Annotated in this window: 105 protein-coding genes and 6 pseudogenes; 57 read left to right on the top strand and 54 right to left on the bottom strand. The window is 62.9% G+C overall.

The window, feature by feature from the left end:
- The first annotated feature begins 27 nt into the window (after nt 1-27).
- Nucleotides 28-1437 (top strand): APC family permease, encoded by a 1410-nt coding sequence (locus C484_RS05980; RefSeq protein ID WP_006825048.1) that lies wholly within the window; start codon nt 28-30, stop codon nt 1435-1437.
- 78 nt (nt 1438-1515) lie between these two features.
- Nucleotides 1516-1977 (top strand): universal stress protein, encoded by a 462-nt coding sequence (locus C484_RS05975; protein WP_006825047.1) that lies wholly within the window; start codon nt 1516-1518, stop codon nt 1975-1977.
- Nucleotides 1978-1997: 20 nt separating this feature from the next.
- Here the strand turns inward: C484_RS05975 and C484_RS05970 are convergent.
- Together C484_RS05970 and C484_RS05965 are read right to left on the bottom strand one after the other, a co-directional pair.
- Nucleotides 1998-2498, bottom strand: a pseudogene (locus tag C484_RS05970) (N-acetyltransferase family protein); the annotation flags it as partial.
- 29 nt (nt 2499-2527) lie between these two features.
- A complete protein-coding gene (locus C484_RS05965) occupies nt 2528-2896 on the bottom strand; it encodes a universal stress protein (protein WP_006825045.1) in 369 nt (122 codons plus the stop codon).
- A 241-nt stretch (nt 2897-3137) separates the two neighbouring features.
- Between C484_RS05965 and C484_RS05960 the strand changes: the two genes are divergently transcribed.
- From C484_RS05960 to C484_RS05935, 6 genes and pseudogenes are all read left to right on the top strand, one after another.
- Entirely contained in the window at nt 3138-4613 is a 1476-nt protein-coding gene (locus C484_RS05960) for an ATP-binding protein (protein WP_006825044.1), read from the top strand.
- 81 nt (nt 4614-4694) lie between these two features.
- Entirely contained in the window at nt 4695-5201 is a 507-nt protein-coding gene (locus C484_RS05955; RefSeq protein ID WP_239640926.1) for a hypothetical protein, read from the top strand.
- 93 nt (nt 5202-5294) lie between these two features.
- Nucleotides 5295-6119 (top strand): MBL fold metallo-hydrolase, encoded by an 825-nt coding sequence (locus tag C484_RS05950; protein WP_006825042.1) that lies wholly within the window; start codon nt 5295-5297, stop codon nt 6117-6119.
- Nucleotides 6120-6219: 100 nt separating this feature from the next.
- Nucleotides 6220-7691 (top strand): annotated as a pseudogene (locus tag C484_RS05945) (ATPase domain-containing protein).
- Nucleotides 7692-7779: 88 nt separating this feature from the next.
- Nucleotides 7780-8893 (top strand): annotated as a pseudogene (locus C484_RS05940) (sensor histidine kinase).
- Between the two features lie 145 nt (nt 8894-9038).
- Nucleotides 9039-10337, top strand: coding sequence for an RNB domain-containing ribonuclease (locus tag C484_RS05935; RefSeq protein ID WP_006825039.1), 1299 nt, complete (start codon nt 9039-9041; stop codon nt 10335-10337).
- Nucleotides 10338-10423: 86 nt separating this feature from the next.
- Here the strand turns inward: C484_RS05935 and C484_RS05930 are convergent, their stop codons facing one another.
- From C484_RS05930 to mutS, 7 genes are all read right to left on the bottom strand, one after another.
- Entirely contained in the window at nt 10424-10975 is a 552-nt protein-coding gene (locus tag C484_RS05930) for a GNAT family N-acetyltransferase (RefSeq protein WP_006825038.1), read from the bottom strand.
- A gap of 230 nt (nt 10976-11205) precedes the next feature.
- Nucleotides 11206-12159, bottom strand: coding sequence for a bifunctional 2-dehydro-3-deoxygluconokinase/2-dehydro-3-deoxygalactonokinase (gene kdgK1 / locus C484_RS05925; RefSeq protein WP_006825037.1), 954 nt, complete (start codon nt 12157-12159; stop codon nt 11206-11208).
- Nucleotides 12160-12268: 109 nt separating this feature from the next.
- Nucleotides 12269-13363, bottom strand: a complete 1095-nt coding sequence (gene rtcA, locus C484_RS05920; RefSeq protein ID WP_006825036.1) for an RNA 3'-terminal phosphate cyclase — start codon at nt 13361-13363, stop codon at nt 12269-12271.
- Nucleotides 13356-15563: a DNA mismatch repair endonuclease MutL gene (mutL, locus tag C484_RS05915; protein ID WP_006825035.1), complete on the bottom strand. Its 2208-nt coding sequence runs from the start codon at nt 15561-15563 to the stop codon at nt 13356-13358. The genes rtcA and mutL overlap by 8 nt, the downstream gene beginning before the upstream one ends.
- Nucleotides 15564-15763: 200 nt before the next feature.
- The gene (locus C484_RS05910) at nt 15764-16663 is read right to left on the bottom strand and encodes a dihydrodipicolinate synthase family protein (RefSeq protein WP_006825034.1); all 900 of its coding nucleotides are present in this window, start codon (nt 16661-16663) and stop codon (nt 15764-15766) included.
- Nucleotides 16664-16746: 83 nt separating this feature from the next.
- Complete coding sequence (locus C484_RS05905) at nt 16747-17547, bottom strand: SDR family NAD(P)-dependent oxidoreductase (protein WP_006825033.1); 801 nt, start codon at nt 17545-17547, stop codon at nt 16747-16749.
- Between the two features lie 98 nt (nt 17548-17645).
- On the bottom strand, nt 17646-20294 hold the full coding sequence (gene mutS, locus C484_RS05900) for a DNA mismatch repair protein MutS (protein WP_006825032.1): 2649 nt from the start codon (nt 20292-20294) through the stop codon (nt 17646-17648).
- A gap of 381 nt (nt 20295-20675) precedes the next feature.
- Between mutS and C484_RS22050 the strand changes: the two genes are divergently transcribed.
- A complete protein-coding gene (locus C484_RS22050) occupies nt 20676-21035 on the top strand; it encodes a hypothetical protein (RefSeq protein WP_083867294.1) in 360 nt (119 codons plus the stop codon).
- A gap of 176 nt (nt 21036-21211) precedes the next feature.
- On the opposite strand, the gene C484_RS05895 is transcribed toward C484_RS22050, so the two are convergent.
- From C484_RS05895 to C484_RS05880, 4 genes are all read right to left on the bottom strand, one after another.
- Nucleotides 21212-21547, bottom strand: a complete 336-nt coding sequence (locus C484_RS05895; protein WP_006825031.1) for a tRNA-binding domain-containing protein — start codon at nt 21545-21547, stop codon at nt 21212-21214.
- Nucleotides 21548-21631: 84 nt separating this feature from the next.
- Nucleotides 21632-22630: an LLM class flavin-dependent oxidoreductase gene (locus tag C484_RS05890; protein WP_006825030.1), complete on the bottom strand. Its 999-nt coding sequence runs from the start codon at nt 22628-22630 to the stop codon at nt 21632-21634.
- Complete coding sequence (thiD, locus tag C484_RS05885) at nt 22627-23988, bottom strand: bifunctional hydroxymethylpyrimidine kinase/phosphomethylpyrimidine kinase (RefSeq protein WP_006825029.1); 1362 nt, start codon at nt 23986-23988, stop codon at nt 22627-22629. Before thiD ends, C484_RS05890 begins: the two co-directional genes overlap by 4 nt.
- 129 nt (nt 23989-24117) lie before the next feature.
- On the bottom strand, nt 24118-25125 hold the full coding sequence (locus C484_RS05880) for a HypE family hydrogenase expression/formation protein (protein ID WP_006825028.1): 1008 nt from the start codon (nt 25123-25125) through the stop codon (nt 24118-24120).
- A 210-nt stretch (nt 25126-25335) separates the two neighbouring features.
- Between C484_RS05880 and C484_RS05875 the strand changes: the two genes are divergently transcribed.
- From C484_RS05875 to C484_RS05870, 3 genes are all read left to right on the top strand, one after another.
- The gene (locus C484_RS05875; protein WP_006825027.1) at nt 25336-26445 is read left to right on the top strand and encodes a putative sulfate/molybdate transporter; all 1110 of its coding nucleotides are present in this window, start codon (nt 25336-25338) and stop codon (nt 26443-26445) included.
- 77 nt (nt 26446-26522) lie between these two features.
- Nucleotides 26523-26651 (top strand): hypothetical protein, encoded by a 129-nt coding sequence (locus tag C484_RS24565; RefSeq protein WP_275040110.1) that lies wholly within the window; start codon nt 26523-26525, stop codon nt 26649-26651.
- Nucleotides 26644-27153, top strand: a complete 510-nt coding sequence (locus tag C484_RS05870) for a DUF7384 family protein (protein WP_006825026.1) — start codon at nt 26644-26646, stop codon at nt 27151-27153. Before C484_RS24565 ends, C484_RS05870 begins: the two co-directional genes overlap by 8 nt.
- A 9-nt stretch (nt 27154-27162) precedes the next feature.
- Here C484_RS05870 and rdgB read toward each other — a convergent pair whose 3' ends face one another.
- From rdgB to C484_RS05840, 6 genes are all read right to left on the bottom strand, one after another.
- Complete coding sequence (rdgB, locus tag C484_RS05865) at nt 27163-27708, bottom strand: RdgB/HAM1 family non-canonical purine NTP pyrophosphatase (protein ID WP_006825025.1); 546 nt, start codon at nt 27706-27708, stop codon at nt 27163-27165.
- Nucleotides 27709-27954: 246 nt separating this feature from the next.
- Nucleotides 27955-28236, bottom strand: a complete 282-nt coding sequence (locus C484_RS05860) for a DUF5808 domain-containing protein (RefSeq protein WP_006825024.1) — start codon at nt 28234-28236, stop codon at nt 27955-27957.
- A 107-nt stretch (nt 28237-28343) separates the two neighbouring features.
- On the bottom strand, nt 28344-29003 hold the full coding sequence (gene pcp / locus C484_RS05855; RefSeq protein ID WP_006825023.1) for a pyroglutamyl-peptidase I: 660 nt from the start codon (nt 29001-29003) through the stop codon (nt 28344-28346).
- A 129-nt stretch (nt 29004-29132) separates the two neighbouring features.
- A complete protein-coding gene (locus C484_RS05850; protein ID WP_006825022.1) occupies nt 29133-30839 on the bottom strand; it encodes a bifunctional N(6)-L-threonylcarbamoyladenine synthase/serine/threonine protein kinase in 1707 nt (568 codons plus the stop codon).
- Between the two features lie 19 nt (nt 30840-30858).
- The gene (locus C484_RS05845; protein WP_006107993.1) at nt 30859-30993 is read right to left on the bottom strand and encodes a 30S ribosomal protein S27ae; all 135 of its coding nucleotides are present in this window, start codon (nt 30991-30993) and stop codon (nt 30859-30861) included.
- Nucleotides 30994-31314, bottom strand: a complete 321-nt coding sequence (locus C484_RS05840) for a 30S ribosomal protein S24e (RefSeq protein WP_006665793.1) — start codon at nt 31312-31314, stop codon at nt 30994-30996.
- Nucleotides 31315-31523: 209 nt separating this feature from the next.
- On the opposite strand from C484_RS05840, the gene C484_RS05835 reads away from it, so the two are divergent.
- The gene (locus C484_RS05835; RefSeq protein WP_006825021.1) at nt 31524-32744 is read left to right on the top strand and encodes a PQQ-binding-like beta-propeller repeat protein; all 1221 of its coding nucleotides are present in this window, start codon (nt 31524-31526) and stop codon (nt 32742-32744) included.
- 2 nt (nt 32745-32746) lie between these two features.
- Entirely contained in the window at nt 32747-33541 is a 795-nt protein-coding gene (locus tag C484_RS05830; RefSeq protein ID WP_006825020.1) for a hypothetical protein, read from the top strand.
- On the opposite strand, the gene C484_RS05825 is transcribed toward C484_RS05830, so the two are convergent.
- From C484_RS05825 to uvrA, 3 genes are all read right to left on the bottom strand, one after another.
- Nucleotides 33542-34642: a WD40/YVTN/BNR-like repeat-containing protein gene (locus C484_RS05825; RefSeq protein WP_006825019.1), complete on the bottom strand. Its 1101-nt coding sequence runs from the start codon at nt 34640-34642 to the stop codon at nt 33542-33544.
- Nucleotides 34643-34702: 60 nt separating this feature from the next.
- Nucleotides 34703-35116, bottom strand: coding sequence for a hypothetical protein (locus C484_RS05820; protein ID WP_049915060.1), 414 nt, complete (start codon nt 35114-35116; stop codon nt 34703-34705).
- A gap of 85 nt (nt 35117-35201) precedes the next feature.
- Nucleotides 35202-38222 carry an excinuclease ABC subunit UvrA gene (uvrA, locus tag C484_RS05815; RefSeq protein ID WP_006825017.1) on the bottom strand — a complete coding sequence of 1007 codons (3021 nt, stop codon included), beginning with the start codon at nt 38220-38222 and terminating at the stop codon, nt 35202-35204.
- Nucleotides 38223-38419: 197 nt separating this feature from the next.
- Here uvrA and C484_RS05810 point away from each other — a divergent pair, with 197 nt between their 5' ends.
- Nucleotides 38420-38992 carry a hypothetical protein gene (locus C484_RS05810; protein WP_006825016.1) on the top strand — a complete coding sequence of 191 codons (573 nt, stop codon included), beginning with the start codon at nt 38420-38422 and terminating at the stop codon, nt 38990-38992.
- On the opposite strand, the gene C484_RS05805 is transcribed toward C484_RS05810, so the two are convergent.
- Nucleotides 38989-39228: a PRC-barrel domain-containing protein gene (locus C484_RS05805; protein WP_006825015.1), complete on the bottom strand. Its 240-nt coding sequence runs from the start codon at nt 39226-39228 to the stop codon at nt 38989-38991. The genes C484_RS05810 and C484_RS05805 overlap by 4 nt on opposite strands.
- A gap of 212 nt (nt 39229-39440) precedes the next feature.
- Between C484_RS05805 and C484_RS23580 the strand changes: the two genes are divergently transcribed.
- Complete coding sequence (locus C484_RS23580) at nt 39441-39590, top strand: DUF7557 family protein (protein WP_006825014.1); 150 nt, start codon at nt 39441-39443, stop codon at nt 39588-39590.
- Here C484_RS23580 and C484_RS05800 read toward each other — a convergent pair.
- Nucleotides 39578-40327, bottom strand: coding sequence for a class I SAM-dependent methyltransferase (locus C484_RS05800; RefSeq protein ID WP_006825013.1), 750 nt, complete (start codon nt 40325-40327; stop codon nt 39578-39580). The genes C484_RS23580 and C484_RS05800 overlap by 13 nt on opposite strands.
- A gap of 133 nt (nt 40328-40460) precedes the next feature.
- On the bottom strand, nt 40461-41825 hold the full coding sequence (gene nrfD, locus C484_RS05795) for an NrfD/PsrC family molybdoenzyme membrane anchor subunit (RefSeq protein ID WP_006825012.1): 1365 nt from the start codon (nt 41823-41825) through the stop codon (nt 40461-40463).
- Between the two features lie 178 nt (nt 41826-42003).
- On the opposite strand from nrfD, the gene C484_RS05790 reads away from it, so the two are divergent.
- Entirely contained in the window at nt 42004-42420 is a 417-nt protein-coding gene (locus C484_RS05790) for a universal stress protein (RefSeq protein WP_006825011.1), read from the top strand.
- A 41-nt stretch (nt 42421-42461) separates the two neighbouring features.
- Here C484_RS05790 and C484_RS05785 read toward each other — a convergent pair whose 3' ends face one another.
- A complete protein-coding gene (locus C484_RS05785; RefSeq protein WP_006825010.1) occupies nt 42462-43706 on the bottom strand; it encodes an NAD(P)/FAD-dependent oxidoreductase in 1245 nt (414 codons plus the stop codon).
- A 214-nt stretch (nt 43707-43920) separates the two neighbouring features.
- Here C484_RS05785 and C484_RS05780 point away from each other — a divergent pair, with 214 nt between their 5' ends.
- Complete coding sequence (locus C484_RS05780) at nt 43921-44562, top strand: DUF6149 family protein (protein WP_006825009.1); 642 nt, start codon at nt 43921-43923, stop codon at nt 44560-44562.
- A 241-nt stretch (nt 44563-44803) separates the two neighbouring features.
- Here C484_RS05780 and C484_RS05775 read toward each other — a convergent pair whose 3' ends face one another.
- Nucleotides 44804-46132 carry an ABC transporter substrate-binding protein gene (locus tag C484_RS05775; protein ID WP_006825008.1) on the bottom strand — a complete coding sequence of 443 codons (1329 nt, stop codon included), beginning with the start codon at nt 46130-46132 and terminating at the stop codon, nt 44804-44806.
- 271 nt (nt 46133-46403) lie between these two features.
- Here C484_RS05775 and C484_RS05770 point away from each other — a divergent pair, with 271 nt between their 5' ends.
- From C484_RS05770 to C484_RS05760, 3 genes are all read left to right on the top strand, one after another.
- Entirely contained in the window at nt 46404-49466 is a 3063-nt protein-coding gene (locus tag C484_RS05770; RefSeq protein WP_049915055.1) for a methyl-accepting chemotaxis protein, read from the top strand.
- Nucleotides 49467-49670: 204 nt separating this feature from the next.
- Complete coding sequence (locus tag C484_RS05765; protein WP_006825006.1) at nt 49671-50567, top strand: homoserine kinase; 897 nt, start codon at nt 49671-49673, stop codon at nt 50565-50567.
- A 29-nt stretch (nt 50568-50596) separates the two neighbouring features.
- Entirely contained in the window at nt 50597-50938 is a 342-nt protein-coding gene (locus C484_RS05760) for a hypothetical protein (protein ID WP_006825005.1), read from the top strand.
- A gap of 208 nt (nt 50939-51146) precedes the next feature.
- Here C484_RS05760 and pdxS read toward each other — a convergent pair whose 3' ends face one another.
- Nucleotides 51147-52055 (bottom strand): pyridoxal 5'-phosphate synthase lyase subunit PdxS, encoded by a 909-nt coding sequence (pdxS, locus tag C484_RS05755; RefSeq protein WP_006108022.1) that lies wholly within the window; start codon nt 52053-52055, stop codon nt 51147-51149.
- 109 nt (nt 52056-52164) lie between these two features.
- Nucleotides 52165-52953 (bottom strand): acetoacetate decarboxylase family protein, encoded by a 789-nt coding sequence (locus C484_RS05750; RefSeq protein WP_006825004.1) that lies wholly within the window; start codon nt 52951-52953, stop codon nt 52165-52167.
- Between the two features lie 120 nt (nt 52954-53073).
- On the opposite strand from C484_RS05750, the gene C484_RS05745 reads away from it, so the two are divergent.
- Nucleotides 53074-53847, top strand: a complete 774-nt coding sequence (locus tag C484_RS05745) for a DUF1405 domain-containing protein (protein WP_006825003.1) — start codon at nt 53074-53076, stop codon at nt 53845-53847.
- 57 nt (nt 53848-53904) lie between these two features.
- Here C484_RS05745 and C484_RS24160 read toward each other — a convergent pair whose 3' ends face one another.
- The 6 genes from C484_RS24160 to C484_RS05715 form a co-directional block, all read right to left on the bottom strand.
- The gene (locus C484_RS24160) at nt 53905-54918 is read right to left on the bottom strand and encodes a hypothetical protein (RefSeq protein WP_049915054.1); all 1014 of its coding nucleotides are present in this window, start codon (nt 54916-54918) and stop codon (nt 53905-53907) included.
- A gap of 167 nt (nt 54919-55085) precedes the next feature.
- Entirely contained in the window at nt 55086-57869 is a 2784-nt protein-coding gene (locus C484_RS05735) for a valine--tRNA ligase (protein ID WP_006825001.1), read from the bottom strand.
- 234 nt (nt 57870-58103) lie between these two features.
- On the bottom strand, nt 58104-59015 hold the full coding sequence (locus C484_RS05730; protein ID WP_006825000.1) for an HFX_2341 family transcriptional regulator: 912 nt from the start codon (nt 59013-59015) through the stop codon (nt 58104-58106).
- 83 nt (nt 59016-59098) lie between these two features.
- Nucleotides 59099-59812, bottom strand: a complete 714-nt coding sequence (locus C484_RS05725) for a hypothetical protein (RefSeq protein WP_006824999.1) — start codon at nt 59810-59812, stop codon at nt 59099-59101.
- A gap of 44 nt (nt 59813-59856) precedes the next feature.
- Nucleotides 59857-61341 carry a sodium:solute symporter family protein gene (locus C484_RS05720; protein WP_006824998.1) on the bottom strand — a complete coding sequence of 495 codons (1485 nt, stop codon included), beginning with the start codon at nt 61339-61341 and terminating at the stop codon, nt 59857-59859.
- Nucleotides 61338-61655 (bottom strand): DUF3311 domain-containing protein, encoded by a 318-nt coding sequence (locus C484_RS05715; RefSeq protein ID WP_006824997.1) that lies wholly within the window; start codon nt 61653-61655, stop codon nt 61338-61340. Before C484_RS05715 ends, C484_RS05720 begins: the two co-directional genes overlap by 4 nt.
- A gap of 175 nt (nt 61656-61830) precedes the next feature.
- Here C484_RS05715 and C484_RS05710 point away from each other — a divergent pair, with 175 nt between their 5' ends.
- Nucleotides 61831-62844, top strand: a complete 1014-nt coding sequence (locus C484_RS05710; protein ID WP_049915053.1) for an ArsR/SmtB family transcription factor — start codon at nt 61831-61833, stop codon at nt 62842-62844.
- Between the two features lie 224 nt (nt 62845-63068).
- Nucleotides 63069-64544, top strand: a complete 1476-nt coding sequence (gene dnaG, locus C484_RS05705; RefSeq protein ID WP_006824995.1) for a DNA primase DnaG — start codon at nt 63069-63071, stop codon at nt 64542-64544.
- 165 nt (nt 64545-64709) lie between these two features.
- Here dnaG and C484_RS05700 read toward each other — a convergent pair whose 3' ends face one another.
- Entirely contained in the window at nt 64710-65792 is a 1083-nt protein-coding gene (locus tag C484_RS05700) for a hypothetical protein (RefSeq protein ID WP_006824994.1), read from the bottom strand.
- Nucleotides 65793-66411: 619 nt separating this feature from the next.
- On the bottom strand, nt 66412-67791 hold the full coding sequence (locus tag C484_RS05690) for a DUF92 domain-containing protein (protein WP_006824992.1): 1380 nt from the start codon (nt 67789-67791) through the stop codon (nt 66412-66414).
- Between the two features lie 155 nt (nt 67792-67946).
- Between C484_RS05690 and C484_RS05685 the strand changes: the two genes are divergently transcribed.
- Nucleotides 67947-68552, top strand: coding sequence for an undecaprenyl diphosphate synthase family protein (locus C484_RS05685; protein WP_006824991.1), 606 nt, complete (start codon nt 67947-67949; stop codon nt 68550-68552).
- Nucleotides 68553-68600: 48 nt separating this feature from the next.
- On the opposite strand, the gene C484_RS05680 is transcribed toward C484_RS05685, so the two are convergent.
- Together C484_RS05680 and uppS are read right to left on the bottom strand one after the other, a co-directional pair.
- Nucleotides 68601-68996: a DUF7344 domain-containing protein gene (locus tag C484_RS05680; protein ID WP_006824990.1), complete on the bottom strand. Its 396-nt coding sequence runs from the start codon at nt 68994-68996 to the stop codon at nt 68601-68603.
- Between the two features lie 120 nt (nt 68997-69116).
- Nucleotides 69117-70097 carry a polyprenyl diphosphate synthase gene (gene uppS, locus C484_RS05675; RefSeq protein ID WP_006824989.1) on the bottom strand — a complete coding sequence of 327 codons (981 nt, stop codon included), beginning with the start codon at nt 70095-70097 and terminating at the stop codon, nt 69117-69119.
- Nucleotides 70098-70263: 166 nt separating this feature from the next.
- On the opposite strand from uppS, the gene C484_RS05670 reads away from it, so the two are divergent.
- The 10 genes from C484_RS05670 to C484_RS05625 all read left to right on the top strand — a co-directional run bounded on the left by C484_RS05670 (nt 70264) and on the right by C484_RS05625 (nt 77608).
- Nucleotides 70264-70668, top strand: a complete 405-nt coding sequence (locus C484_RS05670; RefSeq protein WP_006824988.1) for a DUF5778 family protein — start codon at nt 70264-70266, stop codon at nt 70666-70668.
- Between the two features lie 84 nt (nt 70669-70752).
- Nucleotides 70753-71262: a hypothetical protein gene (locus C484_RS05665; protein WP_006824987.1), complete on the top strand. Its 510-nt coding sequence runs from the start codon at nt 70753-70755 to the stop codon at nt 71260-71262.
- Between the two features lie 252 nt (nt 71263-71514).
- On the top strand, nt 71515-71733 hold the full coding sequence (locus C484_RS05660; protein WP_006824986.1) for a hypothetical protein: 219 nt from the start codon (nt 71515-71517) through the stop codon (nt 71731-71733).
- Nucleotides 71734-72051: 318 nt separating this feature from the next.
- Nucleotides 72052-72528, top strand: coding sequence for an SHOCT domain-containing protein (locus C484_RS05655; protein ID WP_006824985.1), 477 nt, complete (start codon nt 72052-72054; stop codon nt 72526-72528).
- 80 nt (nt 72529-72608) lie between these two features.
- Nucleotides 72609-73697 carry a siroheme decarboxylase subunit beta gene (gene ahbB / locus C484_RS05650; protein WP_006824984.1) on the top strand — a complete coding sequence of 363 codons (1089 nt, stop codon included), beginning with the start codon at nt 72609-72611 and terminating at the stop codon, nt 73695-73697.
- A 9-nt stretch (nt 73698-73706) separates the two neighbouring features.
- Entirely contained in the window at nt 73707-74363 is a 657-nt protein-coding gene (locus C484_RS05645; protein WP_006824983.1) for a precorrin-2 dehydrogenase/sirohydrochlorin ferrochelatase family protein, read from the top strand.
- On the top strand, nt 74360-75718 hold the full coding sequence (hemA, locus tag C484_RS05640; RefSeq protein ID WP_006824982.1) for a glutamyl-tRNA reductase: 1359 nt from the start codon (nt 74360-74362) through the stop codon (nt 75716-75718). Before C484_RS05645 ends, hemA begins: the two co-directional genes overlap by 4 nt.
- A gap of 163 nt (nt 75719-75881) precedes the next feature.
- Entirely contained in the window at nt 75882-76163 is a 282-nt protein-coding gene (locus tag C484_RS05635) for a 4a-hydroxytetrahydrobiopterin dehydratase (protein WP_006665832.1), read from the top strand.
- A gap of 207 nt (nt 76164-76370) precedes the next feature.
- The gene (lwrS, locus tag C484_RS05630; protein WP_006824981.1) at nt 76371-76751 is read left to right on the top strand and encodes an LWR-salt protein; all 381 of its coding nucleotides are present in this window, start codon (nt 76371-76373) and stop codon (nt 76749-76751) included.
- 116 nt (nt 76752-76867) lie between these two features.
- Nucleotides 76868-77608, top strand: a complete 741-nt coding sequence (locus C484_RS05625; protein WP_049915059.1) for an HAD family hydrolase — start codon at nt 76868-76870, stop codon at nt 77606-77608.
- A gap of 66 nt (nt 77609-77674) precedes the next feature.
- Here the strand turns inward: C484_RS05625 and C484_RS05620 are convergent, their stop codons facing one another.
- The 3 genes from C484_RS05620 to C484_RS05610 form a co-directional block, all read right to left on the bottom strand.
- A complete protein-coding gene (locus C484_RS05620; protein WP_006824979.1) occupies nt 77675-78328 on the bottom strand; it encodes a helix-turn-helix domain-containing protein in 654 nt (217 codons plus the stop codon).
- Nucleotides 78329-78414: 86 nt separating this feature from the next.
- Nucleotides 78415-80343, bottom strand: coding sequence for a molybdopterin biosynthesis protein (locus tag C484_RS05615; protein ID WP_006824978.1), 1929 nt, complete (start codon nt 80341-80343; stop codon nt 78415-78417).
- Between the two features lie 67 nt (nt 80344-80410).
- Nucleotides 80411-81730, bottom strand: a complete 1320-nt coding sequence (locus C484_RS05610) for a molybdopterin molybdotransferase MoeA (RefSeq protein ID WP_006824977.1) — start codon at nt 81728-81730, stop codon at nt 80411-80413.
- Nucleotides 81731-81900: 170 nt separating this feature from the next.
- Here C484_RS05610 and C484_RS05605 point away from each other — a divergent pair, with 170 nt between their 5' ends.
- From C484_RS05605 to speB, 5 genes are all read left to right on the top strand, one after another.
- The gene (locus tag C484_RS05605; RefSeq protein ID WP_006824976.1) at nt 81901-82461 is read left to right on the top strand and encodes an Hsp20/alpha crystallin family protein; all 561 of its coding nucleotides are present in this window, start codon (nt 81901-81903) and stop codon (nt 82459-82461) included.
- Between the two features lie 63 nt (nt 82462-82524).
- Nucleotides 82525-84162: an ABC1 kinase family protein gene (locus C484_RS05600; RefSeq protein ID WP_049915052.1), complete on the top strand. Its 1638-nt coding sequence runs from the start codon at nt 82525-82527 to the stop codon at nt 84160-84162.
- A 69-nt stretch (nt 84163-84231) separates the two neighbouring features.
- Complete coding sequence (locus C484_RS05595; protein ID WP_006824974.1) at nt 84232-85299, top strand: hypothetical protein; 1068 nt, start codon at nt 84232-84234, stop codon at nt 85297-85299.
- 193 nt (nt 85300-85492) lie between these two features.
- Complete coding sequence (locus tag C484_RS05590) at nt 85493-85867, top strand: translation initiation factor IF-5A (protein WP_006824973.1); 375 nt, start codon at nt 85493-85495, stop codon at nt 85865-85867.
- Entirely contained in the window at nt 85867-86724 is an 858-nt protein-coding gene (speB, locus tag C484_RS05585; protein WP_006824972.1) for an agmatinase, read from the top strand. Before C484_RS05590 ends, speB begins: the two co-directional genes overlap by 1 nt.
- A 15-nt stretch (nt 86725-86739) precedes the next feature.
- On the opposite strand, the gene C484_RS05580 is transcribed toward speB, so the two are convergent.
- On the bottom strand, nt 86740-87702 hold the full coding sequence (locus tag C484_RS05580; RefSeq protein WP_006824971.1) for an acetamidase/formamidase family protein: 963 nt from the start codon (nt 87700-87702) through the stop codon (nt 86740-86742).
- Nucleotides 87703-87949: 247 nt separating this feature from the next.
- Here C484_RS05580 and C484_RS05575 point away from each other — a divergent pair, with 247 nt between their 5' ends.
- The 3 genes from C484_RS05575 (at nt 87950) to C484_RS05565 (ending at nt 90738) form a co-directional block, all read left to right on the top strand.
- Complete coding sequence (locus tag C484_RS05575) at nt 87950-88624, top strand: class I SAM-dependent methyltransferase (RefSeq protein ID WP_006824970.1); 675 nt, start codon at nt 87950-87952, stop codon at nt 88622-88624.
- 104 nt (nt 88625-88728) lie between these two features.
- Complete coding sequence (locus C484_RS05570; RefSeq protein ID WP_006824969.1) at nt 88729-89502, top strand: Nif3-like dinuclear metal center hexameric protein; 774 nt, start codon at nt 88729-88731, stop codon at nt 89500-89502.
- Between the two features lie 345 nt (nt 89503-89847).
- A complete protein-coding gene (locus tag C484_RS05565; RefSeq protein WP_239640925.1) occupies nt 89848-90738 on the top strand; it encodes a hypothetical protein in 891 nt (296 codons plus the stop codon).
- A 166-nt stretch (nt 90739-90904) separates the two neighbouring features.
- Here the strand turns inward: C484_RS05565 and C484_RS05560 are convergent, their stop codons facing one another.
- Complete coding sequence (locus C484_RS05560; protein ID WP_006824967.1) at nt 90905-91318, bottom strand: pyridoxamine 5'-phosphate oxidase family protein; 414 nt, start codon at nt 91316-91318, stop codon at nt 90905-90907.
- 157 nt (nt 91319-91475) lie between these two features.
- A pseudogene (locus tag C484_RS05555) lies at nt 91476-92190 on the bottom strand (glycosyltransferase).
- Between the two features lie 275 nt (nt 92191-92465).
- Here C484_RS05555 and C484_RS05550 point away from each other — a divergent pair.
- A complete protein-coding gene (locus tag C484_RS05550; protein ID WP_006824966.1) occupies nt 92466-92720 on the top strand; it encodes a hypothetical protein in 255 nt (84 codons plus the stop codon).
- Between the two features lie 170 nt (nt 92721-92890).
- On the opposite strand, the gene C484_RS05545 is transcribed toward C484_RS05550, so the two are convergent.
- Entirely contained in the window at nt 92891-93547 is a 657-nt protein-coding gene (locus C484_RS05545; RefSeq protein WP_006824965.1) for a helix-turn-helix domain-containing protein, read from the bottom strand.
- A 165-nt stretch (nt 93548-93712) separates the two neighbouring features.
- On the opposite strand from C484_RS05545, the gene C484_RS05540 reads away from it, so the two are divergent.
- The 6 genes from C484_RS05540 (at nt 93713) to C484_RS05520 (ending at nt 99656) form a co-directional block, all read left to right on the top strand.
- Nucleotides 93713-94912 carry an FAD-dependent oxidoreductase gene (locus C484_RS05540; protein WP_006824964.1) on the top strand — a complete coding sequence of 400 codons (1200 nt, stop codon included), beginning with the start codon at nt 93713-93715 and terminating at the stop codon, nt 94910-94912.
- A 157-nt stretch (nt 94913-95069) separates the two neighbouring features.
- Nucleotides 95070-96110, top strand: a complete 1041-nt coding sequence (locus tag C484_RS05535) for a hypothetical protein (protein WP_006824963.1) — start codon at nt 95070-95072, stop codon at nt 96108-96110.
- A 180-nt stretch (nt 96111-96290) separates the two neighbouring features.
- Nucleotides 96291-96734, top strand: coding sequence for a DUF2085 domain-containing protein (locus C484_RS05530; RefSeq protein ID WP_049915057.1), 444 nt, complete (start codon nt 96291-96293; stop codon nt 96732-96734).
- A 219-nt stretch (nt 96735-96953) separates the two neighbouring features.
- Entirely contained in the window at nt 96954-97118 is a 165-nt protein-coding gene (locus tag C484_RS24560; protein WP_338041831.1) for a TM2 domain-containing protein, read from the top strand.
- 360 nt (nt 97119-97478) lie between these two features.
- Nucleotides 97479-98819 (top strand): FAD-dependent oxidoreductase, encoded by a 1341-nt coding sequence (locus C484_RS05525; protein ID WP_006824962.1) that lies wholly within the window; start codon nt 97479-97481, stop codon nt 98817-98819.
- Between the two features lie 126 nt (nt 98820-98945).
- Nucleotides 98946-99656 (top strand): DUF2270 domain-containing protein, encoded by a 711-nt coding sequence (locus C484_RS05520; RefSeq protein ID WP_006824961.1) that lies wholly within the window; start codon nt 98946-98948, stop codon nt 99654-99656.
- 314 nt (nt 99657-99970) lie between these two features.
- Here the strand turns inward: C484_RS05520 and C484_RS05515 are convergent.
- The 6 genes and pseudogenes from C484_RS05515 to C484_RS05500 all read right to left on the bottom strand — a co-directional run.
- Nucleotides 99971-101095 (bottom strand): annotated as a pseudogene (locus tag C484_RS05515) (transposase); the annotation flags it as partial.
- 9 nt (nt 101096-101104) lie between these two features.
- On the bottom strand, nt 101105-101737 hold the full coding sequence (locus C484_RS05510) for a LysE/ArgO family amino acid transporter (RefSeq protein WP_006824959.1): 633 nt from the start codon (nt 101735-101737) through the stop codon (nt 101105-101107).
- Between the two features lie 74 nt (nt 101738-101811).
- On the bottom strand, nt 101812-102525 hold the full coding sequence (locus tag C484_RS22040; RefSeq protein WP_006824958.1) for a helix-turn-helix domain-containing protein: 714 nt from the start codon (nt 102523-102525) through the stop codon (nt 101812-101814).
- Between the two features lie 238 nt (nt 102526-102763).
- Nucleotides 102764-103434: pseudogene (locus tag C484_RS05505) on the bottom strand (ISNCY family transposase); the annotation flags it as partial.
- Nucleotides 103435-103556: 122 nt separating this feature from the next.
- The gene (locus tag C484_RS25125; protein WP_449289168.1) at nt 103557-103877 is read right to left on the bottom strand and encodes a DUF7521 family protein; all 321 of its coding nucleotides are present in this window, start codon (nt 103875-103877) and stop codon (nt 103557-103559) included.
- Nucleotides 103874-104221: an ArsR/SmtB family transcription factor gene (locus C484_RS05500; RefSeq protein WP_006824956.1), complete on the bottom strand. Its 348-nt coding sequence runs from the start codon at nt 104219-104221 to the stop codon at nt 103874-103876. The genes C484_RS25125 and C484_RS05500 overlap by 4 nt, the downstream gene beginning before the upstream one ends.
- Before the next feature lie 148 nt (nt 104222-104369).
- Here C484_RS05500 and C484_RS22035 point away from each other — a divergent pair, with 148 nt between their 5' ends.
- From C484_RS22035 to C484_RS05495, 3 genes are all read left to right on the top strand, one after another.
- The gene (locus C484_RS22035; RefSeq protein ID WP_083867293.1) at nt 104370-104720 is read left to right on the top strand and encodes a DUF4870 domain-containing protein; all 351 of its coding nucleotides are present in this window, start codon (nt 104370-104372) and stop codon (nt 104718-104720) included.
- A 375-nt stretch (nt 104721-105095) separates the two neighbouring features.
- Complete coding sequence (locus C484_RS23365; RefSeq protein WP_160164223.1) at nt 105096-105236, top strand: hypothetical protein; 141 nt, start codon at nt 105096-105098, stop codon at nt 105234-105236.
- Nucleotides 105237-105275: 39 nt separating this feature from the next.
- Nucleotides 105276-106718 carry a pyridoxal phosphate-dependent decarboxylase family protein gene (locus tag C484_RS05495; protein ID WP_006824955.1) on the top strand — a complete coding sequence of 481 codons (1443 nt, stop codon included), beginning with the start codon at nt 105276-105278 and terminating at the stop codon, nt 106716-106718.
- A gap of 402 nt (nt 106719-107120) precedes the next feature.
- On the opposite strand, the gene C484_RS05490 is transcribed toward C484_RS05495, so the two are convergent.
- Both C484_RS05490 and rdfA read right to left on the bottom strand, forming a co-directional pair.
- Nucleotides 107121-108095, bottom strand: a complete 975-nt coding sequence (locus C484_RS05490; RefSeq protein ID WP_006824954.1) for an ABC transporter substrate-binding protein — start codon at nt 108093-108095, stop codon at nt 107121-107123.
- Between the two features lie 815 nt (nt 108096-108910).
- Complete coding sequence (gene rdfA, locus C484_RS05485) at nt 108911-109537, bottom strand: rod-determining factor RdfA (protein WP_006824953.1); 627 nt, start codon at nt 109535-109537, stop codon at nt 108911-108913.
- 1065 nt (nt 109538-110602) lie between these two features.
- Here rdfA and C484_RS05480 point away from each other — a divergent pair.
- The 4 genes from C484_RS05480 to C484_RS05465 all read left to right on the top strand — a co-directional run.
- Entirely contained in the window at nt 110603-111403 is an 801-nt protein-coding gene (locus C484_RS05480) for an IclR family transcriptional regulator (RefSeq protein ID WP_006824952.1), read from the top strand.
- A gap of 197 nt (nt 111404-111600) precedes the next feature.
- Nucleotides 111601-112548 carry an arginase gene (gene rocF / locus C484_RS05475; RefSeq protein ID WP_006824951.1) on the top strand — a complete coding sequence of 316 codons (948 nt, stop codon included), beginning with the start codon at nt 111601-111603 and terminating at the stop codon, nt 112546-112548.
- Between the two features lie 116 nt (nt 112549-112664).
- Nucleotides 112665-113987, top strand: a complete 1323-nt coding sequence (locus C484_RS05470; RefSeq protein WP_006824950.1) for a class-III pyridoxal-phosphate-dependent aminotransferase — start codon at nt 112665-112667, stop codon at nt 113985-113987.
- A 311-nt stretch (nt 113988-114298) separates the two neighbouring features.
- The coding region (locus tag C484_RS05465) for an IS630 family transposase (protein WP_006824949.1) at nt 114299-114763 on the top strand (465 nt) is incomplete at its 3' end.

Raw genomic sequence — 114763 nt, 5'->3', positions numbered from 1 at the left:
TATGCAATTGCTCTGAGTAGCACGTGTATGTCAGACACTACCGAGACCGGACTTGCGCGCACACTGTCCAAACGGGACACCTTAGTCCTCGCGTTCGGTGCCATGATCGGCTGGGGTTGGATCATCCTCTCGGGCACCTGGATCGACCAGGGCGGCCCTCTCGGCGCGATCGTCGCCTTCGTCATCGGCGGCGTCATGGTCGGCGTCGTCGCCATCCTCTACGGTGAACTCGCCTCCGCGATGCCGCTCGTCGGCGGCGAACACGTCTACAGTTTACGTGCGCTCGGCCCTCTCGGGGCGTTCGTCTGTACGTGGGCGATCGTCTTCGGCTACGTCACCGTCGTCGCCTTCGAAGCCGTCGCCCTGCCCTCCGCAATGGCCTTTCTCGTCCCCGGCTTCGACGCGGTCGAACTCTGGTCGGTCGCCGGCGACCCCGTCTACGGCACCTGGATTCTCGTCGGCGTCCTCGGCACCGTCTTCATCACGGCCCTGAACTACGTCGGCATCCGCCCCGCAGTCCAGTTCCAGATCATCATGACCCTCGTGATCGCGCTCGCCGGTGCCGTCCTCATCGCCGGCGCGATCGGCAACGGCTCTCCCTCCCCCGACCCCGCGTTCACCGCCGGCACCGCCGGCATCTTCGCCGTCGTCCTCCAGACGCCGTTCATGTTCGTCGGCTTCGACGTGATCCCCCAATCGGCCGAAGAAGCCGACGTCTCCCCGCGCTCGCTCGGCCTCCTCGTCATCGCCGCCGTCGGCCTGGCGACGCTGTTCTACATCGCCGTCATCTGGGGTGCCAGCCGCGCCCTTCCCGGCGCTGAACTCGTCGACAGTTCGCTTCCGGCCGCCGAAGCGATGGCCGCTTTGTTCAACAGTCAGACGATCGGGCAGCTCATGGCGCTCGCCGGCGTTGCCGGCATCCTCACCAGTTGGAACGCCTTCATCATCGGCGGCAGCCGCGCCATCTTCGCGCTCGCCGAGAGCGGAATGCTCCCGGAACCGTTCGCGAAGATTCACCCCGAGTACAACACGCCGAGTAACGCGATCCTCTTCATCGGCGGCCTCTCCGCGCTCGCACCGCTGTTCGGCGAGCAGATGCTCACCTGGGTCGTCAACGCCGGCGGGCTCGGCATCGTCGTCGCCTGGCTCCTCGTCGCCGTCTCCTTCCTCGTTCTGCGCTTCCGAGAACCAGACATGAACCGGCCATATCAGGTTCCGGGCGGCAAGGTAGTCGGACTCCTCGGACTGGGACTGACCGTCTTCTTCGTCTACCTCTATCTGCCCGGCGGTCAATCCGCGCTGCTGTGGCCCTACGAGTGGGCGATCGTCCTGCTCTGGTGCGTACTCGGGATGATCTTCTATGCTGTCTCTGAAGGCCACTCCGAGGAACACGAACAGGCCGCACTCGATCGCATCGAGCAGTTGCAAGACAGCTGATCGTCTGCCGACCGAATCGATTCTATTAGCCTGCCACCGGGCCGAGCCTTTTTGTCGACTGCGCGCACATCTCCCCGCATGGACGACAGCGAGCCGTTTGCCGTCGATACCGTTCTCGCTCCCGTCGACGGCAGCGACGAATCCGCGACCGCCGTCGAGTACGCCGTCGCCATCGCAAACCGCTACGACGCCTCCGTCCACGTCTTGTACATCCTCGGACGAGGTGTTATCCGCGGAATGGACGCCGGTACCGTCGACGAAACCGAGGTCGCAGACAGCAGCCAGGGCTTTCTCGAAGACATCCAGTCGATCGCCGCCGATGGCGATGTCCCCCTCTCGACATCGATCGACGACGGCTTCTCACAGACGCGGAAGACGCGACACCCGGGGAACGTCGTTCTCGATACCGCAGACGATCTCGCCGCCGACTTCATCGTCCTGCCGCGCGAACCCGTGACCGACACTGCATCCGCCGAAGTGCTCGAAAAAGTCGCCGAGTACGTCCTCTCCTACGCGAGCCAGCCGGTGCTCTCCGTCTGAGTCGTACGTTCCAGCAGGGCTTACCCGTTCCCATCCCCGTCTTCGCCCTCCAGCACGATCGCCATCTCCTGCTCGAAACTCTCCGACCCCGTCGCCTCGAATCCGACCCGCTCGTAGAGCGCAATCGCCGGATTGTTCCACCGCTCGACGGTCAACCAGACCCGCTCGATACCCACGTCGCTCGCGTGCCCGAGCAGGTGCTCGAGCAACTGCGTTCCGATCCCCGCCCGCTGGTACTCCTGCAGGACGAAAATCGCGAGTTCCCATTCGATCTCGTTTCGCTCTTCGATCGCCGCCGGTTCGTCAACGTCCGGCACGAGCGTCGCGTGGGCAATGACGGCCCCATCGTGGCGCGCAATCACGTTGACGCTCTCCTCGGCGATCGTTTCGAGCCAGTCCCGAATCCGCTCTTCTCCCGTGGGCGGAATCCCCTGCGCTCGATCGCTCGGATCGAACTCGTCGTACATCGCGACGACGTCCTCGAGTTCAGTCGTCAGATCGTCGGCGGCCCGGATCTCGATCGGACCTGTCTCTTATACACATCNCATTGTTATCGCACCAGTTTGACCGTCGTCGGCGAGTTCAGCAGGACGAACTCGGTGATCGGGCCGAGTTGGATTTTTCCCATCGGGCTGAGGGTGCCGCCGCCGATGACGAGTTGGTCGAACTCGCCCTGTTCCGTGTAGTCGACGAGGGCGCTGCCGGGGTCTCCTTCGAGCCGGACGAGTTCGGCGTTGATGTCGGCCTCGGTGAGGAGCGTGTCGGCCTGCTCGTACATTTCGTCCTGACTGCGTTTGGCCTCGGGTTTCTCGAGGATGGCGACGGTGAGGTCGTCGCCGACGGCCTGTGTTCGGTCGATCGTTTGGCGGAGCGTTTTGATCGATTCGTCGCTGCCGCCGAGTCCCACGAGTACGTCCATACGGATGGGTGTGGGCCGGGGGACGAAAGTCGTTGTGCCGGGTCGCGGTCCGAGAGCTGAAAGACGGTGTGGCGATGTAGCTATCACGAGGTCGTTTCCCGGCGAGCGGTAGCGCCGCACGCTGCGACGAGAGGGGTCGTCGCGTTCTGGGGAGAGTCTCTGATGGGGACTGTCGTGTGTCCGGGTACGTGACGATTGCGTGACGACGCTGTTAAGAGCGTGTGGTGAATACGATGACCGAATGAGTAATGCGGCGCTCGATGTCGTGGAGTTTCTGCTCACGACGAGCGTGTATTCGGACGACAGGACGCTTGACGAGAACGATCTTCCGCCGTCGTTCCGCCGGGTATTCTGGACCGGTGGCGTCGATGAGAGCGGTGACGGCGAGGAGAGCAGCGACGATGGTACCGGCGGCGCTGGCGGGAGCGGGAGTGCAAACGCCGGTCGCCGCCACGCCGGGATTCGTCGCCCGCTCTCGGCGACGAATAGTACCGCGCGCGAGGCGACGGGCGTCGACCGACCGTGGGATGCCGTCTCCGAGTTGATGTTCACCGAGCGCGACGAGTTCTCCGGCTCGATTTCGCTCACCCAGCAGGAGATGGCCGAATCGTGGTTCGCAGAGCGCGTCGAGACGGAGCGATTGCAAGCGAATCCGACGCTGGCGAAGCACTTCGAGGATCACGAGGCGTTCGACGGGACGGTGAGCCACGAGGCGGCTCGCGAGCAGAACCGACCGATTCAGGCGGATCGGGTCTGGATCGATAGCCTCCTCGAGGAGTACTTCGACGACGAGGACGACGAGGACATGCTCGACCTCGTCGACGTTCGCGCGCCCGAAGAGGTCGACGTGACGCTCGACGATCTGGTCCTCACCGGGGATCAGGAGGCTGAAATCGACAAGATTTCGAAGGCGATCGAACACCGGGATTACCTCGCCGAGATCGGCCTTCGAGAGATCGGCAAGTTGCTGTTCGTCGGCCCGCCGGGAACTGGCAAGACCTCGACTGCACAGGCGCTGGCGCGGGATATGGACCTGCCGTTCGTCGAGGTCAAACTCTCGATGATCACCTCCCAGTACCTGGGCGAGACGGCCAAAAACGTCGACAAGACCTTCGAGGTGGCAAAGCGCCTTTCCCCCTGTATTCTGTTCATCGACGAGTTCGACTTCGTGGCCAAGACTCGACGCAGCGACGAGCACGCGGCGCTCAAGCGCGCTGTCAACACGTTGCTCAAGAGCATCGACAACATTTCGCTGATCGAGGACGACGTGTTGTTGATCGGGGCGACGAATCACCCCGACCAACTGGACGACGCGGCCTGGCGGCGCTTCGACGAGATCATCAACTTCCCGAAGCCGGATTACGGCATGCGAGCGGACATTCTGCAGGTTATCACGCGCACGATGGACATCGAGGAGTTCGATCCACAACTCATCGCCGAGTCGACGCAGGGGCTGACCGGCAGCGACCTCCGGATGGTGCTTCGCGAGGCGGTGCTCGAGGCGCTGACCGAAGACCGGACGACGCTGACCCAGGACGACCTGCTCAACGCGGTCGAGGAGTTCGAAGAGCGGGATAATCTGAAGAACATGGACATGATCGAAGGCGACCACGACGCGCTCGTCGCGGGTGGCGATATCGGAAAGGCGAGTGACGGCGGGCACGATCATGATCACGACCACGACGACCACGACCACGATCACGATCACGACCACTAACCGGCCGTCGGACACTCGTTTCGTCGACTGCGCGTGAGAGTCCGAGAGTCGCCAACGGCTGCGGGGAACAGCCTTTATGCGATGGCTTCGAATGTGCAGGCGATGACCGATGATGGGTTGCCTTTCGAGACCGCCGAGACTGCTCAGACTTCCCAAACTTCCCAGACTGCCCAGACTGCCCAACGGACACCAACCGGACAGGACACACAGCCCGGGAAAGCCGCACGAACTGACAATCCGATCGAGCGCATCGCCGCCCGCGTTCGAACCGAGTTCAGCGAGTCGATTCGCCGCCTCATCGCGTTCGGCCCGGCCGTCCGCGGTGACAGTACCCTCCAGACGGAAGCCGATTTGCTCGTCGGTATCGAGGATGCCGAGGTGGCGACAACAGCAGACGAACAGACGGACTGCGAGCGCGCACTTACTGAACTCGCACACGACATCGCGCTCGAACACGGTATCGTCCTCACGGTACACGTTCTGCCGGCCGAACGGTTCGAAGCGAACGAAGAGCATCCGTTCATCGAACGGGCCACCGCGGAGGGGACCGAGTTCATCTCGCCGACTCCGGAGAGCAACGAGCGGTAACTCGCCGCGTTGCCTCGGCGGTTGTAGTCTCGGCGCGCTCTCGAGGACGAGCACACGCACAACCACATCCGTTTCACCCGAGGGAGACGACTGATGCGCGTCACCCTCCTCGGAACCGGCGATACCACCGGCACGCCGACCGTTGGCTGCGACTGTGATACGTGCGAGGCCGCCCGAGAGCGCGGCGTCGAGCGAACCCGCTTTTCGGTCCATGTCGAGAACGAGCGCACCGGCGAGGCGCTGCTCGTCGATTTTAGTCCCGACTTTCGCTACCAGTTCCTCCGCGAGTCCGTTCCGCTCCCCGACGCCGCCATCATCACCCACATCCACTTCGACCACCTCGACGGCCTCGGCAACGTCTTTCGCGTATTCGATGAACTCGACGTGTACGCGGCAAACGAGACGGACCCGCAGACGGGCGAGAGCGTCGCGGAAACGGTGGCCAACGACTACGACTACCTCGACCCCATCACGGTCGTTCCGACGACGCCGCTCGAATCCGTCCGGATCTGCGGGTTCGACGTGACGCTCGTTCCGGTGGACCATCCCCCGCTGATCTGTTACGGACTTGCCATCGAGGATCCGGAAACCGGTGCGAAACTATCACTGTCGGGGGATACGAGCTACGCCGTCCCCGACCGCTCACGCGAGGTTCTCGCCGAGCCGGACTTGCTCCTCGCAGACGCCATCGTTCCTGCGGCGCTTTGTGATGCACATCCGATCGGCGGCAGACACGAGAACGACGACGGCGTCCCACGCACGTTTGGGACGAAACACATGACCCGAGAGGGAGCGCTGGCGCTCGCCGACGAACTGAACGCGACACGAACTCGCTTGGTCCACCTCGCACACTTCTATCCGGAAGCCGAGGCCTTCGAGGAGCCACTGGCGCTTGACGGCGAAATCTACACGCTGTAACGCCTGCTAGTTGTTGGTTGCTTCCATGCCACATGATAAAGCGGCCGGTAACGTGACGCAAGCCAGTTATTAATAGTTGGCAAGTGCATTCAACCCTCACATGGAACATCGTGCTACTCCATTGAGTAGCGGGGTCGCTGGACTCGACGATATCCTTCATGGCGGGTTCGTTCCTGGCCGCATGTATCTCGTCCACGGCCAACCCGGAACCGGGAAGACGCTCCTCGGAATGCACTTTCTTCAGGAGGGGCTAACCAACGACGAAACGGTGCTTTTCATTCACGGCGAAGAGTCTCAAGATGAAATCCGCATGAACGGCGAAGCGGTCGATATCGACGTCTCCGGCGCGGAGTTTCTCGATCTGGGTCCCGACTCCGAGTTCTTCACCGAAGACTACTCCTACGATCTGGTCAATCCGAGCGACATCGAACAGGATCGCTACACGCAGGACATTCACGAGGCAATCCGCGAGATCGATCCCGATCGGGTCGTCGTCGATCCGATCACACAGCTTCGATACGTCGAAGCCAACGACTACCAGTTCCGAAAGCGCATTCTCGCGTTTATGCGCTTTCTCAAACAGCGCGAGATAACCGTTCTCACGACTGCAACGCCCTCGACGGAACAGGAGTACGATACCGAAATCCGATCGCTCAGCGACGGCATCATCGAACTCACGCGCGGCGACGGCGGCCGCCGAATCAAGGTCGCAAAACACCGGGCGCTCGGGCAGCGAAAGGGCGACCACGCGATGGAAATTCGCGAAAACGGGCTCGAAGTGTTCCCGCAACTGGTCCCCGACCGGCACGAACACCCCCTCGAATCGAACCACCTCGAGTTCGGTATCCCCGGCCTCGATGAACTCTCCGGTGGCGGCTTCGACCAGCGCACCGTGACGTTCATCAGCGGTCCGACCGGTGCCGGCAAGACATCGACCGGTACACAATTGCTCACGCAGGCGGCTGCGAACGAACTGACATCGGCCGTCTATCTCTTCGAAGAGGACATCGAGACGTACGAACACCGCTCGGAGTCAATCGGGATGCCGGTCACCGAAATGCGTGATAACGGCCTCTTTTCGGTGACCGAAATCGAGCCGCGAACGCTCTCGGGCGAGAGTTCGCCCACATGGTCAAAGACGAAATCGACGAGCGGGAAACCGACATCGTGATGATCGACGGCCTCGACGGCTACACAACCTCGATTCAAGGGAACGAGGAGAATCTGGTCAGAAAGCTCCACGCGCTGACCCGGTGCCTGAAAAACCGCGGGATAACGGTGTTGGTGACGAACGAGATTTCGCAGATCACCGGCATCTCGAACGCGACGAGTAACAACTTGAGCTACGTCGCGGACAATCTCCTGTTCCTGAGCTACGTCGAGATGGACAGCAGCCTCCAGAAAGTCGTCGGGATCTTGAAGAAACGCTCCGGCAACTTCGAGCCCAATCTCCGCGAGTTCGAAATCACGTCCGATGGAATCCGCGTCGGCGATCCGCTGACCGGACTCCACGGTATTCTTCAGGGCGTCCCTCGATCCGGCGGACCAACGGATCTCTCCCGATACGAATGACACGACAACAGGAACTCGCCCGCGATTGTGGTCGCAGTCGGATGCTGTCCAGTCGTATGTGTCCAGGCTCTCACACCGGTGATCGTGCATGGCGCTGAGTCCGCACAATCAGCAACCGACAACGAGCACGGTCCAGTTACTCATCGAGGAAACGGGTAACCGCGCCGCGCTCCGGAAACTCCTCGAGGATCACTACGAGATCCGCGCGACGCAGTCGATCGGCAAGGCCGATCTCTATCTCGTCGACGACCACACGTTTCCCGAGTATCACACTGCCCTTCAGGAGCGCGTCGACCGAAGCGATCCCGTCTTCTGTCCCGTCGTCCTCATCCGCCGAGCCGACAGCAATCCCCACGTTTCGCTGCCGGATCTCCACGAGCGCGAACCACCCTACCTCATCGACGACATCGTCGACGCACCGATCGACCGGTCGCTGCTCGTGCGCCGACTGAACTCGTTGCTCGTCCGCCGCGAGCAGTCGAAGGATCTGCTCCATTACATCTCACAGCTCGAGGCTTCGAACCAGTCCCTCGAGCAGTTCGCCTACGCGGCTTCCCACGACCTGCAGGAACCGCTGCGGATGGTCTCGAGCTATCTCCATCGAACAACGCTACGGGGACACGTTCGACGAGGACGGCGAGGAGTTCCTCGAGTTCGCTATCGACGGCGCGGATCGCATGCGGAGCATGATCGACGCCTTGCTCGAGTACTCCCGCATCGATACGGAGGGGAATCCGCTGACGCCGACCGAACTGGACGACGTCCTCGCAGACGTCCGCCAGGACCTCCGGATGATGATCGACGAGCACGAGGCCGCCATCGAAGCCGAGTCGCTGCCTCGGGTGCAAGGCGATGCTGATCAGCTGCGGCAACTGTTTCAGAATTTGCTATCGAACGCGATCGAGTACAGTGGCGAGGAGCGCCCGGAGATCACGATTACCGCCGAGAAAACGGCGGAGGGCTCGGAATGGAAACTCTCCGTTCACGACGAGGGCATCGGAATCGATCCGGACGATCAAGAGCGGATCTTCGAGGTGTTCCAGCGGCTCCACAGCCACGAGGAGCGCTCCGGAACCGGCATCGGACTCGCCCTCTGTAAGCGTATCGTCGAGCGACACGACGGGCGCATCTGGGTCGAATCCGAACCCGGCGAGGGAGCGACGTTCTCCGTTACGCTTCCGGCGGTAACCGACACCTCGTGAAGGCCGTCGACAGTGACACCGTCGCTGAACTCGCTCTGGTGCCGTTCTGGGATCATCGCTCCCGCAGCCACCCCGTTCGCCGTTGCATCCTCGATTCGATGTCAATCCCGACACGACTTTCACCCTTACGTCCGTAGGCCACGTCATGAGCGACGACGCACAGGCCGAAGCCGGCACGGCCGAAGGGCAAGGTCCCGTCGAAATCTCCGAGGACCTCGCCCGCCATCTCGACAACAAGCGCGACGAACTCTTCGAGAAGTTCGAGATCCGCGACGAGTTCCCGTCGGCGGTGCTCGACGAGGCCGAGGCCAGAACCGAGGACGTTCAGGCCGAAATCGAAGACGAGATCGACGACCGTACGGATCTACGCGATCTGACGACCTGGACGACGGACCCGATCGACGCCCAGGACTTCGACGACGCGATCTCGATCGAAGAACGCGAGGACGAGTACGTCCTCTGGGTGCACATCGCGGACGTGACCCACTACGTCCACCCCGACTCGGCCATGTGGGAGGAGGCAGTCGAACGTAGCAACACGGTCTACCTGCCCGGCTACACGATCCACATGCTGCCGCCGGTGCTCGCCGAAACCGTTTGCTCGCTCGTACCCAACGAGGAGCGACTCGCCCACACCGTCGAGATGCACCTGGACAAGGAGCATCTGGGCTACGAGAACATCGAAATCTACAAGTCCGTCATCGAGTCGGACGAACGGCTCACCTACTCCCAGGCCGAGAACCGCCTCGACGATCCCGACGCCCCGTTGCACGAGGAAAACAAACTCGTCCACGAACTCGCCGATCAGATGCACGAACAGCGCAAGGAAGACGGCTCGCTGGTACTCAACCCCTCCCGCGACCGCGCCCACACGATCATCGAAGAGTGCATGCTGAAGGCCAACAAGGCCGTGACGCACACGCTGATGTGGGACCGTGGCGTCGAGGCGATGTACCGCGTCCACCCCCAGCCCAGCCCCGACGAGTGGTCCGAAGCCCTCCGCGAGATCCAGGACCTAGACGGCGTCTCGATTCCCGGCGACACCTGGGACGACCCCCGAAAGGCAGTCAACGCCACCCTCGAGGAAGCGCCCGGCCGCCAGCTCGACAAGATCCAATGGGCCGTGATGAAGGTCATGCCCCGCGCGAAGTACATGAACGACCCCTTCGGCGGCCACCACGCGCTGAACTTCGAAATCTACGGCCACTTCACCAGTCCCATCCGTCGCCTCTCGGACCTGATCAACCACTGGATCGTCTACCAGAACGACGTGCCCGAAAACCTGATCGAACTCTGCGACCGCGCGAGCGACAAGCAAAAAGACGCCGAACAGTGCGAACGCGAGTACAAACAGTTCCTCCAGGAGGTCAGCCTCGATCCGATGGCGGTCAACAACCGCGGGATCGAAGTTGTAGACGAGAGTAAGGCCGAGAAGACGCTGTAGATCAAGATCAATATCAAGATCGAGACCGAGACGGAGACAGAGATCAGCTCGAAACCGAGCCGATTCCGAACTCGGCCACCCCGAGTTCACAGCCGTTTCTCGTAGATGAACTCCTCGAGTTCACCCGTTCCGTCGGCCCCGTCGAGATCCGACACCTGCGTTGCCACCCGATCGAATCCTCGGGATTCGTAGAACGAGACGCCGATGTCGTTGTCCGCGAGAACGGTTAGTCGGAGGCGCTCGCAGGTCGCCCGCAGGTCGGCTTCGACGCGTTCCAGAAGGACTGTTCCGATGCCCTCCCCCCAGACTGGTGGCCGCGCGTACAGTCGGGCCAGGGATGCGACTGTGGGCTCATCCGGGTGGCTGCCGGCGTGAGCGAATCCGACGGCGTCAGCTGTCTCACGATCGCTCTCACGCGTGTCACCTGCGGGAACAGCCAGCACGAAGAGTTCGTCGTCCCGGTCGCTCGCGGTGGCAATCGACTCCTCGAGTTCGTCGAGTGCGTACCACTCGTCGATCATCCGCTCTACCTGCGCCGAACCGAGGAACTCGTCGTAGGCGGCATGCCAACTCTCGCGCGCGATTTCGCGAACGGTCGGCGCAGCTGTCGGCGTCGCCTGTCGAGCGATCCAGTCCATGCGCGAACATCTGCGCTCTCCGATAAAATCGTTCGCCCGTCCGGTTCGGGCGCGTGCCGACTCGAATTCGAGATTCGATTAATCCTGAACGCGTGCGCCGACGCCGAAGAGCACCGCAACCAGGCCGGTGACGACGCCGAAGCCTGGCACGCGATCGCCGACTGAACTCGAGCCGTCGGTGCTGTCGTCCCCGTCGTCTCCGGATCGCTATCTCTCGCTGGGAGTGGTAATCACCGAGAGATATCCTGCCCGTGTTCGGAGACGACCGCTTCGACCTCTTCTGCAGTAACGAGCGCGGCGTCGCCCGGAATCGTCCGCTTGAGTGCCGCCGTTGCGGCCGCGTACTCGAGTGCCGTCGGCACGTCGTCCCCGTCGAGCCGGCGGGCGATGAACGCGCCGGTGAACGCATCGCCGGTCCCGATTGCGTCGACGGTGTCGGTCTCGTAGGCGTCGTGGTCGTGGACGACGCTGTCGTGCCAGGCGATCGCGCCCTCGTCGCCGCGGGTGACAACGACCGTCGTGAAGTCGTACTGCGAGCCGAGTTTGTGTGCCAACTGTCGCGGATCACCCTCGAAGCCGAGGACGGTGCGGGCGTCTCGGGCCGCGATCACGAGGATGTCGATGCCCGGGAACAGTTTCGTCATCGTTTCCTCGGCCTCTTCGGGCGACCAGAGCTTGCGCCGGTAGTTGAAGTCCACGGCAGTCGTCGTCCCGCCCTGCCTCGCCGCCTTGAGCAGGTTCGCCGTCGCATCCCGCAGGGACGAGGAGAGGGCGGGCGTAATCCCGCTCGTAAAGAAGACCTGCGCGTCCTGGATTCGATCCAGATCGAACTCGTGGGCCGAGGCGGTCGTGATGGCGCTGTCCGCGCGGTCGTAGACGACGTTCGTCCCGCGCGGGGAGCCGCCTTGCTCGACGTAGTAGGTCCCCTGTCTCCCGCGGTGGCTCCAGACGACGTCCGTGTCGATGCCGTGCTGTCTGAGTTCGCCGACGGCACGTCGACCGAGCGGCGTCTCCGGAACCTTCGACAGCCAGGCCGCGGGCGTTCCGAGTCGCTGGGCGGTGATCGCGACGTTGCTCTCTGCGCCGCCGGCGTGAACCTCGAGTTCGCTCGCGTTTTCGAGTCGCTGCTTGCCGGGCGGGGAGAACCGGAGCATCGTCTCGCCGAAGGTGACGAGTTCGCTCACGGCTCGGCCCTCCAGAGCTGGTCGAAACCGTCTGTGGCTACCATATCGGGACAATCGAACGCTCCCGGTATAAGTTGTTCCGGTGTCACGTGGCCGCGTGACAGCGCGCTCAGGTGTCTGCGTCCGTTCCGGGTGCGGCTGGATCGACCGCGATGACGACCGTGTCGTTCTCGGGGCGCTTCTCGACTGGAACGTCGAACGACTCGAGAAGGGCGCAACTCGTCTCGACGTGATCGGTGACGGCGGGAACGCGAACGCGTCCGCCCGCGACCGAGAGGAAGACGAGCAGCTGGTCCGCCATGTGACGGTCGACAGGGGCCGTGCCGTCGAGAAACCGGTTCGCAGCGTCCGCCGCGTTCTCGCCGACGCGCTCGGCCGGCACGCCGCGCTCGCCGAAAGCGCCGAATCCGGCGAGCGAACCCCAACTCTCCTCGTTGCCCCGCTTGCCGTCATCGATCCGAAGCACAAGCACGACCGCCGATCCGGGAGAGTCGCTGGCGGCCGTCGTCTCGGATCGCTCGACGAGTTCACAGTCACAGTCGCGCGCGTCGAGTCGTTCGAGTGCGCCTTCGGCCTGCCGATGTGCGACGTTTCGATCCGCCAGCGCGGCGGCTTCCGTCGAGTACACGCGGATCGCGGTCGACCGTGCACGGTCGGTCAACTCGATCGGTTCGAGTGACGAGGGCGCGAGGTGGAGCGTCGCCCGCCCGCCGCCGTCCGGGTAGAAGCCGCGGCGGCTCCACTCGAAGGCCGCCGCGAGGCCGAACTGCCGGAGCAGCGGGAGCTTCACGCGCCGAAAATAGTCGAGCGGCGGCGACCACGCCACGTCCGTCCCGCCGGTCGCTGTAAGCGACAGCGGCGACTCGAGTTCGGTCGCGAGCGGGAGGACGGCATCGAACAACAGCGTCACGCTGCCGGCGGTACCGATGTCGACGGCGTAGTCGCCGCCCGCGAGTCGTGCCCTGCCCGGGCTGAACTCGATCGTCTCCGCGCCGAGTTCGGCACCCGACACGTCGGCAGCCGCGAGTTCGGCCAGCGTCTCGAGGACCGCCAGGTGCTGGTGTCGAAGCCCGGGCGTCGAGCGGTCGCCGCGAACGTTCGTGATGCGAACGGGTTCGTGCTCGAGAATCGCCAGTGTGAGCGTGGTTCGCAGGAATTGACCACCGGCACTCGCGCCGTCGAGTTCGCGGACCACGTTAGCCACCGTGGCCCGGGTAGTCCCGCTCGAACCGGTCTTCGATTTCGCCCTCGTCGAACTGAACGATCACCGGCCGTCCGTGCGGGCAGGCGTAGGGGTTCTCGCAGTCGTCGAGTTCGGTGAGCAGGCCGACGACCGAGCCCTCAGTCAGCGAGGTGTTACCCGTGATCGACGGGTAACACGCCAGGTCGCCGAGGAACTCGTCGGCCAGCGCGTCGACCGTCTCGGCACCTGCCTCGCGGTCGCCCTCGACGAACGAGGCGAGCACATCCCGGAACCGATCCGGGTCCAGCGTCTCCTCGAACACTGCGGGAACGGTGGTCACGGCGACCGTGCGGTCGTCGACCCGGTCGGCGTAGAACCCGAGTTGCGCGAGCGCGTCGCGATAGGCCGCGAACGCCTCGGCCTCGGCCGCGGTCAGTTCGAGTTCGACCGGCGAGGCAAGCGCCTGGGCGGACGGGTCCTCGGCGACGGCCGCTTGCAGACGCTCGTAGTTCACCCGCTCGTCGGCGGCGTGCTGGTCGATCAACACGAGGCCGTCGTCGGTCTCACAGACGAGATAGGTGTCGCTGTACTGGCCGAGCACCCGCAGCGGCGGGAGCGAACTGAACTCGTGGTCGCCGCCCGCACCCGTCGCGGCGTCGCCTGCGAGCGTCCGCTGTTCGGTCGCGGCGTCGAACTTGCGTTCGGGATCGAGCGCTCGTCGGCCGTGCGCCGCATCCACGGCGTCGGCGCTCGAATCCGGATCCGTGTTCGTGTCCGTGTCCGTATCCGACGATACGCCCGCTGCGGTGGACGTCGTGGGACTGCCGTCATTCGGCACCCGTCCCGGCTTCTGCCCCGCCGCGCGGTCGGCAGAATCGGTGTCCGCCACTTCCCGAACATCCGTCGACTCAGCTTCTCGCCGTTCGGCCGCCGACTCGAAGCCGCCCCGTTCGATATCGTCGGTCGCGGCCCCCGTCGGCGTTGCTTCGGTCCGGTTCTCGGTATCGTCGGCCGCAGATGCACCGCCAGACTCGCTCCCAGTCGCGCTGTCGTCGCTAGCTGAACTCGGGTTTGATTCCGTTTCCGGCCCGCCTTTCTCACGCTCGGGCTTCTGCCGGTCGGGTGTCACTCGCGCCTCGCTCGGCGCGGATCGGCCCCGCGGTGCCCGCGAGCGAAGCAGGCCGTTGTCGAGCAGCGCGCCCTCGACCGCCGAATCGACCTGCCGGCGGACCGCATCGTCGTCGTCGAAGCGCACCTCGCGCTTTCGCGGATGGACGTTCACGTCGACGGCCTCGCCGGGGGCGTCGTGAAAGAGGACGACGAACGGGTACCGATCGCTTCCCAGTTGCGTCCCGTAGGCCCCCATGATCCCCTCGCGGACCGCATCCGCCGTGATGGCGCGGTCGTTGACGTACGTCGCGAGGTACTCCCGACTCGCACGGTTGGTCTCGGGGTGCGAAACGAGCCCGGAGACCCGCTCCAGCGGTCCCGGCGGGAGTTCGTCGCCGTCGGCTTCGACGGGGATCATCGCGGAGGCGACCTCGCGCCCGTAGACGGCGAGGACGGCCGCCTGGAGGTCGCCCTGTCCCGTCGTCGAGAAGACCTCGCGGCCGTCGTGGGTCAGCGAGACGGCCACGTCCGGGTTGGCGAGCGCGTAGCGCGTGACGATCCGGTTGACGTGGGCGAACTCGGTCGCCGTCGTCTTGAGGAACTTTCGGCGGGCGGGCGTGTTGTAGAACAGGTCCGCGACCTCGACGGTCGTTCCCGCCGGACAGCCCGCGGGTTCGACCGACTCGACGTCGCCGCCCTCGTAGACGAGTTCAGTACCAGCGTCGTCACCGTCCTGCGGGCGCGACCGGATGGTGAGCCGCGAGACGGAGCCGATGGTGTGGAGGGCCTCGCCGCGGAAGCCGAGGGTGGGGACGCCGGATTCGATGTCGTCGAGCCCGTCGATCTTGCTGGTCGTGTGTTCTCGGACGGCCGCCCGAACGTCGGCCTCGGACATGCCGCGGCCGTCGTCGGCGACGCGGACGAGTTCAGTGCCGCCGGCGTCGACGGTCACGTCGATGGTCGAGGCGTCGGCGTCCAGGCTGTTCTCGACGAGTTCTTTGACGGCGCTTGCGGGCCGCTCGACGACCTCTCCGGCGGCAATGCGGGCGACGGTATCGTCGTCGAGCCGGTGGATGTCCGTCTCGTCCCGTGGCGGTTGTGTGTCGCTCATGGTGATGGATGGGATGGTGATGGTGGTGGTGGTGGTGATTCCCGAACGCGGAACGACCCCGAGCGGCGTCGTGAACTCGTCGGTCGCCCCGTCGTTCCGATCGGTCGGTGTACAGTACCTACTGGTGCTCGAGGGTGGTCAGAATTGTGGTTCCGCACCCGTCCGACGAACGATGAAAGTCCGCCGAGATCCTCGCTCCCCTACGCGCGCAGCGACAGCACCTCCTCGAGGCTGTTCTCGATCGCCGTCCGGCCCGCCGCCGGCACCTCGACCAGCGGCGGGCGAACCGTGTCCGTCGGAATCACCCCGCGGGCGGTAAGCGCCGTCTTCGTCGCCGGTGCGAACCCGTACTCGCCGCAGGCGTCGAACAGGCGAGACACGGCCCCCTGCAACTCGCCGCCGCGCTCGTCGTCGGCCCGCTCTGCCACCTCGGCGTAGACCTCGGGAACGACGTTCGCGAGCGCGTTCACCCCGCCGTCGGCCCCCATCCGAAGCGCCGGGACGAGCAACGCATCGTAGCCCTGCACCACGCGGAACTCCGCCGGTGTCCGTCGTATCGCATCGCAGACGAACTCGAGGTCGCCGCTCGAGTCCTTCAGTCCGATCACGTCCTCGCGGGTCGCCAGCGCTTCGATCGTCTCCAGCGCGAGCCCCCGACCGGTACAGGACGGGATGTTGTACAACAGCAGCGGCAGCGGCGACTCGTCGGCGACGGCCTCGAAGAACCGTCGATTGCCCGCCGGGTCGTTCGCGGTGTGGAAGTACGGCGGCGTGACGACCGCCGCGTCAGCGCCGACCGCAGCGGCGTCCTCGATCGCCGCGACGGCCTCGGAAACGCTCGTCGCGGCCGTCCCCGCGAGAACGGGGACCTCGCCGTCAGCGCGGTCGACCGCGAGTTCAGTGACGCGCCGGCGTTCGGCCGGGGAAAGGCTCGCGAACTCGCCCGTCGTTCCGCAGGGGAAGATTCCGTCGATACCGCCGCCGACGGTGAACTCGACGAGGTCGCCGAACGCGTCGGCGTCGATGTCGCCGCTCTCGTCGAACGGCGTCACGAGCGGACAGGTGATTCCGGACAGCGCTGCGGTGAGGGTGGTTGGCATACGTTCGTCTTCCGGGGCCGTCGACAAAACGTCTCGTGTCGGTGCAAGCGCGGGAGTCGACCGCGAGCGGGTTTCGAAGCGGCCTACTCCAGTCCGAGGTCCTGGGACATCGAGTTCCCGGCGCGGGGAACGCCCTTCGCGGTGAGCGTCTCGCCGGTGATGAACGACGCGGCCGGACTGACGAGGAACTGGACGGCGTCTGCGATCTCCTCGGCGTGGCCGATCCGGCGCTCGGTCTTCTCGCGCGCGGGCATGTCCTCGCTTTGAATGCCGAGCGTCTCGGCGACGCCGGGCGTCTGAATCAATCCCGGCGCGATGCAGTTGACGCGGATGCCGTCGCCGGCCCACTCGGTCGCCAGCGTCTCCGTCAACCGGATGATCGCCGCCTTCGAGGCCCCGTAGTGGCTCTCGCCCGGTGCGGCGTGCTGGCCGTTGACCGACGAGAGGTTGACGATCGACCCGCCGTCGCCCTCGCGCATGACCTCGCCGGCCAGTTGGGTGCAGTGGACGGTGCTGTGGAGGTTGAGGTCGACGATCGTCTTCCACCCGTTCTCCGAGATGTCCTCGAAGTTCGCGACGAACTCGCCGCCGGCGTTGTTGACGAGTACGTCGATGTCGCCGAACGCCTCGACGGTCTCGTCAACGAACGATTGCACCTGGTCGCGCTCGCGGACGTTGCATTCGACCGCGAGGGCCTCGCCCGGGACATCCTCGGCGTCGGTGATCGCCTCGGCGACCGGCCCGATTCGGTCCATCGAGCGCGAGCAAATCGCGACGTTCGCCCCGCTCGCGGCGAGCGTCTCCGCGATCGCCTTTCCGATTCCCTGACTCGCGCCCGTGACGATGGCGGTTTCGCCCGCGACACCGTAGTCTGGTTCGTGCATCGTGCTACCCGATGCCGCATTCGCCTATAGATTTACCGATGGAAACGTATCCGATAGAAAACTGTACGCTGGATGGATTTGTGCCCTCCCGTTGAGCATCACTCCGATAGTTTTTCCTGCCACTCCTGGACCTTCGTGATCAACTCGACCGGCGGCGTCGCGTTCACGTCGAGTTCTTCGAGATCGTCGAGGACGGCTTCGGTTTCGGGGTCGATGTCGTCGGATTCTGCGGTATCGTTCGGCGCACCACCGTCGGCGTTCGCCGGGCCGCGGAACTGCCCGTTGCCGACATCGAACACCGTCTGGACCGGCTCGCCGGCGTCGCCGCCTTTGGCTTCGATGGCCTTCTCCTCGCGTAGACGCTCGAGGACATCCCGTGCGCGGTCGACGACGGGACCGGGGACGCCGGCGAGATCCGCGACGTGAATGCCGTAGGATCGGTCCGTGGGGCCGTCTCGAACGGTTCGGAGAAAGGTTACGTCGCCGTCACGGTCGTCCGCCGCGACGTGGACGTTCGCGACCCGCGGGAGGTTCTCCGCGAGGCCGGTGAGTTCGTGGTAGTGGGTCGCAAACAGCGTCTTGGCTGCGACCTCGTTGTGGAGGTACTCGGTGGCCGCCCAGGCGATCGAGATGCCGTCGTAGGTTGCGGTTCCGCGCCCGACCTCGTCCAGGATAACGAGCGACTCCTCGGTCGCCGTATGGAGGATGTTCGAGAGTTCGCTCATCTCGACCATGAACGTCGAGCGGCCCTGCGCGAGTTCGTCGAGCGCGCCGACGCGGGTGAAGATGCCGTCGACGAGACCGATCTCGGCTTCCTTCGCCGGGACGAAGCTCCCGATCTGGGCGAGCAGGGCGATGCAGGCGACCTGTCGCATGTACGTCGACTTCCCGGACATGTTGGGGCCGGTGACCACCAGGAAGCCCCGATCCTCGCCGTCCATCCGGATGTCGTTCGGGACGAACTCAGTGGTCTGTTCGACGACGGGATGGCGTCCCTGATCGATGTCGAGCGCGTCGCCGCGGTGCAGATCGGGCTTGACCCACCGGTTCTCTGCGGCGTGGGTCGCGAGACTCGCCAGCGCGTCGACCGTCGCGAGGGCGCGGCCGACGTCCTGTAAGAGTTCGGCTCGCTCGGCCACGTCGTCGCGAAGCGATTCGAAGAGGTCGTACTCGAGTTCGCCGCGTTGCTCCTCGAGTCGGAGGATCTCGCGTTCTTTCTCCTCCAGTTCGTCGGTGGTGAACCGTTTGGAGTTCTTGAGGGTCTTGACCTGTTCGTAGTGGTCGGGGACCCCGTCGGCGGCGGATTTGCCGACTTGGATGTAGTAGCCGTCGGTCTTGTTTCGGTCGACGGTCACGTGTGAGAGGCCGTGCTGGCGCTTCTCGCGTTCGTCGAGCGTGTCGAGCCACTGTTTGACCTCCTCGTGGCGGTCGATGACCTCATCCAGGTCGTCGTCGTAGCCATACTGGAAGAGTTCGCCCTGGGTTACCGTCGAGGGCGGGTCCTCGGCGATGGCGTCTTCGAGCGCTTCCCGAAGGGCCGCTGCGGCGGCGCGGTCCGGCCGGTCGACGATTTCGGCCAGCGGCGACTCTGCGAGATCCGGCGTCGAGTCGATGGTCTCCGCGAGCGCCGGGAGCACGGCGAGGGTTTCCCGAACCGCGAGGAGGTCTCTCGCGTCCGCGCTGCCGTGGGTCGCCTTCGATGCCAGGCGCGCGAGGTCGTAGGCCTCGCCCAGCGTGTCCTGTATCTCGTCGCGTTCGAGCGCCGCCGACGAGAGCGCCGCGACGCTCTCCTGGCGCTGCTCCAGCGTCTCGAGCGCGCGCCGCGGGCGCTGGAGCCACTCCTTCAACAGCCGGCCGCCGGCGCTGGTCTGGGTGTGATCGATCGTCGCGAACAGCGAGCCGTCGCGCTCGCCCTGCATGGTTTCGGTGAGTTCGAGGTTGCGCTGGGTCGTCGCGTCGAGGGTGACGTGATCGTCGCCGTGGTGGGCCTGGATGCGCGTCATCGACGCGAGCACGCCGGCTCCGGTCTCCTCGACGTAGGAGAGGATCGCGCCCGCGGCGGCCGTCGCCTCGGGGCCAACCGACAGGCGCTCGACGGTCTCGCGGCCGAACTGCTCGCGAACGGCGTGTGCGGCGCGCTTCGGGGCGAAGGCCTCCGTCTCGTGAAGCGTCAGCGCCGCGTCGATGCGCTCGCGGACCGTCCCCAACAGGTCGTCGTCCGTCCGGCTGTCGGGGCCGGGCAGCACCTCGACGGGATCGAACCGGTAGAGTTCGGTCAGTGCGGCGTCGGTGTCCGCGGCCTCGGCGACGAGAAAGCGCCCCGTCGTCACGTCGGCGAAGGCGAGGCCGTAGCGCGGATCGGAGCCGGAGCCGCCGTCGACCACCGCCGCGAGGTACTGCGCGTCGGCGTCGCTCGTCTCGAGCAGCGTCCCGGGCGTGACGACCCGCTCAATCTCGCGCGCGTGGCCCGATTCGGTTTCGTACTGGTCGGCGACGGCGACCCGGTAGCCGCGCTCGACTAAGGCCTTGAGATACGGCGTCAGGTCGTCTAACGGCACGCCAGCCATCGGGTACGACGAGCCGTGCGAGGACTTCTGGGAGACCTTGAGATCGAGTTCGTCGCTGACGGTCTCTGCGTCCTCGCCGAAGAATTCGTAGAAATCCCCACACTGCATCGCCAACAGCTCTGCGTCGGTGTCCTCCTTGAGCGAGAAGAACTCGCCGACGATGCCCGTCGCCTCTGTCATACTCGGAGCCTGGCTTTCCATCACAAAAACCCTGCGGGATCCGTAGTGGAAGTGATCGAAACCGAACGCAGGACACCTGTCGAGTGGACGAGATCTCTTCGAGCGGAACTGACCGGAAACGCCCACTCGGGACAGCGCCCGAATCACTCCCCGAAGAATCTCGCCTCTCCTCTCTCGTCCACAACCGTGACCGCCCCTTCTACTGGTTAGTATCGTCTTTCCCAAACCAATTCATTTAGGAAAGCATATGTAATATCTACGAGTTTCACTCGTATGTCCCTCCGTACGCGGCGGCAAACTCTACTGTTGATGGGCGGTGGTCTCCCTGTGGTACTCGCTGGTTGTTCCGGCCGCGAGAGTTCCACAGTAGATACCCGATTGATGCAACTTCAGGCGATCAATCATGAATCTGATGCGTATGATCTCTCTGTTGAAATAACTGAGAACGGTGAGGTGGTATACGAGAGGGCGGTCGAAATCCCGTCAGCTGCGGATGAATCGACTGGATTGGGAGACGGGAAGTGGAGCGGAGTAGCGTTTGAGGGCTATCCGACAGAGCCAGGATCGTATATTTTACACACGTGGCGAGGTGATCAATCCAAAGAAGATGCCGTAACTCTTGATTTCGCTGCGTACGATCAGGAATGTGTTCAGGTACGGGTATATATTGGTGATGCACGAGAAGACAGTGGAGCTGCACTCAGTATCTGGAGATCATTTGACTGTTCCACCGTCGACTGATCTTGGGGGGAACTGACTGGTCGCTACGTTCCTTCATTGACTGGGAAACACGCTCTCTTCGAAGGAACGAAATCTGATCGAAAAGCATCACACTTTCAAATACGTTTTCGGTGAAGAGTTCGCCGGAAAACGACCCGAACAGCCCGATCAGTACCCGAGAAGGGATCGGTGTCGAGTTAATACAGCGACCCGCCGAGCGGGACATCCACATCCCGATCCGGTTCGACTAGCACCGGGAACTCGTCCTCGTCGGGGACGCCGACAGTCAGCGCCTCGGATTTGAATCCCGCAATCCGCACTGAGCCCAAGTTCGTCGCACACAGCACCCGCCGGCCCTCGAGTTCAGTCGGGTCGTAGTGGTGATCCAGTTGCGCCGCGGACTGAATCTCGCCGTGGTCCTCGCCGAGGGTGATCCACAGCTTGGTCATCTTCGGTTTGTTCGCTTCGGGGAACGATTCGGCTTCCAGTACCTCGCCGACACGAATCTCGGCGTCGAATGGACTCTCGACCATGCGCGGTGCTATCGTCCGCCCGGCGAATGAGCGTTCGGTTTCCGGTAGTCTTGCGGACCGCAGCGAGGCGTTCGGACCGCAGGCTCACGCGAGCAGTTCCTCGGCCAGCAGCGCCAGGCTCTCGTCCTCGTCGGCCGCCGCGTCCGGCACCGCCAGCATGACCGTCTCGATTCCGGCGTCGACGTACGCATCGAGGCGCTCGCGGATCTCCGCCGGCGTCCCGGTCGGTGCCGTCTCGACGTATCCCGAAAGGAAGAACTCCCGCGGTTCGCTCGGCTCGTCCGGCAAGAACTCGTCCGCGAACGCTGCCCGCTTGCGTTCCGCATCCGCAGTCGTCTCGCCGACGAAGACGAACAGTTCGGCGGACTTGCGGATCTCGTCGTACCGCGCGTCGTCCTCGCAGTGGCTCCGCAACACGTCGAGTTTCTCCCGAAATCCCTCGGGCGAGAGGGTCCCGAAGTTCCAGCCGTCGGCCAGTTCGGCCGCGTACCGGAGGGTGAACTCCTCGCCGCCGCCCCCGATCCAGATCGGCGGGTGCGGGTCCTGGACCGGCCGCGGCTCGCAGAACGCGTCCTCGAGTTCGATATCGAGATGCTCGCCCTCGTGGCTGTAGCTCTCTTCAGTCCACAGTCCCCGTAGAATCTCGACCGTCTCGGCGAGCCGTCGGAGCCGCTCTGCCGGCGGCTCCCTGAACTCGTAGCCGAACCGGTCGTACTCGTCGCCGTACCAGCCTCCGCCCAGGCCGAGGTCGAGTCGGCCGTCGCTGATCCGGTCGACCGTCGCCGCCATTTTCGCCAGCAGCGCGGGCTGTCGGTAGGACTGGCTCGTGACGAGCGTGCCGACGCGAACCCGGTCGGTCGCCTCGGCGACGGCGCTGAGCGTCGTCCAGCACTCGTGGGCCCCGCGATGCGGGTCGCCGATCCACGACTGGAAGTGGTCCTCGAGCCAGACCCCGTCGTAGCCGAGTGATTCGGCCCGAATCGCCGTCTCGCGAACCGCGTCGATCTCGGTTCCGTACTGGGGGAGGATAACGCCGACGCCGAGTTCAGTCGCCGTCTCGACCGCGGCGTCAGGTGCGCTCATCGGCGGACCTCCGAATCGAGCGCGACGACGCGCTCGGCGAGGGTCGCGGCGTCGTCCGCGAGCAGTTTCGTCATCGCCTCCTTGCCGACCGCACCGCGGTCGATCACGGCCGTCGGCGGCTCCTCGTCGTTCCGATCAACGAACGCCTGCCGCGCGCCCCACCCCATCGTCTCGCCTTCCTCGTCGGCCGTCGGCTCGTCGGCGCGGTCGTACTCGGCGCGTTCCCAGCCGAGTTCAGCGAGCGCCGCCTCCACGTCCGGGCCGAACCGGCAGTTGACGGCGAATCGGCAGTCCGGGCTGAACTCGCGCGCGGCGAGGAGAAAGCGGGCGACGTGGCTCGACGCGCCGAATCGAACGCCGCGGTTGGGCTGGATGCCCGAGAGCGTGCGCGTGATCCGGCCTTCGACGGCGGCCGTCTCGTCGACCGCTTCGGCGTAGGGGGTCGCGCCGACGACGTTCATCCCGACCTCGGGGACGAGTTCGGAGACGTCGGCGTCGACGAGTCGGTCGACGATGGTCTGCACTTCCTCGCTCGTCGCCTCCCGGGCGGCCGCGTTTCGCAATTCGACGGCGTGGTTGACCGCCCCGTCGCCCTCGCCAACGTCGTAGGCGTATCGTACCGCCCGCACGAGGAAGTCGGTCGCGCCGCTGACGGCCGTCTCGAGGTCGTCCCCCGTCGCCAGGCGGGCTGCGATCGCCGCCGACAGCGCACAGCCGGAGCCGTGGGTCGCCGCCGTGTCGATGCGCGGGTGCTCGAACGTCGTGGTGCCGTCTTCGGTGACGAGCACGTCTCGAACCGTCTCGCCGGGAACGTGCCCGCCCTTGACGAGCGCCGCGTCGACGCCGAGTTCGCGGATCGCCTCGCCGGCCTCGCGGGCGCTCTCCTCGTCCGTCACCGCGATGTCAGTCAGCACCTCCGCCTCGTCCGCGTTCGGCGTCGCGAGCGTCGTGTCCGACAGGAGGTCCTCGTAGGCCCGTTCGGCCGCGGGTTCGAGCAACCGATCCCCCGAGGTCGCGACCATCACGGGGTCGACGACCAGCGGAAACGCGAACGAACTCGCGCGCTCGGCGACGGTCTCGACGAGTTCAGTCGTCGCGAGCATGCCCGTTTTCGCGGCACCGACGTCGAAGTCGCCGGTGACCGCCTCGATCTGGGCGTCGACCTCCTCGGCGGGGAGGGCGAACGAGCGCTCGACGCCGCGGGTGTGCTGGGCGGTGACGGCGGTGATCGCCGACGTGCCGAAGACGCCGTGGGCGGTCATCGTCGCGAGGTCGGCCTGGATGCCGGCCCCACCGCCGGAGTCGCTGCCCGCGATCGTCAGCGCGACGGGGCGACTGTCGGGTGCTGGAGTTCTCATAGCCGGAGGTATTCGCTGGTTATACAAATCGATAGTGGTCCGAAACCCGGGCGGATCGATGAACTCGGTGGACGGATGGAGTGAGCCGTCATCGGTCGGCTCGACGACTCGGAAGCGGTTCAGTCTATGCTACTCACGTGCAAGCTCCGCGTAGGCCGCCCACGACGGATCGGTGCGCGGATGCTCGAGTCGTTCGCCATCGACCGTGACCCCAGACCCCGATTCAACGCGGCCGATGTCCGCGACGACGGTCCCTCGGTCTTCGAGCGCCGTCTGCACCGCGTCGACGGCGTCCGGGTCGACTGCGATGACGAGCGAGCCGCAGCTGGTCATCGCCCAGGGGTCGAGTTCGAGGCGTTCGCAGACCTCGGCGACGCCGGGACGCACCGGCACCGCCTCCCGGTCGACCACGAATCGGGCGTCGGCACCCGCCGCCATCTCGTTCAGCGCGCCCGCAAGTCCGCCCTCGGTCACGTCGTGCATCGCGGTGACGGGTCCCGATGCGGCCGCCGTAAGCGCGTCCCTGACCGCGTAGACCTCGTCGAGGCGGTCCTGCGCGTCGGCGATCACGTCCGCCGGCAGGTCCAGATCGTCGCCGAAGAGTGTGCTGAGGAGACCGACCGCCTCTACGGCGGGACCGGTCGTCAAGAGGAGCCGATCGCCGACGCGCGCGCCGTCGGGGCGGACGACCGTGTCGTGCTCGCCGACCCCCATCGCGGTCGCCGCGCCGACCCACGGGTGGGACAGATCGGAGTACCGCGCCGTGTGCCCCGTCACGACCGAGACGCCGAGGTCGCGACACTCCCCGTGGATCGTCTCCCAGACGGTCGCGAACTCGTCGTCGGTCATCGTCTCGGGGAGCGTAAAGCAGATCGAGAGGTGCGACGGCGCGACGCCGCTGACGGCCACGTCCGCGAGCACGAGATCGAGCGCGAACCGGGCCGCGCGCTCGAAGCCGAGCGCCGGCAGGATCGAGAGCGGGTCCGTCGCAGTAACGAGCGCCTGCCCACCGATATCCAGCACGCCGAAATCGACGCCGTGAGTCGGCCCGATCACGACATCGTCCCGAGACGCACCCAGGTTCGGCGCAATCCGTTGCTCGAAGAACTCGCGGTCGATCTTCCCGAGGTCGGTCATACGCAAACCAGCCGGCCGACCGGTCTTCAGCGTACTGATCGCCGCCGTGCACGCCCGCCCCGGACGAGTTCTCGCTGCCGACGCGAACCGTTTCCGTTCGTCCACGAGTCCGACACGCGGTGTATCCACCGACGGTTCACTCACACCGAACGAGAAACCGTAACCGGTTTCTGCAAACAGTAAAACCGATCCCCGCCAAAGGGCGTGTGAATGGCGTACTCGCTCCCGTCGCCGACTCGGTCCGATCTCGAGTTCTCGACCAGTGAACTCGCGGGTGCGCTAGGTGATTCGGTTACCGTCCTGCCGCTGCTGGTCGCCCTCGCCGCCACCACGACCGTCTCGCTGCCACACGTGCTCGTCGGCTTCGGTGTCTTCCAGATCGTCTGGGGGCTGTACTACGGATTGCCGCTCTCCGTCGAGCCGATGAAAGCCCTGATCGGACTCGCCATCGTCGGGACACTCTCCTACGCCGAACTCGCGGCGGCCGGGCTGCTCGCCGGCGTCGTCCTGCTTGGCGTCGGCTCGCTCGGCCTCGTTGGCTACCTCCAGCGCGTCGTCGGCGAACCGGTGATCCGCGGCGTCCAACTCGCCGTCGCTCTGCTCCTGTTCGAGGCCGCCGTCGACCTCTCGGTCGGCGCGCCCGGCGTGGCCGCCGCCGGCCTCGCCGTCGTCGGCGCGCTCGCCCTCGCGGGCTACCGGCAGTCGAGCGTCCTCGTCGTGCTCGCACTCGGCGGCGTCGCCGCGGTCCTCGCCGCCGGCGTCCCGACGCCCCGCGTTCCCGCAGCCGAACTCTTCCCCGCCGGCGCGCCGACGCTCTCCGCCGCGGCGATCGAGGGTACCGTCGCCCAACTCGGGATGACGGTCGGCAACGCGGCCATCGCGACCGCGCTGCTCTGTGGCGACCTCTACGACCAGGACATCTCCGCCGACAAGCTCTCACAGAGCATGGGCGTCACCTGTCTCGCGGCGATCCCGTTCGGCGGCGTCCCAATGTGTCACGGCAGCGGCGGCCTCGCCGGGAAGTACGCCTTCGGCGCGCGAACCGCCGGCGCGAACGTCCTGCTCGGCCTGGGGTACGTCGCCCTCGCGCTCGTCGCAACCGGCGCGCTGCTGGCCGCGTTCCCGGTCGCCCTGCTCGGCGTCTTGCTCGTCGTCGTCGCGATCGAACTCGGCCGCGCGGCGTTCGCTCCGATCTCCGCCGCGGACACCCGCGCGCTCTGCCTCGTCGTCGGCGTCGGCGTCGTCGGCCTCGCGGTGAACGTCGGCGTCGCGTTCGTCCTCGGTGCCGTCGCGTTCTGGCTGCTGTCACGTTATGCCTGAATCGTCCACAAACGCGGTGGGAAAACCGGGCGCGAAAACCCGGGCGACTTTTCTCCCGATAGGACAAACCACCGCCGATGACCACCACCTGGGGCGACCTCTTCGAACGCGGAGCGAGCTACGACGTCGACCTCGACCGGATCCGGACGACCGCCGACGAACTGGACGACCGACCGGCGTCGAGTTCGGGTGAGCGGGATGACTGATCCTGATCCGGATTCCGATCCCGATCAGGCGACACCGCAACCGAATCCGTCCCGTATCGTCGCTGATCCCACGGTTCTCGCCGCCGATCTGCTGCTCGACGGCGACGCCCGCAGGGCGCTGGATCACGTCCGCCGCCACTCCTGGATCGACCTCGTCGCGAGCGATCACCTGCTCGCGGCGACCGAACGCCTCGTCGCCGCCCTCGCCGATCCCGACCTCGCGGCCGACCATCGAGCACGCCTCGAAGCCGATCGCGTCGCCGTCGACCACCCCGACGACGATCACCCGGCGCTCGCCTCGGCCTACCGCGGCGAGGCAGCGCACCTGCTCTCCTACGACGAGTCGCTGAACTCGGCGGCCGCCGGACTCTCCATGCAGCCGCGACTCTCGCTCAGCGTGCGGACGCCGGACGCGTTCGCGACTGTGTTCGATCCCGAAAATCTCTATTCGGCGGTCGAAGGCGGAACATATCCGGGACCGGACCGCGACCCGCGCGAATAAGTTGACCGACTACTGATCGGCGTACCACTCGGTAAACGCCGCCAGCGCCCGCCCGCGGTGTGAAATCGCGTTCTTTTCTTCGACGTCCATCTCGGCCAGCGTCTGTCCGTTGAACTCGAAGATCGGATCGTAGCCGAAGCCACCGTCGCCGCGTGGCGAGACGATGGTCCCGGCAAGCGTTCCCTCGAACGTTTCCGTCCGGTCGCCGTCCGTGAACCCGATAATCGTCTTGAACCGCGCCCTGCGGTCGTCCTCCGACTCGACGAGTCGCCAGAGGCGTTCGACACCGACCGTGTCCTCGACGTACGCCGAGTACGGCCCCGGAAAGCCCCCGAGCGCGTCGACGAACAGTCCCGTGTCGCCGACTAGAATCGGATCGCCATCCTCGAGTTCAGCGAACGCTTCTTCCGCGCCGCGAATCGCGATGGCTTCGAGCGAGTCGCTCTGGATTTCCGTGTAGTCGTAGGGCACCTGCTCGACGGTGGTGATCCCCTCGAGATAGGACTGGGCCTCGCGCGCCTTTCCATCGTTCCCGGTGACGAACCGAATGGCCATATTCGAGGCAGCGGTCGCCGCGGGAATATAGCCGTCGGTTGCGCCCGCTGCGGGTCGAATCGGTGCCCGACAGGCAACTGACCGCTCGAACCGAGCACGAGTAGACCTCGAAACGGGACGACCGTGAGAGCGAAATCGAACGCACAGACCCCACTCACTGGTGGTGTGACAGTTACTACCCTCTATGCTATCCACTACAGAACCTACAGAACCGAGAGAAACGACGTGTGCGACTGAACTCGCCGCTCAGTGATCGTCGTCGACGATGACTTCGACGGGTTCGTCTTCCTGCTCCTCGGTGTCCGTGGACGAGCCTTGCTCCTGTTGCCACAGCAGCGCACCGGCGATAACGACGACGATCCACGAGCGCCAGTTCGCGAGATTCAGCGTGTAGCCGACGCCGAAGGGCTTCTCGACGAGCATTCCCTCGCCCGGCTGCCAGTACGACGAGAGCATGCGACCGATGCTCGGCCGTTCGAAGTTGTACGGTACTCCGAGAATCTCACCGGAGGTCGGTTTGTCTGCCATACCCGCCAGTACGACCTCCCGTATTAAGAGTATTGTGTGCTCGCCTCGATTATGGAAATTGGTCACTCTCGATACGCGATCAGTTTCGGAGTCGCCCGCACAGCGCGTTACTGAGAACAGGCCGTCTCGAGCCCCACAAGGACGCCCTCCTGCATCGTCTCGAGTGCCATACTCGGTTCTCCCTCGTCGCGAACCGCCGCCTGTTCGTGCGAGAGCGGCACGTGGACGAAGCCGACGCTGAACTCGTGGTCCGTAGCCGCCGTCTCCGAAACGTGACGAGCGGTATACAGCAGATTGTTACAGAGATGCGTGCCGGCGTCGGTCGACAGCCTCGTCGGCACCCCGGCGTCCCGCATCGCTGCCTTCATCGCCCGAAGCGGCAGCGTCGCAAAATACGCCCCAGGCCCGTCCGCGACCACGGGATCGTCGACCACGCGCCGCTCGTCGTTGTCCGGCACGCCGGCCGAACTCGTATCGCGGAGATTGATTCCGACGCGTTCGAGCGACAACGCGTGCCGGCCGGCGGCCAGTCCGAGCGCACAGACGAGTTCAGGGTCGTGTTCATCGATCGCAGCGGTGAGTTCGGTCGCCGCGCGATCGAAGACGACCGGCAGTTCGCGGCCGACAATCGTGTACGTCTCGCGGTCGAGACCGTCGAGTCGCGTTGCCAGTTTCGAGGCGGGATTCGAGCTGAACTCGCCGAAGGGTTCGTAGCCGGTGAGTAGGACGGTGGTGTCTGCGCTGTCGGGCTCCGTGTCGGCGGTCATCAGTTGCGGAACTCTTGCCGTCACCACAAGAGTGCCAGGGTCTCGGCAGTCAGCTGTCGGGCCCCGGTGTCGACCAGGCCGGCACCGGTCACGAACAGTCTCGATGCAGTCGCTCGAAGGCGGCCCAACTCAGGTGTACCGTCCCCGACCCTCGACATCTCGAAGCCGTTCGAGCACCCGTTCGTCACCGACATCGCGGTATCCCTCGCGGACGGCGTCCCGAAGCGGCTCCGGGTCGTCCGCGGTGCCGACGAGACTCTGATCGAAGACGTGCAGATCCATCGCGTAGTCCTCGATGTGGTCGGTGTGATAGCCCAGTCCGAAGTCGATGAGGTACGTGCGGTCCGCGTTCACCCTGACATTTCGCGTCGTCGGATCGCCGTGGACGAATCCCGCCTCGTGCAATCGTGCGAGGTGGCGGCCGACATCGCGGACGTACGCTACCCCGCGGTCACTACCGAGTTCGTCGCGGAGATCAGCCGCGCCGACGAACTCGAGTTCGAGTCGTGCCTCCCGCGGATCGACATCTGAGAGCACCGGCGTGGGGACGCCCTCGCGGCGCGCGAGGTTCGTCAGTCGGGCCTCGAGCGTCGTCCGCTCGCGGCGGAGTCGGTCGTCGAGGGTCGGGTGGCGGTACGTCTTCGGCTTGCGGCGTTTCCGTACCCGCCCCGTTGCGGGATCGAGGTCGACGAGCGCCTCGGCACCGCGGACCTGATCGTCGCGAGAAGCGCCGCGTCCGGGGGCGAGTTCGGGTTCCTCGCGCTGCTCGCGGGTCTTCGCGTCACCGCTTGCGGTTTCGAGGTCCTCGCTTCGCTCGGATCCCCCTCGCCACGTGACCGGTACCTGATCGGGGCGGAAGTTCGGATCGACCCGCGAATCCTCGAGCGCGAGCGTGTCGTCGGCCGCGTACATCTTTGCGCCGAGGACGGCGATCATCCCCGCGTTATCCCGCAAGAATCGCGGCTCGGGCGCGTGAAAGTCGGCCCCGCGCTGGTCGCACATCGCCGCGAGCATCTCGCGCAGGCGGGCATTCTGTCCGACGCCGCCGCCCAGTACGAGTTCGTCGCTGCCGGTCAGCGACAGTGCGCGTTCCGACACCTCCGTCAACATGGCGAAGATGGTCTCCTGGAGCGAGTAGCAGATGTCCGCAACCGCCACATCGTCGTCGTAGCGCTGTTTCGCGGCGCTCATGATCCCCGAAAACGAGAAGTCCATTCCCTTGACGACGTAGGGGAGATCGATGAACTCGCCGTCCTTTGCCGCTTGCTCGACTTTCGGCCCGCCGGGGTGGGACCAGCCGACGTGGCGGGTGAACTTGTCGATCGCGTTGCCGACGCCGGTGTCCATCGTCTCCCCGAGGACGCGGTAGCGGCCGTTCCGGTAGGCCAGGAGGTGGGCGTTTGCGCCGCTGGCGTTGAGACACACGGGCGAGTCGAAGTCGGCGGTGTGGCGGCCGATCTCGAGGTGGGCCACCATGTGATTCACGCCGACGAGTGGGACGCCAAGCGATTGGCTCAGCGCCCGCGCGGCCGTTCCGACGGTTCGCAGACAGGGGCCGAGCCCGGGACCGCGGGAGAAGGCGACGGCGTCGACCGGCGGCTCCGAATCGGGGCCGTCGAACGTCTCGTGGGCGTGGTCGAGGGCCCGTTCGACCACCGCCGGAATCGCGTCGTGCATGTGCTCTGCGGACTCGCGGGGATGAATGCCGCCGCTTTCCGGCTCGTAGGCGTCGGTTTCGATAAAAACGTCGTCGGTCTCGGCGTCGAAGACGGCCGCACTGGCCGCCCAGGCGGTGCCTTCGATGCCGAGTACTCGCGGGGCTGAACTCGGGCTCACGACTCAGCGGTGCTCGTCGTTAGGCCCACTCGGTGTAGCCGCACTTGCCACAGTGCTTGCGGTCGCCGTGGTCGGCGAGGAAGACGTCACCACAGCGGGGACACTGCTCGCCCTCGATGCTGCCGTCGTCGCCGTAGAGTTCGTAGCGTGCCATTTATGCTTCCTCCGGATCAGCGTCTGCTTCGGCCTCTTCCTCGACGCCGATCTTGTTTCGCTCAAGCATGTGGTCCTGTTCGACGTCGCGGGCGTGGTCTGCGGTGTCGTAGACCTTGGCCTCGCCGACGGTCTTTCGCATCCCGAACTTCGTTTCGAGTTTGCGGATGACGACCTCGTCGGCGTCCTTGTTCAGTTTCGCCGCGAGGCTGTCACGAACCTGGAGTCGCTCCGGGGTTGCGTCCTCGTGGGTCAGTTCGAACGTCACGTCCGTCCGGTGCAACATGGGGTTCTCCGATTCGGAGATGATGTCGACGTCCATGATATCACTCAGTTACCCTACTATCCCCGTGTAGCGCCTAAAAGGATTTCGAAGCGACCAGTGACTGCCGCTCGGCTGACCCACCCTGGATACGGTCCTTGCAGTCGCTTTTATCGAGCACCGGACGGCCGAGAAGGTGATAGCATTCGGTTTCCCATCTCCTGACTAAGGGAAAGACATATTCTCTGCCTGACGAAACCGGTTACCGAATGCCCTCCAGAAGACGCCTCCTCGTCGGAGTCGGCACAACGGCCGCGATCCTGACTGGGACCTACGCGACGCTCGCCGAGGAGAATTCCGATCGAGTCGACTGGCCGATGGCGCGGTATGATCCCGCCGGAACGGGGTCCAATCCCGAGGCCTCGGGACCGAAAACGGCTGTCGAACTCGCGTGGCAACGGGATACGGATTCTCCGATGAACGGGCTGACAGCGCCGATACTTGTCGGCGAGACGCTGTACAGTGTTGGCCAAAACGCGCTGGTCGCCTTCGATCGCAACACCGGCGAGATTCAGTTCGAACGACCGGGATCGTACTGGTCGACGCCGGCCCGCGCCGAGGCGACGGCCTACCGAAGTGCGACGCTCGCCGTCAATAGTCGAACGGGAATCTACGGACTCAGTGCCGACGGCGGCTACGAGGTGTTCGGCCAGTCCATCGGCACCGAGCGCTGGCACACTCCCGGCCAGGATACCAGCAACTGGTCCAGTTCGCCGGCACACAAGCCGTCGCCCGTCGCCGCGAACGGTCTCGTGTACGCGGTCATCCCCGAAACCGACCGAGTAGCCGCTCTGGACGCAAGCAACGGCCAGAGACGGTGGGAGCAGGTCGTCGGCCAGGAGCGGTCGACCGGCTCGAACCGGCCGGCCGTCCTCGACGGCACTGTCTACGTCTCGAGTCGGCCCGGTGATCTCGTCGCTTTCGACGCCGAGACGGGAGCGACTCACTGGCACGTCACATCCGAACCGCGCGCGGACAGCTCCCTGCGCTACCGCAACTTCCGGCCGCCGACGGCGACAGAAGCGGGACTCGTCGTTCCCGACCGAGAGGGTATCGCACTCTTCGACCGAACCGACGGCAGCCTGCTGTGGGACTACCACCACGCGGGGAACGGCACCGACGGCAGCGCCGCGGTCGCCGACGGAACGGTGTTTGTCACGGATGGGGACGAATCACTGCACGCGGTCGACCTCGAAACTGGTGAGCGTGAGTGGACCGCCGACTACAGTCCCGATACCGATCCAGTCGTCGCCGACGGTGTCGTCTACCTCGGCTACCAGATGCCTGAACTGGTTGCGATCGACGCCGAGACGGGCGAGCGGCGCTGGACATATGAGGATTCGACGTACTTCACGCAGCCGATCGTCGGCGACGGCGTGCTGTACGTCCTCGGCAGCGAGGGACTGATGGCCCTCCGGGAGGCGAGCTAACCGTGTCGCGAACTGAATCCAGCGGGTATGACCGTCGAACGTGGTCCGTCGCGCCCGTTCTCTCCACGGCCGCCGGTCGGCTTCGTCGGAATCCTACACTATTCGTTCCGTTCGCGCTCGCCGGATTTGTCCTGTCCGTCATCGACGTTCTTCGCAGTCGTGACCCGATCCCGACGCTCGTCTCCGGCGGACTCGACAAGGCGACGGTCTACCTCGAGTTCGTTGGCTATCCGACCGCGACGAGTCAGACGGTGCTTCCGTTCGAGGCGCTCGTCGGACTCAAACCGCAGTACTTCGCCTGGGGGCTCGGTCTCTATGTTCTCTCGATGCTTGCAATCGCCGTTGCGGGTGTTCTTACGTTGACTGCGTTGCTGGACGGCGAGGCACACCTCGGGCCATTACCGTCGTATCTCGGACTCGTCGTCGGGTTCGATCTCGCCGCCCGGCTGCTCGGTTCGATCGCGTTCCTTCAGGGGATGGGGCTATGGGGAGTCATCCCGCTGGCACTGGTGCTCTTCGTGTTGGTGTGGCTCTTTCCCGCACCCGGACTCGTCGCCGCCGGCGCGTCTCCCTTGACGGCGATCCGCCAAAGCGGCGTCTGGATTCGGGGCGATCGCTGGCCGGCCCTCGGCCTGATCATCATTTTGGGTATCGGCGCGTGGCTTCTCGGCAGTGTACCCGTCGCTGGGACCTTTCTGACCGGTGTACTCGTCGCTCCGGTCCACGCCGTCGCGCTCGTGTCGCTGTTCGAATATCGGCGCAATAGCGAGCTGATCGTGGGGCCGTCAAAGCCGTAGCTACGCTCCGATCACTGCCAGTCCTCGCGGCGTCTGGGTGGCGGCCTCCGACGGCCACTCGATATCGACCCGTTCCCATCGGTCCCCGAAGTCATCGGTGACGAACAGCCCTCGGTTGTTCACGCCGTAGACGGTGTCGTCGTCGCCTGTCGTCGCGAAGACGGCGCGGACGACGCCGTCGCCGGTCGGCAATCCGTTGTCGTCGAGACCCTCCCACGACGCACCTGCTGTGCGGCGGTAGACGTACGACTCGGCGCGGCTGGCGGTGTGGGCCGTCGACGCGCCGCTCGCGCTCGAAACCAACACTTGGTCCGGATCGGCAGGATTTGGGACGACGCTCCAGCAGTAGCGGTGGCCGAGCCCCTCCTGGGGATGGTCCCAGTGCTCGCCACCATCATCGCTTTCGGCATAGCCATCGCCGGCCGCCGCGTAGAGTCGCCCCTCCCGATCGGGATGCGTCGCCAGGCTGTGATTGTCCAGCCGCGAGCCGTCGGGCCGCTCGTGCCACGTCTCGCCGCCGTCCGTGCTGTAGACGAACGCGCCCGCCTCGATGCCGACGTAGAGGCGATCCGGGTCGAACGGGTCGACCTCGAGCCAGCGGACGTGGTGCGTGTGTGGACGCGGCGGGAAGTACCACTCCGATTCCGAAGGCAGATCGGTCAGCCCGCCGAGTTCAGTCCAGGAGTCGCCGCCGTCCGTGCTACGGTAGACGCGGCTGGGTTCGGTACCGGCGTAGAGCACGTCCGGATCGTGCGGGCTGATCGTGAGCGACATGACGGCCTCGCTCGCGAACACGTCGTCGGTTTCGAGTCGGTCGAACGTCTCGCCGCCGTCCGTGCTTCGAAAGAGACCGCGCTCGAACGTGCCGACGAACAGTCGCTCGGGCGCGTTGGGGGAGGCGGCAACGCACTGGAGTTCGTGGCCGGAGAGCCGAGCGGTCGTCGTCCAGCCGGCGGTCGTTTCTGCCACCGTCCTCTGCGTGCCCGTCTCCGATGCGGTGGCTGTGTCCGACGACGAGGACGAGGACTGTGACGACGACTGCGCTGCAGCGTCAGTCGTACAGACGAGAAGCCGATCCCGAAGGGCGATAGCGATACGCATACACTGTCGTAGGCGTTCGATCCTCAAACGAGTCGCGGTGCGTTCGCATGCACGACCCGGCTACTCGATGGTAAACAGTTCCTCGTCGAGTTGCACCCCACCCAATCCGCACTCGAGCGCCCCGAACGCGAGAATTAGCGAAGTCCCGAGCGCGAGGCAGGCGATGAGCGCTCCCCAGACGCTCGGCGCAGTCAACAGTTGCAGGAAGCCAGCTGAACTCGCCGCGACCGACAGGACGGCCAGCCCGACTGCGGCGATTCGCGGCCAGCCTACAGTCGTAACACCGAGCGCGATACGATCGCGGATGCCGACGAGGAGCAGCGCGAGGCCGCCGAACGCGAGCCACCCGATCAGAAACAGATCGATCGTCGTCGTCGGCCCGCCGAGCGCGAACAGTCCGGCGACGACCGCAAGCGTCACTCCTCCGCACACACCGAGTCGCCGTCGAAGCGAGTTCGTTGTAAGTATCGACATTCGACGTTCTTCGTCCATCTTTGGAGTCGACCTCGGTAATCGTTCGGATTTCGCGGCGGTGTGCGAGACGGCGTAGCGCGGGGTATCAGTCGTCGTCCATCGGTGCCGAAACCGCTTCGACGCGCTCGCCGCGCGGTCCGTCGAGTTCAACGTCGGGCAACAAGTCCCGCAGGTAGCGCCCGGTGTGGGAGTCATCGAGTCGGGCCACGTCCTCGGGGGTGCCCGTGGCGACAACGTTGCCGCCGTCTTCACCGCCCTCGGGACCGAGGTCGATGATGTGATCGGCGTTTTTCACGAGATCGAGTTCGTGTTCGATGACGACGATGGTGTTGCCGTTGTCGGTCAGCCGGTGGAGGACGTCGACGAGTTTGCGCTCGTCGGCCGAGTGGAGGCCGGTCGTCGGCTCGTCGAGCAGATACAGCGTCTCGCCGGAATCCTTCTTGCCGAGTTCTTCCGCGAGCTTGATTCGCTGGGCCTCCCCGCCCGAGAGCGTCGTCGAGGGTTGGCCGAGCTTCATGTAATCGAGCCCGACGTCCTGCAGCAATTTGAGCCGGCGGCGGATCTGGCTCGAGGACTCGAAGAACTCGTAGGCCTCCTCGACGCTCATGTCGAGCACGTCGGAGATGGTCTTGCCTTTGTAGGTGACGTCGAGGGTGGCGTCGTTGTAGCGCTCGCCGCCGCATTCCTCGCAGGGGACGTAGACGTCCGAGAGGAAGTTCATCTCGATCTTCACGGTGCCCTGTCCGCCACACTCCTTGCAGCGTCCCTCTTTGACGTTGAAGGAGAAGCGTCCCTTCTCGTAGCCGCGCTGTTTCGCCAGTTTGGTCTGGGCGAACAAATCCCGGATGTAGTCGAAGACGCCGGTGTACGTGGCGGGGTTCGAGCGGGGGGTGCGACCGATCGGCGACTGGTCGATCAGGCGGACGGTTTCGATCTGATCGAGCCCCTCGAGTTCGTCGTGGTCGCCGGGAATGACGCTCGTGTTGTCGTTCATCTCGCGGGCGAGACCCTTGTAGAGCACGTCGTGCATGAGCGTGGACTTGCCGGAGCCCGAGACGCCGGTGATCGCCGTAAAGCACCCGAGCGGGATGTCCACGTCAAGGTTCGAGAGGTTGTGCTGGCGTGCGCCGAGGATCGTCAGCGTGCCGTCAGACTCGCTTTGCTCGTCCGACGAAGTCCCACTCGCTTCGCTCGCGGGACCGCCGTCGGGGTCGCGGCGCTCCTCCGGGACCGGAATCTGCCGACGGCCGGAGAGGTAGTCGCCGGTGATCGACTCCTCGCAGGCTTTGACGTCCTCGACGGAGCCGTTGACGACGACTTCGCCGCCACGCTTGCCGGGTCCAGGTCCCATGTCGATGACGTTGTCCGCGCGGCGCATCGTCTCCTCGTCGTGCTCGACGACGAGCAGGGTATTGCCGAGATCCCGAAGTTCCTCGAGCGTGTCGAGCAGGCGGTCGTTGTCCCGTTGGTGGAGGCCGATGGAGGGCTCGTCGAGCACGTAGAGGACGCCGACGAGACCGGAACCGATCTGCGTCGCGAGCCGGATGCGCTGGCTCTCGCCGCCCGAAAGCGTCGAGGCCTCGCGGTCGAGGGTGAGGTACTCGAGGCCGACCTCGACCATGAAGCCGAGGCGGGCGCGGATTTCCTTTAAGATCTCCTCGGCGATGACCCGCTCGCGCTCGGTGAGGTCGGCTTCCATCGATTCGAAGTGGGCGAGCGCGTCGCCGATGCTCATCGCGTTGATTTCCGTGATGGCGGCGTCGTCGACCAGCACGGCCCTGGAAGCGGGTTTCAGCCGAGTTCCGTCGCAGGCCGGACACTCCGTGACCGACATGTAATCCTCGATGTGCTCGCGGGTCGAGTCCGAATCGGTCTCGATGTACCGCCGTTCGAGGTTCGGAATAACGCCCTCGAAGCGCTTTTGTTTGCGTCGAGTACCGTTTTTCGTGCTGCGCTTGAAGACGACTTCGCGGTCGGTGCCGTAGAGGAACTGCCGTTGTACGCCCTCGTCGAGGTCCTCGAACGGCGTCGTCAGCGACACGTCGAAGTGCTCGGCGACGGCGTCGAGACGAGTTTGGTAGTACGACCGGTTGTAGCTCCAGGCTTCGAAGACGTGCTTGACCGGCTTCGAGGGGTCCTGGACGACCAGGTTCTCGTCGACCTCCTTCGTCTCGCCCAGGCCCTCACACTCGGGACAGGCTCCGTGGGGCGAGTTGAAGGAAAAGGAGCGCGTCTCGATCTCCGGCACGTCGATCCCGCAGTGGGTGCAGGCCAGATCCTTCGAGAACTCGACGACGAAGCGATCGTCCGCCTCGACTTCCTCGCCAAGCGCGCCCGTCCGGCGAGCCTCCTCGCCGAGTTCGGCCGCAACTTCCTCGGGCGCGTCGGGAAGGATGACCTTCAGCACGCCCTCGGCCTCGTCGAGCGCCGTCTCGACGCTGTCGACGATCCGCGGGCGATCCTCGGTCGAGACCGTCACGCGGTCGACGATCACGTCGACGGTGTGATCGAAGTTCTCGTCCAGGTCGGGCGTATCGAGCGTGAGGTCGTGTTCCTCGCCGTCGACCTCGACGCGGGCGTAGCCCTCCGAGACGAGTTCATCAAAGAGGTCCTCGAAGGCCCCCTTCTGGTCACGGACGACGGGCGCTGCGAGTTTGGCCTTCGTCCCCTCGGGGAGTTCGAGGATGCGCTCGACCATGTTCTGGGCCGACTGCTCACCGACCTCGCGGCCGCACTCGGGGCAGTGTGGCGTGCCGACGCGGGCGTACAGCAGGCGGAGGTAGTCGTGGAGTTCCGTGACGGTTCCCACCGTCGAACGCGGATTGTTCGCGGCGTTCTTCTGATCGATCGAAATCGCCGGCGAGAGTCCCTCGACGGTCTCGACCTGGGGCTTGTCCATCTGCCCAAGGAAGTTCCTGGCGTAGGCCGAGAGGCTCTCGATGTACCGACGCTGTCCCTCGGCATAGACGGTCTCGAACGCCAGCGAAGACTTGCCCGATCCCGAGAGGCCGGTGACGACAGTGAACTCCTCGCGGGGGATCGTCACGTCGAGATCCTTCAGGTTGTGCTCTTCCGCCCCGCGTACTTCGATTGTCTCCTTGCTCATCGGTCTGCACTCGTCGGACGACGGGAAAACGGTGGTCGCAGTAACGGTGCTCGATTCATTGTAGTTGTGTCAGTAGCCGAAGCAACTTAACGGGTCTGAAAGCAGAATAACGTGGCTATTGGTAACTATTAGCGTTGCTCCATGCGGTGGCTCGGTCCGACCAAAGTATCTTCGGTCGGTAGCCCGAACAGTCATGCATGAGCGACGACAGCGGGAGCGAGCCGACACTGTCGGTCGACGAGTTCGTCGAGTACTGTCGGACGCAGGCGGGGCTGCTCAGCGGTCACGTCGAGACCATGCGCGAGGAGGCCGACGACCTGCTCGACGACATCGACGCGGACATGGCCGAGATCCGGTCGCGACTCGAGGCGAAGTCGTCGGGCGTCAACGGGACCAAAACGCCGTCGCCGACGGGTGCGGTCGGAGCCGCGGGTCCGAACGCAACCGATACCGATCTCGAGGAGATCGAAGCGCTCGAGAACGATGTCGAGGAAAAACAGTTTCTCGTCGAGGCGAAGCAGACTCGAATGGCAGCCTTCCAGCAACTCGCGGCCGACTACACTGAACTCGGGACCGAACTACAGTCGGACGTAACGGACGGACAGGAAGCGCTGGAACGGGTTATCCACTTCGAGGCCGACCACGACGCACCGGTGTACTTCGAGGATCGGCAGACGGTGTACGAGGCCGCGGCTGCGAGTTCGAGCGGCGAGCCGGCGAACGGAAACGGCGTCACCGGCGGTGACGAGCCGCCGGATGAGAACGGTTAGAGGTCGCCTCGGAGCACGACGTCGTCGCCGACCGACGCGAGCATCTCCTCCGTGACGGTGTAGTCCTCTTCGTCTTTGCCCTCCCAGCCGAGGGAGGCAAGCAGGTGTTCTGCGATCGACGGATTGGGATCGACGGCGGCGCGATTCCCGTCGACTTTCGCAACGATCCCGAGTTCTTTCCCTTCCGCATCGACGACCGTCTTGCCGATGTCGTCTTCGGTCAGTGGTGCTGTCATACGAACCGATAGGTCGATATCGCGGATAACGCTCCGGCCGTCTCCTGCTGGCTCGCACGGCGTGGCAATAGCGTCCCCGGAGTATATACTGCTGGCACCCGTGGACGCTACTGCGGTGCTCTTTCCACGCTGACCGCCGCGAGCGCGGTTCGAGCCGAAACTCAGAATCGGAGCCTCGGCTCGATAGAGCAGACCACCAGACCCACGCTACCATGAGCCACACACTCGAAATCAGCGACGATCTCAAGGACCGACTCGACGAACACTGCGAGCCGGGCCAGTCCCCCGAAGAACTCATCGCAGAACTGGTGTCGATGTACGAGACGGAGGGGACCTTCCTGCAGGAAGGCTACTCCGAGTGACGCGTTGTCGGCGGCTCGGACGTCGCTCTTTCGGCGTCGAGTTCAGCGGCCAGATAGCGCCAGCGCTCGTCCTGGTCGGCGAACGATTCCGTCGTTCCCCACTCGTCGGTAATCGTAAAGCCGGCCGCCCGTAACTGCTCCCGCGTCGCCTCGATACCGGCGATGTGCCACTGCATCTCGACGCCGCTGTCGAGCCAGTCGGGATTCGTCCCGGTCCACTCGCGTGCTCCCTCCGAGACGAGCACGCGACCACTCGGGCGCAGGACGCGACTGAACTCGTCGATGACCGCCCGGTGGTCCGCGAGCGGCACGTGGATCAGCGAGTGGAGCGCGGTGACGGCGTCACAGCAGTCATCGCGAAACGGGAGTCGCGTCATATCGCCCTGCGAGAGGGATGCCGTCGGCGCGTTCTCCGCGGCGAGTTCGAGTTGGGTGCGCGAGACGTCGATGCCGATTGCGTCGCGGGTTCCGTTTTCGACGGTGTCTCCGTCTCCGTTTCCGTCTTCGTTCGCGTTCCCGTTTCCGTCGCCGGTTCGAGGTCCGTCTCCGTCGAGGTCGCGGAGAACGGGCGTTCCTTGCCCGCAGCCGGCGTCGAGCACCCGTCCCGGGGTCTCCAGCGAGCGCAGAAAGGTCGTGAGCACGTCGCGTTCGCGTCCGTCCTCGTTCGCCGCTCGTTCCACGGCGTACGTCTCCGCGAGTTCGTCGTACCCGCGTCGAACGGCTGTTTTGTCGACCATGGGCGACGATCCGCCTGCTGGATAATCAAGTTTCGGTGCACGGAGCCTGTTGGATGATCGAGTTTCGATGCCTGGAACGGGACCGCGGGCGAGCGCAGGGACGGCGCGACGGCGACGCGGGAGGGTAACTCGGTCAGTCGCGCGTCGGCGGGCCGGTGCCGGACTCTCGGTGCTCGTCGTCTTCGCCGCGTTCGAGACGGAGGTGGTCGATAGCGTGGAGCTCGACGACGGGGATGACCTTGGCGACGAGGAGGAAGAACAGCGAGACCATGCCGATCGTCCCGGTGAGTGAGGCGAACTCGATCAGGCTGGGAATGTAGTGGCCAGGTGTTGCGGCGTAGATTTCGAACGCGGGGTACTCCAGGCCTTCGACGACGAACAGGACCTTCTCGAGGATCGTCCCGAGGAGGATCGCAACGGCGGCGACGGCGGCGCGTCGTCGGGTAAAGAGGGCGGGGCGGATCGTCTGTGCGAAGATGTACGCGAGGGTGAGACTGACGAGTGTCATCGAGATGATGTAGATGGGGTTCCCGATGGACGCTGCCCAGACGTGACCCAGGTCGGTCGGTGGGGCGAAGGTTCCGGTGAGTAGCTGCTGCAGTTGGAGCCACAGGAACAGGAGGCTGAAGAAGCCGAGCCAGAGCGTGAGTCCGCGGAAGATGTCGTCGGTGATGATGTGGTCCCAGTCGTATGCGTGACGGAAGGCGCTGGCGAGGAGAATAACGCCGCTGATCGCGGAGGTCAGGGCGATGGTGAGAAACTGCGGTCCCTGAACGCCGCCGAACCAGCGCGGCAGGGTCGGGAGCACGGCAAACAGCCACGGGATCACACCGCCGTGGAGCAGCAGTGGTGCCATGATGATGATGGCCAGTGCGATCCACCAGACCATTCGCTGGACGACCTCGTCCTCGCGTTCGGTGTAACCGATCGTCAGCATGTTGTAGATCGGATTGAAGCGGTCCGGCAGATCGGACTGCAGCCGGCTGATGTCGTACCGGAGCGTCAGTGCGAGATACGTCGCCGTCAGGACGAAGTAGGCCGTGATGACGGTCACGTCCCACACCAGCGGTGATGCGTGGACGGTGATATGGTAGTGGCCGGCGATGCTCGTGACCATCCGATCCGGTCGGCCGAGGTGGACGACGATGTAGAACGCGGCCGCGGAGAGCGCACCGATGGTGAGCAGTTCGGCCAGACGGGCGACCGGCATGTAGCGGTCCATGCCGAGCAGTCGGACTGCAGCAGAGAGGATGATGCCACCGTGGGCGATCCCGACCCACCAGATGAACGCGCCGATGTAGATTCCCCACGTGACACCGCCGCCGGTCCCCCAGTCACCCAGCCCGGTGACGACCATCCCCTCTGTGAGCTGATAGCCCCACCCGAGGAGAAAGAGCCCGAACGCCAACCCAGCAATAGCAACGAGAACGTAGTATACGGTCGATGTTTGCCGGATCGGCCGAAGCACGTCCGCCTCGGTGGGTGATTTCGTGCTCATCGTGAGTATCTCACATGTTGTACCGCAGCGACACAGTTTGTTTCGAGCGTTGGCCTTGCAAGGATCGGATAGGTGGACAGAACCAGCACGCTCTCCGGAATCGTGTCCTTGCACTCCCGACTCGCAGAACGTGTGGTAACAAGTGTCATTAAAGTGGCCCGGTGCAGTAGAAACACCCATGCACCTGCTCGTCGCGCTCGACGACTCCGAGCCGGGCTGGGCCGCGCTCGAGTACGCCCTCAGGGAGCACCCGGACGACGAGATTACCGTTCTTCACGCCGTCTCCCTCTCGGAGAGCAGCTACGGCGAGTTCGCGCATCTGGGTGCCGGACCGCTGCTCGAGCAACGCCGCGAGCGAGCGACGGGCCTGTTCGAGGCGGCCCACGACCGCGCCGCGGCGGCCGAGCAGTCACTGGCGACCGAACTGGTCGAGGGACGACCGGCTCGCGCAATTGTCGACTACGCTCGCGACCATGCCGTCGATCGGATCGTTATCGGCAGTCACGGCCGGACGGGGGTCTCGCGGGCGCTACTGGGAAGTGTCGCAGAACAGGTCGTTCGTCGAGCACCGGTTCCAGTGACGATCGTTCGATAACGGGCTAAGATCGGTATCGACGCCAAACTGCGACGGGAACCTTACTGCTCCTGGCTCTGTGCAGGCGCGAGGTCGTCGATCTCGACGGACGGCTCGAGAAGGACCTCCGCCTGCTCGCCGATATCGCGCTGTTCGCGCATCAACTGCTTGAGCGTCCGCTGCGGCGAGAGGGCGCCGATGAGCACACCGCCGACGATCTTACCGTCCTTGATCGCGATCCGCCGCCACTCCGTGTCGCTGTACCGGCGTTCGACGTGTTCGTCACCGAGCGTCGGATGACCGAAGGAGAGGAACGGGAAGTCAAAGTGCGTAATCGAGTACGACGAAACCCACTCGAACACTTCGTCCTCGTCGTCTGCAGCCATATTGACCGCCGCGACACGACCCTGTTCCTTTGCCGATCCCCAGGACCCGTTCTGGGCCTCTTCGTCGAGTAGCACGTCGTAGAAGCGAGTAATGTCTCCCGCCGCGTAGATGTCGTCGACGTTCGTCTGCATGAACTCGTCGACGACGATGCCGTTGTTCATCTCGAGGCCGACCCCGCGGAGGAACTCGGTGTTGAACGTCAGCCCGATTGCGACGCCGGCGAAGTCACACTCGTACCGGTCGCCGTTCGGGTCGACGGCGGCCGTGACCTGTCCGTCCGCGTCGGTCTCGAAGTAGTCGACGCCGCTGTCGAAGACCGGTTCGACGCCCTTCTCGCGCATGCCCTCGTGCATGATCTCCGCGCCGTCCCCGGAGAGCGCGTAGCGCCACCAGCGGTCGCCGCGCATGAGGTACTTGCCCTCGACGCCCTGTGCGCCACAGACGGCGGCGAAGTCGATACCGAGGAGTCCAGCACCGACGATGACGCCGTTCTCTGCGGCTTCCGCGCTCTCGCGGATGCGACGGGCGTCCTGGAACGTCCAGAAGTGGTGGACGCCCTCGGCATCGCTGTCGTCGACCGGTAGCTGGGTCGGCGTTCCGCCGGTCGCGATAAGCAGCTTATCGTAGGTGGTGTCCTCCCCCTCGTGGGTGTGGACGATCTTCTCGTTCGGATCGACCGTCGTCACGTGCGTGTTGAGCGAGAGGTCGATGTCACGCTCTTCGTACCACTCTTCGTCGTGAATCGAGATTGGTGCTTCGGGAAGTTTGCCCTTCGCGTGTTCCTTGATGAGAATGCGATTGTACAGCGACTCCCCCTCATCGGTGATGACGGTAATCGACGACTCCGGGTCTTCTTCCCGAAGGGTCTCGGCAGCCGAACTGCCCGAGATACCGTCCCCGATGATGACGTAGTCTGTCATATCTCGACCGTTCGTAATGCGGGTTAAAGTGGATTGCTATCTCGTTCATTTTGCCGTTCGACCTCAAAGATCGTAACAATCGTCAGGTATCCCTCGATGCTTGTGAACAATGGTAACTCCGCCGGCGCGACTGACCCGCTCTCGAAAACAATCCAGTCCAGACTCAGAACACGCTCCCGAACCGCTCTTTAGGAACGACACCGTACCATTCGCTATGAAACTTCGCCAGAACGCGCGCCATTTCGCCTCTCGAACAGCACTACAGACGCCGGTCGTTCGATCCGTCGCCACCGCCGGACTCGTCCGTCTCCACACACGCGTTTTCCTCGACAAAGCAGACCCCGCCCACGCCGACGAGCGTGAGGACCACCTCGACGACCTCTTCGAGGCCACGATCGACACCTACCTGCGGGCACTCAAGGACGGCTACTCCGAGGCCGAAGCCCGCGAAATCACCCACATCCAGGCCGCGTTCGACTTCTACAACCACGGCTGGACCGAGATGATGGAATTTCCCACGGACGAACTCGACGCCCACTACGACCGCTACCGCGAGTTCTTCGAGCGCTGGGACATTACGATCGACGAACCGCTCGGCCAGTTCGCGCCGGCGGCGGGGCTTACCGAGGCCCCATCGACGCCCGAGAAACTCGATGATCCCGTCCACCCCCACGCGGAGGGTGGCTTTGCGGATGATGTCTACGTCGAAACCGAGTCGGGAGAGACCGTCGTCGGCGGGCGGGACGAACCCGCTGACGTCGACGTTTCGCAGGCGGTTGGCGTCCGCGATGCGGCCGAGACGGAGACGACCGAGAACGAAAACAAGAATGAGAGCGGCGGTGACGGCGAGAACTGAGCGCACCGGTCCGGTCGATCACCTCGCGCTGGCGCTGCAACCGCCGCTGCGCTCTCGCCGATGCCGTTGACACCATCGATGCCGCCAACGCCAACCGGCTTCCACTTGACTTCCACTACACCCGCGGCAGCGACCGATACTCGCCCGTCGTACTACGAGCCGTTGCGCTGACCTGACCGAACCCGCCTCGACCCGCTATCAGAGTCGGCTCTCCGAACCCGCTGCAGCTCGCTTCCAGTCCTCAAAGCCACTCCGGTGTGACGTACTCCGCCGTCGCGTGCTCGTCCGGCCAGATGACTTCTTGGGTGCCGTTCCCCGCATCGTCTTCCTGCCACTGGAAGTACAGCGTATCGCCCCGGTTGTACGCGAGGTCGTGCGGGAACTCGTGATCCCGGCCGTAGAACTCGATCTGCCCGGCGCTGCCGGTGAACTCGATGTCTTCGAGCACCGGCACGAGGTCGGCGGAATCGACCGTTTCCGCCTGCGTGGCCGCCTCGGCGAACAGCGCGACCGCGTCGTAGGCGAAGTAGCCGGTGTAGACCGGCGAAGACTCGCCGTAGGCGTCCTGATACGCGTCCTCGAAGGTCGGTGTTTCCGCCGTTACCTCCGCACCGAGCGGCGCGCTGCTCTGTCCGACCGCAAACTGACAGGCACCGTCGACCGCGTCGTAGTAGGTCGGCAGCTGCATCGGCACGTGGATCCCGCCGAACCCGAGTTCAGGTTCCTGGGCCGTCCAGTCGACGACGGCGTCGGTACCGGTGTGGGCGGTCGAGATGAAGACGGCGTCGGCACCCTCGGCTTCGGCCGTCTCGTAGATGGTCGAGAAGTCGTCGGTTGCCGGCGGGTACCGTTCTTCCATGGCGATATCGAGATCGATTCCCGACTGTTCGTCCTGGAAGGTTTCCCACGCGCCGCGGTTCCACTCGTAGTCCTCGGCCAGCAGCGCGATCGAGTCCCACCCCAGATCGGGTGCCATGTCGCCGAGGAAGTCGATCTGGGCCTGCCCGAGGTCGTAGTCGTTGACCGGTCCGGCGCGAAAGTGGTACTTGTATTGCTCGTAGTCCTCGCGGACGAGTTCACTCACGCTAGAGGTTGCGGCACCGGCGGTGATGTGAAGCGTCTCCTGTTCCGCAATATCGTCGATGATCGTCTCGAGGACCTCGCTCGTCGAGACGCCGATTGTAACGGCCGCATCCTCCTCGAGAACGAGCCGTTGATATTCGCGGCGGGCCTCGAGCGGGCTCCCGCTCGTGTTTCCGACCGCCAGTTCGACCGTGCGACCGTTGATACCGCCCGTCTCGTTGAGAAGATCGCGGGCGACCTGGGCCGAGCGGACGATGGCGCGACCGTTGAAGTCGTTTTCCGGTTCGGGAGCCAAAACGCCGATCGTCACCGTCTCGTCGCCGTCGGTTTCACTGCCGACGATGGTGTCGTACGTCTCCGTACATCCAGCGGTAGAAAGTGTGGCTGCACCGGCCGCTGTCGCGAGAAGTTGACGCCGTCGAAGACTGTGCTGGGTCTGCTGGCCAGCAGTGGTCGGGGTTGGATACTCCCGATCAAAGTCTGTCATACTGGACTGTCCTTTCGACCTATGTTTCTTAACGGTTCCGGACGGGTTCACGCGAGACAGGGACTGCTGAGTAACTACTCTGTCGCCAGGTTCTATCAGCTATCGCTCACGATTGCGTTACGAAATCATCTCGATATGACCGACTCATGAGAGTTACCACGGCTCGAGTTCACAGCCGTCAGTCGAGCGGGCAGAACTCGCCGTTCGATTATCGGTGCTGATAACTGTGGATCACCTTTTATGTACCGACCACCGCACGCGTTGACTATCGATGGATATTCGACGTGTAGTGCCGTCGGCAATTCGACGCCGGTACGCGGTCAAATTCGGGATCGCGTTGCTGGTGATCGGACTGTCGATCGGCCTGATCGGAATCGGTGCGACCGCTGGCATTACCAACGAGGTAGAACAGCGCACCCAGTCCGATCAGACCGCGTTTGCCGGCCAAGAAGCACAGGGACTGCAGATGTGGAACGAACAGAACGAACAGACGATTTCGACGTTCGCCCACTCCGATGTCGTCGCCAGCGACGACGCCGACGCAATCGAACAGCGCCTCCTCGATTGGGAGGAACACCTCGACGTCGACACCTTCTCGATCAGCTACGTCGACACCAGCGACGAGACGGTCCTCGCGAGCACCGAGGACGAACTCCGGGGCGAATCCGCAACCGGCCTCGAAACCGTCTCGGACGACGCCTACGACCAGGCAACGGCCCAGGTCCCCTGGGTCTCCAGCCCGCAGGTTCTCGAGGGCGAACTCGGCGAGGAGTCGTCGGTCATCACCTACGTCCTCTCCGTTCCCAACGCGGACGACCGAGCGCTCGTCTACACGGCTGAACTCGAAGCGTACGGCAACCAATTCCAGGACGACGACCAGGTCGCAACCGTCGTCGTCGACACCGGATCCAACAACGAAATCATCCTCGACAACGCCGACTACGGCGGGGACTACGAGACGCTCGGCCAGACATACGACGGAAACACCGACCTGATCGATTCGGCACTGACGGAGGGTGCAAGTACGCGGGAGGTTTCCGGCGAGACCGCCGGCGTCCTCGACACGTACGAGTTCGATAGCGAGGAGTACGTTGCCAGTTCGGCACGGGTCTACGGCACCGACTGGGTCGTCCTCACACACGAGCCGACCGATCAGGCCTACGGCTTCGTCAGCACGATCAGTGAGTGGGGATACATCGCGACCTTCATCGGCGTGCTGATGGTCGGAATGGTCGGTGCGGTACTGGGCCGGAATACGGCCGTTTCGATCGACCGGCTAACGAACAAAGCTGGACAGATGGAAGACGGCGATCTCGACGTCGACCTCGAAACCAAGCGTATCGACAATATCGGCCGCCTCTACGACGGGTTCGACTCGATGCGTGGCGCATTGCGCGAACAGATCGAGGAGGCGGAGACGGCCCGCGAAGAAGCTGAACTCGAGCGCGAGCGGATCGCAGAGATCAACACGCACCTCGAACGGCAGGCGGACGAGTACAGCGACGTGATGGAGGCGGCCGCCGACGGCGACCTGACCGCCAGGATGGATGCCGACAGCGAGAACGAGGCGATGGCCAACATCGCGACGGACTTCAACGTCATGCTCGAGGAAATCGAGCAGACGGTGGCCGAACTGAACCAGTTCGCGACCGACGTTGCGACGGCCTCCGAGCAGGTGACCGCCTCGAGCGAGGAGGTCCGATCGGCCTCCCAACAGGTTTCGGAGTCGATTCAGGAAATCTCCCACGGTGCCGAGCAACAGAACGAGTCGCTGCAGTCGGTCAACCAGGAGATGAGTGCGCTCTCGACGACGACCGAGGAGATCGCAGCCTCCTCGAACCAGGTTGCAGATATCGCCGAACGGACGGTCGAAACCGGCCAGGAGGGTCAGGAAGCCGCACAGGAAGCGATCGCCGCGATGGACGATATCGAGTCCGAGGCTGGCGGTGCTGTCGAGGAAATACAGCGCCTCGAAGACGAAGTCCAGCAGATCGACGACCTGATCGCCACGATTTCCGAAATCGCCCGCCAGACGAACATGCTGGCGCTGAACGCGAACATCGAGGCCTCCCGCACGGTCACCAGCGAGGACGAAGAAGGCTTCTCCGTCGTCGCCACGGAAGTCAAGGCGCTCTCCGAGGATGTTGCGGAGGCAGCCGACGAAGCCGAAGACCGCCTCGAAGCGATCCGCAAGCGCACCGAACAGTCCGCCGCCGAGGTCGAGGGAACGAGTTCGAACATCGACGCCGCGAGCGAGCGCGTCACGGCGGCCGTCGATGCGCTCGAAGAGATCACCGACCTCGCCCAGGAGACGAACATCGGCGTGCAGGAAATTTCCGCGGCGACCGAACAACAGGCGGCCTCGACCCAGGAGGTCGTTGCGATGGTCGACGACGCGGCAACCGTCTCCGAGGAGACGACCTCGGAGGCCGAAAACGTCGCCGCGGCCGCCGAGGAACAGACGACGGCGCTGACGGAAGTCACGAACTCCGCCTCGAACCTCTCCGAGCAGTCCGCCCAGCTCTCCGCCGCCCTCGATCGGTTCGAGACCGATGTCGAGCAGGCTGCACTCGATCTGGACGTGACGATCGAGGAGACCGAAACGGGGCTCGACCTCGACGGACCAACGTTTGACGGTGCCGTCGACACCGACACCGATACCGACACCACGGACGACACCCCCACCGACAGCATCACCGTCGAAGACGAACCCGAGCCAGAACCGGAATCCACGGCTGCACTTCAAGCCGAGACTGACGATGTCGGACCCGTCGATACTGCCGATGTCGCAACCGGGCGCGAGTCCGGTTCCGATACCGACGAGTTCAGCGAGCACACGGTCGAGCAGTCGGCGTTCGACGGACCGGTGTTCGACGAGTCGGCGGTCGACGAGTCGGCCGACCCGCTCGCGGTCGACCCTGCAACCGACCGCGATGGAGGCCCGGAACCGACAGCCGAGCCGACGGATCTCGACTCGGCAGCCGCGAGTGACGAGGCCGACGCGGGAGACGCGACGCCGGACCCGCTGGCGTTCGAGACCGACGCCGACGGGGCGGCCGAAACCGATTCTGAACTCAATGTGGGTGGCGACGATGTGGCCGCTGACGATCCCGTTGGTGTCGATACGGCCGACGAGACCCCCACGTTCGATGACGACGACTCAGAGCGTATCGATCCGCTTGGATCAGTCGAGGCGGATCGTGAGGCCGACGAGTTCGCGGACACAAAGACGGATTCGGCTGACGAAACGGAGACCGACGACGACGTGTTCACGTTCGGCAACGCAGCGGACGACGACGCAGCCGATGACGACGACGGAGCCGATGACGCCTGACGATCACCGTCGACAGTCAGTGTCTCGAGACCAGCACTGATTGTCCGTCATCGGCACCCCCATCGTTACCGGCACTGAAACCACAACCGGAACCGAACCACAATCGGAACCGGCGCTAGAACTGAAACTGGAACCGGAACCGGTTCGCCGTCGCGTTCGGTCCGGTCCGCTACCTTTTTGCCTGCAGTCTGGAAATGAGACGGCATGCTCACCGTGCGGGCTCCGGCGACGAGCGCAAATCTCGGCAGCGGCTTCGATGTCTTCGGTATCGCGCTCGGCGCACCCGCCGACATCGTTCGCGTCGAACGCGCGCCGGAAACGACGATCACCGTGACCGGCACCGGCAGCGAGTTCATTCCGGAGGACCCAGCAAAGAACACCGTCGGGGCCGTCGCGGACGCACTCGACGCCCCCGCTCGGATCGAGATCGACAAGGGCATCCGCCCGTCGTCCGGTCTCGGCTCCTCGGCTGCGAGCGCAGCCGCCGCGGCCGTCGCACTCAACGAACTCTACGACCGCGGCTACTCGCGCGACGAACTCGTCCCGATCGCCGCGGAGGGCGAAGCGCTCGTCTCGGGCGAAGCCCACGCTGACAACGTCGCGCCGTCGCTTCTCGGCGGCTTTACCATCGTTTCCAATACCGATACTGATAGTAACGTCACACAGGTGGACGCTTCCCTGCCGCTCGTCGTCTGTCTTCCCGAGACGACCGTCTCAACGCGCGATGCGCGCGATGTCGTTCCCGATCAGGCACTGCTCACCGACATCGTCGATACCGTCAGCCGCGCCGCCACGCTCGCCGTCGGCATGACGCGGAACGATCCTGAACTCGTCGGACAGGGCATGACGGACGAAATCGTCACGCCCGAACGCAGCGCGCTCATCGACGGCTACGGGGCCGTTCGAGAAGCCGCCCTCGATGCAGGTGCCACGGGCGTGACCGTCAGCGGTGCCGGGCCTGGCGTGCTCGCAGTCTGTCGCCACCCCGACCACCGAGGGCAGGTCGCCTCGGCGATGCTCGACGCCTTCGACGCCGAAGGAATCGAGAGTCGCGCCTACCAGACGCGCGTCGGTGAGGGCGCACAGCTGTATCAGGAGTGATTACGGTCGTTTCGCCCGAGCAAGCACGAATGGGGACACGAATCGACGCGGCCCTCGCGGTACTCGTTCTCGCCGCTGTCGGCCTCGCGTTCGCGATCGTCGAGGCATCGGTATCGCTGCGTTCTGCCGTCGGTGGCGGGTGTGGAACGATCGCGTTCGAGTTCATCGCCGCTCGAGACCCCGCCCTCGTCCGCGAGTACTGGGAGCGGCCGGCCGTGCAGGTCACGGCGGTCGGCCTTGCACTCCTCGCGATCGTCGGCGGGGCGACGGTCGCACCCTCGCCCGTCCTCTCGGCGATGGCGGGCGCGCTGGTGACGTATCTCGGATTTCTGGGACTGACGCTCGCCGAACGCAGGCGATCGAGTTGGTGACAGAACTCGGTCGCCCTTGGGCTCGCTGTTTGCGTCGTTTTCGGCACCTCTCTCGGGCGGAAGGTTACTCGACTCGAGGAACTCGAGCAGCGCATTCGATTGCTCGAACGGCAGATCGATAATGAACAGTAATCGACTGGCGGGGCCATCTGTACCGAGACCCCCAGGTCGACGGGTGATTCGGTACTAACTTGACGATGAACTCGTCTTAGACGCCCCGTCCCTGCAACTTCTCCTCTTCTGGCAGGTCGGCGTTCGCGTCGCCCTTCATCCCTTTCCCGAGGTTCTTCGAAATCTCGACGAGTGTTTCGGGGTCGTCCCAGTTGTTCGTCGCCTGAACGATCGCCTCGCCCATCACGGGTGGATTTTCTGCGCCGAAGATCCCACTGCCCACGAAGATACCGTCGCACTCGTGGTGCATCATGAGCGCCGCGTCTGCGGGCGTCGCGATCCCGCCGGCGGCGAAGTTGACGACCGGGAGACGACCCATCTCCGCGGTTTCGTGGACCAACTCGGCGGGTGCTTCGATCTCGCGCGCGTAGGCCTCGCGCTCCTCGTGAGTCATGCCTTCTAACTCGCGAATCGCACCCTTGATCGTCCGCTGGTGGTGGACGGCCTGGTTGACGTCGCCGGTGCCGGCTTCGCCCTTGGTGCGGATCATCGCCGCACCCTCGTTGATTCGGCGCAGCGCCTCTCCGAGGTTGCGCGCGCCGCAGACGAAGGGTGCCGTAAAGTCGCGCTTGTCGATGTGGTAGGCGTCGTCGGCGGGCGTGAGCACCTCGCTCTCGTCGATCATATCGACGCCGACGGCCTCCAGGATCTGGGCTTCCTTCGTGTGACCGATGCGGGCCTTGCCCATCACCGGGATGGAGACTTCCTCGACGATCTCCGCGACATCGGCGGGGTCCGCCATGCGGGCGACGCCGCCGCGCTTGCGGATATCTGCGGGGACAGCTTCCAGCGCCATGACGGCGACTGCACCGGCGTCCTCGGCAATACGGGCCTGTTCGGGGTTGACGACGTCCATGATGACGCCACCCTTTTGCATCTGTGCGAAGCCGCGCTTGACGAGGTCGGTCCCGCGCCGCAGTTCCTCGAGATCGGTTTCCTCGGTCATACTACCCGGTTTGGAGTCACCGCACTTACGCGTGTCCTTTGGGGAGTAAAACGTCTCAGCGGCCGAAGACGTTCGGCTCCGATCGTCCGATTCCGACCGTCGTCCGCCGTCATCCGTCATCGCAGATCAGTTCGCCGGCAAACAGGCGCGCGCGAACGTTCGATCCGTACAGCCGCCCGAGCGGTCGTCTCCAGACACCGAGTTCATCCGCCAGACCGGACGCCGCGTCGAGGCGCGTCCCGATCGCCGACCCGACGCCGAACGCGACGTCGCCCCGAATGCGAGCCTTCGTCCGCAGGAGGTCGCCGTCTTTCGTCGTATAGCTCCACAGCGTCCAGTCGCGTTCCGTCGGTCCGAATCGCGGGTGGGAGATATCGAGTCGGATCGGCTCGCGATCGCCGTCTCCCGCGACGGTGACGCGGATTCGATCCGACCCATCGGTCACCGTCACGTCCGCCGCTTCCTTCGGAAAGCCCCAGATCTCTCGGCCGAGCGCGACGGACGGATCGGTCGTCACCGGCAGCCAGTGGACGTAGCCGCCAACCTCGCCGTCCGCGAGTTGCGCGAGGGGAAGGTCCGTTCGACTCCCGCGGACGACCGGGACGATGACGCCGAACTCGTCGTAGGGGTCGAGTCCTGTCTCCGCAGCCCCGTCCGCTCCGTCTTTCGCTCGTCCTGTCTCGCGACCCACTCGATGATACTGAATCCCGACGAGTGCAACGCAGCCGACGCCCGGTGCGATCGCGAGCGACGAGAGCCCCCTCGGGAGGACCGTCGCGAGCCGCTTCCGGCGCGCGGGGACGGTGACGCCGCCCATCGCAAACGAGAGGTCGAGCGGGAGCTCGACGACGTGGCCGGTCGAAAGCCGGCGTCGGGTCCGTTCGTCCACCGTGGTCACAGGCGGTGCTACGGCCGGGATGATCGTAGTGATATCGGTGCGGTGTCGCGGTCCGAAACGCGCCCGCCACAGCTCCCGGTACCGCTACTGTTTTGCGCATGCCGTCCGTCGCGCCGAACGATGACCGCGTCGACTCAGTTGGCGGACTCCGCGGCGGCCGACCGCGGGTCGCTGCCGCACTATCTCGCGCCCGTACCGAAGACGGTGGAGGACCTCGGGCTGCGGTTCGCCTGGCTCGTCGTGGCGATCAACCTCGCGGGGACGGGCTTCGGCTTCTGGTACTACTCCGGCCAGTTCGCCGGAACGCCACCGGCACTGTGGCCGTGGGTTCCCGACAGTCCGATGGCGACCCTGCTCATTGCGCTCGCGATCGCCGCCTGGAAACTCGGCCACGAACTCCCGTGGCTGACCGCACTCGCGTTCTTCGGGAACGTGATCCTCGGCCTCTGGACGCCGTACACGCTGCTCGCGTTCGCCGACGCCTACGCCTACCTCGATCCGCTCATGTACCAGTTCCTGTTCTGGAGCCACCTCGCGATGGTCGTCCAGGCGTTCGTCCTTCACCGCATCACCGACTTCCCCGTTCGAGCCGTCGCCATCGCACTCGTCTGGTACACGAGTAACCTCCTCGTCGATTACTTCGTCCCGGTCGCCGGCGACCTCCATCACACGATCATCCCCGTCGCGCGTGAGACACCCATGTTTCTCGGAGCCGACGCGCTCGGCGTCGTCGCCGGCGGCGAAGTCACGTTCACCCTCCTCGCTCTCTTTCTCGCGCTGGCGACGCGCATCAAGCACTGCGAACGCGAACTCGACCGGGAGCGGGCGACTCAAGCGGCATCCGATGCAGAAACGGAACCGGCTGGCGGCGTCGAGAGCACGACGCGACCGTAACGGACGGCGGCCACACATTCTCGAAAACGAGTTCTGGAAACCGAGTTCATCGCCCGACTACTCGAGTTCAGCTGTCCAAACGCGGTAGTACTGTTCCTGGAACCCGTAGAGGCCGTCGCTGTCGTGACCGAACGCCGGGTGTGTGCCGTTGTATTCCTCGATGCGAACGGTGGATACGTCGCGCTCGGCTGCGAGTGCGACCGCATCCCAGAGTTGGCTGTGCCGGAGCAGTTGCTCCGTGAGCAGTCGTTGTGGCTCCGTCCCGTCGCCCGGTTCGTTGACGACCTCAAGTTCGAATTCGCACAGTCGCTGGTACTCGTCGTCGGGATCGCCGCGCGTCGAGGTGGCGACGAGCGTGTCGGTGCCGCCGTCGCCCTCGTCATCGAGTTCGGTGTCCGCGATCGCGTCCGTCGGCGTCAGTGTCAACTCCTCGGCCTCGAGTTCGAACGTCGTCGCGAACGCGATTTGCTCCGCCTCCCGACGGTCCTCGAACCAGCCGCGAGCACGGAACGCGTACGTCCCCGGCCCGACACCTTCGAGCGTGAGTTCGTCCGTCCCGCCCGTCGACGAGACGTAGCCGCCGTCCGCAATCCCGTCGTTGTCGGGCGTGACGGCCCAGGTGTGGGCCTCGCCCGATTCGAGGTACATCAGCGGCGCGTTGTAGCCGCGCGGTGCGACGCGGTCCCACTCGCCGTCGACGTACTTGTCGACGCGCCAGTTGTAGACGTTCGTCGCCAGTCGCTCGTCCGCGTCGTTCGCGAGCGTGAACTCGATCGTCCCGCCCTCTTCGACGGTTCGAGCCGACGGCTCGAGAACGGCCGGTTCGGTCTCGGTATCGACACCGTCGTAACAGACGACGCGGTCGACGCTGTCGCCGTAGTCCGGACACGGTGGGAACTCGCCGTCCGCCTTTCCGTTTCCGTTGCCGTCGCCGTCTCCGTTTTCGTCTCCCCCAGTGCTGTTCGGTCCGTCTTCGGAGGCCGTTCCCGGCGTTTCGTCCAGACAACCGGCGACGGCCCCGAGGCTCGCCGCGCCGAGTCCGAGCACGCGGCGGCGGGTGACTCGTTGCATAGTGTCGCGAACGAAACCTGTCTTCAAGAGAGTACGGATAGCTGAAAGAACGGTTTGACTGTCGCGGTTTCGCGCCTGGCTTCGGTCAGCGACAGTATCGGAAACCGTCCGTCGGTTCCGTTGCTGAACTCGAAGCGAAGCGAGGCCAGCGAGTTCGTCGTCGCCGATTAGTCGACGATGACGACCGCCGACTCGGTCTCGATCATGTCGCCCTCGCCGGAGTAGGTGCGCTCGAGTTCAACGTCGAACAATTCGTCATCGAGTTCTTCGCCGGCGACGCGGAGCACGTCAGCGTCGCGGTCGATCTCGTACTCGCCGCTTTCGAGGCCGGCGTCGATGTCGCCGACCTTCGAGCCGAACTTCGGGCCGAGCGTCGAGTAGTCGAGGTCGATCGAGGCGACTTCGGTGGTGACCTCCGGTTCGGTCTCGAGTACGGTGAGATCCTGCACGTGCATCACGTTCTGGATGGCGTCCTCGAAGCCCTCGATCGGGCCGTAGACGGCGACGGATTCGAGGTCGGCGTTCAGCGGCAACTGGTGCTCGCTCTTGTAGCGCCGGAGCGCCCCGATGACCTCGAGTGCGGTTTCGCCGGCCGTGAGGTCGGCCTCGTAGCCCTGCGGCGCGGGCCAGTCGCGGGTGTGGATGCTGTCGAGGGCCGTCGCGGACCCGCCTGCATAGACTGCCTGCCAGATCTCCTCCGTCACGTGCGGCAGGAACGGTGCCCAGAGTTCGAGGAACGTCCGGTGTGCGGTCCGCAGCGCGTACTGTGTCGAGGGGTTGTCCTCGCGGCCCTTCGCGATCTCGAGGTAGTCATCACAGAAGGTGTTCCAGAAGAACGTCCGCAGGCGGTCGCGCGCCTTGGCGAACTCGTAGTCCTCGAACTGCGCGGTGAGTTCGTCGACCGCGTCGTCTAATTCGGCGAGCAGCCAGCGGTCGATCGGCTCGAGTTCAGCTGGCTCCTCGGGTTCGCCGGGTTCGGCGGGCGCGAGCGTGTCGACGAGTTTCGAGGCGTTCCAGAGTTTGCGAAGGAGTTTCTCGCCGGCGCGCAGGTCCTTCTCCTGGTACGGGAAGTCGTCGCCGACGGCGGCGCTCGCCGCCCAGAAGCGCACAGCGTCCACTGGGTACTCTGAGAGCACCCGGTCGGGTCTGACGACGTTGCCCTTCGATTTGGACATCTTCTCGCGGTTCTCGTCCAGGATGTGGCCGTTGATCATCGTCGCGTCGAAGGGCACCTCGCCGGTGTGCTCGTAGCACTTGACGACGGTGTGGAACAGCCAGAACGAGATGATGTCGTGGCCCTGCGGGCGCAGGTCGAACGGGTAGAGTTCGGGTTTCTCCATCCGGAACGTCTCGTCGGCTTCGTCCCAGTCCCAGCCGGCGTTGATGAGGGGGGTCAGCGAGGAGGTCGCCCAGGTGTCGAAGACGTCCTCCTCCACGACGAACTCGTCGTGGCCGCACTCCGGACAGCTATCGACCGGCGGCTCGTCCGAGAGCGGATCGACCGGGAGATCTTCCTTTGCGGCCATGATCTCGTGGTCGCACTCGGCGCAGTACCAGACCGGGAACGGAATCCCCGAGTCGCGCTGGCGCGAGATGAGCCAGTCCCACTCCAAGCCCTCGATCCAGTGCTTGTAGCGGGTGAACATCTTCTCGGGGTACCAGTCCATCTCCCGGCCGGCCTCCAGATACTCCTCCTTGTGGTCCAGAATCTCGACGTACCACTGCTTGGAGACGCGGAACTCGACGGGGGTATCGCAGCGCTCGTGGACGCCGACGGCGTGGGTGATCTCCCAGCGGTCGCGCAGGTACCCGTCGTCGTCTAAGTCCTCGACGATGGCCTCGCGCGCTTCTTCCGTCGAGAGGCCCTCGTAGTCGCCCGCCAGGTCGGTCATCGTCGCCGACTCGTCGATGGCGACGCGAAGCGGCAGGTCGTAGGCCTGGTACCACTCGATGTCGTTCTGGTCGCCGAAGGTACAGCACATCACGACGCCGCTTCCCTTCTCCATGTCGACGCGGTCGTCCGCGATGATCGGCACCTCGTGGCCGAAGATCGGCACGCGAGCCGTCTCGCCGACGAGTTCCTGATTGTCCTCGTCGTCCGGGTGAACGAAGACGGCGACGCAGGCCGGAATGAGTTCAGGTCGCGTCGTGGAGATGATGAACTCGTCGCGGTCCGCACCGTCACCGACGATGTCGAACGCGATGTCGTTGAAGTGCGAGTGGCGCTCGTCGTCTTCCATCTCGACCTGGGAAATCGCCGTCTCGCACTCCGGACACCAGATCGCGGGGGCCTTCTTGCGGTACTCCCGGCCCTTCTCGTAGAGGTCGAGGAAGGAAAGCTGCGAGACGCGCTGGACCCGCGGCTCGATCGTCTTGTACGTGTTCGACCAGTCGATCGAGCAACCGAGTCCCTGCATCTTCTCGGTGAACTCGGCCTCGTACTCCGTACAGACCTCGCGGCAGAGTTCCTGGAACTCGCGGCGCTCGTAGTCCTGGTGGCGGATGTCGAGTTCTTTCTCGGTCAGGCGCTCGCTCGCGATCCCGTTGTCGTCGTAGCCGAAGGGAAACAGCACATCGCCGTCTGCCATCCGCTGGAACCGGGCGGCGAAGTCCTGCAGCGTGTGGCCGTAGAGGTGGCCCATGTGCAGGCTCCCTGAGACCGTCGGCGGCGGCGTGTCGATGGCGTAGACGGTGTTCGGATCGCGTTTCGGGTCGCTCTCGTAGGCGTAGGTTTCCTCGTCGACCCAGCGGTCCTGCCAGCGCGCCTCGACCGCGTCGGGGTCGTAGCCGCCCTCGAGCGATGGCTCGTCGTCTTCGTCCGTCTGTGCGTCCATACTCATGCTCTCACCGCCCGAATCGGGCGTCGTCGATACGTCGTCAGTGCGATGTAGCAGTGACTGTGATCCATTGCTGATACCGGTCGTTGCTCGGTGAATGCTGGTCGCCGACAATACATCCGTCGAAACAGGGGGGGGATAGGGGGGCTACGGGGCCCCTACGAACACCGTCTCGCGCGGGCCATCAGACTGACTGGCCACGGGCACGACCGCGACGGAATCGGTCATATAGTGTCATTCCAGTGGATCGGTGTTAGGTGTTTCGCGTCGTAGCGGCCCGGTCGCCGCCCGATTGTCGTCGTCGACACCGTGCCCGTCACCGGTCGTCGACGAACTCCGACCCGGCGGTCACTGCGCTTCCGAGCTCCCCGAGTGCGCCCGCACCCACAGTTCGCCGATCCGGGAGAGGCGCGTTCGGTAGGACTTACCGTGTTCCTCGCGCTCGATGTACCCCTTGCCGCCCGGGCCAAGCCGGTCGACGTTGTAGATGACTTTCGAGCGGAAGCTATCGGTGTACTCCTCGTTCAACTCCCGGGCCAGCGACTCCGCGAGTTCAGAGACGGAGTCGAACTCGCCGTCTTCGCCGAGTTTGTAGAGGATCAGTTCCTCGAACGGTTTGACGTTCGAAAAGGAGGTGACGGGAAGTTCGACGATGTGGCTGCCGCCGATCTCCTTCGCGCCGATCGTCGTGCCGCGTTCGTCGAACTCGTCAAGGAGGTCACGGGCGCTTTCGAGACGGGTTGTAAGCCGTTCTGCATCGAGGTCGGTGGCGTCGCTGTCGGCATCGATCGCTTCGAGGAGGTCGATCTGTTCGCGCAGTTCCTCCGCGAGTTCGGTTTCGAGGTACTTCTCGGGGGCGGTGTAGTAGGTGTGGATCTGCTCGCGGTCGTCCTCCCGTTCGACCATCAGCGAGTTCGCGGCGGTCGCGAAGGCGAAGCTCACGGTTCGGGGCATCGCGGCAACGTTGACCCAGACCTCGTTGCCGCGATCGAGTTCGGCGGTGATGCGGTTGTAGGCCTGTTCGAAGGCTTCGTCGTAGTCGTAGACGTCTTCGAGCACGAACCGCTCGGTTTCGGCCCCCAGCAGGCTCCGAAAGTCGGTTTCGAGTTTCTCCGAGAGGTGCCGGGAGTACTCGACGTTGGCCTCGCTGCCGACGGCTCCCTCGAGAAGGATGACGCTGTCGACGTCGATCTGATCGCGGACGAGCGGGGCGATCAGCCGGTCGTAGTCGAAGCCGACCGGGACGATGTGGGTTTGCATGGCCCCGACTTGGGCGGGTTCGCCCCTAACAGTATTGGTGTCCGGCGGGACCGCGTTGGTGCGCCGGGACTATCCATACCGGACTAGTCGTCGGTGTGTTCCTCCGTGCCTTCGTCCGCGTCCCGGCTGAACTCGACGGTCCGAACGAGTTCGGAAATCGTCTCGCGGTCGCGTTCGGGAGCGGTTTCGATGGTCCCGCTTGCGACGGTGGTCGATTCGAGCGGGAGGACGCCGCCGGCGACGCCGTAGCTCGTTTCGGTCGGCCAGACGGCGACGTTGGCTTCGGCGTCGAGGTGTGTGAGTCCGGTTCCGTCCGTCGCGTTGTCCGTGCTCTCGGACTCGGACTCGGTTTCGGTTTCGGCTCTGTCACCGTGCTCCCGGTCGCCTCGATCGCTCGCCGGGGCGGGGACCGGATAGGCCACGTCGAGGACGTACCAGCGTCCCGCCTTCCCGTTCGGGCCCTCGAACTCGAGCGTCTCCCGGGTGCCGTCGATCGTGAGTCCCTCGTCCGTGAGAGTATCGACGAACTGCGCTTTCGCCTTCGGCGCGGCTTTCGAAAGCACGGCGTCGGGCGCGATGCCGACGGTCGACAGCGACGGGGAAATCGACAGATCGACGGCGAACAGCGATCGGAGCGGAACGTCGCTCGGACCGAGCGAGGCGGCGGGCGTCGTCTCGACCGGTTCGTACAGCGTCGTCTCGGCGGTGATCGACGCCACCAGGACGGTGGTCTGTCCGGTTCGGGTGCCGAGCGGTCGCCAGGTTTCGGCGAGGGCTGCAGGGAGATCGGTTGGCATCGCCCGTGGATACGGCGGTGGGTCCTTTCGGTGTGTCGCTCTCGTCACTCCGCGCCGGTCTCGTTCCGGTCGAAGTACAGTGCGCGTCGTTCGGCCGCCGCCGGCGTCGTCACCAGCGACACCGCGACGGTCGCGGCCAGTCCGAGTGCCATGCCGACGACCCCAGCCGACCATCCCGCGTACGTGCCGGGAACGACCGTCGTAAAGTGACTCGACAGGTAGAACGCCTGGCTGAGGAGGATTCCGGCTCCGATCCCCGCTCGCGTCGTCCGCCGCCAGTAGAGCGCGGCCAACACCGGCAGTGCGAGCTGGGCGAACCCGCTAAAGGCCGCATCGCCGAGTTCGAACAGCGTTGCCGGGTTCACGAGACTGACGAGGAACGCCGCCGTCGCGAAGACGACGACGCCGACGCGGGCGATCAGATCCTCGCGACGCTCGGACACGTCGCGCTCGCTGAACTCGGCGAGCGGGCGGTAGAGATCGCGCGTGAAGTACGACGAGCCGGACAGCAACATCGAGTCCGAGGACGACATCATCGCGGCCATTGCGCCGGCGATGACCAGCGCGGCGAACCAGCCTGGGGTGAACTCGGTGAGGACGAGAGGGAGGACGTTTCCGTCGGCCGGAACCGTCACGTCGAGACCGTGTGCCCATGCACCGATCATGAACGAGGGGACGAACAGGAGCACGCAGAGAATCGGCCAGAGCGCGAACGATCGCTTCAGAACGGTCCGCGAGCCGGCGGCGAAAAAGCGCTGGTTGACCTGCGGGAACATGGCGACGCCGAAGCCGATCACGAGCGCCCTCGAAAGCATCCACTGGGGCGTGTAGTGGTCGCTTCCGAGCGCGACGTGGGCGGCCGCCTCGGTTTCGAGCGCCGCCGTGGCGCTGGTCGGTCCGCCGACGACGGTCAGGAGCCAGAGCATCGCGACCCAGGTGGCGACGAGCATGAACGCGCCCTGCAGGGTGTCGGTCCAGGCGATCCCGCGCATCCCGGCGAGAACGACGTAGAGGATCATAAATGCCGTAATCAGCCCTGCGCCCGCCCAGTACGGTATCGCGCCGTCGGTCAGCGTTTCCAGGGCCGTGCCGGCACCGACTTGCTGAAGCATGACGTACGGAAAGAGCCAGAGCAGACTGACGGCCGCGATAAGGCCCCGAAGCAGCCCGGAGCCGAATCGGTCGCCAAGCATCTCGCCCAGCGTAACGTAGTCGTACTGCTGGCCGAGGAGCCACTGTTTGTAGCCGATGGCGTACCAGAGGATGGCGAAGATGATGCCGTCCATCAGCCCCATGACCAGTATCCACTCCGGTCCTTCGTGGTAGGCGATGTTCGGGCCGGCGAAGAACGTAAACGCCGAGAGTAGCGTGGCAAAGGTCGTAAAGAGGAGAACGACCGTTCCGAGCGTTCGGCTCGCGAGGTAGAAGTCTGCTGCGGTTCGATCCGTCAGCCGGTACGCGCTGAGTCCGATCAGCAGCGCCAGGACGAGATAGCCGACGACGATCCCGAGTTGTGCCGACAGCGTCACGGTGGCTCACCTCGCCGTTCAGATTCGAGTTCAGCGTCGGCCGGTTTTGGTTTCGATTTCTGTTCCGGTTTCGGTTCCGGATCCGGACCCGGACTCGAATTCGGCCCCGGATCAATGCCGATACCGAGTCCCCACGCATGGCGGGCGAAATACCAGAAGACAACCGACGCGAGTCCCATCCAGCCGACGTGCCACCAGAGCCACACAGGCAAGCCGGCGACGACGGTGCTGTTCCCCCACAGGAACCACGGAATTGCGAGCGCACAGAGGACGACACCGACCGTGATCCAGCCGGCGAGTTCGAGAGACCCCATACTCGCTGGTCGCAGCCTCGACGAGTAATAACTTTCCTTCGATAGCCGGTATTGAAGACAGATGATCTTCGATACGGCAGGTCGACTCCTTCTTGCGTTTTCTCGTAGGTAAAATCGCTCTTTCACGTAGGAAAAGGAGTATATGTGTCGGCGAGAGAATGAGAATACAACCGATATGGCCCGTCTGTTTCCACGCCGGAGCGAGACACCCGCCCAGGACGGGCAACCCCGAATCGTCGACCTCGAGGGCGAGGACGCTGACGCGGTGTTCAGCGCGCTGTCTTCGACGACGGCTCGCCAAATCTACTCCTGTCTCGATGGGGAGCCTGGAACGCCGAGCGATATCGCCGAAGCGATCGATTCGTCGATCCAGAACGTTCGGTACCACCTGGAGAACTTAGAGGACGCCGGTCTCGTCGAGGTTGTCGACACCTGGTACTCCTCGCGCGGCAACGAGATGAGCGTCTACGCCACGACCGACGGCCCGTTGATCGTGACGAGCGACGAGTCGACCGGCTCGCGACTCAAAACGGCTCTTTCGCGCCTTATCGGCGGAGTCGGTGCGCTCGTCGGCGGAAGCCTGCTCGTTCAGTACGGCGTGGCTCGGTGGGCCGGAGCATCGTCCACCGGCGGGCAGTCGGCACCGTTTTGGATTTCGGACGATTCGGCTTCACCGGATCAGGCCGATTCGCCGGGGTCGGGCCGGGAGGCCGGCGAACAGGGAAGCGGTAGTGGGGGCGGAAACCAGGCGGAGTCGACGAGCGGCGATGCGGATACCGGCGTCGGAACTGATTCGAACAGTAGCGGTGCCGATGAGACGGACGTCGAGATCGCGGGAACCGACGGCGGCCATTCGAACGGAACCGCCGATTCGAACGGAACGGCCGACGCGGCCGACGGCGGTGCCGGCACCGACGTCACTCCGAACGACTCGCACAACGCTACCGGCACCGACGCGTCCGATCCGGGCGCATCCCACGGCGACACCGGAGGCAACGACGGGATCATCGATCGCGTTCACGATTTCGCGACCGATATCGTCGATCACGTACAGGGGTTCACAACCGACGTTACGGACCCCCTTCTGACGAACATGCCGCCGGGACTGCTCTTTTTCCTCGGCGGACTCACCGTCTTGCTCGCCGTCACGGCCTACTGGTACTGGTTCTCTCCCCGCCCCGTCCGCTGACCGGCCGGCTCGGAACGATCGCCCTTCTGCCGACTCCGTACACAACCGCTCAGTTCATCTATATTTTTGTGTGTTGATCCTCGACACGTCGTTCGATCCCCAACCGACCGAACGGTAGTTTCGCATGTCAACAGCTATTTGCCGCTCACGAACCAATTATTCAGTAAACCGGTCTCTGTACGCGTCTCTCGCGTCACCGCGCCCCATACCGGGGCAGATCTCCCATGGAAGACACCTCGAAATACCTCATTCACGCGGACGTCACGGCTGACGGGGTCGTCGAGCGCAGCGACGTCGTCGGCGCTATCTTCGGGCAGACCGAAGGCCTGCTCGGCGACGAACTCGATCTGCGCGATCTCCGCCAATCACAGAAAGTCGGCCGTATCGATGTTGAAATCACGAGCACGCAGGGCCAATCCCACGGCAACGTCACCATTGCGACGAGTCTGGACAAAGTCGAAACCGCGACGCTCGCCGCCTCGCTCGAAACGATTACTCGCGTCGGCCCCTGCCGGGCAACCCTCGACGTCAGCGAAATCGAAGACGTACGGGCAGCCAAACGCAAGGAAGTCGTCGACCGCGCGAAGGAACTGCTCCGGACCGGCTTCGACGACTCCGTCATGTCCTCCGAAGAAATCCTCACCGAGGTGCGCCAACACGTCCGCGTCGAAGACATCACCGAATACGACGGCTTCCCCGCCGGTCCGCGTGTCACCGACAGCGACGCCATCATCGTCGTCGAAGGCCGCTCTGACGTCCTTACCCTGCTCAAGTACGGCGTCAAAAACGCCATCGCCGTCGAAGGCACGAACGTCCCCGACCCCATCGCCGACCTCACGGCCCACCGCACCGTCACCGCGTTCCTTGACGGCGACCGCGGCGGCGACCTCATCCTCGAAGAACTCTCACAGGTCGGCGACGTCGACTACGTCGCCTTCGCCCCCTCGGGCACCTCCGTCGAAGAACTCGACCACCACCAACTGTTTACCGCCCTCCGGAACAAAGTCCCGTACGATACCGTTTCGGGGCTCAATGAACCCCGCGAAGCCATCGCCGCAACCGACGGCAGTACGAGTCCCGCTCCCGCCCCCGGTCTCAACAGCGAGTCTCCCGTCGAATCCCCCCGCGGTACGGATACTGATACTGCATCCAACACCACCGCCGAAGGCACTTCCCACACATCTGGACCTCCCTCGTCCGCAAAGGCGGCCGATGCCCAGAACACAGCCGAGAACGCACTCGCCGAACCCACAACGGCTACCCACCCCTCGACGACCGAGGACGATGCCGAAACCGAAACGCACGGCACCGCCGACACAACGACCTCGTCCACCCCGAACACACACGCCCACGCCCGTCAGCCCGACTCGGCAACGGCCGACGACCAGTCGCTCGAAACCGTATACGAACACGCAACGGCGATTATCCGCTCGAACACCGACCGCGTCCGGTTTCTCGATGCCGAGAACGATATCATCGCCGAAGCGGACGCGAGTTCAGTGGGAGACGAACTCGCTGAACTCGAGTCGGTCCCGACGACGATCGTGTTAGATGGGATCCTCAGTCAACAGGTGCTCGATCTGGCGGCCGATCGAGGCGTCGAGCGGATTATCACGCGGTCGCTAGGACAGTTTACGAAGCGACCGACGAGCGTACAGATTCACGCGGTAGAAGACGTCGCGTCCGAACCGCCGGAGTAGGATCTCGGTGGCGGCTCTCCGCGTTGTGTACGTTCCATCCCTCTCTATCGGAGGCGAACGATGGATGGAGAGATCACGCGCGGCTATATACGGCTCAACCCGCTGTGAAAGATCTACTTCGTGTCTTCCATCCGTCACTATCTGTTGTCGCTGTTGTAGTCGAGTTCAGCGCTGGATGCCGATGGTCGTGGCGTGAGCCTGCAGGGCCGTCTCGGTGTCGACGGTGGCGGTAGCGCGGAACAGGCGGCTGCCGCGCTCTCGCTCGACGCGGACGTTCCGGAGCGCAGTGGCGTCCTCACGGTCCGTTTCGAGTGCTGCTGCGACGGTGTCGGTCGATAGCTGTGACGGATCGGCGACGACGCCGTAGGTTACCGTCGTTCGGTCGGCGGAGTGCACCGTCGCGGCGGTTCCGATGGCCTCAGCTGCATCGATGACGGCAAATAGTGCGTCCGTTTCGGACGCCCCGTTGAGTGCGTATTTGAGGAGGGCGCGAGTTCGGCCGTCGAGTGTGCCGGCACCGACAACATCTCCCGATAGCGTCCCTGCGAGTTTGTGGGCGGTTGTCCGACGTGGGAGGGTCGTTGCCGTCGGCGTCGAGGCGGTCGTCGACGCGGACGCCGTTGCCGACAGCGACGACTCGCCCGCACGACTCTCGAGGGCCGCGTCGACGTGTGTGAGGGCGGGTGACTGCGTTCTCGTTCCGGTCGCCGACCGCGCGTCGTAGCCGAGGACGACTGCATCGTCCGCGAGCGCGACGGCGAACTCGTCATCGACGAACCGCTCGGTGGATTGAGAGGAGGGCTGGCCGTCCCCGCGCTCTGCAACGGCGGTGAACTCGCGGTCGGTCAGTTCCGCACGGAGGGCGGCTCGAGAGAGCGAGCCAGTGACGACGGCTGCGCCCGCGAGGGGGGTGGCACCTGCAACGGTCGCAGTGCCGGTGGCGTGCTCGAGATCGGTGAGTGAAACGCCGTCAAGTCGCCGTTCGAGTTCGGCGATGAGCGGCCTGAGGTGGGCCGGAATGCGGGCGGCCTGGAGGGCGGTGCGGTTGGCGCTGGCGGTAAGAGTCGTTCCGGCCGACGAACGGTCGGTCTGACCGGTTGCTCGTGAAGCGGTGCGCGCCGCCGTGTTTGCGTTCGGACTGTCCTGTGCGGACGACTGCGTTCGGTCGCTGCCGGCGGCCTGGCCGATCAATGAAAGACTGCCAAGGGCCGCGGTCGCGCGCCGAACGAATGCACGTCTCGATCCCATACCCGATGTCTCGACCGGGCGTATATATACCGGGTGGCGTAGCTTCCGAGCGAGAAAATCCTTCCCATCTCGATTACGGCTCGTCGATCCGTACTGTGGACGGATGTCTCGTCACCAGACACGAGAACGGTGTCAGAACGGTATATTTATCAATTCAGTTTCAGAGCATTTTAACTAGGTCGTCGAAATGGAAATCAAGCCAAAGGAGCTGTTTTCCGAGCCGAGTGGATGGGAATCGGCTCGTATATCGCTTGGAACCGCACTTGCACTCGTTAGTATATACGCCTATTTCGAACTCCTGCATACTAGCGGATTAGTCGCTACGCTTGTGATCGCGTTCGCAGCGGGGCTGTCTGGGATTGCTGAACTGCTTCCGACGGACCAACGGTACGTAGCGAGCGCCTTACGGGTAACTGCAATCGGCATACTCGCGATGCTGGTGATACTGTCGCTACAGAGAGTGGTATCGTAATAGCTGGGACGAGAGTCGGCAACACACGGTTGACGTTCCCGGCGTCGTCGGCTCGAGACTGGCTGGAACTCTCCCGTCTGGAATATGGATGACATTCTCGTCACTGCCGACTTCGGTGTGCGAAGCAGCATCTGCCTATATCCCACATCACCCGAGCACGGCGATCGGGATCATCAACAGCGCACAGACGAGCGCACCGGCTAACGTCGCGAGGAAGTTGACGCCCTGATTGCCGAGGACCGACCCTTCGAGGGTCGCCCCGAGTAGGCTATCCACTGTCATGCCGGCGATGCCGGCCGCAACGATGATCACTGCGCCGATAGGATCGACGACGGGAAAGAGGACGTAGCTCAGGCCAGCGACGATGGCTGCACCGAGGAGACCGGCAACTTCGCCCTGCCAGGTGATGCCGCCGTCGGTGCCGGGATCGACGGGCTCGAGCGTCGTGATCAATCGCGGCGTCTCGAAGACGCTCCCGACCTCGCTCGAGAGCGTGTCGCTCATCGCGGTTGCGACGGAGCCGGCGAAGGCAAAGAGAAAGAGTTCAGCGTTGATCGACAGGAGGGCGGTTGAACTCGCGGCGTAGCCGAGGACGGCGGCGATGGCGACGGCGGCGTTGCCGAGGACGTTGCCGCTGCCGCGAGCGCCGTTGTTCTCCTCGGCGACGCCGAGTTCTTCTTTCCGGGTGTAGCGGAATTTGGTCGAGAGGCCGCCGATGCCGAAGAAGGCGATGAGGACGACGAACCAGTTGTAGTCGCCGAGAACGACCGTCAATAGGCCGAGGAGGATGCCGGTGATCATGCCGGCGATGGAGGCGGTATCGAGGGCGTAGGAGACGTAGCCGAGCGCCACGGTCACTGCGAGTGCGCCGACGATTTCGATCGCTCCGAGCCCGGGCTCGAGTTCGGCAAGCAGCCAGAGCAGGAGGCCGACCGAGAGCATGACGACGGGGTCGTCGTAGATCAGGAAGGCATCACGAAGAAGGGCGGCGAGGAGCGCACCGCTTGCGGCGAGAAAGAGGATGGTCGGGAGTTGGGACTCGATGGGGACGTTCGTCAGGGCGTAGACGGCGGCCTGGCTGGCGACGGCAGCGATGGTTGCGATCAGGCAGAATCCGGTGACGGCGGCGATTTCGTTGTCGGTACCGCTGTCGGTCCCGGTTTCGCTGTCCGCGTCTGTGCCCGTCGCCGTCCGAGCGCGGACGAGCCGCTCGGCGAGGTTGCCGTAGCCGACGAGGACGACGGTCCCAACGAAGACAGAAAGCGGCATCGACGACCTGACCGCCAGAAGGCCGAGGACGACGGCCGAAAGGACGAACGTGATGAGTCCGTAGAGGCGGCCGTCCTCGTAGTCACCGGGGTAGGCAAGCGCCTCGAACGCCGGGCCGGTAACGTCGGTAACGAGAAAGGCACCGAGCAGAACGACGGCTGCGACGCCCGTTGCAATCGCCGGCCCGGCAAGCGGTACGGCGAGCGAGAGCGTACTGAGGGCCGCGAAGACGCCGGCTCGCCGAACGGGTGATGTCACGATATCGGTGTCTTTCTGTGGCGGTTACTTGAAGGTTCCCGAACACGCTTCTTCCCGTGTTTCACCGGCGACAGTTCCTGTACCTGTGATCTGGGACGAGTGACGCCGTCAACTGGACCCGTAACCTGTATGGCATCTCACAAAGAAGCCGACGTGTGGGACTGTACGAACGGTATCTCGCCCGTCGAATTCGCCAGTACGATGCCGCTCCACCCGAGCACATCGCGCTCGTCATCACCGAGCGGGATCTCCTCGAGCGCGGTGCCTACGAGACGCTCGTCGACTTCTTCGAGTGGGCCTTTGAGTACGCCACCCAACTGACCGTCTACGTCAGCGTCCTCGACACCGCGGCCGTCCCGGCGCTCCGTCGTGAACTCGAAACGATCGACGCCCCGCGCGACGTTGCGGTCCGCGGTCCCGACGACCGAACGCCGGCTGATGCCCCCATCCAGATCGGAATCGGTCTCGGCGGCAAACACGAGTTCACGAGCGCGGTCCGGACGCTCGCAGAGCGTGTTGACGACGCTACACTCGAGCCGGAGGCGATCGATGACGAGCGCGTCGAGAACCATCTGGTGTTTCCGTCGGAGCCGGATCTCGTGATCAAGACGGGTGCAGAGCGCCTCTCGGACTTTATGATCTGGCAGTCGGTGTACTCGGAGCTGTACTTTACGGACATCAATTGGCGGGACTTTCGCAAGCGGGACTTCCTGCGAGCGGTTCGGGAGTACTGCAATCGGTCGCGACGGTTCGGCCGTTGAGTCGTCGGGTCGTTTCTCCGCGACTTGCTGGCTTGGCACGCCGGGCGGTCAGTACGCGTAATCAGACCGCGTCGAGGCAGTCGAGTCACGGGTTTCGTCGACGGGAGCGAGCAGGCTTTCTGCGCGTGGATGGTCGAACGCGACGACAGGTTGATCCATTCGAACGATACCCGAGCGTGCATCGTACTCGAGAATACCGAAATCCTCGAGTTTCGGCAGGACAGTGTGGACGAGTTCGATCTTGATCGACTCGGGGGAGTCGTCGTCCCACTGGGCGAGCGTCTCGCTCAACCAGTCGACCGAAACGGGCGTTTCACACGCTGAGAGGACGTGGAGTGTGATACGAAGCCGGACGTTCGCGAGGAGCGTATAGGCCTCGTCGAGTGGCACGTCCGTCAATCGTACGAACCGTTGGACGTCGACGGGAGCACTGCGAGACGACATTCAGCTACTATTGTCATACTAATTAATAAAATACTTCTGGTTATCTAGTTGACGTATCGTCGGTAACTCATCGCGTCTCCGGCGATAGCTCTGAGGACGGACGGGCGAAACGATACCGGATCAGTCAGCTGCGCGACTACTCGAATCGAGGCTATCCCCGTCCGTCCCGCCGGCGTCGTCCGATTCGTGAACGGCCGCCGCATCGACGTCGTCCTCGTGCGGGCGCTCGCCCGTCGGCAGCGAGTCGCGAAACCGGTTGACGATCGATTGGGCCTCGGTTAGTTCCGTCTCGCTGACGGCTCCGAGGAGGGCGAGGGCTCGTCGGGCTCGCGTGCGACGCCAGGATTCCGCGCGGTGTTCGTACGTCCGAATCCCGCGCAGGAAGTCCGCCTTCGAGAACTCGGGCCAGTAGGGCGTACAGAAAAAGACGGCCGCCTCGTTGCCGTTTGCGTGCCAGGGGAGGAAATTCGACGTGCGCTCGGCACCGCCGGTGCGGATGATCAGGTCGACATCCCGGACTGGCTGATCGTACAGTCGTTGTTCGATGGTCTCGACATCGATCTCGTCGGGATCGAGTTCACCCGCCTCGACATCGTGTGCGACACCCCGCGTCGCTTCGAGCAGTCGAGATCGACCGCCGTAGGCGAGCGCAATATTGAGGACGAACTGGTCGTAGCCCTGCGTTTTTCCCTCGGCGTAGTCGACGGCGTCTCGGACCCGGTCGGGGAGCATCTCCGTTTCGCCGATGACGCGAATACAGACGTCGTTGTCGTGGACGCGGTCGGCGTCGGCGAACTCGTACAGTTTGTCACAGAGGAGGTCGAACAGCGCCTCGTTTTCCTCGTCCGCCCGTTCGAAGTTCTCCGTCGAGAAAGTATACAGCGTCAGTTCTTCGACGCCGATATCCTGGCACCACTCGAGAACTCGTTCGGTCGTCTCGGCACCGGCGCGGTGGCCGTCGTGGGCGTCTCCGCCGTTCTGTCGCGCATACCGGCGGTTACCGTCCTGAATCACCGCGACGTGGGTCGGCGCACCGGCGATTTCACGGGAGAGTAACCGCTCGTAGACGGCATCGACGTGCTGACGGAACCACCGCTTCATCGATTGACGAGACGGTATCGAGGATTATGTGTCTTGTGTGGTATTCTCCGACAGTGAACGCCTGCGGCTCTGACACACGCTCGACTGCAGGGGGTGTGCGGTATCGATCGAGCGGGCTGCAACTGAATCGTGATGGCTATCAGTCCGCAGGTTCTCGAGTCGGCCAATGGCTAACGCGATCGACGACGATCTGTACCAGCGAACCAAGGCGCTGCTCGAACCGGGTGACGTTCGACTCAACGGCGCGATCGTTCACACCGAGTACGACGGCAGCGAGGACGTACGGATGATGCAGGCGACGATCGACGTGGGGGACATCATCGCCGAGCATTCCGGATACGATCCGCAGGACTGCTATGTCTACTCCGGCAACGACGACACGGACTTCTCCTCGAACCAGCACCAGGGGCTCACGCTGGAGGACGAGGCGTTCGTCTGGGAGTGCCAACAGCTGCTGCGCGAGGGGAGTTTCGACATCGTGATCTACTACGAGGCGAGCGCCGACCACGAGGCGATCCTCGCAGATATCGAGGCGTTGGGCTTCGACGTGACCGGTGTCGAAGGCGAGTAGACGGGATCGATCTCCGTTTCCAGTTAGCTTCCGATACAATCAGGATCGCAGATGCTTTAGTGCCGGTCTATCCTACCGTTGCGTATGGGTTCATACGTGAGCGGCGTCGGCTCCTGCATCCTCGGTCTCGTCGTTTCGCTCCTCCACCTCTCACCGCCGTACGCAATCCAGCGGATCGTCGACGGCACTTGGTGGTGGTTCCCGCAACTCGAGCCGGTCAGCCACACGCTCATCCTGTACAATTCGGTCGTCGGTGCCGCTACCTTCGCCCTCGGCGTCGTCGGCATCTTCGCGCTCGGCTACCGGGCCGGCGCTGAACTCGAGTTCAGTGCGGATGCTCGTCGGTTGGCACTGGTCGTTGGTCTCGGTAGCGTGATCGGGTATGCGCTGCCGGTTATCGCCGTCGTCGTCCTGTCGGTGGTCGACGGTGGAACGGCGCTGGGTGGGGTGAGAATGTCTCTGTCTCTGTCTCTGTTGCAGGTTACCGGGCAAACGATCGGATTCGGAATCCAGTCGGCGCTGATCGGTTTTGCCGGCGCGGCGTTCGCGCATCAATCCGCGAACTCGGATCGGCGCACGGCCGTCGACGTCTGAACTGGCTCCTTCCCGCCGCTCAGCGGTAGATATAAGTCACTACCGATCAACAATTAGGACGGAAGCCATAACAGGGTACGAAAGTGCCCCGGATGCTAGCACATCCGAGACGTGGCTTCCAATCGCGGCTGAAGCCATGATTGCGTACATTCTCACGGGATATAAACATCCCGCACGACTGATGCATCGTCACAAACAGCGAGCAGCGGCGCTATTCTCCGAGAGAGCCAGGGCAACGGGGTGGCAGTCGACATGACCGACGAGTTCGCATCGGATCGGTCGACCGCCGGAACGGACAGCGGCTCGGACAGTAGTGCCGACCGAGATGGCAGTGCCGACTCGGACGACCGGCGGCGCTGTCCCCGCTGTGATACGCCCATCCTTCGGACCACCGTGATCGGCCCGACCGAGGCGATCGCCGGCCCCTGCGGCTGTCGCGTTGCCCCGCCGGTCCCCGACCGATCCGACTGAGCCACCGCGAGACGAGTTCACCGCAGCCACACGGCAGCCTGCGACGGTGAACTCGGGTCGCGGCGGCCAGCCGAGTTGTCGGTGGATGTTCGAGGACCACCACAACCACCATCGAAACCACCGACACCACCGCACAACTCGGCCCGCAATCGCGACGCGCGACCGATACCGAACGCCGCAACCGAACTCAACCTGAACTCGAACGCGGGTGATCTGCACTTTCACCACCGTAACGGGCGATACGTGCAGCGCTCCGCCGAGCCGTCGAAACCGACCGGGGCCGAAGGTATATGCGCCCCTGTCACAAATGTCAATAGTATGGGTCTACCCGACCGGTTCCGCGACCTGCCGGCGTGGGCGGCGGTGCTCGCTTCCGTACTCGGGCTCATGGTCGTCCTGACCGTGCTTTCGATGGTTCTCGGGATCGTGTTTGCGGGTATCGCCGTCGGGATGGAACTCGGGAGCCCCACGCTCGGCGCTCTCGCCGCACTGCTCGGTCTCGCCATCGTCACCGTTCCGGCCGTTGCGTTCGTCGTGGCGATGAGAGGCGGTGAGGACGAACGCGATAGCGGTCACGGTGCACGATATGATGACGCGTCCGACGATCGGGTTGCGACACTCAGAGAGCGATACATGGCCGGCGAGATCGATGACGAGACGTTCGAACAACGGGTTGATGAACTCCTTTCCGGCACGGATGCAACCGCCGCTGGGACCGAACGAGAGTCGAGCAAGCGTCGCAATCACGCCGCCGACCGTGCGGACGAGACGCGGACACCCGAACGAGAGCGGTAACTGAACCGGCCGAACACGTACGCCAGCAGTCGTTCGATCACCCCGATTGGCTTATGCACCGCCAGTCGTGAGTACACCATATGACACCCGAGGTCGACCTCACGGACCGCGAACGGGCCGTCGTCAACGCCTTTCAGGGCGGCTTTCCCGTCGTCGACCGGCCGTTCGAACCCGCCGCAGCGGCCATGCGCGAACGCGGGGTCGACATTACTGCGACCGAACTCCTCGAAACGATTCGCGACCTGAACGATCGCGGCGTTCTCTCCCGGTTCGGCCCGCTGGTCAACGCCCAAAAGATCGGCGGCACGGCGACGCTTGTCGCGATGCACGCCCCCGCGGACCGGTTCGACGAGATCGTCGAGCGGGTCAACGACCACCGCGAGGTCGCACACAACTACGAGCGCGAGCACCCGCACTTGAACGTCTGGTTCGTCGTCTCAGTCGCCGAGGAATCGCGTGTCGAAGAAGTGCTCGCCGCAATCGAGGACGAAACCGGACAGGAGACGTACAACCTCCCCAAACAGCACGAGTTCCGCGTCGAGGCGAAGTTCTACGTCGACGGTCCGCTTTCGCCGGGCGACGCGGGCGATCCGACCGACGCCAGCATCGACCTCACGGAACTAGGTCCCGACGTCTCGCCGCGAGACGAGTCCACGCTGTCGCCCGCCGAACGCGACCTCGTCCTCGAAATTCAGGACGGCCTCCCGCTCACCGACACGCCGTACGCGGACGTGGCCGCCGCCATCGAGCAGGATCTCGAGTGGGTCCTCGAGACGACGAAGCGGTTCGAACGCGAGGGGAAGATCCGCCGCATCGGCGTCGTCCCCAACCACTACGCGCTCGGCTACACCGAGAACGGTATGACCGTCTGGAACGTTCCGGACGAACTCGTCCCCGAAGTCGGCCCCGAGATTGCCGGACTCCCCTTCGTCACCCACTGCTACGAACGCCCGCGCCACGAGGGCGTCTGGCCGTACAACTTCTTCGCGATGACCCACGGCCGCAGCGAGGCCGAGAGCCAGCGCCGCATCCAGCAGGTTCGCGAGACGATGGCCGAGTTCTGGGACGTGACCGACGAGGACTGGGACTCGCTGTTCTCGACGCAGATTCTGAAGAAGACCGGGATTCGACTCGACGAACGCGCTGCGGCGAACACGCACACGGAGTAACTGCGCTCGATGATTCCGCTGCTTCACGACTTTACGGACGCGACGGTGCTCGTCTTCGGCGGCGGCCCCGTCGGCGCGCGGAAGGCGCGCCGGTTCGCTCGGGAAGCCGACGTGATCGTCGTCAGCCCCGCGTTCAGCGACGCGGATTTCGGCGGGGCAGAGCGGTGTCGGGCTGCCCCTGACCCGGACGACGTGCCGGACTGGATCAAGCGCGCGGCTCCCGCCCTGACCGTCGCCGCAACCGACGACGAAGCGGTCAACGACGCCGTCGTGGCGGCCGCGCGGGAGCGGGGCATTCTCGTCAACCGCGCGGACCGCGCCGGCGGCCGCGAGCCGGGCAGCGTCGTCGTCCCTGCGACCGTCCGCGAGGACCCTGTCGTCGTCTCTGTCGCAACCGGCGGAACCGCGCCGGCGCTCAGTAAGTACCTCCGCCAGGAACTCGAAGCGACGCTCGACGGCGCGGGCGCAATGGCGACGCTCTGCGGTGAGTTGCGGGCCGAACTCAAGGCTCGCGACGTGGCCCCGGCGCGGCGACGTGAACTCGTCACCGATGTCGTCAATTCTCCGGCCGTTTGGACAGCTTTACGTAACGGAGACCCAAAGACACGACAAGTGATCGAGGACGTGCTGGGCGAGGAGTTGCCATCTGCGGGTGATCGTTCGTGATATCAGCCGGCGTCATCACCGCCGCCCGCGTCACCCACGAGAGCGGGAGCGTCGACGACCTTGCAGCGGCCAGTCCCGACAGTCAGCAGGACGCCGTCGCCGACCTCGTCTCGGTCGAGGGAATCGAGGAGGCCTACGTCCTCTCGACGTGCAACCGAGTCGAAGCCTACGTCGTCGGCACCGACGCCGCCGTCGGCCGCGCCGCACTCTCGGAACTTTTCTCCGGTATCGACGACGAGGCGCTCGTTCGTACCGACCACGACGAGAGCCTGCGCCACCTGCTCCGGGTCGCGGCCGGCCTCGAATCGGTCGTCCTCGGCGAGGACCAGATCATCGGCCAGGTCCGAACCGCCTACGAGGACGCCCGCGTCGCCGGCGGCATCGGCTCGATGCTCGAATCCGCCGTGACGAAGGCCATCCACGTCGGCGAACGCGCCCGGACCGAAACCGCGATCAACGAGGGTGTCGTCTCCCTCGGCTCCGCCGCGACGCGCCTCGCCGCCACCACGATCTCGCTCGACGGCGCAACCGCACTCGTCGTCGGTGCCGGCGAGATGGGCCAACTCGCCGCCCGAAGCCTCGCGGACGCCGGCGTCGACGAACTCGTCATCGCAAACCGTACCGTCTCTCACGCCGACCACCTCGTTACCGAACTCGGCGACCGGACCGACGCCGAAACGCGCGCCGTTCCGCTCGAATCTCTCGATACCATCGCGACCCAGGCGGATGTAATCGTGACAGCGACCGGGAGCGACGAGCCGCTCCTCGAACGCCGGCACCTGGCTGGCGACCGGGACGCCACGACTCCGACCGACGCCGATCGTGTCATCGTCGACCTCGGTCAACCCCGCGATGTCGCTCCCGCAACCGACACGCTCGAAACCATCACCGTCTACGATCTCGACGACCTCGAAACCGTTACCGAGGAAACACACGTCAAGCGGGCCGACGCCGCACGCGAAGTCGAAACCATGATCGACCGCGAGTTCGATCTGCTCTGCGACCAGTACAAACGGGCCCGCGCCGACGAAGTCATCGGCGCGATGTACGAGTCCGCAGCGCGGATCAAGGAACGTGAACTCGAGACGGCGATCTCACAGCTCGAGGACGATTCGCTGACGCCGGCACAGCGCGAGGTTATCGAGTCGATGGCGGATGCGCTGGTCAACCAGTTGCTTGCCCCCCCGACCAGAAGTTTGCGCGAGGCGGCGGCCGAGGACGACTGGAGCACGATCAATACGGCACTCCAGTTGTTCGATCCCGACTTCGGTGACGAGGAGGTGCCGTCGCTGTTTGCGAACGCGAGGTCCGAATCGCGCTCGGCGGTGCAGTTCGAGGCGACCGACGACGATTAACGAGTGGGCGGGGCATCGCGGAATCGCAACGTCCACAATGGTTTTCGGAGACCGAGTTCAGTTGTGTTGTCGACAGCTCGGTATATCGGGGTGGATCACGACGGCGTGTCACGAATACCCACGTGGCACAATCATTATTTGATTGGCCTTCGTTCGGGCGACCATGGCTGATATCCTTTCAGACGAGGAAATCGAGGCACAGCTTCCCGCCGAGTGGGCCCAGGACGGCGACGAAATCGTCCGTACGTACGAGTTCGACGACTACCTTCGGGGCGTCAATTTCGCGCAGATGGTCGGCGAGATCGCTGAATCGCAGTTTCACCATCCGGAGATCGTCATCCGCTACTCCGAGGTCGAGATCCGACTGACCTCCCATGAGGAAGGCGGTATTACGGACGACGACATCGAGATGGCAGAACTGATCGAGTCCGAGCGCAACGCCTGAACTCCTGCGAAAGCTGTTCGTGTCGGACGTGTGCAGTCGGCTGGGGCTCCTCTGGTCTCTCTGTCCCTGTAGCTGTGTCTGTACCGACACCGATACCGGTATCTGAACCCGAACCCGAACCTGAACCTGAACCTGAACCCGGATTCGGGCCCGGACCTGGATGAGCCGCCTGAACAGTTGAGTGGCTCCATCGTCTCTCTAGACACGATGCACGGCCAGTACGTCTTCACGGTTCGCGTTCGACTCGAACCCGCGCAGCCGGCTATCTCGCTCGAACCCGGCAGTGAAACGACGACGGTTACCGTCCGTCGTGTGGCACCCGAACCGGGAACTGGTGGCTGGCGTTTCTTCCGGGACACGCTCTGGCGCGGCGAGGTTGCCGACGAGGCCCATGTCCGACGGCTCGCCGAAGACTGGCTCGATCTGCCCGTCGAATCGGCCTCGTTCAGCGAACTGCAAGTCGATACGGTGTACTTCGACGCCATGAAATCGGCCATCGCGTCCGACCTCGACGCGTTCAACGCTGAGACGGTCTCCGAAGCGCTCTCGAAGTACCTCGGTTCGAGTATCAGAGTGCAGGATGTATAGCCGATCTCGCTGTGGGATTCCGACCTGTCGACTGCCACCGTGACGAATCGACGAGTCAGCAGTCGTTCACGAAATCGGTACACATTTACTCGCCACTCTCGTACGGTTGTGTCCCGATGGTCACCGAGAACGAGTTCGAAGTCGACGCTACCTCCAGTTCCGCTTCCGCTTCTGCGTCCGCATCCGCATCTGCATCCGCTTTCGACGTCGATGACGACGCCTTCGACGCCGATGACGACTACGACTTCTGGCTTCTCGATCTCGACGGCACACTCGTCGACGTCGAGTGGTCGTACACCCGGGGCGTCTTCGACCGGGTCGGCGATCGTCTCGGCCGCGAGTTCAGCGATCAGGAAGCGGATATCCTCTGGAGCGGCCTGACCGGGTCTCGCGACCGACAGCTCCTCGAGTGGGGAGTCGATCCGACGACGTTCTGGGAGGCCTTCCACGCAGAGGAGGACCCGCTGGTCCGTGCCGAACAGACCTATCTTCACGAGGACGCTGCGTTCGTCGCCGAACTCGACGCGCCGGTCGGACTGGTCACGCACTGTCAGGAGTTTCTCTGTGAACCCGTCCTCGACAACGTCGGCATTCGGGATTGGTTCGATGCGCGACTGTGCTGTACCGAACAGACGGGCTGGAAACCGGACCCGCAGCCGGTGCAGCGGGTGATGGACGACCTCGGCGTCGGGGAAAACGGCCACCTGGGCGTGCTCGCGGGCGACGGCGCAAACGACGTGGGCGCGGCCTGGAATGCCGGCCTCGACGCCATTCACGTCGAACGGGTCGGCCACGACCGTCGTGGTCGGTGCGTCCTCGGTGACTACCGCGTCGAGTCGTTCGACGAACTCTTCTAGCCGCTCAGCGCGTGGGCTTAATGACTACGACTGCGATTACGACTATGACTGCAATTCCCACGACAACTACGACGACGATTGTTCGACATGCTGTAACTCCTCGTTGACCAACGTTTCGTACGCACGGCGGAACCGCTCGGAGAGCGCCTGATGGGAAATACCGAGTTCATCTGCTAACTCCTCCATCGAGATCCGCCGCGGAATCTCGAAGTATCCGTACTCGAGTGCCGCCTCCAGCGCCTCGTGTTGTTCGGGCGTCAGTCGCGTCTCGCCGCTTTCCGAGTCGGCAACGTCGGTGATCCGCCGCAGATCGACACTGATCCCCATCTCGTTGAGTCGATCATAGGCCTGCGTCAGCGTCTCTCGATTGTGGAACCGGACTCTGGCCTGCCACCAGCCGTCGGTGCCCCACATCTCGAGGAGTGAGCCCCCGTCGATAAGCAGTTCTTCACACAACTGGTCGGTTCCCGCTCCATCGGCGAACTCGACGTCGAACAGTAGTCTGGAGTCCGATTCGACGAGAAGATCATACTCGATTACGGCTGGATCCACATCGAACGCACCCGTTGCCCGCTCTCGATCGACGCCCGCAACCCAGAGGCAGGGCCGGGTCTTCGAGACCGATGACTCGAGTTCGACGGTGATCTCGGGGGCGTGCTCGAACGCGGTCACGAGGGTCGTCTCAGTGGCTGGAAGCCGAAGCTCGGCTATCGTCGACATCACGCTATGTACAGTACCATCCCCTAAAAATCGCTGTTCAGGCTGCCCTGACTGTCTCGTTTGGGAACGTGCGGACCCAGACCCAGTTACGTGCCCTCGTTCGAGTTCTCCGCAAGCGCCGTCTCGAGTTCACGAACGCTCGCCTTCGCCGTCCGGTCCGGGTTCGCAAACACTCGCACCGACTGCTCGCCGAGCGGAACGAACTCGAGCGAGAGGTGGTCAGCCGTCTCGCGCAGTCCGAGGGCGGCGTCGGCCTCGCCCGCAACGACCGTCCGGGCGGGGCTCTCGTGGGCGCGGAGCCCGATGTCGTATCCGCTGATCGATTCGGCGAGTTCGTGTTGCCTCGCACCGCGGTCATCGGCGAGTTCGGCGAGTGCCTGTTCGAGACTGACCCGAAGGCCGGAATCGCTGGTGCGGTTGACGAACTGGAGGTCGCGGTCGACCAGATCCGAGAGGTCCTCGATTTCGGCGGGGTTTCCGGGTCGGACGACCAGTCCCCACTCGCGGGTCCAGCCGCCGAGTTCAGTTGCGTCGGTGTCGCGCTCGATCGGGCCGGCGGTGACGGCCACGTCCGGAACGCCGTCGCGGAGTCGTCGAAGGCCGGGGCGGGAGCCGACCGGGAGGTAGCGGGGGTTCTCCAGACGATCGAGGAGACGGTTGAGCGTCGGGTCGTCCTCGCCGACGCCGAGGAGCGTTGGCGGGCGAACATCGGGTGAGAACAACCGAACACGGACCGATTCGCCCGCCTCGAGATAGTCCGTTTCGGGGCCGACCTCGACGACGCCGTCGGCCTGGGCGAGGCTGGTAGTTGCGCCGCTGCCTTTGTCGACGGGATAGACGAGGGGGGAATTGTCGCTGTCGTCCACACTTGAGGCTGCGTCGCGGTCGTCTTCCGCGTCGGGACCGCGTTGGACGAGACCCACGGGCATCAGGCGGAGCCGACCCTCCCCGTAGCGTTCCTCGCGACCCATTCGGCCGGTGACGGTCGCGGATTCCGGCTCGGGAACTCCCGCGGCTTCGCGGATCGCGGGTGCGACGAACGTTCGAAAGACCATCATCGCGGAGACGGGGTAGCCGGGGAGGCCGACGTAGGCGGAGTCGGCTAGCCGACCGACGAGCATCGGTTTGCCGGGTTTGACGCTGACACCGTGGAGGAGGAGTTCGCCCTGCTCTTCGATGACCCGGTAGATGACATCGACCGCGCTCGCGCTGGTCGACCCGGAGGAGAGCACGAGATCGCACTCCGCGGCGGCTTCCCGGAGGACGCGCTCCATTTCGTCCTGCTCGTCGCCGGCGTGGGGGTAGAGCACGGCTTCACCACCGGCATCCTCGACGCCGGCGGCGATCGTGTAGCTGTTGACGTCGTAGATCTCGCCGCGGTCGCTGTCGAGTTCGTCGCCGGGTCGGACGAGTTCGTCGCCGGTGGAAACGATGCCGACGCGGGGGTTGCTTCGGACGGGGACTTCGTCGATACCCAGTGCGGAGAGGAGGCCGATGTCCCGCGGCGTGATTCGGGTGCCGGGGCCGAGCGCGCGCTCGCCGGCGGCGACGTCCGCGCCGGCGAACATGACGTTGTCGCCGGGGGCGACGGCGGTGCGGACGAGGACGGTCGTGTTGTCGCCGTCGCTGTCGGTGTCGACGGTGTCGGTTCGTTCGACGGGAACCATCGCGTCCGCGCCGTCGGGCATCACCGCGCCAGTCGAGATTTCGACCGCTTGGCCGGCTTCGAGTTCGACCGCGGGTTCCTCGCCGGCGTGGACCGAGCCGACGACCGCGAGTTCGGCGGGATCGGCCTCGTCAGCGCCGAACGTATCCCGAGCGGTGAGCGCGTAGCCGTCTAGACTCGCTCGGTCGAAGCCCGGTACGTCGAGTTCGGCGTCGAGTCGTGCGACGAGGGTGCGGCCGCGGGCGTCCGTCAGCGGGACGCGTTCGATGCCGCCCTCGAGCGATAGCGAGTCGATGACCTCGCGCGCCTCGGCTGGCGAGGCGAGATCGCGAAACTCCTTGCGGTTCATAGCGGTCCTTCGCGCGCGGACGGTAAAAACGTCGGTCCGTCGGTCCGTCTGCCGATCGCGGTGCTCTTTACGGGTTCGACTCCCAGTTTTCCACTCGCACCGTCTCGCCCGCTGGAATCCCCTCGCGGCCGTCCGGAACGACGACCCAGCCGTCCGCGAGCGCGACGCTCGAGAGCACGCCCGACCCACTGGCCCGCGTTGGCGTCGCGACAACTGCGGGTTCGTTCGCGTCCGAGTCGTCGTCGCGTCGCGACACCTGCACTCGGGCGAACGTTCGCGTTCCAGGTTCGCTCGGGATCTTTCGCTCGAGTCGGGCCGCCGTCGTCGGATGCGGGTCGGGGTCAGTTCCCTCGAACCAGCGCAGCGCTGGCCGGAGGAACTGCACGGCGTTGACGATACAGGCGACGGGATACCCCGGCAGCGCGAGGACGGGCGTGTCCTCGACGATGCCGAGACAGACCGGGTGGCCAGGCTTGAGACCGACGCCGTGGACGAGGACCTCGCCGATGTCGTCGATCACCTCCGGGAGAAGGTCGCGCTCACCGACGGAGGAGCCGCCGGTCGTCACCACGATGTCCTTCGTCAGATCGCGCTCGATGGCGACCCGCAGCGAGTCGGCATCGTCGGTGACGACGTCGCGGTAGGTCGCCCGTCCGCCCCATCTGTCGACCAGCCGCGAGACGGTGAGGCCGTTCGTCTCGATGACCTCTCCCGGCCCCGGATCGCGCTCGACGAGTTCTTCGCCGGTCGGGATCACGCCGACGGTCGGCGGTCGGGCGACGGTGATCTCGCGGCGGCCGACCGACCGCAGGAGGCCGAGGTCCGACGGGCGCAGCCGGTGGCCCGCGTCGTAGAGGTGCTGGTCCGCGTCGACGTCCTCGCCGACCGGCGCGACGTTTTCTCCCTCGGCGACGGCGTCCGTCACCTCGAGTTCGGCCGCCGAGTCGAACTCGTCGACGTGTTCGATCATCACGACGGCGTCGGCACCGTCGGGGAGGGCGCTGCCGGTGTGGACGCGGGCGGCGGTTCCGGGCGTGACGGTCGCGTTCGCGGAAGATCCTTCTCCGTCGTCGTCACCGTCGACAGCGCCGTCAGCGATGCGAAGCAGTTCGGGCGAGCGGTCGCTGGCACCGAAGGTGTCTGCAGCGCGGACGGCGTAGCCGTCCATCGCGGCGCGCTCGTAGTGCGGGACGTTCCGGTCGGCCGTAATGGTCGCAGCGAGCGTTCGGCCGTCGGCGGTCTCGAGGGGGACTCGTTCCGCCCCGGTGAACGGTCTGTCACCGTCGAGGCGCTCCGCGATGGCCTCTCTGAACGTCTCTCGGGCCTCGTCGACCGGGGTCCGGACCTTGAATCCGGCCGTCGTGCGCTCGTGATCGGCTCCGTTCATACCCGAAAGCGGGTTGCGGGACGGGAAAAGCGTAGGGGACGACGCGGTCGTCACGGCTCCGACTCTGTCGATTTCGATCCCGGGTTCGGATCCGGACCGGGGCCCTGGACGCTGCTCGCACGATGACCGCTACCGCGGGCTTTTTCGTATCGGCGTTCGAACCTGTATCTATGCCAGCGCTCCGCGACGCCCTGCGGGACCTCACCGAGGACGTCTTCTTCGATCTGCTCGAGAGCGACGAGGCGTATCTGCTCGTTCTCGACGTGCCGGGAATTACGGCTGATTCACTCGGCTGGACGGTCGAAGACGGTCGTCTCTCGATCACCGGGCAACGCGCGAAAGCCGTTCCGGACGACTATCACTATCTCGAGGAGAACCGCTCGCTGTTCCTCGATGTCGACCTGCCGCTTCCCGACGAGGTCCGTGCGGCCGATGTCGAGGCGAACGCGGTCGTCGAGCGGGGCGTCCTGGAGTTAACGCTTCCCAAAAGCGAACCGGGGAGCGAAGAGACCACGATCGATATTATCGAGACGACGACTGCGGGGGATGAGAACGGAGATACCGCTTCAGAGGGCGACGCAGGGACAACGGCGAATCGGACCAGCGATACTGGCATCGACGCCGACACCGACACTGGCACTGGCATCGATACCAACACTGACACCGACGCCGATGCCGACACCGACATCGACACCAATACCGACACGGATACCGACACCAACTCGAGGTGACCGAGACTGGTCTCCCTCCGTGCGTACAAACGGTTCGTCCTCGTCGCCTGGCAGTTCCTGCCTCTGCTCCTCGCGTATGCACGAGACCGTCACCGATTCCTTCTCTTTGGCCGCTCCCGATCAGTCGCCCCTGAAACACGCCGCCATCGGGCGTCCGTCCTCCTCGAGTCGCTTCTGACGCTCGGGCCAACGTTCATCAAACTCGGCCAGTTGCTCTCGACCCGCCCCGACGTGCTCCCGCCCGAGTACATCGACGAACTCGCTGCGCTGCAGGACGAGGTCCCGCCCGCCGAGTGGGAGCAGGCCCGCGCAGTCATCGAAGCCGAACTCGGGCCCATCGACGAGCAGTTCGACTCCTTCGACACGGCAGCGATAAGCGGTGCGAGCCTCGGGCAGGTCTATCAAGCACAACTGCATTCGGAAACGGTCGACGCCCGCGACGACGACGTTCGCAAGGTCGCAGTCAAGGTCCGTCGCCCCGACATCGAAGAACTGGTCGAAGCCGACCTACGTGTGATCCGCTGGTCACTGCCGCTCATCTTGTTCTTCGTCGACGAATCCCGAGCATTCTCGCTCGAAAACCTCGCCGACGAGTTCTCGAAGACGATCCGCGAGGAGATGGATTACGAGCGCGAGGCCGAAATGCTCGCGGAAATCCGGGGCAACTTCGCCGGCGACGACCGCTACCGGATTCCCGCCGTCATCGAGAGTCACTCCGGGCCGCGAGTGCTGACGATGGAACGCATTCCGGGGACCAAGATCAACGACGTTGCTGAACTCGAGCGGAAGGGAATCGACCGCAGCACGATCGCGGAGAACCTCCAGTGGGCGTACATGCAGATGATCATGGACGACGGCGTCTTTCACGCCGATCCGCACCCGGGCAACCTCGCAGTGACGGACGAGGGACGGATCGTCTTCTACGACTTCGGCATGTCCGGCCGGGTCGATGACTTCGTCCGGGAGAAGATCGTCGAGTTCTACATCGCCGTCGCCAACCAGGATATCGACGGTATTCTCGACGCGCTGATCGAAATCGGCACGCTCTCTCCCGATGCGGATCGCGGCGTGATGGCCGAAGTGATGGAGATCGCGATCCAGGACGCCCGCGGCGAAGATGTCGAACAGTATCGCGTCAACCAGATCGTCGGCCAGATCGAGGACTCGATCTACGTGTTTCCGTTCCGGTTGCCGAAGAACCTCGCGCTCGTCCTTCGAGTCGCGACCGTCGTAGAGGGCGTCTGCGTCACCCTCGATGAGGATTTCGACTTCATCGAAACCGCGACGAACTACCTCACCGAACAGGGGTATCGCGAGGAGACCGCCCGGAAGTACGCCGCCGAAACCGCCGGTCAGATCCGTCGGAGCGGCGAGTCGCTGACTCGAATCGCCCCGAAGTTCGAGCGGACACTCGATCGACTCGACCGGGACGATCTGTACGTTCGCGTCGGTGTCGAGGATTCGGGTAACGTCTTCGATCAACTCGCAAAGCGGTTGGTCTACGGCATGTTGTTGACGATGGCGCTGTTCTCGATGGGCGTCCTCTATGCCCTCGAGGCCCCGTGGGCTGCAGTTATCGCGGCGGTCTTCGCGTTCGTGCTTTCGATCCAACTCTATCGGACGTTCCGCGAGTCGCGGTCCATTCAGGCAAAACCGCAGTTTACCAGGCAGAACCTCCGACAGCGCCAGCGCGAGGACTGACGGCGAGAACGGGACAGGACGGAACGAAACGGGCGAACGTACTTTTTGCTGGCCGTTGAGGCTCATCCCATGGATTTGCAGACAGCGGCCGACCACCTCGCCGATCTCCCGCTCTCGATCGACGACACGACTACCGACAGACTATCGCGGGAGACATCGAGCGAGTTCACCCGCGTCACGACGGAGTTCACGCTCACCGGCGCTGGCGAGTCCGGCGTCGGCGAGGATGTGACCTACGAGGCCGACGACCACCACACGCTCGCCGAGCACGGACTCCCGGATCTGACCGGCGAGTTCACGTTCGGGGAGTTCTCCACATCCCTCGCCGACCTCGATTTGTTTCCGACCGCCCCGGACCGCGAGGTGTTTCGAAACTACCGCCGCTGGGGCCTCGAGAGCGCGGCCCTCGATCTCGCGCTGCGACAGTCCGAGACGACGCTCGCGAGCGAACTCGGTCGGTCGCGCGACCCCGTCCGATTCGTCACCAGCACCCGACTCGGCGAGCCGCCGACGACGGACCGACTCGAGCAACTGCGCGAGCGGGTCCCCGACATCGAGTTCAAACTCGACCCGACGACGACGTGGGATCGAGAACTCGTCACCCGCGTTGGCGAGACGGTCGGTACCGATGCAGTGCAGATTCTCGACCTCAAGGGCCAGTACACGGGCACTGCCGTCGATTCCCCTGCCGATTCGACGCTGTATGAACTCGTCCTCGAGTCGTTTCCCGACGCCGTCATCGAGGACCCGGCGCTGACCGACGAGACGGAATCGCTGTTCGAGGAGTCGGCCGTCCGCGAGCGCGTGTCCTGGGACGCACCGATTCACGGCGTGTCGGATATCGAAGCGCTTCCCTGGGAGCCCGAGTGGTTGAACGTCAAACCGTCCCGGTTCGGATCGGTCGAATCGCTGCTCGAGACGATCGCCTACTGCGAGGAACGCGACATCAGCATGTACGGCGGCGGCCAGTTCGAACTCGGCGTCGGCCGCGGCCACATCCAGTTGCTCGCATCGCTTTGCTACCCGACGACGCCCAACGATGTCGCACCGGGTGCGTACAACGATCCTACCGTCGGAGACGGCCTGCCACCGAGTCCGCTCGAACCGCCCGCCGCTTCCGACGGATTTCGGTGGTGAGCCGGCGTCGCTGGTGAACGCGAACTGGCTCGCAGGTCGAACTGAACGTTCTCCGCGCGTTCTGTCCAGTTTTCACCGATTTGATCTCCGTCAGCCACCCTGATACTGGGGTCTAAGGACACTGGTGACACGTCTCGCACACTCGAGCCGGCATTCCAAACGGTTTATGGCCGTCGGTTGATTACCCCGGGACATGGCGAAACAGCAGCAAGAAGTTCGCGATCTCCAGGAAGGAAGCTACGTAATCATCGACGACGCAGCCTGCAAGATCAACGCCTACTCGACAGCCAAGCCGGGCAAACACGGCAGCGCTAAGGCCCGAATCGAGGCCCAGGGCGTCTTCGACGGCAAGAAGCGCTCGCTCTCCCAGCCGGTCGACGCCAAAATCTGGGTCCCGATCATCGAGCGCAAACAGGGCCAGGTCGTCTCCGTCGACGGCGACGACATGCAAGTCATGGACTTAGAAACGTACGAAACCATCACGATGCGCATGCCCGAGGATGTCGACGCCTCCCCCGACGAGAACATCGAATACCTCGAGATGGAAGACCAGCGAAAGATCATCTAATGTTTCCCGGGGCGACTGACGAACGCGAGAAAGCCGACGCGGCGACCGGCCGTGCGGACGCGAACTTCGTGGTCGTCGGTGCGCCCCTGGACGTATCGACGACCTTTCAGCCGGGGACCCGATTCGGGCCCCAGCGCATTCGGACTTTTGCGGAGCCGTTCGACGACTACGACCACCGGACGGACCAGTACTTTTCCGACCTCGGCGTCGTCGACCACGGCGACGTTCGCGCGTGGGACGACGTTCCGGAGTACCTCGAGTGGCTCGAGGGCGTTCTGCGCGATATCGCCTGGGACGACGCCGTCCCGGTCACGCTCGGCGGCGAACACACGGTCTCGCTGGCCGGCGTCCGCGCCGTCGAACCGAATATCGTCGTCTCGCTCGACGCGCACTTGGACCTGCGCGACGAGTACGACGGCAATCCGCTCTCGCACGCCAGCGTGATGCGCCGGATTCTCGACGGGGACGAGGTCGACTCGGTCGACGAACTGTTCGTCCTCGGGGCTCGCGCCGGGAGCGAGGCCGAGTGGAACCGCGCCGAGGCGGCCGACGTGACCGTCGTTCCGCCCGAGGACGTGGCCGACTGGGACCCCGGCGATCGCTTCGAGGATCGGGACGTGTACCTGAGCGTCGACATCGACGCCGCCGATCCGGGCTACGCGCCCGGAACCGGGACGACGGAGCCGTTCGGACTCGAGCCGCGCGAACTGCGCGACGCGGTGCGCTCGGTTGCGCCGCAGGCGACCGGCTTCGATGTCGTCGAAGTCAACGACCGCGACGACGGCCAGGCGGCCTCGCTCGCCGGAAAGTTGGTGCGCGAGTTCATCTACGAACGCGCGGCCGCCGAGTCTTCCTAACGACGGGCCGTCGGCTCAGAACGGCGCGGAGAGATACGCCTTCGGGACCGCGTTCCGAACCGTGACCAGCGGGTCCACGACCTGGCTGATCTCGAGGTCGCCGACCAGGCTCGCGAACAGGTAGGCGTCAGTCGTGTCGACCTCGTGTTCCGCGGCCAGCAGTTCGATCGCGTCCCGAGTCGCTCGTTCGCAGGCTGCTTCGAGCGTGTCCGCGCTCGCGACCGGTTTCCAGGCCTCGGGAGTTTCGATCAGCGGGCGCTCGAGTTCGATTTCGGGATCCGAGAGCACCGCGACCGTCACGTCGATGGCCGTTCCGATCTCTGCGCCAGTGCCACACATCTCGCCGTCGGCCATCGCGGCCTTGCAGTCGCCCATCGCGAGCATGGCACCCGCCTGAAAGACGGGGAAGTAGACCGAGTTTCCGGCGCACAGATCCGTCGTGTCGAGGTTGCCGCCGTGATTGTGCGGGACGAGCGTTGTGTGCGACTCAGATTCGGTCGCGATGCCGATTGTGCCGATGAGCGGTTCGACTGGAACGTCGGCGTCGATTCCCTCTATGGAGAGCGTGGCGTCGCTCGTTCCCGCTCGCTCTCCGTTTCCGTCTCCGACTCCGACCCCGTCGCTCTCGACGGGCGTGATCCGCGACCGGGGTGCCTCGATTCCCTCGTGGCCGTCGAGTAGCCCGAACCCTTCGATCGAGATTACGCGGCCGCGATCCTCTGTCAGTCGGATGTCGTCGATATCGACCCGGAGCACGTCACCGGGTTCGGCCCCCTCGACTTCGATCGGTCCCGTCGCGGCGTTTACCTCTGCGGGAACCGACTCGATCACGTCCGACTCCGACTGGATCGCGCCGTCCAAACTGTCTCTGGTCTCGACCGTCAGTTGCGCGCCCGACTCGACCGTCGCGATCGGCTCGAGTTCAGGTGTGAACTCGTAGATGGCACCCGTCTCGTGGCTGATCGTTCGCCGTGACATGGGAAGTGATACGAGGCGCTGGTAGTAAATTGGGGTCCCGCGGTCGGCGCGCCGGCGGTGGCGAGCCGGCTGTGACCACAGCTATATGACCCGCGGCGGCGGTAGGCTACTCGCGGGCGTTGTTCGAGCGGACAGCGGATAAGCGAATAGCGGATAACGGACAGCAGGCGAGCGGATGAGCCGACGTGTCGCCGTCGCGGTGTGGCGGCGACTGTAGCGGAACGTGCGGTACCGAGCTGATGTAATCATGAACGTAACCGATGTCCACGACCGCTGGGAATCACGCTCGGGTGCCTATTCACCCGAATACTACGCGTACTACGGTCCGAACGCGACGAGCGAGGCGATTCGCCGAACGCTGGCTCGTTTCGTCGACCCCGATGCCACCGTGCTCGAACTCGGCTGTAGTTCGGGCCGCCACCTTGCACACCTTCACGACCACGGCTACGAGAACCTGTTCGGCATCGATATCAACGAGACCGCTTTCGACGTGATGCAACGCCACTCGCCCGACCTGTTCGCCGCGGGAACGTTCTACTGCTGTCCGATCGAGCGCCTGGCTCGCTCCGTCTCGGACGATCGATTCGACGTGATCTATTCGGTCGAAACGCTTCAGCACGTCCACCCGGACAACGAGTGGGTGTTCGACGAACTCGCTCGAGTGGCCGGCACGACCCTCCTGACGGCTGAGAACGAAGGACAACGTCCCACTCGAGACGAGTCTTCGTCCACCCCCGCCGACTCGTCCGCCAGCGAAATCCGCCACGTCGACGGCGTGCCGCTTTACGTTCGCGACTGGACCCAGGTCTTCACCGACCGCGGACTCCACCCGGCCGAGTGCGAGCAAACCGAACTCGAGCGCCACACGCTCCGCGCGTTTCGTGTCGACGATGCACCGAAGCCACCGGAGTCTGACCGTTAGGTCGGCGGCTTGCCGCTGGCTGTCCACTGCTTGCCGCTCGCCGACTACAGCGCGTTCGATCGCAAGGATACAAGCCGTCGGCGGCGTAACGCGGGAGTATGAGCATGCAACTCTCGACATTCGTCGACCGCCTCGACGAGACGCTCGGAACCGCCGACTACGCCGACCTCGACGCCAGCGCGAACGGCCTGCAGGTCGGCCCTGACGAGGGGACCGTCGAACACGTCGCCTTCGCCGTCGACGGCGTCGAAGAGACCTTCGAGCGGGCGATCGCGGCCGACGCGGACGCGCTGGTCGTCCACCATGGCATCTCCTGGGGCGGCTTCGACCGCGTCACCGGCCGCACCTACGATCGACTCGCCCCGCTGATCGAGCACGACCTCGCGCTGTACGTTTCGCACCTCCCGCTCGACGGCCACCGGGAACTCGGGAACGCCGCGGGTGTCGCCGACGCGCTCGACCTCGAGAATCGAACCCCGTTCGGTGAACTCGGCCCCGAGTTCATCGGCCAGCGCGGCACCGCGTCGGAGCCGTACACGCCCGCGGAGCTGCGCTCGCGACTCGAGAGCGCGCTCGAACCCGACGGCAACCCCGTCCAGCTGCTCGAGTTCGGCCCCGACGAGATCGACGACGTTGCGATCGTCACCGGCAGCGGCACCGACTGGCTGGACGAAGCCGTCGACGCGGGCGCGGACGCGCTCGTGACCGGCGAGGGCAAACAGCAGGTGTATCACGAAGCGCGGGAGGCAGGTATTCACGTCGCGCTGGCGGGCCACTACGCGACCGAGACGTTTGGCGTCCGGGCGATCCAGGAGCGGGTCGAGGGGTGGGAGACTGAACTCGAGACGAGTTACTTCGACGTGCCGACGGGACTATAGCCCGGTAAGGGCTCCTCACGAGTTTCCAGGCTGTGGAATCTCGGTGTAGGCCGTCCTTGACCCGCGATGTGACGGCATACGCCGTGACGAGGCGCTGTAGCGATACCGTACTATTGGCGGTGGGTGGATAGATACCGCTGTCACTGCGCGAGAGGGGTTCTGCGTATTGATCGGCTGCTGCGTGTGATAATCGAACGCCAGGATACTGTTTGCTCTCGTGAACGGTCTGCAGCCTGTCGATAACAATAGGTGATGCGTCGCAATTCACTCGCGTTCTCGGGGCGGCTCCCGGGGAAGAAATCACAGAAATCAATGTCTCAAGAGATACCTTCCAGACGAGAGTGGTTGCGAAGGGTCACCGTTACGTCCGCGGTGATCGGCGGCGTATCGGGAACTGCCGCAGGTATCGTTGCCGGCGGCGATACCGCGGACGATGGCGACGAGACCACCAGCGAAGCCGATACTGCAGACGCTATCTGTGCTCGTGCACTGCCGATTCGGCTGACCCCTGCGTGTGACGATACCGACGAGAAGGCAGACGGGCCGGTCTTCTGCATCACCAACGACAGCGAGCACGCGGTCTCACTCGAGTGGCGCGCCGTGTCGCCACCCGACGAACGGATCGAGTTCATCGACTGCCGGCGGATTCGCGTCTTCGGCGAGTTCGTCGATGTGATCGTCACCGCGACGTTCGTCGGTGCCAGCGATGAAGTCGGAAACGTCATCGAGCCGGTCGGCGCGGTCGACGGCGAGCAGACGATCGACGTGCGTGAACTCGAACAGTTCCCCGATGATGCGATCATCGGCTCTGTCGAGGCGTTCCGGGGGGAACCGGTTGTTCCCGGTGTCGGTGCGCTTACGGCGTCGAATCCGCAGTTCGATGCGTGTCAGGAGGCCGTCTTCGGCGAGGTAGCGGTCGGTGACGAATCGGATGAGCGGGTCGCCGAGAGCGAGAGCGACGAGGAGTCCGGTCCCGATCCGGCGACGCTCGAGACGGTAACGGTCCCGGCGGGTGCGACGACGTGTTTCACCGCCGATGTCGATGCGGCCGACGGTCCGGTCGCAGTGCAACTGTTTCGAGAGGGCGCGATGATCGCCGACCGATCGAGCGCCACCGCCAACTCGTGTCCGCTTCCAGTTCGTATCGGACGCGCTGATCCCGTGACGATGCCGACTCGCCTGTTACAGTCGACACTGGGTGCGTGTGATCGCAGCCGTGAGCGATGCGACGAGTAGCCGTCCCTCGATCGTCGTCTTCGGGATAACTCTCGCGATGCGCTCTCACCGCACGATCGTCGCTTCACTGCTTCACTGAGTGGATACCTGTCTTCTTCGGGCTCTGGCTGCCCGTCTCTGATTCCACACGAGCGGTGCGGTCTGGATTGCCGTCGTCCCGGCGCTGTCAGTAGGTCTCGTAGGTCGCCGAACCCACCTCGACTCGAACGAGCGTGTTCTCGTCGTAGGCATCCGGTCTCGCGCTGTACTTCTCGTTAATTTGTCGTCTCGCCGCTACCGTTTCGGCGTCGTCCTCGATAATCGTTGCCGTCCCGAGCAGCGTCACCATCCAGCGCGTTCGGCCCTCGTCGTCCGCCTGCACCGACAGCGACACGCGCGGATTCGTCCGGATATTCTCCAGTTTTCGGCCCGTCGTCACGAGTTCAACGATGTCGTCTTCGTACCGATACCAGACGGGGGCGACGTGCGGGCGTCCCTCGACACAGGTCCCGAGATGGGCCATGAGCGGTTCGCTCTCGAGACGGTCCGCGACTTCTGGGGGGACAGTGGACACGATTCCGTGACCGACGAGGACGGCCAAAAGCGGTTCCCTGGCGGGTCCATGCCCGTACCCGAGACACAGTCGCTGACGCGCCACCCGGGCGAAGACGAACGCGCAGTTATACTGTCTGACAGGTGTCAATACGAAGTTGATCGCGAATTCGAGATCAATCTTCACGTAGTTCTGTCCGACAGTACTAGGACCGCAGTCGTTGCGCGTCCAATCGAACGTAGTGCCAGAGCGTTCCCGTCAACCCCGACTCGGCGATCCGCCGACCCGAACTCGCGACCAGCACGTCCGGGGCGTAGGCCGTCGGATACCGGCGTGCGAGCCGGCGACTGAACGCCGTATCCTCGTTTGGGACGGTCGGAAAGCCGCCGATATCCTCGAAGGCCCGCCGATGGACGAAGCAGTTGAATCCCGGCAATACGGGCCGCTCGAGTCGCGGAAACACGTGGTTGATCGTCGCCTCCATCACCTTCGCCCGCCACGGCCCCGTCATCCGACAGCGCGAACTCGCGGCTGCCAACCCGTTCGCCTCGACGAAGCCGCACATCTCCGTCAGATAGTCCGCCCGGACCCAGCGTATCCGCATCGATAAACGCGAGCCACTCGCCGCTGGCGCGTTTCGCCCCGATATTGCGCGCCGTCGCGATACTCCCCTAGTCCTCTTCGACGATCGTTGATCCGTACTCCCGTGCGATTGCGCGCGTCTCGTCCTCCGAGTTCCCGTCGACGACGATAATCTCGAACTCGAGTGCGGTGTCGAGCGCGGCGAGACTCGAGAGCGTGCCACGGATGAACTCGGCCTCGTTTCGCGCCGGAACGATAATGCTCACGGCAACACCGGATGACTCACCGGCAGTGCTATCGGTGTTGTCGGCAGCCAGTTCACTCGAGATGTCGATCATGTCTTGCTCTCGGTTCGCATGCGCTCGCATCCGGTATTCGCCTCGGTATCCTCGCTCTCGTCCACGTACTGCGCTCGGTCATCTGCCGTGAGTTTAGTCGTGACGATTGTGACTCTTGCCCATACATCATTAACATTTATCATGGTTGGACGTAACGGTCTGCGTACAGATGTCACGTGTACGTGTAGCCGGCCTTCACGCATCTCGTTCCGCCCGCTTCGACCGCCGAACTCTCTCGCCGAACCGAATCACACACTCCACCCATCCCGACCGATATGAGCACACGACATCCACAGCCGACTGATCCAACACCGACCGCGTCCGATACTCGATCCGATACTCAACCACCCACTCAGGCCGACTCGACCACTCGCTCACAATCGACCACCGCAAGTGAGCCGTCGACTACCGAGACCAAACCGCCGTCCCGCGCACCCGCAACCTTCTCCGCCACTCACACCGACCGCCTTCGAAACCTCATCGACGAGTGGAACACCGCCTTCGCCGATGCCCACACCGACCGCGACTGAACTCGATCCAAACCGTCTTGGTCGTCTCCCTCTTACGATCGTCCGGCCGATGACGATACACCTGCTCCGAGCCGGACTCGGCACCCGGTAACGACGAGCCCTATGAGTGCCGAGGCCCAACTACTACCGGAACTGTGATTCCACGGGCAGCGCTCGTACATGCGCGACAATTACCGAACGAACGCACCGAACACGCTCTCCTCCACTTTTCGGAGATGCTCGCCCGCAGTTGACGTCGCAATTCCGACGACGTCCGCCACATCGTCGAGCGTGGACTGCCGAGGCGCACTGTAGTACCCTATCTCGACCGCTACTTCGAGCACTTCCCGTTGGCGCGTCGTTAATTGTCTCGTGAGCGCCGCTTCGTCCGGGTTGTAGTCGCCCGTTTCGACGACATCGAACGCGATAGCCGTCTCCTCGACGGAGCCGCGAAACAACTCTCGAAACGCAGCGTCGCTTCCCAGATACGTTATTCGGAGCGAACCGTCGGCGGTGAAGTAGATGGGCGTCTCGATGACGACGTTCGACTCGTGTTGACGTTCCAGCAGACATCGAGTCGCGTCCGTCGGTTCGAACTGACTGACGGCCATCCACCGATCCACCCCGGAGACGAAATAATCAACGACATGGGGGGAGTCCCGCATTATATCCTCGTATCGGTCCCGATCACCGCTCCCCTCGGCGAATAACAGTACCGTGTCGTCGGCGAGATGTTCGACGTGGTGAATCGCCTCCCGCTCGATCTCTGACGCGTTCGAGAGTGTCTCTCCGAGCGGGTGGAACGAACCGCTCTCGGCGGGGTGAACGAGAACCGTGAGATATCGCATACGTACGAGAAGATACCCGGCGTGCTTTAAACCGGCGTAGATAGCCGGCAGCCGAAATTCGACGGCTCGATGCGAACCGACAGATATGGAACGAAACCAACTCGTCGGACGCCGCGAACACCTCCGTAGCGACGAAATGACCAGCAGTTCGTGCCGGAAGCGCCAATGACGACAGAGAGGCCCGACATCGCTATCGTCGGAGGGGGGATCTGTGGACTGACCACGGCGCTCGCGCTCGAACGGCGGGGATGGGCATCGACCGTATACGAGGCTGCGTCCGAGTTCCGTCCAATCGGCGCCGGAATCCTGCTACAGACAAACGCGTTGCTCATTTTGGACCGCCTCGGAATCGCCGACCGTGTCCGAGAGGCAGGCGTTCCCCTCGAAGACAGTTCGATTCGGTCCGCGAACGGACGAGTGTTGACGCGATTCGATCTGGACCGCGTCGAACGGGCCGACTTCGGCTACGGCTTCGTGGCGATACACCGCGCCGAACTGCAGCGGATACTCCTCGAAGAACTCGACGCCGAAGTCAGAACCGGAATGGCGTGCAAAGCGGTGACTGACACGGAAACGCCGGCCGTTCGATTTACCGATGGCACGCACATAGAGCCGGACATCCTCATCGGGACGGACGGCATCGACTCCGTCGTCCGGGACGCCGTCGCGCCGAACGTCGAACCACGAGTGCTGGACAGTATCGCCTATCGGGCCATCGCAACGGTAGATTTACCCGAGCAGCACCGAACTCGAGGGATCGAGGTGTGGGGCGAGGGGGCCTACACCGGTGGTGCACCCATCGACGCAGATCGGTTCTACTGGTTCGCTACGGTGTCGGAGTCCGCGGTGGAGTGGCAAACCGACTCGCAGCCGACGAAAGCGATGCTACGCGAACTGTTTTCGGCGTTCCCCGCTCCGATCCCCGCTGTCGTCGAGTCGATTGATACTGATACCGTGTTCAGTACCGGTTTGGCGGATGTCCCGTCACTCGAACGGTGGCATCACGGGTCAGTCATCATTGCCGGCGACGCGGCCCACGGAATGTTACCGTTCGCCGGGCAAGGTGCGGCACAGGCCATCGAAGACGCGCTCACGCTGGCCCACGAAATCACCACGCGCGGAACGTCGACGGCGGCCTTCGAGGCCTTCGAGGCCAAGCGAAAACGCAGGGCCGATCGGATTCGAGCCGAGTCCCACCGTCTCGGGGCCCTGAGTACGATTCAATCGCGAGTCGGAACTCGAATACGAAATCTCGCGGTTAGAGCGCTTCCAGACGCAACTTTTCGGCGTGCCCGTCGACGACGAGCATTGCACACGTCACTTCCGGAGACTACTGACTCCGACCAGCACTTCGATATCCGGTAATAGATGCCTGTTCGAGCACCGAGATCTTCGATTTCTCTACGCATCACTTTCCTGGGAGGCTAAAATATCGATCCTGGATTTCTTCTTCGGCGATTACCAGGTAGCCGGTAGATTTCAGTACGGAATATACATTACACAACCGAATAATTCCTAGCTAATGTATCTCTACACACCGGATGAAATCGATAGAGAACGAGCTCACCACCAAGCGGTAATCCAAGGTGCAGACGAGTTAGACGTCAAGCGTATCGGAAATCTCGGTGAACTCGCATTCGAGCAGTTCTGTCGTGAGTATCTCCCTGTCGAAATGTGGGAATGGGAAAATGAAGCGGCGATCCGGCGCTGTAATTCTGAGAGTTTCTCCGGCCACGATTTCGATGTCTTCGGATACAGGATCGACGTGAAAACCTCGAGAGACGTTTCTGCGTTCCGGCCGGCAAAGATCCTCGAAAACGACCCAGATGATGACATTATTGTGATGGTTTGGCATCGCGATAACGAGGATGCACTCATCCTTCTTGGATGGGAACGAACTGAAACACTCAAATCGAAAGTCAGAACGCAGGGAGCGTATTCTGGTGAAAAACCCGAAAAACTCGCTCACCTCGCTGCTCGTCCGATGAACGAATTACAGGATTTAGGGCCAAATACGGCTCATATGAACCAAAAGCCGCAGAACCCATTTACGCCTGGTGATCGCGTAGTAAAAGCGGAAGATAACGATCCATCAGTCGCGGTAGTCGTGGAGGTACTCCCACCGGAACAAGATATCAACCTCTACGGCCAGACGATGGATGGTGAGGCGGTCTGCGTCGCATTTCCGAATAGTCTCGATGACGGGCCAGGGAACTGGCGGGAGATCCATCCTGCAAAGTTGGCATCCTACTGTGACGATCAAAATATCAAGCTCTACACCTACAAACACACGAATCTCAAATATCCCGATAATCCGTTCACTCCGGGCGACTACGTCATCAAACCGGATTACGACGATCCGGATCTGGCAGTCGTTCTTCAGGTTGCAGACACTGGGGATGACGATCGAAATCTTACCATCGCATTTTGCAAACACCTCGAGAAAGAGTTCGGCGAGCAGATGGATATTTCGCCGGCAGATCTCCATTCACGCTGTGATGAAGCGGAAATCAAATCCTACTCCTATGACCACGGCGACCTCTCTTTCAAACACCAATATTAATCCCATTGCCCCCTCCCGGTGGAACTGACGGTGGACGGTTGTACGAACGATCCTCAAACGCGTACTGAGAGATCGGTACTGCTTTGGGTTCGTGGATGAACACATCCTAGAACGTCGGTGCAATCCGGCGGGAGTTACGAGTGGTTTGATCACCGTTCTCTGCCCATCCGTTTCCAGACCATGAGAATCGACACTGCGGAACTACGGAAGGGACTGTCCGAAACAGGACGGTTTGTACTTTCACACCACGTGCCTGCTGAGTTCTATCGCTGTTATTCGCCCGTCGTCTTCGGTCGCCGAGTTCACATTTGTGCTCGATGTGCAGGCGTCTATCCGGGGATCGGGGCGGGGGTACTCGCCACGTTGGGTGGCCCGGAGGTGGCACCTGCTACCGTTGCGTTCCTGGTCGCGCTTTTGCCAGTTCCCTCCCTGGTCGATTGGAGCGTAACGACGTTCAGCAGTTGCCGTGGGTATAACCCCGTTCGGACGGTGACTGGATTCTTGCTCGGGTGTGGCTACGGACTGGCCATCGCGCATCTGCTGTTCGAGGCGATGGTCGGTCTCCTCGGAATCGGGGTCGGATATGCGATTCTTGCGGGAATACTGCTGTACTACTCGTGGTGATAGCAGTATCCAACAAGCCGCTATTTAAGACGAGTGTGAAACACGGGCGGGAGCGGAATGAAGCACTGTAGCAACTGTGGGGAGCAACTCGACGACGGAGCGGATGTGTGGCCCAGCTGTGGGGTCGATCAGACGACGCCTCTCGATGGCGGGCCCGACCGGTCTGGTGGCGAAAAGTACTGTGTCGAGTGCGGTGAGCGGATCAATGCATAGGCAGAGATCTGTCCGGAGTGTGGCGTTCGACAGCCCTCCTATCGCGGATCCGGTATTGATTCGGATCGGCTTGCAGCAAGTATTTTGGCGCTGCTCCGTGGAACGCTTGGCGCACACAAGTTCTATCAGAGAAACGTCAAACTTGGCGTCATCTACCTGTGTTTCTTCTGAACAGGAATTCCCTGGCTTCTCGGCATTGTCGAAGGCATTCTGATGTTGGTTGCCGACGATATCGAATACGAAGAGAAGTACGCCGACGGAAGCCTGCTCGGAATGTACGCTTCGCCTCTTTCGACTATCCGCGTGGAATCTGGTGAAACAGTGCCGGTAGCAACGGTAGTTCACTACCAATTTCTTTGCAGTGGGTCTGTATTGTTCGAAGAGTATTCCGTGCTAACGCGCCCTACAGGCTATTTTATCGCACAGCGTTCAACTGCCGACATGGGGTTCGACGATCGACGAAAAACAGATCGAAAAAACACGAGTTATTTGTCCGGAGGACAGTTATCGAGATGACTTTCCAAATCAATTATGTCTGGCAAGTACGACCTCATCATCGTCGGGGGCGGTATCAGCGGGGCATCACTTCTGTATGCAACCGCGAAGTTCTCCGATATCGACTCCATCGCGCTCATCGAAAAAGAATCGGAGACCGCGGCGATTAACTCGAACCACACGAACAACTCACAGACGCTTCACTTCGGCGACATCGAGACCAATTACACGCTCGAGAAGGCCGAGGAGGTAAAGGAAGGGGCGGAACTCCTTGCGGGGTACCTGGAGAACCACGACGCCGACCGCGAGATGCACGACAAGCGAAGCAAGATGGTTCTCGGCGTCGGCAACGAGGAAGTCGCACAACTCGAGCGGCGCTACGAGGCTGAAGGCTTCGGCGATCTCTTTCCGAAACTCCAACCGATCGGCCGCGAGGAAATCGCCGAGTACGAGCCCAAGGTTGTCGAGGGGCGCGATCCCACGAAGGAGATGTTCGCCTTGCAGACACCGGACGGCTACGTCGTCGACTACGGTGCAACGACGAAGTCGTTCGTCGAACAGGCCCGCGAGGAACCCAACGTCGACATCTACAGCGGTACGAAGGTCACGGACATCACGCCGACACTCGACGGCTACACTATCGCCACGACCAACGGCCGCTTCGATTGTGACGCAGCTGCCGTCGCCGCCGGCTCGCACAGCCTCCAGATCGCGAAAGAACTCGGCTACGGCCAGGACAAGGTGTTGCTCCCCGTGGCGGGCAGTTTCTTCCTTGCAGACGATCTGCTCAACGGGAAGGTGTACACGCTCCAGATGAAGAAACTCCCGTTCGCCGCCGTCCACGGCGACGCGGACGTTCACGATCCGAGCATCACCCGCTTCGGCCCCACTGCGAAACTGGTCCCCGCTCTCGAACGCGGCCGTCTCTCGACGGTACGGGACTTCTTCGACGTATTCGGGTTGAACGCCGCAGCGTTCCTCAGCTACGCCAACATCCTTTCGGACCGGATCCTTCTCCCGTACGTTCTCCGAAACCTCGTCTACGACCTCCCCGCAGTCGGGCCGCGCGAGTTCCTCCCGCACGTCCAGAAGGTCGTCCCGAGCGTCGAACTCGATGACATCGAACGGGCGAAGGGCTACGGCGGTGTTCGACCCCAGATCGTCGATACCACGCGCAAATCCCTCGATATGGGTGAAGCAAAAATCGTCGGCGACGACATTCTGTTCAATATCACGCCGTCGCCGGGCGCGTCCACCTGTCTGCAAAACGCACTGCAGGACACACAGACACTCCTCGAGTTCCTCGACGGCGAGTACGAGTTCGACGAGGAGGCATTCCGCGCGGAAACGATCGACAACTTCCCCCGTCCAGCATAAGACGCCTCGCGGTCTACAAACTGCCACTCTTCTCTCCCACCAAGGGCCTGAACCACGCGTTGTGTTCCGGTCGATCTGGTGTCTCTGTTACTTATAGCGTGGCCGTGGTGAACAACAGTAGCTACCATGAGTGGAGACATCGGAGACGATCACACTGACTCCAGTCACGACGAACTCGGGAACGAAATCGATACCGATATTTCGACGATGAGCGCCGTCCTCGGGGACACTTATCGAGGCGAATTGGATCGTGAGACGACCTGGCGATCGAGACTTGACCAGACGACAACCTGGAGCGTCACCGTGATGGCTGCGATCCTCACCTGGGCGTTCTCGAGTGCCGACAATCCACACTACATTATTCTGATCGCCGTCCTGGTCGTAACGACGTTTCTGATGATCGAAGCCCGACGCTACCGTGACTACGATGTCTACCGATCGCGTGTCCGCCTGATTCAGCAAAATCTCATCGCGGACGCGCTCGATCCCGCGAGTGAACTCGAACACGAGGATTGGCGACGAAAACTGAGCAACGACTACCGAACACCCACGATGAAAATTACGCTCCTGGAAGCCCTCCGGAACCGACTTCGACGAATCTACCTCGCGCTGTTACTCGTTCTGTTACTCGCCTGGATTTTCCGGATTACCGCATTTGCAACTGGAGACGGCTTTCTGACTGTGGCCAGCGTTGGGACCCTGTCAGGGACCGTCGTGACGGGGCTCGTTGGCGTCTTCTATAGTCTCGTGCTGGTCGTTTCACTGTGGCCTCGTGAACGCGAGGCGATGGGTGAGTTTAGAGGCGGTGATGCGGGAGAGTGGAAGGAGACGCAGTGATCCTGGTTCTCGAGGCCTTTTCCCATCGACAGACGCTCTCGGTTGGTGGCGCGGGTAGTTTACTATTGTGTCCTTCACAGGTGATGAATCACATTCCACTATACAAAATAGCTGTGCTGATGTTGCCACAGTTTCGGAGGATAGGAAAATTGTGGGTCATACCCCGTTGACTTGTGGTTCCTCTCATCGATCCAGAGTTGATCTCGAACGTTCGCGGGCATGACTATCGGCAGAGAGTGAGAAATTGTGCGGATTCTGCGCTGCTGAACAGCGTCACCACTCCTGAGAAACAGACTTAACGGGGATTAAACCGGTTAATCGGGCGGAATCAACGGCGACGCGACGAGCTCAACGCATTCGCCCGCGGTCAACACGGGCGTGTAGTCCATCTCTCCATCGACACCCACTTTCAACAGGAAATCCGTGAGTCGCCAGATATTGTATAACAGGACGGCGAACACAAAGTAGAACAGCCGGACGCGGTACTCCTTCGAGGACGTCTTCGCGAGAAACTCGCCTTTGATGCTCTTGTACTCGTTTTCAATCTGCCACCGTCGACTATACCGCCGACAAAACGTCTTAGCCTCATCCGTTCCGACTCGGAGATTCGTCGCAAACACCGTCGTCCCTTCACCACCCGTCGACGGAATATACAGGAACCGCATCGGGTGCGAGCCCACCTCAACATGAACGGAAGCCGTCTCAACAGCGACCTCTTGGTCGTCTTCGTCCATTCGCTCGATTACCTCGCGTTCTGAGCTCGTGATCCGTTTCGGAATGAGGTAGTTGACGTCGAGGTTCGAGAGCGTCTGGAAGACGCGCATCGAGTTGAACTCCCGATCACACAGGACCATCTCGATCGGGACGTGGTCTTTTGCGCGCAGAAGGAGCCGGCGGACAACACGATGAATCTGATTCGGTGGATTCTCGTCCCATGACGAACTTTCACGCACCGGCTCAACGGCCAGTACAAGCGGGATATTCCGCCCGACAACCGAGAGGGTCGCGAACTTGAACGCTCGCCCCTCACCGTTTTTCGTCCCGCTCACCATCGGCATCTCAGCTGTCCGCCCGTAGTAGGGGATGGTCGTAATGTCGATCGCAACCGTCACGGGCCGGCGAAACGACGCTTCAGACTCGATAACTGAGAGTACACGGCCCGTGGCACTATCGAATCCCTCGAGCAAGTTCTCCGGAGTGAATTGTTTGACCGCCCTAAGATGAGTATCTCCGTGATGGGTTCGCTCTCTGTTAGAGAATCGAGCGAACCGATGAGCACCCTGTGCCGTCCCACATCGTACGAGGCTCATAAACGACTGCATCTCGAAGATACAGGAATCTGGATAGCTAGCATTCTGTGCCCGGTTTGTTTGAATCGAATTGAAGGCGTACGAGCGAGCTAAACGGATAGCTCTCCAGATTTCGGACTCATCACGTACTCTCATTCTCTACACGATCTCTAATGATCCAATAAGCTGCCAGCCCATGTAGAGCGCGACAAGCCAGACGACAACTGCCGAGACCGTATTGAGATACCGCATCCAACGGTCAGCATTTGCAGACTCACCCAGTGCCCACCCCGCGACAGCGAGCCCACTAAACCATCCCCACGACACGAACAGGCAACCTGCAGTGAATATCCAGCGGTTTAGCCCGGGATAGGCTAATGCGTTAGTCCCAATCACACCAATAGTGTCCAAAATTGCATGTGGGTTCAGTAATGAGACAGATGCTGTAAACCCGATCTGCTCGCTCGTTCCGAGAAACTCCTCTGTATGTGGGTCCACATCGAGCGCAGGTGAGGAATAAAGCGCCCATCCGATATAGAGCAAGAACACGAACCCAGCCCCAAACAGCACGGTCTGCAACCACGCAAACTGGAGAACCACGACCGAAACACCGAGAACTGCGAGAAGGATTAGTAGTGTATCAGAGATACCCGCAGTAAGCACAGTCGGAAGAGCGCGGGTGAGGCGGGGCTGAGCTGCGCCTTGCTGGAAGACAAAGACGTTCTGGGGACCGAGTGCAACAATGAGACCGATTGCGAGGACGATTCCATGTGTAAATGCAGTGAGAGGCATATACAACTACTATTGGGCGAGAGAAGGGAGAACCCGTCCCCTACATGTATGGCTCGCCCCTCGCGGGCGAGGTACTACCGAAAAGGGGTGAATAGACGGGATTCCGCTTTCCGGAGGTGTTCAGTTACAGTTGCCTTTGTAATGCCGAGATCGTCCGCGAGGTCGGTCGCGGAGACCTTTCGAGGCCAGTCATAGTACCCCTGCTGACAAGCATATTCGAACACTTCCCGCTGTCGAGGGGAAAGAACATCCAATTGAGACGGGCCACTTGGCTGGCGACTGTTGGACGTGACTCGCTGAATATTGATATCAGCATCAGTTTCGGAACTCACATCGCTGAGTTGTTCTTGGGCTTCATGGCGATCCATTGTGGTAATCACGCTCCACTGCTCACGACCACTCGTCATCTGGTAGGTTCGTCGTGGAACGAAGCCGTGATTAACGAGTGAATCGATGATGTTCTCCCCTGTATCAACGCCCCATTCGACGAGAAATCCTCGTGTCGCAGTCCCAGTAGTAGCTGGTACTTCGACCCCGTCTTGACTACCCATCGTCCAGACATCGTCTGTGAGTGCCGATTCTTGAATATCTGTTATTGTCTGGTCAACCTCAGAAATCGACTGTGCAGAGGCTGTGAAGAGGCCGTGAACTGTATCGTTGGTTGAATAGAGGCCGTGTCCAAGGAGATCCGCGTTAGTATCTTCTGTTACGTGGAGCGTCCAACACTGCGGATGCCAAATATCAAGGGTGAGTTCAATACTTCCTTCCTCTCCGTTTCTCACAGCCATTCTTAGTAGAGAAAGTATTCCGAGGGTTATGAATCCATCCTCCGAAATTGTGATGTTTCGAAGACACCTCTATAATGCACAGATTTCACCTCTTCCTCCCCTGAAATAAGTGTACGAGACTCGGTGAGAAGGGGCTTCTAGGATAGCTATCAGAATTTCCTCATAAATCGGCGGAGAAATCGGCGTTCAGGACAGTGCCGGTGCTCACGACCGAGCAAGCCCAGAGGAAACGAAAGGGTTAGTCGGGTGGGTCGAGGTCGTAGCTCTTCTTGGCAAACGTCAGGAACGAGTTCGCCGTGATCGCCGGTCGTCCCCGACCTCCCCGTCCATCTCCAACTGTACGAGGATGTCCACGAGTCGCCAGCAGTTGTACAGCACGCAGGCGAACGCGAAGTTGAAGTACCGGAACCGGTGGTCGGGCGACTGCGTCTCCGCGAGGAACGTCTTCAGCTTCTTGAAGCCGTTCTTGATGCCCCAGCGCTGCTTGTACCGGGCCATCAGCCGCCCGATCTGGTGCTTCATCTCCCGCTCGTCCGCAGAATCGACGTCCACCCACGGAAGATTCGTCTCGAAGGGCACCGTCGGCGCTTCAACCCGCGCCGGCTCCTCGATTTCCTCCTCTTCGGCGACCTCGTTGAGGATGTTGCTTAGTGGCGAGTCACCGTTGCGGTCCTCTGAGAGCGGTGTCGTGTCGCCGATGTCTTCGAAGTCCTCAATGAGCTCCTGTCGAATCGTCACGTCCGTCCCATCGTCGCCCTCCTCTTCGCGTTCCCATTCGCGCTTCGGGAGGTAGACCGCCTTCCGCGTCGGCCCGTCGTCCAGTCGCTCTTGCTCGACCACGTCGAAGTCTTTGTCCTCGCTGGCGAGCTTGGCGATCTGGTGCTCGTGATCGCTACTGGACCGCACGACGTTTCAAACCGAAACCGTGGGCCATATCCGGGCTATACTTTCTGTGCTAACCAAGAACTGCAGGTTCTGTACTAAATGATTGAAGTTAAAGCATCAACGGCTAAGGGCTTCAGTAGACTCGCCTAAGCTTTTTTGGAGATATTTGAAGTACGTGGTGTCCAGAGACCATATAATATCAAACATAGTCCGATAGTATGATTGATGGCACCAATAGCGTAAAATGTAACTTCATCTGCTATTGGGATTATAAATGAGAATAATAACAAAAATGGTGTCAAGAGTACAAAAACAAACCCAGCAGCAATGAATAACATCGGTCGTTGACCATTCCGAAGATAGCCGCGCACAGCAAGATACGCAGTACTGACTCCAAGTAGAAGGGCTACGATGGAAAAGACCAATCCAACAACTGCAACTGGGTGCCATGAACCAGCTTCTATCATTGATCCCTCACTTGGTTTATGAACTCGCTGAAACGGTCGGCCATCCTTTCCCGTTTACTGATAGTCACATCAGCATTCTCTTCAGAAATGCTAATCACAATCTGAGTTGGATCGGCGGTATAAGTCTGAAAATGATGGCCGTCTTCATCATATTCCATTTCTGTATCTAAAAGGCCATAAGACGAGAGTTTGTCTGTCCGGCGATAGACCGACTGTGGTGATATATTACATGCATCACTCAATTCATCAGCTGACATTGACCGTTTCATTGTTTCTTGGAGGATTTTTCTCGAATGTTCGTCGCCTAGGATTTTCAAGACGTCACTCAACTCCTCATCGGTCATCGTATCTATCTATTCGTTGGATGCATTCTACTTGCCATTGATATTCAGAGCTACATTGGGACAGAGAATAAGTGGTAATTCACAGTTCCATAACCTGGAACTGTGCCTGACCTTTCTTTTGTATCGGTGGATAACATACAGTGTACTGATGACAGCGAACGTTACTGGAAGGAAGAGTAATAGCAATCAAGATACCACCATTGCAGCGTTGGTTCATATTTCTGGCCTCTTTTTTGGTTTTTTTGCTATTGTCTTTGTATATCTAGTATCCGATGATGAGTTCGCAAAAGCAAATGCAGCTAATGCATTGAATTGGCATGTGCCTATCTCTTTGATGGCTATATTAGTCGTTATAATTGGTATCGGAGTGAGTGAACTCGCCGGTGTAGCAATAGCAATAATCATAGCAATGGCAACAATCTGCTTTGCGCTAATAGCAAGTATGAAAGCGTATCAAGGCCGAGAGTGGAAGTATCCGATAGTCCCTCAGATAATCTGATGCTTCTTAAACAACGAATCTACGACTTACTTGGCTCTAGAGATCATCTGTGATGACAGCGACGACTGAATTCTTCTTCGCGTTCTGAGAGAAACCACGAGTTCACTTGTGAGCGGGGTTGCGAGAGAACTTTCAGACGGATGAGTAGTCCCCGCTGAACCTGTGCATTATCCCCCAACTTCGCAACACGTCGCTGTGGTGTGTACTTCCACAGTTTCGGAGGATAGGCCAGTTTCGGGTCGAATCTCCGCCTGTTCGGGTTCATCTCCCAACGAAGTGCTCGATTTCTGTCTATCCTGATACCGTTTTCGTTGGGACACATTTGCTCGGACTGGGCTCAGTTATGATGGCACTGCTAGATTGTGGTTGATCTGAGTGGAGTTCTTCGAGGAAAGTAGGGACATGCTGTTCGAAGAACTCCAAGTTGATATAACAAGTTCTTCCCTGGTGGTGATTCCAGTTACCGGCAGGAACCTCTCCAGACCGGAGGCCGAACAGGTGCTATCGGACCGATGAGACCCAATACGCAAAGTAGCTGCACCGGGATGTGCTCTCATGAATCGCTCCAATCTACCGAATTCAGCGTTCGTCGACCCGACCGGAGCGAACGCCGAGGCCGTCCATGACCTTGCGAAGGAGGTCCTCGATCAGCTTCTCACACAACTCGAAACAGCCGACGACCGCTCGCCGTTACCTCAGGAGTCGCCCGATCTCTCTGCTACGATTCCAGAGTCGTCGGGCTCCCCCGGTGGCCTGCTCGAGGACCTTGAAAAGGCCGCCGAAGGATCGATGAATTCCGCCCACTCCGGATACATCGGCCACATGGATACGATGCCGACGACAATCTCCGTGCTCGGCGACCTCGTCGCGTCGGCTGTCAACAACAACAACATGCTGAGCGTGGAGATGTCGCCGGTGTTCTCGGAGTTAGAGGTCGAACTGACCGAGCGAATCGCCGCCGAGTTCGGCCTCGGGCCCGACGCTGGCGGCGTGCTCGCGAGCGGCGGCAGTCTCGCGAACCTCCACGCGCTGGCGGTCGCCCGAAACCAGATGTTCGACGTCCATGCGGAGGGACTCGCCGGGGTAGACCGTAAGCCAGTGCTGTTCGCCTCGGAGGTGGCTCACACTTCACTTCAGAAGGCTGCGATGATACTCGGCCTAGGGACGGATGCCGTGGTGCCGGTCAAGACGGACGAGAACTCCCGGCTGAAACCGGTCGCGCTGGAACGGGCCGTCGAGCGAGCGAAACGGGATGGGCGAGCACCGTTCTGTGTCGTTGCAACGGCCGGTACAACGACGACCGGCAACATCGATCCACTGCCCGCGATCTGGGATATCACCAGCGAGTACGACCTGTGGTTCCACGTCGATGCGGCCTATGGTGGGGCACTCATCTTCTCCAAGGCCGAACGGGATCGACTCGATGGAATCGAGGCCGCTGACTCGGTGACGTTCAACCCGCAGAAGTGGTGTTACGTCGCCAAGACCTGTGCGATGGCATTGTTCGCAGATGTTGACATGCTGCAAGAGGACTTCCAAATCGGGGCGCCGTACATGCGCGGCGACGATGCTGTTCCAAACCTCGGCGAACTGAGCGTACAAGGCACCAGGCGGGCAGAGGTACTGAAGTTGTGGCTCACCTTCGAACATCTCGGCCGTGACGGACTCGACCAGCTTATCGACGAAAGCTACCGGTTGACGACCATGATTCGCGACCGGGTCGTCGAACACAACGCGTTAGAACTGGCCAGCAGACCGGAGATGAACATCGTTTGCTTCCAGGCGGTGCCCCAGTGGTGTCCGCCAGAAGAGCGGGATGATCTGAACAGCCAGCTCCAACAGGTGCTGCTCTCTGAATACGATCTCTTTGTGTCGTTACCGACCTATCATGACAGCCGGTGGCTGCGAGTCGTCCTACTGAACCCTTTCACCGGAGAGGATACTATTCAGCGGCTCTTCAATGGGATTGATGCGTTCCTAGATGCAGAAAAGACATAATCTATCCAGCCATCAATATCTGAATAGAAGGCACGCATCAAAACTATCTTCCGAGGTTGTGGTACTTCACAGTTTCGGAGGATAAATCAGTTTTGCGTCGACTTCTCGTTGATCCGTGGCTACTTTCACCAACCTAGAGTCGATTTAGGCTTTCTTCGGTGCGTCTATCGGACGAGCGTGAGAAACTGTGTGAGTTCTGTGGCTGCTGAATAGTACTGTCACTCTCGAGCGGCGGGCTCAGTGAGAGGTAAACCGGTTAGTCGGGTTGGGACCAACGCCGAGACGGCGATTTTGACACAGTCGCCCGCGGTCAACATGGGCGCGAAGTTATGCGATGTACCGAAAGACAGCCTGCTGTGAACCGTGTATCATATCACTGTCCAACACTAGTTACGAGGTCACTCAAAGGTCTCCAGAAACGATCTGGGCGACGCGCTCACGATCGAAGAGCGTCGCATCCTCAAACGCATTTGGATAGATGTCTTTCGCCGCCAGTTCGGTGTGATAAAAGTTGATTATCGGTCCTTGATCGAGGTACCCGGCGTTGTAGACGGCGTCGTTCTGCACTGCCCGTATATTGCTGGTGACCGAATGATCCTCCAAGGGTTCGACTACTTCTTCCCTGAACTTGGATTCGGATGCCCCTCCGTAGTTGCGTACCAGTAACGCTTCGGGATCGATTTCGAGCAAGGCTTCTGGACCGAGCGTGCCATCGTCGGAGTAACTGTAGTGGCCTATGTCCGTCTCGGCAAGTGCGCCACTCAGACCGAGATCGCGCCACTGTTTGGTGCTGACCCCACCATCGTCAATTCGGAATGGGTGGAACGAGGTTCCTGACCTGCCGGCTGGGTAGACGAGCAAGGCAGTTGGTCGCTGGTCGGCCGGTGGCAATCGTTCCTCGATCGTTTCGAGCATCTGCTCGTGGAGTTCAACGAACGCTTGGTAACGGTCTTGGGCCTGAAAAACCTCGGCCATCAACTCGAAAGCCTCATAGAGGCTGTAGTAGCGATAGTCGTGCCAGTCATCGCTGTGACGACGAATGAAGCTCCCGAAAAAGGGACCGAGGTTATTCGCGATTTCTTCGATATCCGACTGGTCCCAGCCGTACCAGAGTTTCAATATGTTCGGATCTATGAAATGGACATCGGCGTTCATATCATAGAACAGTTCTTTATCGACATCGGTACTGACGAGATCTACGATATCGTCTTGGTTATGCTTAACTCCAGGAAGAGCGTCGAAGGCTTCGTTCGCGTAACGGTCGTGGTTCTGAATCCCGAGCGTCTGTCCGCCGCCGAGTGCGAACGCCATGTCCGCGAAGGTCGGCAGTAGGGCGGTCCATCGCTCGGGTGGGCCCTCGAACTCGACTTCCCCCACCGGCTCGATTCCAGCAGTATAGCTGGTTCTATCTCCTGTTCTTTGGCCCACTTCCGAAGGGTCACCATTCAGACAGCCCGCGAAGACCATGCTGCCAATCACACTACTCGTCCCTACGAACTCTCGTCGCGTTGATTCTACACGTCGCATAACGCTATATTTTAGGATGGCCTAAAAATACCTTTCGAGGTTCGACAGTATCAGAGCTGCTTACGATCCAGCAAGCGGAAGTGATGAATAAATCGCGGGCTCAGTTCATGGCTGACCCTTGCAAGTCGATTTCTGACCTCCATTACACCGGCTGACGAGTATGACAATTACCACAGCAAGAGGATCGTTATCCCAGATGGAACCAGAATCTGCTCAGATACTGTCAACAAAAGGCGTGCTGAAGACACAGTGGATGAGTGCAACAAGAGACGCCATTCCTTCGGAGCGAACGAACTGAATCATCCGTTAAGGCTGTCGACGTGTTCTTCGTCTGGTCCTCACTCCTCATCTCGGATGACCACAATCTTCACGCGACACACCTGAGTAGCTCATCCCACATACACCACTGCTATCATGTCATATACCAATCTATGTTTCTGATAATATAGATGAGTTCGATACTGTCCTAGTAAATACTAATTCAACCCCTGTTTGGGGGGAGAACCACGAAACGCAGTTAATCGGTGAGTGGATTCTAGTAACTGAAACGAGTTCAGATTGTCCTCGCTATCGGCACTACTGAACAGCAGTGCACACCGAATTGCACGATGGGTGTGCGGTCAGTATGAAATCGTTTCAGGTGTTACTACCGCTCGGGACGGCGCTCACTCGCAATCACAGCCCCCCTGGTCGAGCAGATCTCTGATGGTATACTGCTGTTTGCAGTCCTCACAGGTTACCGTCACGTTCACGAGGACGTTGAACTCGCCGATGTCGAGTACGTCGCCTCGTTCGAGCTGTGCAACCGTGTCCTCTGTCACCGCAGCAGTCCGATTTCGGAGGGCACCGAGTTTATCCCGGCTCCGTTCGAGTCGCTCCTCGTCGCTCGGTGATTCGAGTGTCGTGTCGAGACAATCCGTCAGGTGGTTGTAGACCGTCTGGTGGGAGACGAAATTACTCTCTACCTCCTCGACCGGGATGGAGTCTCGCTCGAGTTCTTTTCTCGTCTGCACGCGGGTCCCGCTACTGACATCGTCACCGGTCAGGAGTCGATAGGTGTTTTCGACCTCGCCGTCCTTGTACTGGAGCCCCGCTTCGTCGAGGGCCGCTTCGAGCACACGCTGATTGACGTGCGTTGCGAGATCGCGCGTGCTGTATCGTTCGTCCGTTCTATCGGTCCAGTAGCTGACGAGTTCATCGTCGAGTCCGTTCAGGTCGTACTGGGCCGTGATACGACCAACTTTGCAGCCACACGATGAACTCGCCGCTGTATCGAGAGTGCGCTCGGTCACTACTAGTGCGTAGTCGAGTCGGTCTAAAAAGCGTTCCGACCGCGGTATTTACACCAATACGGGCGTAATCGGCCCTGTTCACTGGGTGTGATCGCTGCATGATCTCCGGTGGTTTTGCACGAAGGGCATTTGCAGCGAACGTAGATACTAGTTAGTAGAAACTTCTCCCAAAACATAATAGTAATGACGTGATACTTGAGCCAAGAATCAGCAGAGCGGAGTTTACATCCGTAGGATTGTAAATCTCGAACGGAACTCGAGCGCAGTCGGCGGGTTGTGAGTGTAGCGATGGTGGATTTCACGCGGCAGAGGCGCTCAACCGTGTTGCTACGTCGTGAAGATGGGGCGAACGAGTACGCAATGGCTCTTTCTCCTCCTAGCCTCTGTCATCTCCGTCCAGAGCTCACGTCGCTTCGTGTCCCGGCTATAGTAACACCGGGGACGGTTTCCAGACCGATCGTACAGCCGTCGCGCGATCGGGTGGACCGTGACTTTCAGAGGCTACTGTCTCCCACGCTAAGTGCAATGCAGCAAACACGCGGACTCCAGTCGATTCAGATGTCGTTTGCAGTCCTCAAAGAAATCGCTCTCATAGATGACCTCGTCGGCCACGATTCTCGATATTGTTCCTCCCGGGTGCCTCTCAGCGCGGGTACCGTTTATTCTCCTGGCGAAACCACGTGTCACCTCGCAACCGCGGACGAGTTCTATTTCATAGTTTCAAACCGACTATTCGTTTTCCGGACCGACGTTCTCTGTATAATCTTCTTGAACGGCGAGTTACTGCTCATGTGTGTATTGGTGCCAAAGTGCACTGCCATTCGGCGGGGTCAAAAGTCTACAACGGCTACCCCTCGACTCGCGAGGCCGTCGAGGCTGTTACCGAGCGTACCGCCTGAACGATACACAATTCTAAAGACATCTAGATGGCTCAGGGATTCTCGGCCGATATCACCACGCAGGACGACTGAACCGTCCGGTTGGGCGAAACTGCCGACCGGGATTTCCGCTCGCAGCCGTTTGATAATCGCAAATACTTAAGCATCCCATTGTGTAGACGCGGGTATGACAGCCGGTTCGACCGGGAACGACGGGCCACGCCGGATCAAATCGGTGCAGACAGCGACCGACGTTATCAACGTCATTAAACAGCAACAGGGCGGTACGCTGGCCGAAATCACAGCAGATCTCGAACTGACGAAGGCGACCGTTTATACATACCTCCAGACGCTCGTTGACTGTGGCTTCGTTACCAGAGACGGCGACCAGTATCGACTCGGATTTCAGTTCGTCACGATCGGCGAACACGTCCGGAACGAAACCGATCTCTACATGGCCGGTCACAACGAGGTCGACGAACTCGCGGAACGGACTGGGGAGTATACCCATCTCATCGCCGAGGAACGCGGCCGCGAGGTCGTCCTTTACGAGAGTCGTGGCGAGTTCGCCGTCGCGATGGACTATCATTTGCGGATGCGAGAGACGCCCCAGCATTTACACGATACTGCGGCTGGGAAAGCGATTCTCGCTCACCTCCCGGCAACGCGGCGGGACGAAATCATCGCGAATCTGGAGTTCGAACGCCAGACGGCGAATACGATTACAGACGCGGCCGAGCTACGGGAGACGCTTGCTGATATCCGGGACCGCGGATACGCGCTCAACGACGAAGAGGAGATTCGGGGGATGCGAGCGGTCGGCGCGCCGGTGCTCGGCCCAACCGAGACCGTCGTCGGATCGGTGAGCGTAACGGGACCAACGAGCCGGCTCCAGGGAGAACGATTCCATTCGTCGGTGCCAAAGCAGGTCATCGAAACCGCGAATCTGATCGAGGTCGCCCTCGAAACGGCACAGTTCGACCGGTAAGCGACGGTTCGGCGTGGAACGGATGTATCGATACCTTATGCAGTTTTCCGGCGAGAGCGAACCTGTAGAGAGAAAAAAGATATATGATTGTGTCTCGGAGTCGTTCGTACGATGGACATAGTTGCGATCGAGCAGTCGAGCGTCTTTCGGTGCGGTAACGTCACGAACAGAGACGAGTTCAGCGCAGGGCTAGACCGATGACGGGTGACCACGACCGGACGACTTCCCGATCGGTCCGTGTGCTCGGTGCGCCCCTCGATCTCGGTGCGAACCGGCGCGGGGTCGATATGGGTCCCTCGGCGATTCGATACGCGGATATCGAGGCTGAACTCGCTGCTGCCGGCGTTGACTGTACCGACGCCGGCGATTTGGACGTCCCGCGACTCGAGACGAGTTCGGCGGCTAGCCGGGAATCGACGGGGAACGCGAAGTACCTGGACGAGATCGGACGAGTAACTGAAACGCTCGCGACCGAGGTCGCCGGGACGATCGACGACGGTGCGGTGCCGCTCGTCCTGGGCGGCGATCACGCGGTCGCGATGGGATCGATGTTCGGAGCGGCACGGAACGCCGAGGACGGCATCGGGGTCATCTGGTTTGACGCCCACGGCGACTACAACACGCCCGAGACCTCCCCGAGCGGGAACGTCCACGGGATGCCGCTCGCTGCGGCCCACGGTCGCGGCGAGTTCGCCGATGTCGAGTGGGCCGAAACCCCGGCTGTGAGCGAGGAAAACACCGTCCTTGTCGGCATTCGAAGCCTGGACAACGAGGAGCGAGCAGCGCTGCGTGAGAGCGAGGCGACCGTCTTTACCATGCGCGAAATCGACGAGCGCGGCATTACTGCCGTCGTCGAGGATGCACTCGAGATCGCGACCGACGGCGTCGACGGGATTCACGTCAGCCTGGACCTTGACTGGCTCGATCCGACGGTCGTCCCGGGTGTTGGCACGCCGGTCCGTGGCGGCGTGAACTACCGCGAAGCCCACGCGGCACTCGAACTCGTCGCCGAGCGCGATCGGGAAGCGGACTTGCTGCGGTCGATCGACGTCGTCGAAGTGAATCCGATCCTCGATCGGGACAACCGGACTGCCGAAGTCGCGGCTGAACTCGCTGCGAGCGCGTGCGGGAAGCGGATTTTGTAATCTCTCCTCCATTTTCCTGCTTTCCTTGGCTTTTCTATCGTCTTCTCGCGTCGGTTGTGCGCGTTTCGGGTCCAGAATCCACGTGTTTTAAGCACCCTGGTGAGTACAACCAAGGCATGCAACGTGAGACAGCAGTGCCGAATGTAACGCAGTTGCCGGGACCGGTTGCATCCGAGTGGGTCGAGTACCACCAGCAGGCGGCTGCGACGAGTACGTACGTCTATGACTTCGTCTGGGATAGTACCGCTGACGCCGAGGGTCCTTTCTGTACGGACCCAGACGGCAACGTCCTTCTCGATTTCACGAGTCACGTCGCCGCCGCGCCGCTCGGGTACAACAACCCGCTGATCACGGACAAACTCCGCGAATTCGATCTCGTCGACCCCCTGAAAATCGCCGGCCAGGACTTCTACGCTAGCACCGGCAGGACGCCCGAGGAGGCCGAGCTGCCGGGACCCGCTCACCTGATGAACAAACTGACCGAGATCACGGCTCACTACGATATGGATACCGTCTTCCTTTCGAACTCCGGCGCGGAGGCGGTCGAGAACGCGATCAAGGTGTGTTACGACCACTGCGAACAGCCGAAGTACGGGCTGACGTTCGAGGGCGCGTTCCACGGCCGGACCCTCGGCGCGCTCTCGCTGAACCGCTCGAAGTCGGTCCACCGGCGGGACTTCCCCGAGCTCAGCGGCATCCACGACGTACCCCACAGTCTCGAGGGCGTCGAACGCCTCCGAGAGAAACTCGATCCCGACCACGGCCACATTCCACCCGAGCAGGTCGCCTTCCTGATCCTCGAACCGATCCAGGGCGAGGGCGGTTATCGCGTCCCGGACGGCGAGTTCATGCGCGCGGTCGACGACCTTTGTACCGAACACGACATTCCGATCATCGCCGACGAAATCCAGTCCGGCGTCGGTCGCACCGGCAAACTGTGGGCGTCGGATCACTACGAGTTCGAACCGGACGTGATCACGGCCGCGAAGGCGCTTCGCGTCGGCGCGACGGTCTCCCGATCTGAACTCTTCCCGGACGAGGAGTCGCGACTCTCTTCGACGTGGGGTGCCGGCGATATCATCGCCTCGATGCAGGGGACGCTCACGCTCGCCGCGATCGAGGAACATGACCTGCTCACTCACGCCGAACAGCAGGGCGAGGCGCTACTCGATCGACTCGCCGATCTCGAGGCGGCACACGAGGCCGTCGTCGACGTGCGAGGCCTCGGACTCATGACGGCGGTCGAGTTCGATACGGCGGACCGCCGGGACGACGTCGTGGACGCGGCGCTGCAGCGGGGCTTGCTCACGCTCGGCTGCGGAACGAAGACGCTTCGCTTGCTGCCGCCGCTCGACGTTCGCGATCGCGAACTGGATATCGCAGTCGACCTGCTCGGGGAGGCCGTTGCTGCGGTCGAGCCTGTTTCGTCGGCGAACTGAAACAGCCGGTATCGGTCATCAATTCGGTGGTTCCTCGTCGCTCACTGGTTACACGTTCGATCAGGGATTGTGGTTGCTACAGGTGTCCGTGATCGCTACCTGCCACTGACTGCCCGAGAGTGGTCGAAACGGGATCGTCTCGATATGATGATTCGAAGCGGCTACTGGAGATTCCTTTGTGACAAAGCGCCTTTGGTCCGGAAACACCGCTCCTGACACCTCGAAATACATGCATATACACCAACAATTCGACTATCAGATAGCTATAGTAACCGTTAAAATTTTTTACTCAGAGATTCTTTCTGAAGGTAGTGGATCATCTCGACGAAATCTCTATCAAGGAATTGCAAGATATTCTCGGCAACGTGGAGGGAAAGAAGCCGACAAAACGGCTCTTAGCGGCAATAGCGTACAAAAACGGCGTTACACAGACTGAACTAGAATGGTACGACGTTCAGCGACGCACGATCTATAGCTGGCTCAAGCGACTCGACACCAACGAGTCGCTTGAGCAGGCTGTAACTGACGATCACCGATCTGGGAGAAAGCGAAAGCTCCCAGAAAAAGAGCAACACGAATTCGAAGAAGCTGTCCACGACTCACCCGAAGAAGTTGGGGTTGACGCGCCGGCGTGGACGCCGGCGCTCGTCCAGCAGTATCTCGACGAGACCTACGATGTTGAGTACTCAATCCCGAGTTGCCGGCGGTTGCTCAAAGAAGCGGGATTGAGCTATCAAAAACCACGCCGTACAGCCGCTGAAGCTGAGGCTGACGAA

This window comes from Natrialba taiwanensis DSM 12281, assembly GCF_000337595.1.
Lineage (GTDB): Archaea > Halobacteriota > Halobacteria > Halobacteriales > Natrialbaceae > Natrialba > Natrialba taiwanensis.
This window is presented reverse-complemented; position numbering and strand designations above follow the sequence as displayed.

What these genes read in the sequence shown, in the direction of transcription:
- ahbB (WP_006824984.1), top strand. Translation starts at nt 72,609, where the DNA reads ATGACACCCGAGGTCGACCTCACGGACCGCGAACGGGCCGTCGTCAAC.
- C484_RS05965 (WP_006825045.1), bottom strand. Translation starts at nt 2,896, where the DNA reads ATGGACGTACTCGTGGGACTCGGCGGCAGCGACGAATCGATCAAAACG.
- C484_RS05790 (WP_006825011.1), top strand. Translation starts at nt 42,004, where the DNA reads ATGCACCTGCTCGTCGCGCTCGACGACTCCGAGCCGGGCTGGGCCGCG.
- C484_RS05770 (WP_049915055.1), top strand. Translation starts at nt 46,404, where the DNA reads ATGGATATTCGACGTGTAGTGCCGTCGGCAATTCGACGCCGGTACGCG.
- C484_RS22035 (WP_083867293.1), top strand. Translation starts at nt 104,370, where the DNA reads ATGACAGCGAACGTTACTGGAAGGAAGAGTAATAGCAATCAAGATACC.
- C484_RS05510 (WP_006824959.1), bottom strand. Translation starts at nt 101,737, where the DNA reads ATGCCTCTCACTGCATTTACACATGGAATCGTCCTCGCAATCGGTCTC.
- C484_RS05825 (WP_006825019.1), bottom strand. Translation starts at nt 34,642, where the DNA reads ATGCGTATCGCTATCGCCCTTCGGGATCGGCTTCTCGTCTGTACGACT.
- C484_RS05725 (WP_006824999.1), bottom strand. Translation starts at nt 59,812, where the DNA reads ATGCCAACCGATCTCCCTGCAGCCCTCGCCGAAACCTGGCGACCGCTC.
- C484_RS05820 (WP_049915060.1), bottom strand. Translation starts at nt 35,116, where the DNA reads ATGTCGATACTTACAACGAACTCGCTTCGACGGCGACTCGGTGTGTGC.
- C484_RS05960 (WP_006825044.1), top strand. Translation starts at nt 3,138, where the DNA reads ATGAGTAATGCGGCGCTCGATGTCGTGGAGTTTCTGCTCACGACGAGC.
- C484_RS05610 (WP_006824977.1), bottom strand. Translation starts at nt 81,730, where the DNA reads ATGAACGGAGCCGATCACGAGCGCACGACGGCCGGATTCAAGGTCCGG.
- C484_RS05765 (WP_006825006.1), top strand. Translation starts at nt 49,671, where the DNA reads ATGCTCACCGTGCGGGCTCCGGCGACGAGCGCAAATCTCGGCAGCGGC.
- C484_RS05520 (WP_006824961.1), top strand. Translation starts at nt 98,946, where the DNA reads ATGAGTGGAGACATCGGAGACGATCACACTGACTCCAGTCACGACGAA.
- nrfD (WP_006825012.1), bottom strand. Translation starts at nt 41,825, where the DNA reads ATGAGCACGAAATCACCCACCGAGGCGGACGTGCTTCGGCCGATCCGG.
- C484_RS05835 (WP_006825021.1), top strand. Translation starts at nt 31,524, where the DNA reads ATGCCCTCCAGAAGACGCCTCCTCGTCGGAGTCGGCACAACGGCCGCG.
- C484_RS05745 (WP_006825003.1), top strand. Translation starts at nt 53,074, where the DNA reads ATGACCGCGTCGACTCAGTTGGCGGACTCCGCGGCGGCCGACCGCGGG.
- C484_RS22040 (WP_006824958.1), bottom strand. Translation starts at nt 102,525, where the DNA reads ATGGCTGTGAGAAACGGAGAGGAAGGAAGTATTGAACTCACCCTTGAT.
- C484_RS05635 (WP_006665832.1), top strand. Translation starts at nt 75,882, where the DNA reads ATGGCTGATATCCTTTCAGACGAGGAAATCGAGGCACAGCTTCCCGCC.
- C484_RS05655 (WP_006824985.1), top strand. Translation starts at nt 72,052, where the DNA reads ATGGGTCTACCCGACCGGTTCCGCGACCTGCCGGCGTGGGCGGCGGTG.
- C484_RS05890 (WP_006825030.1), bottom strand. Translation starts at nt 22,630, where the DNA reads ATGAGCGCACCTGACGCCGCGGTCGAGACGGCGACTGAACTCGGCGTC.
- C484_RS22050 (WP_083867294.1), top strand. Translation starts at nt 20,676, where the DNA reads ATGCAACTTCAGGCGATCAATCATGAATCTGATGCGTATGATCTCTCT.
- C484_RS05570 (WP_006824969.1), top strand. Translation starts at nt 88,729, where the DNA reads ATGCAACTCTCGACATTCGTCGACCGCCTCGACGAGACGCTCGGAACC.
- C484_RS05710 (WP_049915053.1), top strand. Translation starts at nt 61,831, where the DNA reads ATGGCCCGTCTGTTTCCACGCCGGAGCGAGACACCCGCCCAGGACGGG.
- C484_RS05700 (WP_006824994.1), bottom strand. Translation starts at nt 65,792, where the DNA reads ATGGGATCGAGACGTGCATTCGTTCGGCGCGCGACCGCGGCCCTTGGC.
- C484_RS05470 (WP_006824950.1), top strand. Translation starts at nt 112,665, where the DNA reads ATGCAACGTGAGACAGCAGTGCCGAATGTAACGCAGTTGCCGGGACCG.
- C484_RS05525 (WP_006824962.1), top strand. Translation starts at nt 97,479, where the DNA reads ATGTCTGGCAAGTACGACCTCATCATCGTCGGGGGCGGTATCAGCGGG.
- C484_RS05780 (WP_006825009.1), top strand. Translation starts at nt 43,921, where the DNA reads ATGAAACTTCGCCAGAACGCGCGCCATTTCGCCTCTCGAACAGCACTA.
- C484_RS23580 (WP_006825014.1), top strand. Translation starts at nt 39,441, where the DNA reads ATGAGCCACACACTCGAAATCAGCGACGATCTCAAGGACCGACTCGAC.
- dnaG (WP_006824995.1), top strand. Translation starts at nt 63,069, where the DNA reads ATGGAAGACACCTCGAAATACCTCATTCACGCGGACGTCACGGCTGAC.
- C484_RS05870 (WP_006825026.1), top strand. Translation starts at nt 26,644, where the DNA reads ATGACTGATCCTGATCCGGATTCCGATCCCGATCAGGCGACACCGCAA.
- C484_RS05930 (WP_006825038.1), bottom strand. Translation starts at nt 10,975, where the DNA reads ATGGACTGGATCGCTCGACAGGCGACGCCGACAGCTGCGCCGACCGTT.
- C484_RS24565 (WP_275040110.1), top strand. Translation starts at nt 26,523, where the DNA reads ATGACCACCACCTGGGGCGACCTCTTCGAACGCGGAGCGAGCTACGAC.
- C484_RS05680 (WP_006824990.1), bottom strand. Translation starts at nt 68,996, where the DNA reads ATGTCGTCTCGCAGTGCTCCCGTCGACGTCCAACGGTTCGTACGATTG.
- C484_RS05950 (WP_006825042.1), top strand. Translation starts at nt 5,295, where the DNA reads ATGCGCGTCACCCTCCTCGGAACCGGCGATACCACCGGCACGCCGACC.
- C484_RS05805 (WP_006825015.1), bottom strand. Translation starts at nt 39,228, where the DNA reads ATGACAGCACCACTGACCGAAGACGACATCGGCAAGACGGTCGTCGAT.
- pdxS (WP_006108022.1), bottom strand. Translation starts at nt 52,055, where the DNA reads ATGACCGAGGAAACCGATCTCGAGGAACTGCGGCGCGGGACCGACCTC.
- C484_RS05620 (WP_006824979.1), bottom strand. Translation starts at nt 78,328, where the DNA reads ATGTCGACGATAGCCGAGCTTCGGCTTCCAGCCACTGAGACGACCCTC.
- C484_RS05595 (WP_006824974.1), top strand. Translation starts at nt 84,232, where the DNA reads ATGGATTTGCAGACAGCGGCCGACCACCTCGCCGATCTCCCGCTCTCG.
- C484_RS05500 (WP_006824956.1), bottom strand. Translation starts at nt 104,221, where the DNA reads ATGACCGATGAGGAGTTGAGTGACGTCTTGAAAATCCTAGGCGACGAA.
- C484_RS05730 (WP_006825000.1), bottom strand. Translation starts at nt 59,015, where the DNA reads ATGCAAACCCACATCGTCCCGGTCGGCTTCGACTACGACCGGCTGATC.
- C484_RS05955 (WP_239640926.1), top strand. Translation starts at nt 4,695, where the DNA reads ATGGCTTCGAATGTGCAGGCGATGACCGATGATGGGTTGCCTTTCGAG.
- C484_RS05530 (WP_049915057.1), top strand. Translation starts at nt 96,291, where the DNA reads ATGAGAATCGACACTGCGGAACTACGGAAGGGACTGTCCGAAACAGGA.
- C484_RS25125 (WP_449289168.1), bottom strand. Translation starts at nt 103,877, where the DNA reads ATGATAGAAGCTGGTTCATGGCACCCAGTTGCAGTTGTTGGATTGGTC.
- C484_RS05545 (WP_006824965.1), bottom strand. Translation starts at nt 93,547, where the DNA reads ATGCGATATCTCACGGTTCTCGTTCACCCCGCCGAGAGCGGTTCGTTC.
- C484_RS05775 (WP_006825008.1), bottom strand. Translation starts at nt 46,132, where the DNA reads ATGACAGACTTTGATCGGGAGTATCCAACCCCGACCACTGCTGGCCAG.
- mutS (WP_006825032.1), bottom strand. Translation starts at nt 20,294, where the DNA reads ATGACAGAGGCGACGGGCATCGTCGGCGAGTTCTTCTCGCTCAAGGAG.
- C484_RS24160 (WP_049915054.1), bottom strand. Translation starts at nt 54,918, where the DNA reads ATGCAACGAGTCACCCGCCGCCGCGTGCTCGGACTCGGCGCGGCGAGC.
- C484_RS05810 (WP_006825016.1), top strand. Translation starts at nt 38,420, where the DNA reads ATGAGCGACGACAGCGGGAGCGAGCCGACACTGTCGGTCGACGAGTTC.
- C484_RS05665 (WP_006824987.1), top strand. Translation starts at nt 70,753, where the DNA reads ATGGGTTCATACGTGAGCGGCGTCGGCTCCTGCATCCTCGGTCTCGTC.
- C484_RS05480 (WP_006824952.1), top strand. Translation starts at nt 110,603, where the DNA reads ATGACAGCCGGTTCGACCGGGAACGACGGGCCACGCCGGATCAAATCG.
- C484_RS05980 (WP_006825048.1), top strand. Translation starts at nt 28, where the DNA reads ATGTCAGACACTACCGAGACCGGACTTGCGCGCACACTGTCCAAACGG.
- C484_RS05760 (WP_006825005.1), top strand. Translation starts at nt 50,597, where the DNA reads ATGGGGACACGAATCGACGCGGCCCTCGCGGTACTCGTTCTCGCCGCT.
- C484_RS05605 (WP_006824976.1), top strand. Translation starts at nt 81,901, where the DNA reads ATGCCAGCGCTCCGCGACGCCCTGCGGGACCTCACCGAGGACGTCTTC.
- C484_RS05535 (WP_006824963.1), top strand. Translation starts at nt 95,070, where the DNA reads ATGTATCTCTACACACCGGATGAAATCGATAGAGAACGAGCTCACCAC.
- C484_RS05575 (WP_006824970.1), top strand. Translation starts at nt 87,950, where the DNA reads ATGAACGTAACCGATGTCCACGACCGCTGGGAATCACGCTCGGGTGCC.
- C484_RS05935 (WP_006825039.1), top strand. Translation starts at nt 9,039, where the DNA reads ATGAGCGACGACGCACAGGCCGAAGCCGGCACGGCCGAAGGGCAAGGT.
- C484_RS05905 (WP_006825033.1), bottom strand. Translation starts at nt 17,547, where the DNA reads ATGCACGAACCAGACTACGGTGTCGCGGGCGAAACCGCCATCGTCACG.
- lwrS (WP_006824981.1), top strand. Translation starts at nt 76,371, where the DNA reads ATGCACGGCCAGTACGTCTTCACGGTTCGCGTTCGACTCGAACCCGCG.
- uppS (WP_006824989.1), bottom strand. Translation starts at nt 70,097, where the DNA reads ATGAAGCGGTGGTTCCGTCAGCACGTCGATGCCGTCTACGAGCGGTTA.
- C484_RS05800 (WP_006825013.1), bottom strand. Translation starts at nt 40,327, where the DNA reads ATGGTCGACAAAACAGCCGTTCGACGCGGGTACGACGAACTCGCGGAG.
- C484_RS05785 (WP_006825010.1), bottom strand. Translation starts at nt 43,706, where the DNA reads ATGACAGACTACGTCATCATCGGGGACGGTATCTCGGGCAGTTCGGCT.
- C484_RS05495 (WP_006824955.1), top strand. Translation starts at nt 105,276, where the DNA reads ATGAATCGCTCCAATCTACCGAATTCAGCGTTCGTCGACCCGACCGGA.
- C484_RS05670 (WP_006824988.1), top strand. Translation starts at nt 70,264, where the DNA reads ATGGCTAACGCGATCGACGACGATCTGTACCAGCGAACCAAGGCGCTG.
- thiD (WP_006825029.1), bottom strand. Translation starts at nt 23,988, where the DNA reads ATGAGAACTCCAGCACCCGACAGTCGCCCCGTCGCGCTGACGATCGCG.
- speB (WP_006824972.1), top strand. Translation starts at nt 85,867, where the DNA reads ATGTTTCCCGGGGCGACTGACGAACGCGAGAAAGCCGACGCGGCGACC.
- C484_RS05580 (WP_006824971.1), bottom strand. Translation starts at nt 87,702, where the DNA reads ATGTCACGGCGAACGATCAGCCACGAGACGGGTGCCATCTACGAGTTC.
- C484_RS05615 (WP_006824978.1), bottom strand. Translation starts at nt 80,343, where the DNA reads ATGAACCGCAAGGAGTTTCGCGATCTCGCCTCGCCAGCCGAGGCGCGC.
- mutL (WP_006825035.1), bottom strand. Translation starts at nt 15,563, where the DNA reads ATGAGCGACACACAACCGCCACGGGACGAGACGGACATCCACCGGCTC.
- C484_RS05895 (WP_006825031.1), bottom strand. Translation starts at nt 21,547, where the DNA reads ATGGTCGAGAGTCCATTCGACGCCGAGATTCGTGTCGGCGAGGTACTG.
- C484_RS05645 (WP_006824983.1), top strand. Translation starts at nt 73,707, where the DNA reads ATGATTCCGCTGCTTCACGACTTTACGGACGCGACGGTGCTCGTCTTC.
- C484_RS05845 (WP_006107993.1), bottom strand. Translation starts at nt 30,993, where the DNA reads ATGGCACGCTACGAACTCTACGGCGACGACGGCAGCATCGAGGGCGAG.
- C484_RS05875 (WP_006825027.1), top strand. Translation starts at nt 25,336, where the DNA reads ATGGCGTACTCGCTCCCGTCGCCGACTCGGTCCGATCTCGAGTTCTCG.
- C484_RS05590 (WP_006824973.1), top strand. Translation starts at nt 85,493, where the DNA reads ATGGCGAAACAGCAGCAAGAAGTTCGCGATCTCCAGGAAGGAAGCTAC.
- C484_RS05840 (WP_006665793.1), bottom strand. Translation starts at nt 31,314, where the DNA reads ATGGACGTCGACATCATCTCCGAATCGGAGAACCCCATGTTGCACCGG.
- pcp (WP_006825023.1), bottom strand. Translation starts at nt 29,003, where the DNA reads ATGACCGCCGACACGGAGCCCGACAGCGCAGACACCACCGTCCTACTC.
- C484_RS05625 (WP_049915059.1), top strand. Translation starts at nt 76,868, where the DNA reads ATGGTCACCGAGAACGAGTTCGAAGTCGACGCTACCTCCAGTTCCGCT.
- C484_RS05860 (WP_006825024.1), bottom strand. Translation starts at nt 28,236, where the DNA reads ATGGCAGACAAACCGACCTCCGGTGAGATTCTCGGAGTACCGTACAAC.
- uvrA (WP_006825017.1), bottom strand. Translation starts at nt 38,222, where the DNA reads ATGAGCAAGGAGACAATCGAAGTACGCGGGGCGGAAGAGCACAACCTG.
- C484_RS05715 (WP_006824997.1), bottom strand. Translation starts at nt 61,655, where the DNA reads ATGGGGTCTCTCGAACTCGCCGGCTGGATCACGGTCGGTGTCGTCCTC.
- C484_RS05550 (WP_006824966.1), top strand. Translation starts at nt 92,466, where the DNA reads ATGAGCACACGACATCCACAGCCGACTGATCCAACACCGACCGCGTCC.
- C484_RS05880 (WP_006825028.1), bottom strand. Translation starts at nt 25,125, where the DNA reads ATGACCGACCTCGGGAAGATCGACCGCGAGTTCTTCGAGCAACGGATT.
- C484_RS05975 (WP_006825047.1), top strand. Translation starts at nt 1,516, where the DNA reads ATGGACGACAGCGAGCCGTTTGCCGTCGATACCGTTCTCGCTCCCGTC.
- C484_RS05910 (WP_006825034.1), bottom strand. Translation starts at nt 16,663, where the DNA reads ATGCCAACCACCCTCACCGCAGCGCTGTCCGGAATCACCTGTCCGCTC.
- C484_RS05540 (WP_006824964.1), top strand. Translation starts at nt 93,713, where the DNA reads ATGACGACAGAGAGGCCCGACATCGCTATCGTCGGAGGGGGGATCTGT.
- rocF (WP_006824951.1), top strand. Translation starts at nt 111,601, where the DNA reads ATGACGGGTGACCACGACCGGACGACTTCCCGATCGGTCCGTGTGCTC.
- rdgB (WP_006825025.1), bottom strand. Translation starts at nt 27,708, where the DNA reads ATGGCCATTCGGTTCGTCACCGGGAACGATGGAAAGGCGCGCGAGGCC.
- C484_RS05660 (WP_006824986.1), top strand. Translation starts at nt 71,515, where the DNA reads ATGACCGACGAGTTCGCATCGGATCGGTCGACCGCCGGAACGGACAGC.